This window comes from Enterobacter cloacae complex sp. P6RS (assembly GCF_014982245.1).
Classification (GTDB): domain Bacteria; phylum Pseudomonadota; class Gammaproteobacteria; order Enterobacterales; family Enterobacteriaceae; genus Enterobacter; species Enterobacter bugandensis.
This window is the reverse complement of the sequence record NZ_JADCLB010000017.1, coordinates 1-115,343: the sequence shown is the minus strand read 5'-3', so window position 1 is coordinate 115,343 and position 115,343 is coordinate 1. Positions and strand designations below refer to the sequence as shown.

The 115,343-nt window shown below is 56.6% G+C and carries 104 protein-coding genes, 1 tRNA gene, 1 other RNA gene, 2 pseudogenes and 1 other annotated feature (1 of these 109 running past the window's edge); of the genes and pseudogenes, 56 read left to right on the top strand and 52 right to left on the bottom strand.

What is annotated here, in order from left to right:
* On the bottom strand, window positions 1-445 hold the 5' portion of the coding sequence (yajL, locus tag INF73_RS10690) for a protein deglycase YajL (RefSeq protein WP_045259897.1). It extends 149 nt beyond the left edge of the window; 445 of the gene's 594 nt are visible here — the first part of the coding sequence; the start codon lies at window positions 443-445; the stop codon falls past the left edge of the window.
* The gene (gene panE, locus INF73_RS10685; RefSeq protein ID WP_041911083.1) at window positions 408-1,319 is read right to left on the bottom strand and encodes a 2-dehydropantoate 2-reductase; all 912 of its coding nucleotides are present in this window, start codon (window positions 1,317-1,319) and stop codon (window positions 408-410) included. The genes yajL and panE overlap by 38 nt, the downstream gene beginning before the upstream one ends.
* A 121-nt stretch (window positions 1,320-1,440) precedes the next feature.
* On the opposite strand from panE, the gene INF73_RS10680 reads away from it, so the two are divergent.
* Window positions 1,441-1,932 (top strand): YajQ family cyclic di-GMP-binding protein, encoded by a 492-nt coding sequence (locus INF73_RS10680; RefSeq protein ID WP_023293165.1) that lies wholly within the window; start codon window positions 1,441-1,443, stop codon window positions 1,930-1,932.
* A 32-nt stretch (window positions 1,933-1,964) separates the two neighbouring features.
* Here the strand turns inward: INF73_RS10680 and INF73_RS10675 are convergent, their stop codons facing one another.
* The 8 genes from INF73_RS10675 to INF73_RS10640 all read right to left on the bottom strand — a co-directional run bounded on the left by INF73_RS10675 (window position 1,965) and on the right by INF73_RS10640 (window position 10,836).
* Window positions 1,965-3,326, bottom strand: coding sequence for an MFS transporter (locus INF73_RS10675; RefSeq protein WP_028012156.1), 1,362 nt, complete (start codon window positions 3,324-3,326; stop codon window positions 1,965-1,967).
* A 148-nt stretch (window positions 3,327-3,474) separates the two neighbouring features.
* Window positions 3,475-4,362, bottom strand: a complete 888-nt coding sequence (gene cyoE, locus INF73_RS10670; RefSeq protein ID WP_003859062.1) for a heme o synthase — start codon at window positions 4,360-4,362, stop codon at window positions 3,475-3,477.
* Window positions 4,363-4,373: 11 nt separating this feature from the next.
* Window positions 4,374-4,700 (bottom strand): cytochrome o ubiquinol oxidase subunit IV, encoded by a 327-nt coding sequence (locus tag INF73_RS10665; protein WP_176611050.1) that lies wholly within the window; start codon window positions 4,698-4,700, stop codon window positions 4,374-4,376.
* Entirely contained in the window at window positions 4,700-5,314 is a 615-nt protein-coding gene (locus tag INF73_RS10660; protein ID WP_003859057.1) for a cytochrome o ubiquinol oxidase subunit III, read from the bottom strand. The genes INF73_RS10665 and INF73_RS10660 overlap by 1 nt, the downstream gene beginning before the upstream one ends.
* The gene (gene cyoB / locus INF73_RS10655; RefSeq protein WP_028012157.1) at window positions 5,304-7,295 is read right to left on the bottom strand and encodes a cytochrome o ubiquinol oxidase subunit I; all 1,992 of its coding nucleotides are present in this window, start codon (window positions 7,293-7,295) and stop codon (window positions 5,304-5,306) included. Before cyoB ends, INF73_RS10660 begins: the two co-directional genes overlap by 11 nt.
* 16 nt (window positions 7,296-7,311) lie before the next feature.
* On the bottom strand, window positions 7,312-8,259 hold the full coding sequence (gene cyoA / locus INF73_RS10650; protein ID WP_008503322.1) for a cytochrome o ubiquinol oxidase subunit II: 948 nt from the start codon (window positions 8,257-8,259) through the stop codon (window positions 7,312-7,314).
* A gap of 477 nt (window positions 8,260-8,736) precedes the next feature.
* Window positions 8,737-10,212: a muropeptide MFS transporter AmpG gene (ampG, locus tag INF73_RS10645; protein WP_193050706.1), complete on the bottom strand. Its 1,476-nt coding sequence runs from the start codon at window positions 10,210-10,212 to the stop codon at window positions 8,737-8,739.
* A gap of 45 nt (window positions 10,213-10,257) precedes the next feature.
* Complete coding sequence (locus INF73_RS10640) at window positions 10,258-10,836, bottom strand: lipoprotein (RefSeq protein ID WP_028012160.1); 579 nt, start codon at window positions 10,834-10,836, stop codon at window positions 10,258-10,260.
* 306 nt (window positions 10,837-11,142) lie between these two features.
* On the opposite strand from INF73_RS10640, the gene bolA reads away from it, so the two are divergent.
* The 9 genes from bolA (at window position 11,143) to INF73_RS10595 (ending at window position 21,503) form a co-directional block, all read left to right on the top strand.
* Complete coding sequence (gene bolA / locus INF73_RS10635) at window positions 11,143-11,460, top strand: transcriptional regulator BolA (RefSeq protein WP_003859051.1); 318 nt, start codon at window positions 11,143-11,145, stop codon at window positions 11,458-11,460.
* A gap of 330 nt (window positions 11,461-11,790) precedes the next feature.
* On the top strand, window positions 11,791-13,089 hold the full coding sequence (gene tig, locus INF73_RS10630; RefSeq protein WP_008503318.1) for a trigger factor: 1,299 nt from the start codon (window positions 11,791-11,793) through the stop codon (window positions 13,087-13,089).
* 260 nt (window positions 13,090-13,349) lie between these two features.
* Window positions 13,350-13,973, top strand: coding sequence for an ATP-dependent Clp endopeptidase proteolytic subunit ClpP (clpP, locus tag INF73_RS10625; protein ID WP_014069126.1), 624 nt, complete (start codon window positions 13,350-13,352; stop codon window positions 13,971-13,973).
* Between the two features lie 125 nt (window positions 13,974-14,098).
* Entirely contained in the window at window positions 14,099-15,373 is a 1,275-nt protein-coding gene (gene clpX, locus INF73_RS10620; RefSeq protein ID WP_028012161.1) for an ATP-dependent protease ATP-binding subunit ClpX, read from the top strand.
* Between the two features lie 183 nt (window positions 15,374-15,556).
* Entirely contained in the window at window positions 15,557-17,911 is a 2,355-nt protein-coding gene (gene lon / locus INF73_RS10615; RefSeq protein ID WP_023334706.1) for an endopeptidase La, read from the top strand.
* A 210-nt stretch (window positions 17,912-18,121) separates the two neighbouring features.
* Complete coding sequence (gene hupB / locus INF73_RS10610) at window positions 18,122-18,394, top strand: nucleoid-associated protein HU-beta (RefSeq protein ID WP_002444653.1); 273 nt, start codon at window positions 18,122-18,124, stop codon at window positions 18,392-18,394.
* A gap of 212 nt (window positions 18,395-18,606) precedes the next feature.
* Entirely contained in the window at window positions 18,607-20,478 is a 1,872-nt protein-coding gene (gene ppiD, locus INF73_RS10605) for a peptidylprolyl isomerase (RefSeq protein WP_028012162.1), read from the top strand.
* A 148-nt stretch (window positions 20,479-20,626) separates the two neighbouring features.
* Entirely contained in the window at window positions 20,627-21,007 is a 381-nt protein-coding gene (locus INF73_RS10600; protein ID WP_028012163.1) for a helix-hairpin-helix domain-containing protein, read from the top strand.
* Between the two features lie 97 nt (window positions 21,008-21,104).
* The gene (locus tag INF73_RS10595) at window positions 21,105-21,503 is read left to right on the top strand and encodes a YbgC/FadM family acyl-CoA thioesterase (protein ID WP_014830880.1); all 399 of its coding nucleotides are present in this window, start codon (window positions 21,105-21,107) and stop codon (window positions 21,501-21,503) included.
* Between the two features lie 61 nt (window positions 21,504-21,564).
* Here the strand turns inward: INF73_RS10595 and queC are convergent, their stop codons facing one another.
* Together queC and INF73_RS10585 are read right to left on the bottom strand one after the other, a co-directional pair.
* Window positions 21,565-22,260, bottom strand: coding sequence for a 7-cyano-7-deazaguanine synthase QueC (queC, locus tag INF73_RS10590; protein WP_023332238.1), 696 nt, complete (start codon window positions 22,258-22,260; stop codon window positions 21,565-21,567).
* Between the two features lie 66 nt (window positions 22,261-22,326).
* Window positions 22,327-24,027 (bottom strand): SgrR family transcriptional regulator, encoded by a 1,701-nt coding sequence (locus INF73_RS10585; protein ID WP_045259902.1) that lies wholly within the window; start codon window positions 24,025-24,027, stop codon window positions 22,327-22,329.
* 101 nt (window positions 24,028-24,128) lie between these two features.
* Between INF73_RS10585 and cof the strand changes: the two genes are divergently transcribed.
* Window positions 24,129-24,947, top strand: coding sequence for an HMP-PP phosphatase (gene cof, locus INF73_RS10580; protein WP_063438305.1), 819 nt, complete (start codon window positions 24,129-24,131; stop codon window positions 24,945-24,947).
* A 42-nt stretch (window positions 24,948-24,989) separates the two neighbouring features.
* Here the strand turns inward: cof and INF73_RS10575 are convergent, their stop codons facing one another.
* On the bottom strand, window positions 24,990-26,036 hold the full coding sequence (locus INF73_RS10575) for a PLP-dependent cysteine synthase family protein (RefSeq protein WP_028012169.1): 1,047 nt from the start codon (window positions 26,034-26,036) through the stop codon (window positions 24,990-24,992).
* 115 nt (window positions 26,037-26,151) lie between these two features.
* Between INF73_RS10575 and INF73_RS10570 the strand changes: the two genes are divergently transcribed.
* From INF73_RS10570 to amtB, 5 genes are all read left to right on the top strand, one after another.
* Window positions 26,152-26,610, top strand: a complete 459-nt coding sequence (locus INF73_RS10570; protein ID WP_008503307.1) for an Lrp/AsnC family transcriptional regulator — start codon at window positions 26,152-26,154, stop codon at window positions 26,608-26,610.
* A 30-nt stretch (window positions 26,611-26,640) separates the two neighbouring features.
* Window positions 26,641-28,413, top strand: coding sequence for a SmdA family multidrug ABC transporter permease/ATP-binding protein (locus tag INF73_RS10565; RefSeq protein WP_045259904.1), 1,773 nt, complete (start codon window positions 26,641-26,643; stop codon window positions 28,411-28,413).
* Entirely contained in the window at window positions 28,406-30,187 is a 1,782-nt protein-coding gene (locus INF73_RS10560; protein WP_047367613.1) for a SmdB family multidrug efflux ABC transporter permease/ATP-binding protein, read from the top strand. Before INF73_RS10565 ends, INF73_RS10560 begins: the two co-directional genes overlap by 8 nt.
* A gap of 220 nt (window positions 30,188-30,407) precedes the next feature.
* The gene (gene glnK / locus INF73_RS10555) at window positions 30,408-30,746 is read left to right on the top strand and encodes a P-II family nitrogen regulator (RefSeq protein ID WP_008503304.1); all 339 of its coding nucleotides are present in this window, start codon (window positions 30,408-30,410) and stop codon (window positions 30,744-30,746) included.
* A 35-nt stretch (window positions 30,747-30,781) separates the two neighbouring features.
* On the top strand, window positions 30,782-32,068 hold the full coding sequence (gene amtB / locus INF73_RS10550; RefSeq protein WP_014882787.1) for an ammonium transporter AmtB: 1,287 nt from the start codon (window positions 30,782-30,784) through the stop codon (window positions 32,066-32,068).
* A 94-nt stretch (window positions 32,069-32,162) separates the two neighbouring features.
* Here the strand turns inward: amtB and tesB are convergent, their stop codons facing one another.
* On the bottom strand, window positions 32,163-33,023 hold the full coding sequence (gene tesB / locus INF73_RS10545) for an acyl-CoA thioesterase II (RefSeq protein WP_028012172.1): 861 nt from the start codon (window positions 33,021-33,023) through the stop codon (window positions 32,163-32,165).
* 203 nt (window positions 33,024-33,226) lie between these two features.
* Between tesB and INF73_RS10540 the strand changes: the two genes are divergently transcribed.
* The gene (locus INF73_RS10540; protein WP_193050702.1) at window positions 33,227-33,754 is read left to right on the top strand and encodes a YbaY family lipoprotein; all 528 of its coding nucleotides are present in this window, start codon (window positions 33,227-33,229) and stop codon (window positions 33,752-33,754) included.
* A 33-nt stretch (window positions 33,755-33,787) separates the two neighbouring features.
* On the opposite strand, the pseudogene INF73_RS10535 reads toward INF73_RS10540, so the two are convergent.
* A pseudogene (locus INF73_RS10535) lies at window positions 33,788-34,184 on the bottom strand (MGMT family protein).
* A gap of 84 nt (window positions 34,185-34,268) precedes the next feature.
* Between INF73_RS10535 and ffs the strand changes: the two are divergent.
* From ffs to INF73_RS10520, 3 genes are all read left to right on the top strand, one after another.
* Window positions 34,269-34,365, top strand: an RNA gene (gene ffs, locus INF73_RS10530) — signal recognition particle sRNA small type.
* A 257-nt stretch (window positions 34,366-34,622) separates the two neighbouring features.
* Window positions 34,623-34,874, top strand: a complete 252-nt coding sequence (locus INF73_RS10525; protein ID WP_006176926.1) for a hypothetical protein — start codon at window positions 34,623-34,625, stop codon at window positions 34,872-34,874.
* Entirely contained in the window at window positions 34,871-35,086 is a 216-nt protein-coding gene (locus INF73_RS10520) for a hypothetical protein (RefSeq protein WP_028012176.1), read from the top strand. Before INF73_RS10525 ends, INF73_RS10520 begins: the two co-directional genes overlap by 4 nt.
* Window positions 35,087-35,166: 80 nt before the next feature.
* Here the strand turns inward: INF73_RS10520 and INF73_RS10515 are convergent, their stop codons facing one another.
* Window positions 35,167-36,588: a PLP-dependent aminotransferase family protein gene (locus INF73_RS10515; RefSeq protein ID WP_193541215.1), complete on the bottom strand. Its 1,422-nt coding sequence runs from the start codon at window positions 36,586-36,588 to the stop codon at window positions 35,167-35,169.
* Window positions 36,589-36,674: 86 nt separating this feature from the next.
* Between INF73_RS10515 and INF73_RS10510 the strand changes: the two genes are divergently transcribed.
* The 3 genes from INF73_RS10510 to INF73_RS10500 all read left to right on the top strand — a co-directional run bounded on the left by INF73_RS10510 (window position 36,675) and on the right by INF73_RS10500 (window position 41,628).
* On the top strand, window positions 36,675-37,286 hold the full coding sequence (locus INF73_RS10510) for a YitT family protein (RefSeq protein WP_028012178.1): 612 nt from the start codon (window positions 36,675-36,677) through the stop codon (window positions 37,284-37,286).
* A 76-nt stretch (window positions 37,287-37,362) separates the two neighbouring features.
* A complete protein-coding gene (locus INF73_RS10505) occupies window positions 37,363-38,433 on the top strand; it encodes a LacI family DNA-binding transcriptional regulator (RefSeq protein WP_193541217.1) in 1,071 nt (356 codons plus the stop codon).
* A gap of 102 nt (window positions 38,434-38,535) precedes the next feature.
* Window positions 38,536-41,628 (top strand): beta-galactosidase, encoded by a 3,093-nt coding sequence (locus INF73_RS10500; RefSeq protein WP_193541220.1) that lies wholly within the window; start codon window positions 38,536-38,538, stop codon window positions 41,626-41,628.
* A gap of 33 nt (window positions 41,629-41,661) precedes the next feature.
* Here the strand turns inward: INF73_RS10500 and INF73_RS10495 are convergent, their stop codons facing one another.
* Entirely contained in the window at window positions 41,662-42,468 is an 807-nt protein-coding gene (locus INF73_RS10495; RefSeq protein ID WP_193541222.1) for a nickel/cobalt efflux protein RcnA, read from the bottom strand.
* A gap of 133 nt (window positions 42,469-42,601) precedes the next feature.
* On the opposite strand from INF73_RS10495, the gene INF73_RS10490 reads away from it, so the two are divergent.
* A complete protein-coding gene (locus INF73_RS10490; protein WP_028012182.1) occupies window positions 42,602-42,874 on the top strand; it encodes a metal/formaldehyde-sensitive transcriptional repressor in 273 nt (90 codons plus the stop codon).
* On the opposite strand, the gene INF73_RS10485 is transcribed toward INF73_RS10490, so the two are convergent.
* Complete coding sequence (locus tag INF73_RS10485) at window positions 42,867-44,432, bottom strand: EAL domain-containing protein (protein ID WP_193541223.1); 1,566 nt, start codon at window positions 44,430-44,432, stop codon at window positions 42,867-42,869. The genes INF73_RS10490 and INF73_RS10485 overlap by 8 nt on opposite strands.
* 219 nt (window positions 44,433-44,651) lie before the next feature.
* Between INF73_RS10485 and INF73_RS10480 the strand changes: the two genes are divergently transcribed.
* Window positions 44,652-44,912 (top strand): type B 50S ribosomal protein L31, encoded by a 261-nt coding sequence (locus tag INF73_RS10480; protein ID WP_006176933.1) that lies wholly within the window; start codon window positions 44,652-44,654, stop codon window positions 44,910-44,912.
* 2 nt (window positions 44,913-44,914) lie between these two features.
* The gene (ykgO, locus tag INF73_RS10475) at window positions 44,915-45,055 is read left to right on the top strand and encodes a type B 50S ribosomal protein L36 (protein WP_003859006.1); all 141 of its coding nucleotides are present in this window, start codon (window positions 44,915-44,917) and stop codon (window positions 45,053-45,055) included.
* Here the strand turns inward: ykgO and INF73_RS10470 are convergent.
* Complete coding sequence (locus tag INF73_RS10470; protein WP_045259912.1) at window positions 45,052-45,762, bottom strand: GNAT family N-acetyltransferase; 711 nt, start codon at window positions 45,760-45,762, stop codon at window positions 45,052-45,054. The two genes, ykgO and INF73_RS10470, sit on opposite strands and share 4 nt — an antisense overlap.
* Window positions 45,763-45,863: 101 nt before the next feature.
* Between INF73_RS10470 and INF73_RS10465 the strand changes: the two genes are divergently transcribed.
* A complete protein-coding gene (locus tag INF73_RS10465) occupies window positions 45,864-47,324 on the top strand; it encodes a PLP-dependent aminotransferase family protein (RefSeq protein WP_193541225.1) in 1,461 nt (486 codons plus the stop codon).
* Here the strand turns inward: INF73_RS10465 and INF73_RS10460 are convergent.
* From INF73_RS10460 to acrA, 6 genes are all read right to left on the bottom strand, one after another.
* Window positions 47,296-47,763, bottom strand: a complete 468-nt coding sequence (locus INF73_RS10460) for a YlaC family protein (protein WP_059354006.1) — start codon at window positions 47,761-47,763, stop codon at window positions 47,296-47,298. The genes INF73_RS10465 and INF73_RS10460 overlap by 29 nt on opposite strands.
* Before the next feature lie 116 nt (window positions 47,764-47,879).
* Entirely contained in the window at window positions 47,880-48,431 is a 552-nt protein-coding gene (gene maa / locus INF73_RS10455) for a maltose O-acetyltransferase (protein WP_028012187.1), read from the bottom strand.
* A 209-nt stretch (window positions 48,432-48,640) separates the two neighbouring features.
* Window positions 48,641-48,859: an HHA domain-containing protein gene (locus INF73_RS10450; protein ID WP_008499287.1), complete on the bottom strand. Its 219-nt coding sequence runs from the start codon at window positions 48,857-48,859 to the stop codon at window positions 48,641-48,643.
* Between the two features lie 27 nt (window positions 48,860-48,886).
* Entirely contained in the window at window positions 48,887-49,261 is a 375-nt protein-coding gene (gene tomB, locus INF73_RS10445) for an Hha toxicity modulator TomB (RefSeq protein ID WP_028012188.1), read from the bottom strand.
* Between the two features lie 508 nt (window positions 49,262-49,769).
* Complete coding sequence (acrB, locus tag INF73_RS10440) at window positions 49,770-52,916, bottom strand: multidrug efflux RND transporter permease subunit AcrB (protein WP_041911061.1); 3,147 nt, start codon at window positions 52,914-52,916, stop codon at window positions 49,770-49,772.
* Window positions 52,917-52,938: 22 nt separating this feature from the next.
* Window positions 52,939-54,132, bottom strand: coding sequence for a multidrug efflux RND transporter periplasmic adaptor subunit AcrA (acrA, locus tag INF73_RS10435; RefSeq protein WP_193541227.1), 1,194 nt, complete (start codon window positions 54,130-54,132; stop codon window positions 52,939-52,941).
* Window positions 54,133-54,273: 141 nt separating this feature from the next.
* On the opposite strand from acrA, the gene acrR reads away from it, so the two are divergent.
* Window positions 54,274-54,927 (top strand): multidrug efflux transporter transcriptional repressor AcrR, encoded by a 654-nt coding sequence (gene acrR / locus INF73_RS10430; RefSeq protein ID WP_136486493.1) that lies wholly within the window; start codon window positions 54,274-54,276, stop codon window positions 54,925-54,927.
* A gap of 112 nt (window positions 54,928-55,039) precedes the next feature.
* Entirely contained in the window at window positions 55,040-58,387 is a 3,348-nt protein-coding gene (gene mscK, locus INF73_RS10425) for a mechanosensitive channel MscK (RefSeq protein ID WP_028012192.1), read from the top strand.
* Between the two features lies 1 nt (window position 58,388).
* On the opposite strand, the gene rsmS is transcribed toward mscK, so the two are convergent.
* Together rsmS and priC are read right to left on the bottom strand one after the other, a co-directional pair.
* Window positions 58,389-58,565 carry a pleiotropic regulatory protein RsmS gene (rsmS, locus tag INF73_RS10420; RefSeq protein ID WP_032644839.1) on the bottom strand — a complete coding sequence of 59 codons (177 nt, stop codon included), beginning with the start codon at window positions 58,563-58,565 and terminating at the stop codon, window positions 58,389-58,391.
* Window positions 58,566-58,579: 14 nt separating this feature from the next.
* Window positions 58,580-59,107 (bottom strand): primosomal replication protein N'', encoded by a 528-nt coding sequence (gene priC, locus INF73_RS10415; RefSeq protein ID WP_193541229.1) that lies wholly within the window; start codon window positions 59,105-59,107, stop codon window positions 58,580-58,582.
* A gap of 50 nt (window positions 59,108-59,157) precedes the next feature.
* On the opposite strand from priC, the gene INF73_RS10410 reads away from it, so the two are divergent.
* The 9 genes from INF73_RS10410 to INF73_RS10370 all read left to right on the top strand — a co-directional run bounded on the left by INF73_RS10410 (window position 59,158) and on the right by INF73_RS10370 (window position 68,526).
* On the top strand, window positions 59,158-59,535 hold the full coding sequence (locus INF73_RS10410) for a DUF454 family protein (protein ID WP_193541231.1): 378 nt from the start codon (window positions 59,158-59,160) through the stop codon (window positions 59,533-59,535).
* A 151-nt stretch (window positions 59,536-59,686) separates the two neighbouring features.
* On the top strand, window positions 59,687-60,238 hold the full coding sequence (apt, locus tag INF73_RS10405) for an adenine phosphoribosyltransferase (protein ID WP_000127359.1): 552 nt from the start codon (window positions 59,687-59,689) through the stop codon (window positions 60,236-60,238).
* An 88-nt stretch (window positions 60,239-60,326) separates the two neighbouring features.
* Window positions 60,327-62,255, top strand: a complete 1,929-nt coding sequence (gene dnaX / locus INF73_RS10400) for a DNA polymerase III subunit gamma/tau (protein WP_193541233.1) — start codon at window positions 60,327-60,329, stop codon at window positions 62,253-62,255.
* Window positions 61,585-61,649, top strand: a sequence feature (DnaX frameshifting element). It overlaps the preceding gene by 65 nt.
* A 54-nt stretch (window positions 62,256-62,309) precedes the next feature.
* Window positions 62,310-62,642 (top strand): YbaB/EbfC family nucleoid-associated protein, encoded by a 333-nt coding sequence (locus tag INF73_RS10395; RefSeq protein ID WP_003858972.1) that lies wholly within the window; start codon window positions 62,310-62,312, stop codon window positions 62,640-62,642.
* A complete protein-coding gene (gene recR, locus INF73_RS10390; protein WP_006809843.1) occupies window positions 62,642-63,247 on the top strand; it encodes a recombination mediator RecR in 606 nt (201 codons plus the stop codon). Before INF73_RS10395 ends, recR begins: the two co-directional genes overlap by 1 nt.
* A gap of 110 nt (window positions 63,248-63,357) precedes the next feature.
* A complete protein-coding gene (gene htpG / locus INF73_RS10385; RefSeq protein WP_193541235.1) occupies window positions 63,358-65,232 on the top strand; it encodes a molecular chaperone HtpG in 1,875 nt (624 codons plus the stop codon).
* A gap of 195 nt (window positions 65,233-65,427) precedes the next feature.
* On the top strand, window positions 65,428-66,072 hold the full coding sequence (gene adk / locus INF73_RS10380; RefSeq protein WP_006809841.1) for an adenylate kinase: 645 nt from the start codon (window positions 65,428-65,430) through the stop codon (window positions 66,070-66,072).
* Window positions 66,073-66,196: 124 nt separating this feature from the next.
* Window positions 66,197-67,159, top strand: coding sequence for a ferrochelatase (hemH, locus tag INF73_RS10375; protein WP_041911054.1), 963 nt, complete (start codon window positions 66,197-66,199; stop codon window positions 67,157-67,159).
* Between the two features lie 62 nt (window positions 67,160-67,221).
* Window positions 67,222-68,526: an inosine/guanosine kinase gene (locus tag INF73_RS10370; protein WP_045260696.1), complete on the top strand. Its 1,305-nt coding sequence runs from the start codon at window positions 67,222-67,224 to the stop codon at window positions 68,524-68,526.
* A gap of 92 nt (window positions 68,527-68,618) precedes the next feature.
* On the opposite strand, the gene ybaL is transcribed toward INF73_RS10370, so the two are convergent.
* Together ybaL and INF73_RS10360 are read right to left on the bottom strand one after the other, a co-directional pair.
* Window positions 68,619-70,295, bottom strand: a complete 1,677-nt coding sequence (ybaL, locus tag INF73_RS10365) for a YbaL family putative K(+) efflux transporter (RefSeq protein WP_045260697.1) — start codon at window positions 70,293-70,295, stop codon at window positions 68,619-68,621.
* A 232-nt stretch (window positions 70,296-70,527) separates the two neighbouring features.
* Entirely contained in the window at window positions 70,528-71,736 is a 1,209-nt protein-coding gene (locus INF73_RS10360; protein ID WP_193541237.1) for an MFS transporter, read from the bottom strand.
* 164 nt (window positions 71,737-71,900) lie between these two features.
* Between INF73_RS10360 and ushA the strand changes: the two genes are divergently transcribed.
* Window positions 71,901-73,553 (top strand): bifunctional UDP-sugar hydrolase/5'-nucleotidase UshA, encoded by a 1,653-nt coding sequence (ushA, locus tag INF73_RS10355; RefSeq protein ID WP_028012202.1) that lies wholly within the window; start codon window positions 71,901-71,903, stop codon window positions 73,551-73,553.
* Between the two features lie 119 nt (window positions 73,554-73,672).
* Here the strand turns inward: ushA and ybaK are convergent, their stop codons facing one another.
* The 3 genes from ybaK to copA all read right to left on the bottom strand — a co-directional run bounded on the left by ybaK (window position 73,673) and on the right by copA (window position 77,694).
* Window positions 73,673-74,152 carry a Cys-tRNA(Pro)/Cys-tRNA(Cys) deacylase YbaK gene (gene ybaK / locus INF73_RS10350; RefSeq protein ID WP_193541239.1) on the bottom strand — a complete coding sequence of 160 codons (480 nt, stop codon included), beginning with the start codon at window positions 74,150-74,152 and terminating at the stop codon, window positions 73,673-73,675.
* A 198-nt stretch (window positions 74,153-74,350) separates the two neighbouring features.
* Window positions 74,351-75,145: a TraB/GumN family protein gene (locus tag INF73_RS10345; RefSeq protein ID WP_049000966.1), complete on the bottom strand. Its 795-nt coding sequence runs from the start codon at window positions 75,143-75,145 to the stop codon at window positions 74,351-74,353.
* A 50-nt stretch (window positions 75,146-75,195) separates the two neighbouring features.
* Window positions 75,196-77,694, bottom strand: coding sequence for a copper-exporting P-type ATPase CopA (gene copA / locus INF73_RS10340; protein WP_028012205.1), 2,499 nt, complete (start codon window positions 77,692-77,694; stop codon window positions 75,196-75,198).
* Between the two features lie 108 nt (window positions 77,695-77,802).
* Between copA and cueR the strand changes: the two genes are divergently transcribed.
* The gene (gene cueR, locus INF73_RS10335) at window positions 77,803-78,213 is read left to right on the top strand and encodes a Cu(I)-responsive transcriptional regulator (RefSeq protein ID WP_028012206.1); all 411 of its coding nucleotides are present in this window, start codon (window positions 77,803-77,805) and stop codon (window positions 78,211-78,213) included.
* On the opposite strand, the gene INF73_RS10330 is transcribed toward cueR, so the two are convergent.
* The 3 genes from INF73_RS10330 to INF73_RS10320 all read right to left on the bottom strand — a co-directional run bounded on the left by INF73_RS10330 (window position 78,210) and on the right by INF73_RS10320 (window position 80,541).
* A complete protein-coding gene (locus tag INF73_RS10330; protein ID WP_028012207.1) occupies window positions 78,210-78,662 on the bottom strand; it encodes an NfeD family protein in 453 nt (150 codons plus the stop codon). The genes cueR and INF73_RS10330 overlap by 4 nt on opposite strands.
* A complete protein-coding gene (locus INF73_RS10325; protein ID WP_008499312.1) occupies window positions 78,659-79,573 on the bottom strand; it encodes an SPFH domain-containing protein in 915 nt (304 codons plus the stop codon). Before INF73_RS10325 ends, INF73_RS10330 begins: the two co-directional genes overlap by 4 nt.
* 110 nt (window positions 79,574-79,683) lie before the next feature.
* Window positions 79,684-80,541: a hypothetical protein gene (locus INF73_RS10320; protein WP_041911048.1), complete on the bottom strand. Its 858-nt coding sequence runs from the start codon at window positions 80,539-80,541 to the stop codon at window positions 79,684-79,686.
* Window positions 80,542-80,787: 246 nt separating this feature from the next.
* On the opposite strand from INF73_RS10320, the gene fetA reads away from it, so the two are divergent.
* Window positions 80,788-81,459 (top strand): iron ABC transporter ATP-binding protein FetA, encoded by a 672-nt coding sequence (gene fetA / locus INF73_RS10315; protein WP_193541242.1) that lies wholly within the window; start codon window positions 80,788-80,790, stop codon window positions 81,457-81,459.
* Window positions 81,452-82,234, top strand: a complete 783-nt coding sequence (gene fetB, locus INF73_RS10310; protein WP_045260704.1) for an iron export ABC transporter permease subunit FetB — start codon at window positions 81,452-81,454, stop codon at window positions 82,232-82,234. The genes fetA and fetB overlap by 8 nt, the downstream gene beginning before the upstream one ends.
* A 50-nt stretch (window positions 82,235-82,284) precedes the next feature.
* Here the strand turns inward: fetB and INF73_RS10305 are convergent, their stop codons facing one another.
* From INF73_RS10305 to tesA, 3 genes are read right to left on the bottom strand one after another with little or no spacing between them, the layout of a single operon-like run.
* Window positions 82,285-83,139 (bottom strand): co-chaperone YbbN, encoded by an 855-nt coding sequence (locus INF73_RS10305; RefSeq protein ID WP_028012211.1) that lies wholly within the window; start codon window positions 83,137-83,139, stop codon window positions 82,285-82,287.
* 58 nt (window positions 83,140-83,197) lie between these two features.
* Complete coding sequence (locus INF73_RS10300) at window positions 83,198-84,007, bottom strand: SDR family oxidoreductase (protein ID WP_102863616.1); 810 nt, start codon at window positions 84,005-84,007, stop codon at window positions 83,198-83,200.
* Entirely contained in the window at window positions 83,997-84,620 is a 624-nt protein-coding gene (gene tesA / locus INF73_RS10295) for a multifunctional acyl-CoA thioesterase I/protease I/lysophospholipase L1 (RefSeq protein WP_193541244.1), read from the bottom strand. Before tesA ends, INF73_RS10300 begins: the two co-directional genes overlap by 11 nt.
* On the opposite strand from tesA, the gene ybbA reads away from it, so the two are divergent.
* The 3 genes from ybbA (at window position 84,591) to INF73_RS10280 (ending at window position 89,016) form a co-directional block, all read left to right on the top strand.
* Window positions 84,591-85,277: a putative ABC transporter ATP-binding protein YbbA gene (ybbA, locus tag INF73_RS10290; RefSeq protein ID WP_193541246.1), complete on the top strand. Its 687-nt coding sequence runs from the start codon at window positions 84,591-84,593 to the stop codon at window positions 85,275-85,277. The genes tesA and ybbA overlap by 30 nt on opposite strands.
* The gene (ybbP, locus tag INF73_RS10285) at window positions 85,274-87,688 is read left to right on the top strand and encodes a putative ABC transporter permease subunit YbbP (protein WP_193541249.1); all 2,415 of its coding nucleotides are present in this window, start codon (window positions 85,274-85,276) and stop codon (window positions 87,686-87,688) included. The genes ybbA and ybbP overlap by 4 nt, the downstream gene beginning before the upstream one ends.
* Window positions 87,689-87,870: 182 nt before the next feature.
* A complete protein-coding gene (locus tag INF73_RS10280; RefSeq protein WP_047367634.1) occupies window positions 87,871-89,016 on the top strand; it encodes a porin in 1,146 nt (381 codons plus the stop codon).
* Between the two features lie 88 nt (window positions 89,017-89,104).
* Here INF73_RS10280 and mnmH read toward each other — a convergent pair whose 3' ends face one another.
* The 5 genes from mnmH to ppiB form a co-directional block, all read right to left on the bottom strand.
* Window positions 89,105-90,175, bottom strand: coding sequence for a tRNA 2-selenouridine(34) synthase MnmH (mnmH, locus tag INF73_RS10275; protein WP_193541251.1), 1,071 nt, complete (start codon window positions 90,173-90,175; stop codon window positions 89,105-89,107).
* A gap of 84 nt (window positions 90,176-90,259) precedes the next feature.
* Window positions 90,260-91,327, bottom strand: a complete 1,068-nt coding sequence (gene purK, locus INF73_RS10270) for a 5-(carboxyamino)imidazole ribonucleotide synthase (protein ID WP_028012218.1) — start codon at window positions 91,325-91,327, stop codon at window positions 90,260-90,262.
* The gene (gene purE, locus INF73_RS10265; RefSeq protein ID WP_006809824.1) at window positions 91,324-91,833 is read right to left on the bottom strand and encodes a 5-(carboxyamino)imidazole ribonucleotide mutase; all 510 of its coding nucleotides are present in this window, start codon (window positions 91,831-91,833) and stop codon (window positions 91,324-91,326) included. The genes purK and purE overlap by 4 nt, the downstream gene beginning before the upstream one ends.
* A 119-nt stretch (window positions 91,834-91,952) precedes the next feature.
* The gene (gene lpxH, locus INF73_RS10260; protein WP_193541253.1) at window positions 91,953-92,675 is read right to left on the bottom strand and encodes a UDP-2,3-diacylglucosamine diphosphatase; all 723 of its coding nucleotides are present in this window, start codon (window positions 92,673-92,675) and stop codon (window positions 91,953-91,955) included.
* A 3-nt stretch (window positions 92,676-92,678) separates the two neighbouring features.
* On the bottom strand, window positions 92,679-93,173 hold the full coding sequence (gene ppiB / locus INF73_RS10255; protein ID WP_000256009.1) for a peptidylprolyl isomerase B: 495 nt from the start codon (window positions 93,171-93,173) through the stop codon (window positions 92,679-92,681).
* A gap of 175 nt (window positions 93,174-93,348) precedes the next feature.
* Here ppiB and cysS point away from each other — a divergent pair, with 175 nt between their 5' ends.
* Window positions 93,349-94,734, top strand: a complete 1,386-nt coding sequence (gene cysS, locus INF73_RS10250; protein WP_193541254.1) for a cysteine--tRNA ligase — start codon at window positions 93,349-93,351, stop codon at window positions 94,732-94,734.
* A 42-nt stretch (window positions 94,735-94,776) separates the two neighbouring features.
* Here the strand turns inward: cysS and INF73_RS10245 are convergent, their stop codons facing one another.
* The 5 genes from INF73_RS10245 to folD form a co-directional block, all read right to left on the bottom strand.
* Complete coding sequence (locus INF73_RS10245) at window positions 94,777-95,298, bottom strand: metal-dependent hydrolase (RefSeq protein ID WP_028012221.1); 522 nt, start codon at window positions 95,296-95,298, stop codon at window positions 94,777-94,779.
* A 73-nt stretch (window positions 95,299-95,371) separates the two neighbouring features.
* Complete coding sequence (malI, locus tag INF73_RS10240; RefSeq protein WP_028012222.1) at window positions 95,372-96,388, bottom strand: Mal regulon transcriptional regulator MalI; 1,017 nt, start codon at window positions 96,386-96,388, stop codon at window positions 95,372-95,374.
* An 83-nt stretch (window positions 96,389-96,471) separates the two neighbouring features.
* Window positions 96,472-97,971 (bottom strand): PTS transporter subunit EIIC, encoded by a 1,500-nt coding sequence (locus INF73_RS10235; protein WP_028012223.1) that lies wholly within the window; start codon window positions 97,969-97,971, stop codon window positions 96,472-96,474.
* Between the two features lie 231 nt (window positions 97,972-98,202).
* Window positions 98,203-98,415 carry a ribosome-associated protein YbcJ gene (ybcJ, locus tag INF73_RS10230; RefSeq protein ID WP_045356450.1) on the bottom strand — a complete coding sequence of 71 codons (213 nt, stop codon included), beginning with the start codon at window positions 98,413-98,415 and terminating at the stop codon, window positions 98,203-98,205.
* Window position 98,416: 1 nt separating this feature from the next.
* The gene (gene folD, locus INF73_RS10225; protein WP_028012225.1) at window positions 98,417-99,283 is read right to left on the bottom strand and encodes a bifunctional methylenetetrahydrofolate dehydrogenase/methenyltetrahydrofolate cyclohydrolase FolD; all 867 of its coding nucleotides are present in this window, start codon (window positions 99,281-99,283) and stop codon (window positions 98,417-98,419) included.
* Between the two features lie 310 nt (window positions 99,284-99,593).
* Between folD and fimA the strand changes: the two genes are divergently transcribed.
* From fimA to sfmF, 6 genes are all read left to right on the top strand, one after another.
* Window positions 99,594-100,157, top strand: a complete 564-nt coding sequence (fimA, locus tag INF73_RS10220) for a type 1 fimbrial major subunit FimA (RefSeq protein WP_028012226.1) — start codon at window positions 99,594-99,596, stop codon at window positions 100,155-100,157.
* 68 nt (window positions 100,158-100,225) lie between these two features.
* On the top strand, window positions 100,226-100,771 hold the full coding sequence (gene fimI / locus INF73_RS10215; RefSeq protein ID WP_028012227.1) for a type 1 fimbrial protein subunit FimI: 546 nt from the start codon (window positions 100,226-100,228) through the stop codon (window positions 100,769-100,771).
* A gap of 34 nt (window positions 100,772-100,805) precedes the next feature.
* A complete protein-coding gene (gene fimC / locus INF73_RS10210) occupies window positions 100,806-101,498 on the top strand; it encodes a type 1 fimbria chaperone FimC (protein ID WP_028012228.1) in 693 nt (230 codons plus the stop codon).
* Window positions 101,499-101,512: 14 nt separating this feature from the next.
* Window positions 101,513-104,074 carry a fimbrial biogenesis usher protein gene (locus tag INF73_RS10205; RefSeq protein ID WP_041911034.1) on the top strand — a complete coding sequence of 854 codons (2,562 nt, stop codon included), beginning with the start codon at window positions 101,513-101,515 and terminating at the stop codon, window positions 104,072-104,074.
* A complete protein-coding gene (gene fimH / locus INF73_RS22050) occupies window positions 104,067-105,074 on the top strand; it encodes a type 1 fimbria D-mannose specific adhesin FimH (protein ID WP_193541256.1) in 1,008 nt (335 codons plus the stop codon). The genes INF73_RS10205 and fimH overlap by 8 nt, the downstream gene beginning before the upstream one ends.
* 9 nt (window positions 105,075-105,083) lie before the next feature.
* Window positions 105,084-105,605, top strand: coding sequence for a fimbria assembly protein (gene sfmF, locus INF73_RS22045; RefSeq protein ID WP_193541258.1), 522 nt, complete (start codon window positions 105,084-105,086; stop codon window positions 105,603-105,605).
* Between the two features lie 51 nt (window positions 105,606-105,656).
* On the opposite strand, the gene fimZ is transcribed toward sfmF, so the two are convergent.
* The 3 genes from fimZ to INF73_RS10185 form a co-directional block, all read right to left on the bottom strand.
* Entirely contained in the window at window positions 105,657-106,289 is a 633-nt protein-coding gene (fimZ, locus tag INF73_RS10195) for a fimbria biosynthesis transcriptional regulator FimZ (protein ID WP_028012232.1), read from the bottom strand.
* Between the two features lie 811 nt (window positions 106,290-107,100).
* Window positions 107,101-107,817, bottom strand: coding sequence for a response regulator transcription factor (locus tag INF73_RS10190; protein ID WP_193541260.1), 717 nt, complete (start codon window positions 107,815-107,817; stop codon window positions 107,101-107,103).
* A 24-nt stretch (window positions 107,818-107,841) separates the two neighbouring features.
* Window positions 107,842-108,540, bottom strand: a complete 699-nt coding sequence (locus INF73_RS10185) for an EAL domain-containing protein (RefSeq protein ID WP_193541262.1) — start codon at window positions 108,538-108,540, stop codon at window positions 107,842-107,844.
* Window positions 108,541-108,818: 278 nt separating this feature from the next.
* On the opposite strand from INF73_RS10185, the gene INF73_RS10180 reads away from it, so the two are divergent.
* Window positions 108,819-108,895, top strand: a tRNA-Arg gene (locus tag INF73_RS10180).
* Window positions 108,896-108,909: 14 nt separating this feature from the next.
* Here INF73_RS10180 and INF73_RS22040 read toward each other — a convergent pair.
* Window positions 108,910-109,028, bottom strand: a pseudogene (locus tag INF73_RS22040) (hypothetical protein); the annotation flags it as partial.
* 154 nt (window positions 109,029-109,182) lie between these two features.
* On the opposite strand from INF73_RS22040, the gene INF73_RS10175 reads away from it, so the two are divergent.
* The 3 genes from INF73_RS10175 (at window position 109,183) to pheP (ending at window position 114,958) form a co-directional block, all read left to right on the top strand.
* Window positions 109,183-111,366 carry a TonB-dependent siderophore receptor gene (locus INF73_RS10175; RefSeq protein ID WP_193541264.1) on the top strand — a complete coding sequence of 728 codons (2,184 nt, stop codon included), beginning with the start codon at window positions 109,183-109,185 and terminating at the stop codon, window positions 111,364-111,366.
* 127 nt (window positions 111,367-111,493) lie between these two features.
* The gene (locus INF73_RS10170; protein WP_193541266.1) at window positions 111,494-113,467 is read left to right on the top strand and encodes a PhoX family phosphatase; all 1,974 of its coding nucleotides are present in this window, start codon (window positions 111,494-111,496) and stop codon (window positions 113,465-113,467) included.
* 102 nt (window positions 113,468-113,569) lie between these two features.
* Window positions 113,570-114,958, top strand: coding sequence for a phenylalanine transporter (pheP, locus tag INF73_RS10165; RefSeq protein ID WP_126300321.1), 1,389 nt, complete (start codon window positions 113,570-113,572; stop codon window positions 114,956-114,958).
* Window positions 114,959-115,343: the final 385 nt, after the last annotated feature.

Genomic DNA, 115,343 nt, shown 5'->3' with positions numbered 1-115,343 from the left:
GCGGATCCCAGACGACGCGTTTATCCACCCAATGCTCCTCCGGGATCGTATCCTTAAGCCCCGGGAAGCCGGTCATATTGCCGATGGGGAAGATGTCGTGCGGAATCAGAACTGTTCCAGCGGCGGCACAGATTGCCGCGACGATGCGGCCGGACAGATGAAACTGACGCACGGTCTCGACCAACAGCGGGCTGTCGCGGAAACATTCCGCGCCTTTTAAGCCGCCGGGCAGGACGATGATGTCGTAATCGCCGTCAGCAACCTGGACAAGCGGTGCGTCTGCCAGGATTTTCACCCCTCGTGAACAGGTGATTGCCAGATTGCCGTCGCTGGCTACGCTGGCGGTTGTTACCTTAATGCCGCCACGTACCAGTAAATCAATAGTAGTGACCGCTTCCATCTCTTCGCTACCAGGAGCGAGGCAAATCAGTGCCGACGCGCTCATATTCACTCTCCTTACGTTTAACCAGGTCATACAGACGGGCGTTTTCCGGCACGGCGATGCCGTGCGAGCGGGCGCGCTTTAGCAGATAACCGGTAATGTAATCTATCTCCGTATGGCGTAATGCCCGAACGTCCTGCAGCATCGAGGAGATATTCTCAGCCGTACTCTCAATAACCTGCTCGACATAACAGCGTAAATCCTCTGCTGAGGTGTGCAGGCCTTCTCGCTCAATGACCGACGCGACTTCTGCACACAGGGACGCCACCTCCTGCGGATGGTTTTTCAGCTCCCCGTTCGGGCAGTTCCACAGCGCCGTCAGCGGATTGATCACGCAGTTTACGGCCAGCTTGCGCCACAGCTGAGGGCGGATGTTGTTGTGCCAGGCAACGTCCGGCAAGACCTTTTGCAGAACATCGGCAAGATAGCTGTAGTCGCCATCCTGCGTTCTGGCCGGACCGATGTGCGTCACGCCGCTGGCGACATGCACGATAATAGTCCCGTCGCGACGCGCTGCGTGGGTGGTGGTCGCCATCAGCAGAGGCTGCGGGACGCTTTTCAGCTCATCAAGGGTTCCCATACCGTTATGCAGCAGCAGAATGGGGGACGTGGGGGGGAGCTGCGCGGCCAGAGTCTTAACCGCATCTGAGACCTGCCACGCCTTGAGCGTCACCAGCAACAGGTCGCTTTGCGCCAGGAAATCAGGATCGTTCGCGGTGAGGGATTCGTTAAAAATGCTTCCGTCTTCACCAATCAGGTTGACACTGCAATAGGGCTGGGGCACGCGCAGCCAGCCCTGAACCTCATGTCCGTGCTTGCACAGCGCGGTCAGCCACAGTTGGCCGAGCGCTCCGCATCCGAGCACCGTAATTTTCATTGTTCCTCCTCACCTGCAACTGCGCCAGGTGTTACAGCTTAATTATACAGCTAAGCTTCTGTTGAGTTATGCCTCGTAGCGGGTATTATGCAACGCAACAAAAGTGAAGGGAGAAGAAAAGATGCCATCTTTCGATATTGTTTCCGAAGTTGATATCCAGGAAGTTCGCAACGGCGTTGAGAACGCAACCCGCGAAGTTGAGTCACGTTTCGATTTTCGCGGCGTTGAGGCGTCGTTTGAGCTGAACGACGCAAATAAGACCATTAAGGTGCTGAGCGAGTCTGATTTCCAGGTGAATCAGCTGCTCGACATTCTGCGCGCCAAGCTGTTAAAACGCGGCATCGAAGGAACGTCTCTGGACGTGCCGGACGAGTTTGTCCACAGCGGTAAGAACTGGTTTGTAGAAGCCAAACTGAAGCAGGGCATCGAGAGCGCGGTGCAGAAGAAGATCGTTAAGCTGATTAAAGACAGCAAGCTGAAGGTGCAGGCGCAGATCCAGGGCGAAGAGATTCGCGTCACCGGAAAATCCCGCGACGACCTGCAGTCCGTGATGGCGCTGGTGCGCGGTGGGGATTTGGGACAGCCGTTCCAGTTTAAAAACTTCCGCGATTAAGACAAAAAAAGCCCGGTTCAACCGGGCTTTTTTCACGCTTTAAGCGCCTGCTCCACCTCAAAGCGGTTCGTCACTTTGCTGTCAATTTTGACATAAGCACTGCGCTCTTCGGGAACAATCAGCACCTCTGTGACCCCTTCTTTTCCTTCCAGACGCTGCTTCAGCGCGTCGCTAATCTCCACGTCATCCGGGATTTCTACCCGCAGGCTGCTCACGTAGCGAGGCTCTTTCATGGTGCTGGCGACCAGCAGCCAGACTGTTGCCAGCAGCGCGCCCGCGAGAAACACGGTTTGTGAATCAAACAGGCCGTCGACCCAGCCGCCAAGCGAGCCGCCGATCGCCACGCCGAGGAACTGGCTGGTGGAGTAAATGCCCATTGCCGTGCCTTTGTAACCGGCGGGGGACTCTTTGCTGATCAGCGACGGCAGCAGGGCTTCCATCAGGTTAAACGCCAGAAAGAACAGCTGCACGCCTGCGATCAGCTCCCAGAAGTGCGGACCAGCGCCCCAGAGCACAATCTCGGCAATCAGCAGTAACGCCACGCAGCCCACGAAGACGCGTTTCATTTTGCGCTTCACTTCGGCGTAAATAATAAAGGGCACAACGGAGACAAACGAAATCAGCATTGTGACCAGATAAATTTTCCAGTGCTCGGCCGCCGGGAAACCTGCTGCGGCAAGCTGGCCGGGCAGGGCGACGAAGGTGGACATCAGCAGAATATGCAGGCACATAATGCCGAAGTTAAGCTTTAGCAGACGCGGCTCGGCGATGACTTTGCTAAAGCAGCCTTTAACCATCCCGGATTCACGGTTAAGGACGTGATTTTTACTGTCTGGCACAACCCACAGGGTGAGTGCGATCCCGATAGTCGCCAGCACCGCAATCATCCAGAACAGGGCGTGCAGACCCAGTTTGTGCGTAATGATGGGACCGAGCACCATCGCAATCGCAAACGTCACGCCAAAGCTCACGCCGATGAACGCCATCGCTTTGGTGCGGTTTTGCTCACGGGTTAAATCTGACAGCAGCGCCATCACCGCGGCGGCAATCGCACCGGATCCCTGCAGGGCGCGGCCCAAAATAATGCCCCAGATGGAGTGGGAGAGGGCGGCAATAACGCTCCCGAGCACAAAGACCAGCAGCCCGCCGACAATCAGCGGCTTGCGGCCCACCCGATCAGAGAGCAGGCCAAAGGGGATCTGGAAAATTGCCTGCGCCAGACCGTAAATGCCAATAGCAAGACCAATCAGCGCTTCGCTGGCACCCTGTAACGCCATGCCGTACGTGGTCAGAACGGGCAGGACCATAAACATGCCAAGCATCCGCAGCGAGAAAACAGTCCCTAAACCCCAGGTCGCACGCAGCTCGCCCGGCGTCATTTTATAATCGTTCATTACCACCTCAGTTCAAAAGCAGGCCATAGTGTAGTGCGGGGAAGGGGCGGGGTAAATAAAGGCTTATTTAACAAATATTACATGCGTAATTAATAGATTTCGTGAATAAAAAAGGGTGCCGAAGCACCCTTTTCATCATCACATAAACTTACCAGACGTAAGTCAGCAGGTTTTGCGAGTCCGGCACCATGAAGTCTACGGACATCATCACGGACAGGGAGGTGATGGCGACAATCGAGAACACAAACAGCTTGCGTGCCCAGACTTTGTCATCTTCCACCTTGTAGCCGCGCAGGGCCATGCCGAGCCACCAGACGCTCACCGCGGCCGCTACCACCAGATATTTATATCCGGCGTAACCGCCCAGAGAAAGCATCAGCGTTGCCACGGCAAAAGCGATGATGTAGAGCGTGATGTGGTTCTTGGCAACTGAAATGCCCTTCACGACCGGCAGAACCGGAATGTTCGCTGCCTGATAATCCTTGAAGCGGAAAATCGCGATGGCATAGGAGTGCGGCATCTGCCACAGGCTAAAGATAGCCAGCAGGATGAGCGCACCGCTGTCGAACTCGTTCGTGACGGCGCAGTAGCCAATCACCGGCGGCGCAGCGCCGGAGAGAGAACCAATCAGCGTGCCGTAGACGGAGTGACGCTTCATATACAGGCTGTAGACGCCTACATACACCACGAACCCCATCACCCCCAGCCAGCAGGCCAGCGGGTTAGCACCAAACCACAGCAGCATAAAGCCAGCAATACCCAGCAAGGTGGCGTACACCAGCGAGACGGAAGGGGCAATCAGGCCTTTAACCAGCACCCGATTCTTGGTCCTTTCCATCTTCTTGTCGATATCCATGTCGATGTAGTTGTTAAATACACAACCGGACGCAACCACCAGTGACACACCGACCAGCGTGTAAATAAAGAGGGTGTAATCAATGCTGCCTTTAGAGGCCAGCAGGAACCCTCCGATTACGGAGATCAGGTTGCCAAAGATGATGCCTGGTTTCGTGACTTGCAGGTATTGCTTAAACATACTCGCCGCTCTTAGTGAACCATCATGTTGTAGTTGAGGTTCCACATAATCCAGATGGAACCGACTACCAGGATAGCGATGATAATCACGGTAAAGATAAAGGCAGTCATATTCCAGCCTTCATCGGACTTGGTGTTCATGTGCAGGAAGCAAACCAGATGCACCAGAATCTGAATCACCGCGGTCACCAGGATTACTCCCAGGATAACCGGCTTGGACGCAGAACCGCTCATCACCATCCAGAACGGGATCACCGTCAGGATGATCGACAGGATGAAACCTGTCATGTAGGTTTTTACGCTGCCGTGGGAAGCGCCATGATCGTTAGAATGACTCATTACATCGCCCCCATCAGATAGACAACAGAGAACACGCAGATCCATACCACGTCCAGGAAGTGCCAGAACAGGCTCAGGCACATGATACGGGTACGGTTAGTGCTGGTCAGGCCGCGGCGGGAGATCTGGAACATCAGTACTGCCATCCAGATCAGACCCGAGGTCACGTGCAGACCGTGGGTACCCACCAGCGCGAAGAACGCGGACAGGAAACCACTGCGATCCGGACCGAAGCCTTCCATAATCAGGTGGTGGAATTCATAGATTTCCATCCCGATAAAGCCAGCACCAAACAGCCAGGTCAACGCCAGCCAGGAGACAACCTGGCTCTTGTTGTTTTTGTACATGGCGATAGCCGCCATGCCGTAGGTGATGGAGCTGAATAACAGCAGTGCGGTTTCAACCAGAACGAACGGCAGTTCAAAGATGTCCTTGCCGGTCGGGCCGCCCGCTGTGCCGTTCACCAGAACGGCATAGGTCGCGAACAGACAGCAGAACAGAATGCAGTCGCTCATCAGGTAGATCCAGAAACCGAAGACTTTGGTCGGTCCTGTATCATGGTGCGCATGTTCATGCGCGTGGGCAGTTGAGTGCGCCAGAGTATCAGTTGCCATTTTTCAGCCCCGCTTTAGAAATCTCGTCGAAATGCTGATTTTCCAGCTTTTCAACTTCACGGACTGGTACGTAGTAGTCCACGTCCTCGTCAAAGCTCTTCACAATCCAGCTGATTACGATGCCAGCGAAGCCAACAATCGCCATCCACCAGATGTGCCAGATCATTGCGAAACCAAATACCGTTGCGAAAGCGGCAATCACGATGCCCGCAGCGCTGTTTTTCGGCATATGGATCTCTTCGTAATGCTCAGGTTGCTTGTACGCTTCACCTTTTTCTTTCATTTCCCAGAATGCGTCACGCTCGTGAATGTGCGGCACTACGGCAAAGTTATAGAACGGTGGTGGAGAAGAGGTTGCCCACTCCAGCGTACGGCCACCCCATGGGTCACCGGTCAGGTCGCGGTTCAGGTTACGGTCGCGGATGGACACGTAGTACTGAATCAGCTGGCACAGAATACCGCAGGCAATCAGCGCTGCACCGCCCGCTGCAACCATCAGCATTGGGTGGAACTGCGGATCGATCTGCTGGCTCAGACGACGGGTCATACCCATGAAGCCCAGCACGTACAGCGGCATAAACGCCACGAAGAAGCCAATGATCCAGAACCAGAACGCGCGTTTACCCCAGGTTTCGTTCAGCGTGAAGCCAAACGCCTTAGGCCACCAGTAAGTCACACCTGCGAAGCAGCCGAAGACCACACCGCCGATGATAACGTTATGGAAGTGCGCAATCAGGAACAGGCTGTTGTGCAGAACGAAGTCAGCACCTGGCACCGCCAGCAGTACGCCGGTCATCCCACCTACGGAGAAGGTCACGATGAAGCCGATGGTCCACAGCATTGCTGAGTGGAACACGATACGGCCCTGGTACATGGTGAACAGCCAGTTGAAGATCTTCACCCCGGTAGGGATGGCGATAATCATGGTGGTGATACCGAAGAAGGCGTTTACGTTCGCGCCCGCACCCATGGTAAAGAAGTGGTGCAGCCAAACGATGAACGACAGAACGGTAATACACACGGTTGCCCACACCAGAGAGGTGTAACCAAACAGACGCTTACGCGAGAAGGTTGCCGCGATTTCGGAGAACACACCGAAAACAGGCAGAACCAGAATGTACACTTCCGGGTGACCCCAGGCCCAAATCAGGTTGATGTACATCATCATGTTGCCACCCATATCATTCGTGAAGAAATGGGTGCCCAGGTAGCGGTCCAGGGTCAGCAGCGCGATGGTGACGGTCAGAATTGGGAACGACGCGATAATCAGTACGTTGGCGCACAGAGATGCCCAGGTAAATACTGGCATCTTGAACATCGTCATACCTGGTGCACGCATCTTCAGGATGGTCACGAAGAAGTTGATACCGGTCAGGGTGGTACCGACACCGGAGAGCTGAAGCGCCCAAATCCAGTAGTCAACGCCTACACCCGGACTGTACTCAATTCCCGAAAGCGGTGGGTAAGCCAGCCAGCCGGTCTGTGCAAATTCGCCCACGCCCAGTGACAGGTTAACCAGGATAACGCCGACAACCGTGAACCAGAAGCTCAGGTTGTTCAGGAACGGGAACGCTACGTCGCGCGCGCCAATTTGCAGCGGAACGACAACGTTCATCAGACCGATTACCAGCGGCATCGCCACGAAGAAGATCATGATAACGCCGTGGGCGGTAAAGATCTGATCGTAGTGGTGCGGTGGCAGGAAGCCGGCTTCGCCCGCAGACGCGAGTGCCTGCTGGCTACGCATCATGATTGCATCCGCAAAGCCACGAATTAACATGACGATACCGACGATGCAGTACATGATACCGAGTTTTTTGTGGTCAACCGAAGTCAGCCACTCATTCCACAGGTAGCTCCACTTACCGAAGTAAGTGATCAGGCCAACTAAGGCCGCGCCACCAATGATAATTGCAGCCACCGTAACCATGATAATCGGTTCATGGTAGGGCACTGCATCCAGTGTCAATTTTCCGAACATTTTCTTCCTCGGCCCCTTAGTGAGCGGTTTCCGCGTGGCTCATGTCCATGCCTTCCATACCTTCGTGCGCGCTGTGCTCGCCTTCTGGCTGGGTCATGTCCATGCTCTTGCCGTGATCCATAAATTTGCCAATAACGTCTTTGAACAAATCTGGTTTCACGTTAGAGAAGTACTCCACCTTGTTGTATTCGCTAGGTGCAGCCACTTTTTCGAACGCCGCCATGTCAGACATGGTGTTTGGAGACTGCTTCGCTTTTTCAACCCACTGGTCGAAAGCGGCACGGTCCGGCGTCGCAATAGCTTTGAACTTCATACCTGAGAAGCCCGGGCCGCTATAGCTGGCGGAGATACCATCGTAGGTGCCTGCTTCATTCGCGATCAGATGCAGGTTCGTCTGCATACCGGCCATCGCGTAAATCTGGCTACCCAGACGCGGGATGAAGAAGGAGTTCATTACGGAGTTGGAGGTCACTTTGAACTGAACCGGAGTGTTCGCCGGGAAGGCGATTTCATTCACGGTAGCAATGCCCTGCTCTGGATAGATGAAGAACCATTTCCAGTCCATGGAGACCACTTCAATGGTAATAGGTTTTTCATCGTGAACCAGCGGCTTGCTTGGCTCAAGTGCGTGAGTGGTTTTCCAGGTCAGTACGGCAAGGAACAGGATGATCAGGATAGGTACCGTCCAGACCACAGCTTCAACTTTGTTGGAGTGTGACCAGTTCGGGCTATACTTCGCATCTTTATTGCTCGCACGATACTTCCAGGCGAAACCAACAGCCATCAAAATGGCAGGAATAACCACAATCAACATCAGGCCAAAAGCCGTCAATATCAGTGAACGTTGTTCCAGTCCAATCTGTCCTTTGGGGTCTAGTAGTGCAGAATCACAGCCACTGAGTAATACAGTACCTGCGAATAATGACAACCATCCCAAACTTTTATTGTATTTCCTGAGTCTCATTTAACGACCTCAATTCCACGGGAGTCTGGTGGCGTTTAAAGTGTGCGGGCATTTTACGGGAAGGTTACATTACTGTAAACATCATTAGGCCTGTGTCAGGAAGGTGTTACCGGGTTCTGCCGCACGTGTCACAAGTGTTGCAGATTATGTCGGTTTTTATGACCGAAGCCGCATTATATGGGCTTTATAACGAAAGGACCCCCAAGCATACCCTAAAAGGGGCAATTGGTATAACCATTGTTAAAAATATACAAAAAATTAACAATTAATTATCAATAAAAAGACATCTAAAAAACGAAAAATCAAACTTTCCAATGCTGAATCGTTTAATGAAAAATAGCGTTTTGGAATTGGCTCCAATAATTTCCAAATCCTATCCCGCACAAAACAACAAATATTTTTTTAGCGGCTGTTGGCTATTTCACCGTTATAATTTCGGTTAGTGATTACAACGGGAAATAACCTTTCACTTTTTCTTCAGGTCAACTGCGTTTTACGCAGTGCCATAAAATCGAGCAGACCGCCCGTCAGGATCCCGGCGATGGCCAGCAGGGCTCCTGCATCCAGCAGAAGAGCTTCGAGGGGGAGCGCCAGAGACGTACTGGCGTTAACGATAAGTACCACAAGCCATAGCGCCAGCGCGCCGCAGCCCGCCATTAGCAGACGTAACGCAAATCGGTAGGCGCGGTGATATTCAGTACGCGGCATAAAGTGTTCGGTCCGCTGGGTATATTCCAGCGTCTGGCGACACACCAGCAATAATAAAATCCCCGGCACGGCAGCCGCGACCGAGAAGAGATAAAACGTTGGCCAGCCGTGGGCTTCTACAAACCAGCCGGCAATCGGGCCTACGTACACGCGCCCAACGGCCGAGAGCGCCGAGAGCAGCGCAAACTGCGTGGCGGAAAACGATTTATTGCACAGGGTCATCAGCAGGGCGACAAACGCCGCCGTCCCCATGCCGCCACAGAGATTTTCAAAGAACACCGCCGCGGCCATGCTGAACATATGCTTGTCGGTCACCGACAGCAGCCAGTAGCCCGCGTTAGATGCGCCCTGCAGGATGCCGAAGATCAGCAGCGCGCGGAACAGCGTCAGGCGCTGCATCAATACGCCGCCATAAAGCGCACCGACGATGGTCGCAAACAGCCCCAGCGTTTTATTCACCACGCCCACTTCACCGGCATCAAAACCGACGCCGCGGATCAGGAAGGTGGTGGTCAGGCTCATGGCAAAGGCATCGCCCAGCTTATAAAGGACAATGAGCAGCAGGATCAGCCAGGCATTGTTGCGGCCAAAAAAGTCACGCAGCGGTTCGGCCACGGCCTGTTCCAGCGAGCGGGGAACCGGAATGACGTCGCTCGGTTCGGGGGCAAATAGCGTAGCGATAATGCAGGGGATGAGCAGGGCAGCCATCAGCCAGTACATACCCTGCCAGCCGAGATAACGGTCGGCCAGCCACAACGCCAGCCCGCCGGAGACCAGCATCCCGAGGCGATAGCCCAGCACGCTGATCGCCGCACCGGCACCGCGCTCTTCCGCAGGTAACACGTCCGTCTTCCAGGCGTCGAACACGATATCCTGAGAGGCGGAACAGAAGGCTATCACCACCGCAAGCGCGGCCATCCAGCGGAGCTGTGTGGTCGGCTCAAGAAAGCCCATCGCCGCAATCGCCAGCAGCAGCAGGACCTGTGTCATCACTAACCAGCCGCGACGACGCCCCAGAAACGGCGGCGTATAGCGATCCATCACCGGCGACCACAGGAACTTAAAGACATACGCCTGACCGACAAGCGAGAAGAAACCAATGGTTTTGAGATCGATGTTCTCAACCGTCATCCACGCCTGAAGCGTGCCGGAGGTGAGCGCGAGGGGTAAACCGGAGGCAAAGCCGAGGATCAGCAGAATTGCTGATTTCGGTTGCTGGAAAATGCGTAAGTAGTGACTGGACATGTTCTTATGAACTGACCCGGTGAAGCACCGGGCCAGTGAGCAGGATTAACGTGCGTTCTGCTTGATAAAGTCGTGAATGCTGGTGTCCTGCGCCATATCGGCGATGGTGTCCGTCAGCACGCTGTTAACGGCGTTAGCAATATTCTTGTTAGAGGCCTGGAACGCGCCTTCAACAGAGTAGCTGGCGCGGTAGTTTTTGGTCATCTTGTTGCCGTTCTTCGCGGTGGCAATGATGGCGATATCCGCTTTGGTCGCAATGTTGTAACGTACGTTGCCCTGAGAGACGTCTGCGTACAGGTTGTTGACGATAATCTGCAGATCAACCGCGCCGCTTGGGCCAATCATGTAACCGCGAGCGGTCATTTGCTTCTCAAGCACTTCCTGCAGCAGGAAGCGCAGGTCGCGGGACGCGGTCAGCGTCACCTGCTGGTTGTCGCGGGTCACTTTTGCCAGCGCCTGATCCTGACGCTGATCGGCACCATTAATGCTCACGGTGACGCCCATCAGGCTTGGGTCCTGCTGAGGCAGGGTGATTTTTGGTGAGACATCAATAGTGGTAGGCGGAGTCGCACAGCCTGCCAGCATAAAAAGGGCTACCAACGGAAAGAAGAGTTTTTTAAACATTTTCAGGTTCTCAACGAATCGTAAGCATTAAAGAGAGAAAAATTGCCGCCATCATATCATCGACTACGGCCAGGGGAAGTGGTCAACGCATGTAAATTCATCGTCTTGTCTGAAAACTGACCAGCTCATCCTTTTTCTCCTCCCGCCAGAGACGACAGGTATGAGTCTCACAGTGAACTTCATGCATTTGAATGAGAAAATCAGACGAAAGCTAAATATTTGTTGTCAAGGTGTAATGGAAACGGTAAAAGCGGCTAACATTTAAAGGGATGGGTGACATCTTAGCGTTGTCGGAGGAGTAATTTCATGATGATACGTGAACAGATAGAAGAAAAATTAAGGGCAGCGTTCAACCCTGTGTTCCTCGAAGTCGTCGACGAAAGCTATCGTCATAACGTGCCGGCAGGTTCTGAAAGCCACTTTAAAGTGGTTCTGGTTAGCGATCGCTTCACGGGAGAACGTTTCCTGAACCGACATCGCCTGATCTACAGCACCTTGACGGAAGAACTCTCCACGACCGTGCATGCGCTGGCACTGCATACCTACACCATTAAGGAATGGGAAGGCTTGCAGGATACGGTTTTTGCGTCGCCGCCTTGTCGCGGTGCAGGCACCATCGCCTGATAAATCGGATTTGCAACGGCTGGAGCTTTTCCAGTATGTTGCTTACAGATTTCCTCAAAACGGCCTCCGGGCCGTTTTGTTTTGTCTGAGTTTTGAGCGGATGGTGCGATTTTAAGGCTAAAAATAGCCTTAAAGTGTGAAAAAAGCCGCAGCAACATGCTCCAACCGTTCTCGACTCACCTAAGTGATGCCGCTATAATGCCGCGTCTTATTGAATGTCTTCGGGATGATTCTGGCGACAGGGAATGTGAATCTGCACTAAGAGAGCATCCCGGTATAACAGACAGATTCAGAGTTGACCGAGCACTGTGATTTTTTTGAGGTAACAAGATGCAAGTTTCAGTTGAAACCACTCAAGGCCTTGGCCGCCGTGTAACGATTACTATCGCTGCTGACAGCATCGAAACTGCTGTGAAAAGCGAGCTGGTCAACGTAGCAAAAAAAGTACGTATTGACGGCTTCCGTAAGGGCAAAGTACCAATGAATGTTGTTGCTCAGCGTTATGGCGCTTCCGTGCGTCAGGATGTGCTGGGTGAACTGATGAGCCGCAACTTTATCGACGCGATCATCAAAGAAAAAATCAATCCAGCCGGCGCGCCAAACTACGTGCCAGGCGAATACAAACTGGGCGAAGACTTCACCTACTCCGTAGAGTTCGAAGTGTACCCGGAAGTTGAGCTGAAAGGCCTGGAATCTATCGAAGTTGAAAAACCGATCGTTTCCGTGACTGACGAAGACGTTGACGGCATGCTGGACACCCTGCGTAAGCAGCAGGCGAACTGGAAAGAGAAAGAAGGCGCTGTTGACGCGGAAGACCGCGTAACCATCGACTTCACCGGTTCTGTAGACGGCGAAGAGTTCGAAGGCGGCAAAGCGTCTGACTTCGTACTGGCAATGGGCCAGGGTCGTATGATCCCAGGCTTCGAAGACGGCATCAAAGGCCACAAAGCGGGCGAAGAGTTCACCATCGACGTGACCTTCCCTGAAGAGTACCACGCTGAAAACCTGAAAGGTAAAGCAGCGAAGTTCGTCATCAACCTGAAGAAAGTTGAAGAGCGCGAACTGCCAGAACTGACTGAAGAGTTCATCAAGCGTTTCGGCGTGGAAGATGGTTCTGTTGCTGGCCTGCGTACCGAAGTGCGTAAGAACATGGAGCGCGAGCTGAACGGTGCTGTGCGTAACCGCGTGAAATCTCAGGCGATTGAAGGTCTGGTAAAAGCGAACGAAATCGACGTTCCTGCTGCCCTGATCGACAGCGAAATCGACGTGCTGCGCCGTCAGGCTGCACAGCGCTTCGGTGGCAACCAGCAGCAAGCGATGGAACTGCCGCGCGAGCTGTTCGAAGAGCAAGCGAAACGCCGCGTTGTTGTTGGCCTGCTGCTGGGCGAAGTGATTCGTACCCACGAGCTGAAAGCTGACGAAGAGCGTGTGAAGGGCCTGATCGAAGAGATGGCGTCTGCATACGAAGATCCATCAGAAGTGATCGAGTTCTACGGTAAGAACAAAGAGCTGATGGACAACATGCGCAACGTCGCACTGGAAGAGCAGGCTGTTGAAGCGGTACTGGCGAAAGCGAAAGTGACCGAAAAAGCGACCTCTTTCAACGAACTGATGAACCAGCAGGCGTAATTTCGCTCTAACGGTTTAAAGTTTGAACAAAAAACCCGTTGCCTTCCGGCGACGGGTTTTTTTTATCGCTGCATGGGTTCTGGAAGGGTGCTAAAACGCCCTTTCAGTGTTAGCGTTACAACAAAAGGTTGTTATGCTTGAAATAGGGCGTGGCGAACCCCATAAGTATGTAATCACGATGATTGAGACTGGCTGATAATCCGTCCATAAGGTTACAATCAGTACAGCAGGTGTTTTCAATTTTGAACCAGGAGACGGAAATGTCATACAGTGGCGAACGAGATAACTTTGCACCCCATATGGCGCTGGTGCCAATGGTTATTGAACAGACCTCACGCGGTGAGCGTTCTTTCGATATCTATTCCCGTCTGCTCAAGGAACGCGTTATCTTTCTGACCGGCCAGGTAGAAGACCATATGGCTAACCTGATCGTGGCGCAGATGCTGTTCCTGGAAGCGGAAAACCCGGAAAAAGACATTTACCTGTACATCAACTCGCCTGGCGGTGTGATTACGGCGGGCATGTCCATTTATGACACCATGCAGTTCATCAAGCCAGATGTCAGCACTATCTGTATGGGACAGGCTGCATCCATGGGTGCCTTCCTGTTAACCGCAGGGGCGAAAGGTAAGCGTTTCTGCCTGCCTAACTCCCGCGTGATGATTCACCAGCCGCTGGGGGGTTACCAGGGGCAGGCGACGGATATCGAAATCCACGCCCGCGAAATTCTGAAAGTAAAAGCGCGCATGAATGAACTTATGGCGCAGCATACAGGTCAATCTCTTGAGCAGATCGAGCGCGATACCGAGCGCGATCGCTTCCTCTCTGCTCCAGAGGCAGTTGAGTACGGCTTAGTCGACTCCGTATTGACCCATCGTAATTGATGCCCGCGACGCGAGTGTGCCGCTATACTAAGGTAGGGCGGCACGCTGCTTAAAGCACACGCGTCTTAGAATGGCATTTGCGTCGTCATGTGCGGCACAAAGAACTTAAAAAGAGGTTTGGACTCATGACAGATAAACGCAAAGATGGTTCGGGCAAACTGCTGTACTGCTCTTTTTGCGGCAAAAGCCAGCATGAAGTGCGTAAACTGATTGCCGGGCCGTCCGTGTATATCTGCGACGAATGCGTCGATTTATGTAACGACATCATTCGCGAAGAGATTAAAGAAGTTGCGCCGCACCGTGAGCGTAGCGCATTGCCAACGCCGCATGAGATTCGTCATCACCTTGACGACTATGTCATCGGTCAGGAGCAGGCCAAGAAAGTGCTGGCGGTGGCGGTATACAACCACTACAAACGTCTGCGTAACGGCGACACCAGCAATGGTGTAGAACTGGGCAAAAGTAACATTCTGCTGATCGGGCCAACCGGCTCCGGTAAAACGCTGCTGGCGGAAACCCTGGCGCGCCTGCTGGATGTTCCGTTTACCATGGCGGATGCCACCACCCTGACCGAAGCCGGTTATGTGGGTGAAGACGTTGAGAACATCATTCAGAAGCTGCTGCAGAAGTGCGATTACGACGTTCAGAAAGCACAGCGTGGGATTGTTTATATTGATGAGATCGACAAGATCTCCCGTAAATCAGACAACCCGTCCATCACCCGTGACGTGTCGGGTGAAGGCGTGCAGCAGGCCCTGCTGAAGCTGATCGAAGGTACGGTTGCGGCCGTTCCGCCGCAGGGTGGACGCAAACATCCGCAGCAGGAGTTCCTGCAGGTCGATACCTCCAAGATCCTGTTCATTTGCGGCGGCGCGTTTGCTGGTCTGGATAAAGTCATTTCCCACCGTGTTGAAACCGGCTCCGGCATTGGTTTTGGCGCAACGGTGAAGGCGAAGTCCGAGAAAGCCAACGAAGGTGAACTGCTTTCGCAGGTTGAGCCCGAAGATCTGATCAAATTTGGTCTGATCCCTGAATTCATTGGCCGTCTGCCGGTTGTGGCAACGCTGAATGAGCTGAGCGAAGACGCGCTGATTCAGATCCTGAAAGAGCCGAAAAATGCGCTGACCAAGCAGTATCAGGCGCTGTTCAATCTGGAAGGCGTTGAGCTGGAATTCCGTGACGAAGCGCTGGATGCGATTGCCAAGAAAGCGATGGCCCGTAAAACCGGTGCGCGTGGTTTGCGCTCTATCGTTGAAGCGGCATTGCTCGACACCATGTACGATCTGCCGTCGATGGAAGACGTCGAAAAAGTGGTTATCGACGAGTCCGTGATCGGCGGCCAATCCAAGCCGCTGCTGATTTACGGTAAACCGGAAGCCCAGCAGGCATCTGGCGAATAATTCACCAAATCATACAAGCAGTTAATCAAAAAGGGGGGATTTTATCTCCCCTTTACTTTTTCCGTATTCATAGCGTTGAATGTGTGGGAAACATCCCCATATACTGGATACATGTTAATGGTTATGTGAAGCACTGTGACATGACCAGCTTACCTGGCGGACACTAAACTAAGAGAGAGCTCTATGAATCCTGAGCGTTCTGAACGCATTGAAATCCCCGTATTGCCGTTGCGCGATGTGGTGGTTTATCCGCACATGGTCATACCCTTATTTGTAGGGCGGGAAAAATCTATCCGTTGCCTCGAAGCCGCCATGGATCATGATAAAAAAATCATGCTGGTGGCCCAGAAAGAAGCATCAACGGATGAGCCGGGTGTAAACGATCTTTTCACCGTCGGGACCGTGGCCTCTATTTTACAAATGCTGAAGCTGCCGGACGGCACCGTGAAGGTGCTGGTCGAAGGCTTACAGCGTGCGCGTATTACCACGCTGTCAGACGATGGCGAACACTTCTCTGCCAAGGCAGAGTACCTTGATTCGCCTGAACTTGATGAGCGCGAGCAGGAAGTGCTGGTACGTACCGCGATTAGCCAGTTCGAAGGCTATATCAAGCTGAACAAGAAAATCCCACCAGAAGTGCTGACGTCGCTGAACAGCATCGACGATCCTGCGCGTCTGGCGGACACCATCGCTGCACACATGCCGCTGAAGCTGGCTGACAAACAGTCTGTGCTGGAGATGTCCGACGTTAACGAACGTCTGGAATACCTGATGGCGATGATGGAGTCTGAAATCGATCTGCTGCAGGTTGAGAAGCGCATTCGTAACCGCGTGAAAAAGCAGATGGAAAAATCTCAGCGTGAGTACTATCTGAATGAGCAAATGAAGGCCATTCAGAAAGAGCTGGGCGAGATGGACGACGCACCGGACGAAAACGAAGCGCTGAAGCGTAAGATCGACGCGGCGAAGATGCCGAAAGAGGCGAAAGAGAAAGCCGAAGCAGAACTGCAGAAGCTGAAAATGATGTCTCCGATGTCGGCTGAAGCAACCGTCGTGCGCGGCTACATTGAGTGGATGGTGCAGGTTCCGTGGAACGCCCGCAGCAAGGTCAAGAAAGACCTGCGTCAGGCCCAGGAGATCCTCGATACTGACCACTACGGCCTGGAACGCGTGAAAGACCGCATCCTTGAGTACCTCGCGGTACAGAGCCGTGTAAACAAAATTAAAGGCCCAATTCTGTGCCTGGTAGGACCGCCGGGGGTGGGTAAAACCTCTCTGGGCCAGTCCATCGCCAAAGCGACCGGACGTAAGTACATCCGTATGGCGCTGGGCGGCGTGCGTGATGAAGCGGAAATCCGTGGTCACCGCCGTACCTACATCGGTTCTATGCCGGGTAAACTGATCCAGAAAATGGCGAAAGTGGGCGTTAAAAACCCGCTGTTCCTGCTTGATGAGATCGACAAAATGTCGTCGGACATGCGCGGCGATCCGGCATCTGCACTGCTGGAAGTGCTTGATCCAGAACAGAACGTGGCGTTCAGCGATCACTATCTGGAAGTGGACTATGACCTGAGCGATGTAATGTTCGTGGCAACGTCCAACTCCATGAACATACCGGCACCGCTGCTGGACCGTATGGAAGTGATCCGCCTCTCCGGTTATACCGAAGACGAAAAGCTGAACATCGCTAAACAGCACCTGCTGCCGAAGCAGATTGAGCGTAACGCGCTGAAAGCCAACGAGCTGACCGTCGAGGACAGCGCGATTATCGGCATCATTCGCTACTACACCCGTGAAGCGGGCGTGCGTAGCCTTGAGCGCGAAATATCTAAGCTGTGCCGTAAGGCGGTAAAACAGCTGCTGCTGGATAAGAGCCTGAAGCACATCGTGATTAACGGCGACAATCTGCATGCCTACCTGGGCGTTCAGCGCTTCGACTATGGCCGCGCGGATAATGAAAACCGCGTGGGTCAGGTGACCGGTCTGGCATGGACGGAAGTGGGCGGCGATCTGCTGACCATCGAAACCGCCTGTGTGCCGGGCAAAGGCAAGCTGACCTACACCGGCTCGCTGGGTGAAGTGATGCAGGAGTCCATCCAGGCAGCGCTGACCGTGGTGCGCGCGCGCGCGGAAAAACTGGGTATCAACCCGGATTTCTACGAAAAACGCGACATTCACGTTCACGTTCCTGAAGGGGCGACGCCGAAAGATGGCCCAAGCGCGGGTATTGCCATGTGCACCGCTCTGGTTTCCTGTCTGACGGGCAACCCGGTACGTGCCGATGTGGCAATGACTGGTGAAATTACGCTGCGCGGTCAGGTCCTGCCAATCGGCGGGTTAAAAGAAAAACTGCTGGCGGCACACCGCGGTGGGATCAAAACCGTATTGATCCCTTACGAAAATAAACGCGATCTGGAAGAGATTCCGGACAACGTGATTGCCGATCTGCAGATCCATCCTGTTAAGCGAATTGAGGAAGTTCTCAGTCTTGCACTGCAGAATGAACCCTCCGGAATGCAGGTTGTAACCGCAAAATAGTGACCTCGCGCAAAGAGCGTCAATAAAAACAAGGCTGGTAAGTCATTTCGCACTTGCCAGCCTTTTTTTGTATAGCTAATTTAGATTGCTGATTAGGTCAGCCATCAACAACGGGTGTTGTAAGGTCATGGCAGGCCTGATATAACTGCTGCGCGGTCGCGTTGTGAAGGACTCAGGCGCGATATAAATTATAAAGAGAGGAAGAGAACAGTGAATAAATCTCAACTGATTGACAAAATTGCTGCTGGTGCTGATATTTCTAAAGCTGCAGCTGGACGTGCGTTAGATGCATTAATTGCTTCTGTTACTGAATCTCTGCAGGCTGGGGACGACGTTGCACTGGTAGGCTTCGGTACTTTTGCTGTTAAAGAGCGTGCTGCCCGTACTGGCCGCAACCCTCAGACCGGTAAAGAGATCACCATTGCTGCTGCTAAAGTGCCGGGTTTCCGTGCAGGTAAAGCGCTGAAAGACGCAGTAAACTGATTGCTTTCCCGTTTCAGGGAAGCCGGATAGTACAAGGGCGCATCGTTTGATGTGCCTTTTTTGTTTGTCCAGACCTGATTTGTGCGAGTTTATGCGAGTTGTGGGCTGACAATCGCCCCGTTTTCTTGTCACAATACGCCTTCACGCGCGACGGGCAGGATTTTCCGTCAGCGTCAGGTAACCAGTCACCTACAGCGGAGTGTTGTTACACCATGATGGACAGCTTACGCACGGCTGCTAACAGTCTCGTGCTCAAGATTATTTTCGGTATCATTATCGTGTCGTTCATATTGACCGGCGTGAGCAGTTACCTTATTGGCGGTGGCGCGAACTATGCCGCAAAAGTGAATGGCCAGGAAATCAGCCGTGGTCAGTTCGAGAATGCTTTTGCCGGTGAGCGTAACCGTATGCAGCAACAGCTGGGCGACCAATTCTCTGAACTGGCGGCGAATGAAGGGTATATGAAAACCCTGCGCCAACAGACACTGAACCGTCTTATCGACGAAGCGCTGCTGGATCAGTATGCCAAAAAGCTGGGCCTTGGCATCAGCGACGAGCAGGTCAAAAAAGCGATCTTCGCCACTCAGGCATTCCAGTCTAACGGTAAATTCGACAACGCGCGTTACAACAGTATCGTCAACCAGATGGGCATGACGGCGGATCAGTACGCACAGGCGCTGCGCAACCAGCTGACAACCCAGCAGCTCATTAACGCTGTTGTGGGTACCGATTTCATGCTTAAAGGTGAAACCGACGAACTGGCCGCGCTGGTGGCACAGCAGCGCGTGGTCCGTGAAGCGACCATTGATGTGAACGCCCTGGCGGCGAAACAGCAGGTGAGCGACGCAGATGTTAATGCTTACTACGAGCAGAATAAAAACGCCTTTGTTTCTCCGGAGCAGTTCCGCGTCAGCTACATCAAGCTGGATGCAGCTGCGCTGCAGGAAAGCGCGTCTGATGCCGAGATCCAGTCTTACTACGACCAGCATCAGGATCAGTTCACTCAGCCGCAGCGTAACCGCTACAGCGTGATTCAGACCAAAACTGAAGCAGATGCTAAGGCGGTACTGGATGAGCTGAACAAAGGCGCTGATTTTGCCACCCTTGCGAAAGCGAAATCCACCGACATTATCTCTGCGAAAAACGGCGGTGATATGGGCTGGCTGGAAGACGCAACCACGCCCGACGAGCTGAAAAATGCCGGCCTGAAAGAGAAAGGCCAGCTGTCTGGTGTGATTAAATCATCCGTTGGTTTCCTGGTCGTGCGTCTGGACGACATCACCCCGGCGAAAACCAAGCCGCTGGCTGAGGTTCGTGATGATATTGCCGCGAAAGTGAAACAGGAAAAAGCCCTGGATGCCTACTACGCGCTGCAGCAGAAGGTGAGCGATGCTGCCAGCAACGACAACGAATCTCTGGCAGGTGCAGAGCAGGCGGCGGGTGTGAAAGCGGTTGAGACCGGCTGGTTTGGTCGCGACAACCTGCCGGAAGAGCTGAACTTCAAACCGGTTTCTGATGCCATCTTTAACGGTGGTCTGGTGGGCGAGAACGGCACGCCGGGCAGCAACTCTGACATCATTACCGTTGACGGCGATCGCGCCTTTGTTCTGCGCGTCAGCGAGCACAAGCCAGAAGCGGTCAAACCGCTGGCGGAAGTGAAGGATCAGGTCGTCGCTCAGGTTAAGCACAACAAAGCAGAACAGCAGGCTAAACTGGACGCTGAGAAAATTCTGGCCGATCTGAAAGCGGGTAAACAGGACGCGCTGAAAGCGGCTGGCCTGAGCTTCGGTGAGGCGAAAACGCTGAGCCGTACCGGTCAGGACCCAATCAGTCAGGCCGCGTTTAGCCTGACGCTGCCGGCAAAAGACAAGCCAAGCTTCGGTACCACCACCGATATGCAGGGTAACGTTGTTCTGCTGGCGCTGGACGACGTGAAAGCCGGCACTCTGCCAGAAGCGCAGAAGAAGGCGATGGTTCAGGGCATTACTCAGAACAATGCTCAGATTGCTTTCGAAGCCATGATGAGCAACCTGCGTAAAGACGCCAAAATCAAGCTGGGCGATGTCATGACTCAGCAGCAGTAATTACGTGTCTGCTCGCAGATTTTCGTAACGCTCTGCAAAAACTAAAGGCCGCTTTCGCGGCCTTTTCCATTTCTGCAATCTGCTGTTTGTGCCTGTTTTCACAGGCGGCTATCGTTGCGTGGCTGTCAACAAACAAGGAGATAACAGCATGAAATGTGGAATCAAAGCACTGTTAATTACGCTGGCTATTGCCACCACCGGGATGAGCGCGGGCGCGCAGGCGGCGACGCCCGCCGCCAAACCACAGGCTACGCAGAGCAAGTCAGACGCGGCCGCGCCGGTACAAGGGCAGACCAAAGCGGCTGACGCCGGTAAAAATGCGGATGATGACGGTACGCGGGTCAGCATTAACTCGGCCTCGGCAGAGGATCTCGCCCGCGCAATGAATGGCGTGGGCCTGAAAAAAGCGCAGGCTATCGTCAGCTATCGTGAAGAGTACGGCCCATTCAAAACGGTCGACGATCTCAAACAGGTTCCGGGCATGGGCAGCGCGCTGGTTGAGCGCAACCTCTCACACCTGACACTGTAATAACGCAATTTCTTGCACTGCGGCAAAAGTTTGCCAGGATAAAGAGGTCATACCAGTTATGACCTCTGATCCTAAAACAATGAAAGGCTATTGCGCTATGCAGACAAAAATCAAAGTACGCGGTTTCCATCTTGATGTTTATCAGCACGTCAATAACGCTCGCTATCTCGAGTTTCTTGAAGAAGCGCGCTGGGACGGGCTGGAAAACAGCGAAAGCTTTCAGTGGCTGACCGCGCACAACATCGCGTTCGTGGTCGTCAATATCAACATCAACTATCGCCGTCCGGCCGTGCTGGGCGATGTGCTCACCGTGACCAGCCAGGTACAACAGCTAAACGGCAAAAGCGGCGTGTTAAGCCAGGTGGTGACGCTCGATCCAGAAGGGCAGGTGGTGGCTGATGCACTGATCACCTTTGTCTGTATCGATCTGAAAACTCAGAAAGCGCTACCGCTGGAAGGGGAATTGCGGGAAAAGCTGGAGTTGATGATCGTATAAGACATATTAAGGCGCACTCGTGCTGTCGACACCTGTTTTGCGACAGCACGGTCAAAAAACGCTATTTAAGCCCGGTCTTTTGCTTCATTGCCGCCATCACGCCGACTTTATCAGCCAGGTAATGGTTAAGCCCGTTAGCGCGCAGATTACAGGCGGCGCACTGGCCGCAACCGTCGCCTTTGATGCCGTTATAGCAGGTGAGGGTTTCGCTGCGAACCAAATCCAGCTTGCCCCAGTAGTCGGCCAGCGCCCAGGTTTCGGCTTTATCCAGCCACATGAGCGGGGTTTCAAAGCGCGTCTCTTTCGCCATCCCCAGATTGACGGCGTGGTTGAGCGCTTTGACAAACTCATCGCGGCAGTCCGGGTATCCTGAGAAGTCGGTCTCGCATACGCCCGTAATTACCGCTTCGGCTTTTACCTGATAGGCATAAATCGCCGTCAGGGTCAGGAACAGAATATTACGCCCCGGCACAAACGTGTTCGGAATGCCGCTGGCATCGGGTTCGTAGTCCGGTACAGGAATACTGTCCCGGGTGAGGCTGCTGACGGCCAGTTCATTTAACAGCGTAACGTCCAGCACCTTGTGCGCGCGTGCCCCCAGTTTAAGGGCCAGTTCACGGGCAACGTCGATTTCAGCGCGGTGACGCTGGCCATAATCGAAAGTCACACAGTGAACTTCATCATACTGATGAAGGGCCTGAACCAGGCAGGTTGTAGAGTCTTGTCCTCCGCTGAACACGACGACGGCACGTTTCATAAATCATCTCGACTGTTACGGTAAAACCGTTATGTTACCGTCTGGCTACGGCGGCGACCAGCTTCTTCACGATTTGGGGGCGGGTACCCAGGCTTCGGTAAAATCAAACCAGCCCCGGGTGTTGAGGCGTATGCCGTTGACCCCCGGCGGGGCGCTGATTTGATATTGATAGTTAAAAAGCGGCGTCAGCACCGCATTCTCCATCAGGCGGTTGAAAATGGCTTGCAGGCCGGCGTGTCGGTCCCGAGCTTCGGCCTGAGACTGCACCGCATCCAGCGTGGCTTGCAGATGGGCGTAGGCCGGTGCGCTTAACACGTGCGGCCACAGGGCATCGCAGCGCAGCCACTGCTCAAGCGTATACGCTGGCGCTTCGCCAATCAGCCTGTCCCCCATCATGATGTCTGCATCGGCAAGCTGCTGGCATCCGTCCCACGTCTTGGCGTCGTGGAAGATGACGGTCAGGTCACAACCCTGTTGCGCCAGGTACGCCTTTAACTGGCTGGCCATGGTGTGAAGCTCAACGGGAAGATGGTAAACCAGCGTCAGCGCCTCAGGCAGGGCAACGTCCGTTAAGTCAGGCCATTCGGGGATTGTCCAGCCGGGAAGCAGTTCCCCGGTGGGCGTAATGAGTCCTTCGTTGAGCGGAAGCGTGTGCAGAAGCCTGGAGAGATGGATGATATTGATAAGCCGCTTCGCCTGGATCTCACTCAGACGCGCGCTCTGTTTCAGCGTGAGGTAACAGAAGCCCAGGCTGGTGCTGGTGCTGACCAGCCTCAGGGTTTCAAGCTCATCGGCCTCGCCAATCGCGATTTGCACCGGGTGACGACAGCTGGTGCCCAGCCTGTAATCAAACAGCTGGGGGGTGATCCAGTATTCGATGGCTTTGAGCAGCGGATGGCTCAGGTGGTATTGCTCATGGCTTTCCAGACGAACCAGGTCGGGCTCAAAGGCGGCCAGCCGGAAAGGGCCGCAGCCAAGTTCAGGATAATCGGGATGCGCCAGACGGCTGCAGTAGGTTGCCAGCCTGTGCGCCAGCCAATAGTCCGGTTGATGCAGCATAAATGTCAGACACTGTGGATGCGATGTTTCGATACGTAAAACGCTCCTGAACAGGGTGCGCAGGGCGGGAAGCGTCAACAGTGCCGTCAGGCTTCGCTGGAGCTGCGCCGTTTCTATTTTATCGCCGTTATGCCAGTGCAGGGTGGAGCGAATGTAGAAATGCCAGCGCAGCCCGTCAGCAGAGACCTCCCAGTGATGCGCGAGATCGCCCGTGGGTTCACTGCTGTTACCGTTAAAACGCGTCAAGCCTGAAAATACCTGTCCCGCCAGATGCTGCTCCGCCCGGCCAGGTAAAAAGCCCGGCTGAAGCGGCTCCAGCGAGCGATAGTAGGGGATGCGCAGCGTCGGCGTGTCGTTTTGCCACTGCCCGCCTAAAAATGGATGCAACAACGATCTCAGCGCTTCAGGAGCAAGCTGGGCCAGCTCCAGCGCGTTATGCTGCTGCCCGCTCTTCAGCGCCTCTTCCATCATCGCATTGCGCAGTGACTCCGGGCTGGCATGGAACGTCAGCTCACCGCGCTTGCCGCGACCAGACCGCGCGTGCCAGCTGAGCCAGCCCGCCTCCTGAGCCTGACGCAGCAGGGTGCGGACATGTCGCTCGCTACAAAAACAGCGGCTGGCAAGCTCACTTATGGTGACCTGCTGTGGAGCGCCAGCGGAAGGTTGCCACAGGCGTTGATACTGGTTAAGGCGGTTAAGCTGGCGCATAAGAAACCCGGAACAATAATTTTCATCTATTCACTATTACTTCCGTATATATCACACGATACTGATGCACAAGTTAATCGCATCACATTTCAGGAGTAATCATGGCCCGCCTCGCTGCATTTGATATGGACGGTACGTTGTTAATGCCGGATCACCGTCTGGGGGAGAAAACGCTGAGTACCCTGAAGCGTCTGCGCGAGCGTGATGTCACCCTGACGTTTGCCACTGGCCGCCACGTGCTGGAGATGCGTCATCTGCTGGGCACGTTTTCCCTGGATGCGTTTTTAATCACGGGTAACGGAACGCGCATTCACACCATTGAAGGAGAGGTGCTGCACCGCCAGGATCTCAACCCGGAAGTGGCGGATATTGTTCTGCACAGCACGTGGGACACGCAGGCCAGTATCCACGTATTCAACGATCAAGGCTGGTTTACCGGAAGCGAAATCCCCGAATTGTTGCACGCGCATGTTTATAGCGGCTTCAAATACCAGCTTATCGATCTGCGCCGGATCCCCGCCCACGCGGTGACCAAGATTTGCTTCTGTGGCGATCACGACGATCTTTGCCGCTTACGCATTCAGTTAAATGAGGCGCTGGGCGACCGGGCGCACCTGACCTTCTCGGCGGTGGATTGTCTTGAAGTCCTGCCGGTGGGCTGTAACAAAGGTTCAGCCCTGGCGGTGCTCAGCGACCACCTGGGCTTAACGCTGCAGGAGTGTATGGCGTTTGGCGACGCCATGAATGACCGCGAAATGTTGGGCAGCGTGGGGCGCGGTCTGATTATGGGGAATGCGATGCCGCAGCTGATCGCAGAGCTTCCTCATCTGCCGGTTATCGGACACTGCGGCAACGAAGCGGTGTCCCATTTTTTGACGCATTGGCTGGACAACAACAACCTCCCATATTCCCCCGAATAGTGAGACCCTTCCAGCAAGCCAGACTTCGGTCTGGCTTTTTTTTTATTTCAGCAGCTGCGCAATTTGCGCTTTCCACGGGGTGATGTCGCCGATGTTGGCCTGTACCCACTCCGCATTGTAGTAGGTCTCAAGGTAGCGCTCGCCGCTGTCGCACAGCAGCGTGACGATGGAGCCGGTACGGCCTTCCTCGCGCATGCGTGCCGCAAGCTGCAGTGCGCCCCACATGTTGGTGCCCGTTGATGCGCCCACCTTGCGGCCGAGCTGCGTTTCCAGCCAGTGCGCGGTGGCGACGCTGGCGGCGTCCGGCACGCGGAGCATTTCGTCGACAACGTCAGGAATGAACGACGGTTCCACGCGCGGGCGGCCAATTCCTTCAATTTTACTGCCCACCGGACTGCGCAGGCCAGCATCGCGGCTTTGCCAGTAGTCGAGGAACACGGAGTTCTGGGGGTCAACTACCATCAGCTGGGTATCGTAGCCCTGACAGCGAATGTAGCGTCCGATAGTGGCTGACGTGCCGCCCGTACCGGCGCTCATCACAATGTACGACGGAACCGGATGCGGTTCGTGGGTCATCTGGCGGAAAATACTGTCGGCAATGTTGTTATTGCCGCGCCAGTCCGTTGCGCGCTCGGCAAAGGTGAACTGGTCCATATAGTGGCCGTTTAGCTCGCGGGCGAGCATTTCAGAGGCGGCATAGATTTCGCAGGCGCTTTCCACAAAATGACAGCGTCCGCCGTAAAATTCGATCTGCTCGATTTTTCGTTTTGCGGTGCAGGAGGGCATCACGGCGATAAACGGCAGGCCCAGCAGACGAGCGAAATAGGCTTCAGACACCGCCGTTGAACCGGATGAGGATTCAATAATGGTCGTGCCTTCTTTGATCCAGCCGTTGCACAAACCGTATAAAAACAGAGAGCGCGCCAGGCGATGCTTCAGGCTACCGGTAGGATGGGTGCTTTCATCCTTCAGGTAGAGATGAATACCGTCAAATCCCGGCAGGGGGAGGCGAATCAGGTGGGTATCCGCCGAGCGCTGGTAGTCGGCATTGATTTCGCTGATGGCATGTTTAACCCAGGTGCTATTCATCGTAGTTATCCGTTTGTCATTTTGTGCCCAGCATAGCGAAAAGCACAGAAAAAATTGTTGCTATCTGGCCTTTAAAATAGAATGAAGGGAGAAAAATTTTCTCTATGAGGTGGGTATGCTAGATAAAATTGACCGCAAGCTCCTTTCATTGCTGCAAAGTGACTGTACCCTCTCTTTGCAGGCGCTGGCAGATGCCGTTAATCTGACCACCACACCGTGCTGGAAGCGCCTAAAAAAGCTGGAAGATGACGGCATTCTTCTGGGGCGCGTCGCATTACTCGATCCCGAAAAACTGGGGCTTGGGCTGACGGCATTTGTGCTGATAAAAACCCAACACCACAGCAGCGAGTGGTATTGCCGCTTCGTCACTCAGGTGTCTGAGATGCCCGAGGTGCTCGGCTTCTGGCGTATGGCCGGCGAGTACGACTACCTGATGCGCGTCCAGGTGGCTGACATGAAGCGCTATGATGATTTCTACAAGCGGCTGGTGAACAGCGTCCCGGGCTTGTCGGACGTCACCTCAAGCTTCGCCATGGAACAGATTAAGTACACCACAGCCTTACCCATTGAATAACTTCGTAAAATACCTTCAGGAACAAACCGCGTGCGATTATTTGCCCAATTAAGCTGGTACTTTCGTCGGGAGTGGCAACGCTACCTCGGTGCAGTCGCCCTGCTTATTATCATTGCCATTTTGCAGCTGATCCCGCCGAAGGTGGTGGGCTACGTCGTGGATGGCGTCACTGAACAGCATTACACCACCGCACGGGTGTTGATGTGGGTCGGCACGCTGGTGCTGACGGCGGTCATTGTTTATCTCCTGCGCTACGTCTGGCGCGTGCTGCTGTTTGGTGCGTCCTATCAGCTGGCCGTTGAGCTGCGTGAAGATTTTTACCGCCAGCTGAGCCGACAGCATCCCGAATTTTATCTGCGTCATCGCACCGGGGATCTCATTGCCCGCGCGACGAACGACGTCGATCGCGTGGTCTTTGCCGCCGGGGAAGGGGTGCTGACGCTGGTGGATTCGCTGGTGATGGGCTGCGCGGTGCTGATCGTCATGTCCACGCAGATCAGCTGGCAATTAACCCTGCTCGCCCTGTTGCCGATGCCGATCATGGCGCTGGCGATCAATCGCTACGGCGAACAGCTGCACGAGCGCTTCAAGCTGGCGCAGGCGGCATTTTCTTCTTTGAACGATCGCACCCAGGAGAGCATGACCAGCATCCGCATGATCAAAGCGTTTGGCCTGGAAGATCGGCAGTCCGCGCTGTTTGCGGCCGATGCTGCAGACACGGGGGCGAAAAACATGCGCGTCGCGCGTATTGATGCGCGATTTGATCCAACGATTTATGTCGCAATCGGCATGGCAAACCTGCTTGCCATTGGCGGCGGGAGCTGGATGGTGGTGCAGGGCACATTGACCCTGGGGCAATTGACCAGCTTTGCGATGTATCTGGGGCTGATGATCTGGCCGATGCTGGCGCTGGCCTGGATGTTTAATATCGTAGAGCGCGGCAGCGCCGCCTACAGCCGCATCCGCGCCATGCTGGCCGAAGCGCCGGTGGTCAATGACGGCAGCGAAGCGGTGCCGGAAGGGCGCGGCGTTATGAACGTCGACGTTCGCAAATTTGTCTATCCGCAAACGGAACATCCGGTGCTGGAGAACGTTAGCTTTACGCTGCGGCCGGGCCAGATGCTGGGCATCTGCGGCCCGACGGGGTCCGGAAAAAGTACCGTGCTCTCTCTGCTTCAGCGCCACTTTGACGTCACCGAGGGCGATATCCGTTTCCATGATATCCCCCTGGCGAACCTGCTGCTGGATGAGTGGCGTGGCCGACTGGCGGTAGTCAGCCAGACGCCGTTTTTATTTTCGGACACCGTGGCGAATAACATTGCGCTTGGTCACCCGTCGGCGACGCAGGAAGAGATCGAACACGTGGCGCGCTTAGCCAGCGTACATGACGATATTTTGCGTCTGCCGCAGGGCTACGAAACGGAAGTCGGGGAACGTGGCGTCATGCTGTCCGGCGGGCAGAAACAGCGAATCTCGATTGCCCGCGCGCTGCTGCTGAATGCTGAAATCCTCATTCTGGATGATGCGCTCTCCGCCGTGGATGGTCGTACCGAGCATCAGATTCTGCATAACCTGCGCCAGTGGGGCGACGGACGCACGGTGATTATCAGCGCCCACCGTTTGTCAGCGCTCACCGAGGCCAGCGAAATTCTGGTCTTACAGCACGGACACATTGCCCAGCGCGGGCAGCATGAAACGCTTGCCGAGCAGCCGGGCTGGTATCGCGATATGTACCGCTATCAACAGCTTGAGGCGGCGCTGGACGATGCGCCGGAACAGGATCAGGAGGCCACCAATGCGTAAGCTCGGAACGATGTGGCCGACGCTCAAACGTCTGCTGGCCTACGGCTCGCCGTGGCGCAAACCGCTCTCCGTGGCCGTGCTTTTACTCTGGATAGCGGCGATTGCTGAGGTGAGCGGGCCGCTGCTCATCAGCTACTTCATCGACAATATGGTCGCCAAAAGCTACCTGCCGCTGGGGCTGGTGGCGGGCTTAGGCGTGGCCTACGTTGGGTTGCAGCTGGCGGCGGCAGGGCTGCACTATGCGCAGTCGCTGCTGTTTAACCGTGCCGCCGTGGGCGTGGTTCAGCAGCTGCGCACGGATGTCATGGACGCGGCGCTTCGCCAGCCGCTCAGCGAGTTTGATATCCAGCCGGTCGGGCAGGTGATTTCGCGCGTGACCAACGATACCGAAGTGATCCGCGACCTGTACGTCACCGTGGTCGCGACGGTGTTACGCAGTGCGGCGCTGATCGGCGCGATGCTGGTGGCGATGTTCAGCCTCGACTGGCGCATGGCGCTGGTGGCGATTACCATCTTCCCGGCGGTGCTGATCGTGATGATCATCTACCAGCGCTACAGCACGCCAATCGTGCGTCGGGTGCGCGCCTATCTGGCCGACATTAACGATGGCTTCAACGAAGTGATTAACGGCATGAGCGTCATCCAGCAGTTCCGCCAGCAGGCGCGCTTTGGCGAGCGGATGGGCGAAGCCAGCCGATCGCACTATATGGCGCGTATGCAGACGCTGCGCCTTGACGGCTTCCTGCTGCGTCCGCTGCTCAGCCTTTTCTCTGCGCTGGTGCTTTGCGGTTTACTGATGCTCTTTGGCCTGAGCTCAAGCGGTACGATTGAAGTGGGCGTGCTGTACGCTTTTATTAGCTACTTGGGGCGCCTTAACGAGCCGCTGATCGAGCTCACGACCCAGCAATCGATGCTGCAGCAGGCGGTCGTCGCCGGCGAGCGCGTGTTTGAGCTGATGGACAGGCCGCGCCAGGCCTACGGTCATGACGAGCGACCTCTGCAAAGCGGCGCCATTGCCTTTGATAACGTCTCGTTTGCCTATCGCGAAGACCGGCTGGTTTTGCAGGACATTACGCTGGATGTCCCGTCGCGCGGTTTCGTGGCGCTGGTGGGACATACGGGAAGCGGCAAGAGCACGCTCGCCAGCCTGTTGATGGGCTACTACCCGGTCACGCAAGGCGAAATCCGCCTCGACGGACGCCCGCTCGCGTCTCTCAGCCACAACGTGTTGCGTAAAGGCGTCGCGATGGTGCAGCAGGATCCGGTCGTCCTGGCCGATACCTTCTACGCCAACGTGACCCTGGGGCGAGACTACTCTCAGGAGCAGGTATGGGAGGTGCTGGAAAAAGTGCAGCTGGCAGACCTGGCGCGCGGGTTTAGCGACGGGATTAATACCCGGCTGGGCGAGCAGGGAAACAACCTTTCCGTTGGGCAAAAGCAGCTTCTCGCGCTGGCGCGGGTGCTGATTGAAACTCCGCAGGTGCTGATTCTGGATGAAGCGACGGCCAGCATTGACTCCGGCACCGAGCAGGCTATCCAGCAGGCGCTGGCCGCGGTACGCGACCATACGACGCTGGTGGTGATTGCCCATCGCCTTTCCACCATTGTCGATGCCGATACCATTCTGGTGCTGCATCGTGGACAAGCCGTGGAGCGCGGCACGCACCGTGAACTGCTGGAAGCCAAAGGGCGCTACTGGCAGATGTATCAGCTTCAGCTGGCGGGCGAAGAACTGGCCGCCAGCGTGCGCGAGGAAGAGTCGCTCAGCGCCTGATGCACCAAAACAAAGCAACGCGCTAACAGTCATTCCTTTTGGTGCAATACTGAAACGCACCGTGCACCGACATGGTGCGTTTTTTTTCGCCGGTTCGTTAAGGAAGACGGCATAACGCTCGTCGCACCGCTTTTCTCCCTCCATTTCATTTCTGGCACACCCTTTGCAATACCTTCTGCGTGAGCTGCGGCCATTACCGAATTCTGACTGGAGGGGATCTATGAAGCTGGTTACGGTGGTAATCAAACCATTCAAACTGGAAGACGTGCGTGAAGCATTGTCCTCAATGGGTATTCAGGGACTGACTGTCACCGAAGTGAAAGGCTTTGGTCGTCAGAAGGGTCATGCCGAGCTTTATCGCGGGGCGGAATACAGCGTTAACTTTCTGCCAAAAGTAAAAATTGATGTCGCGATTGCTGACGATCAGCTTGATGAAGTGATTGATGTGATTAGCAAAGCGGCCTACACCGGCAAAATTGGCGACGGCAAAATTTTCGTTGCCGAACTGCAGCGCGTCATTCGCATTCGTACCGGCGAATCTGACGAAGCGGCACTGTAAATAACGCCTGGCACACAGTGATAGGGATCGAGAAAATGAAGATAGCAACACTTAAAACGGGTCTGGGTTCGCTGGCACTGCTGCCGGGCCTGGCGCTGGCTGCTCCTGCCGTGGCAGACAAAGCCGATAACGCCTTTATGATGATCAGCACCGCGCTGGTGCTGTTCATGTCTATCCCGGGCATTGCGCTGTTCTACGGCGGCCTGATCCGCGGCAAAAACGTTCTCTCCATGCTGACGCAGGTTGCCGTGACGTTCGCGCTGGTCTGCGTGCTGTGGGTGGTTTACGGTTACTCGCTGGCCTTCGGTACCGGCAACGCCTTCTTTGGTAACTTCGACTGGGTAATGCTGAAAAATATTGAGCTGACCGCGCTGATGGGCAGCTTCTACCAGTACATCCACGTCGCGTTCCAGGGCTCGTTCGCCTGCATTACCGTCGGGCTGATCGTGGGGGCGCTGGCGGAGCGCATCCGTTTCTCTGCCGTTCTGATCTTCGTGGTGGTCTGGCTGACCCTCTCCTATGTGCCGATTGCGCACATGGTCTGGGGCGGTGGTCTGCTGGCAACGCACGGCGCGCTGGACTTTGCGGGCGGTACCGTTGTACATATCAACGCCGCGGTAGCGGGTCTGGTGGGCGCATACCTGATTGGCAAACGCGTGGGCTTCGGTAAAGAGGCGTTCAAACCGCATAACCTGCCGATGGTGTTTACCGGTACGGCTATCCTCTACTTTGGCTGGTTCGGCTTCAACGCCGGCTCCGCAAGTGCCGCGAACGAAATCGCCGCGCTGGCCTTCGTAAACACCGTTGTGGCGACGGCGGGTGCAATTCTCTCCTGGGTATTCGGTGAGTGGGCGGTACGCGGTAAACCTTCCCTGCTGGGTGCCTGTTCAGGGGCGATTGCCGGTCTGGTCGGTATCACCCCGGCGTGTGGCTATGTGGGTGTCGGTGGTGCGCTGCTGGTGGGACTGGTCGCGGGCCTGGCAGGTCTGTGGGGCGTCACCGCACTGAAACGCGTGCTGCGCGTGGATGACCCTTGCGATGTGTTCGGCGTCCACGGCGTGTGCGGCATCGTCGGCTGTATCATGACCGGCATCTTCGCCGCGAAATCACTGGGTGGCGTGGGCTACGCAGAAGGTGTCACCATGGTTCATCAGGTGCTGGTGCAGCTGGAAAGTATCGCTATCACCGTGGTGTGGTCTGCCGTTGTGGCCTTCATCGGCTATAAGCTGGCGGATATGACCGTTGGGCTGCGCGTACCGGAAGAGCAGGAGCGCGAAGGTCTGGACGTCAACAGCCACGGCGAGAATGCGTATAACGCCTAATAAAAAGCAAAACGGCAACTTCGGTTGCCGTTTTTAATGTTTATTCCCTCTCCCATGGGAGAGGGGCAGGGTGAGGGCATCAGGCCGCACACCATCACCCACGATTACGCATTACCCCTTCCTGCACCGTAGAAGCGACCAGCACGCCGTCCTGAGTATAAAACTCTCCACGCACAAACCCGCGAGCGCTCGACGCTGACGTACTCTCCACGCTGTAAAGCAGCCACTCATTCATATTGAACGGACGGTGGAACCACATGGAGTGATCGATGGTTGCGACCTGCATCCCTTTTTCAAGGAAACCAACGCCGTGCGGCTGTAGCGCAACCGGCAGAAAGTTAAAGTCTGACGCGTAGCCCAGCAGATACTGATGCACGCGGAAATCTTCCGGCACGGTGCCATTAGCGCGGATCCAGACCTGACGCTTCGGCTCGGCGGTGTGGCCTTTCATGGGGTTGTGGAACTCAACCGGGCGGATCTCCAGCGGTTTATCGCAGAGAAACTTCTCTTTGACCTGCGGCGGAAGCAGATGCGCCAGCGCGCGGGCGATATCGGTCTCTGATTTGAGTTCGTCCGGCGACGGTGCTGGCGGCATCACTTTCTGATGTTCATACCCCGGTTCCGGCGCCTGGAAAGAGGCGGTCATATAAAAGATAGGCTTACCGTTCTGAACGGCCGCCACGCGGCGTGCGCTGAAGCTGTTGCCGTCTCTCAGGACTTCAACGTCATACACAATCGGTTTTGCGCTGTCGCCAGGGCGTAAGAAATAGCTGTGGAATGAGTGCACCAGGCGGTCTGCAGGGACGGTCTCCTTTGCAGCGTAGAGCGCTTGTCCAACGACCTGGCCGCCGAAAACCTGACGTAAGCCGAGGTCTTCGCTCTGCCCGCGATAGAGTCCTTCCTCAATTTTTTCCAGATTCAGTAATGTCAGCAGATTGTTCAGTGCCTGACTCATAATTATCCTCAATAAACGCCGTAGCGAAAGATAGGCAGAGTATAACGCAGAAATGAAAGTGGTCCGATGGGTAGAATAATCTGAATGTCGGCACGTTTTTAGGCATTAATCGGTGATCTGTGCCACACTTAAAAACGTTATGTGATTGAAACGACATCGGATGGGATCGATCCCGCTGGTGCATTGATGATAAGGAGACTTCAATGAAACTCGTGCCCATGCTAAGTGGTGTAGCTATTGCGGTGGCGTTGTCCGCCTGTGCCGGTAAGAGCGCCCAGGTGCCGGTACCAGCTGCAAATCCGAACGGGATTAATACCCTTTCACAGCAATCCATTCAGCAGCCTAACGTTTCCGGTACAATCTGGATTAAACAGAGAGTCGCTCTGCCGCCGGATGCGGTATTAACGGTCACGCTGTCTGATGCTTCCCTGGCAGACGCGCCGTCGAAGGTGCTGGCCCAGCGCGCGGTCCGTACTGAAGGTAAGCAGGCTCCGTTTAGCTTCGTGTTGCCGTATAACCCGTCAGACGTGCAGCCGAATGCCCGTATTCTGCTGAGCGCAGCGGTAACCATCAACGGCAAGCTGGTCTTTATCACCGATACGGTCCAGGAAGCGATTAACCACGGTGGAACCAAAATCGACCTGAATCTGGTGCCGGTGCAGCAAACCGAAGTCCCGGTTGCTCCACAGACCAATCAGCCGTCCCTGCCAACCCCACCGACCCAGATGTAACTGTTGCTCTTACCCTCTCCTTCGGGGGAGGGTTTAGTACACCCAGCGGTATTTCTGCAAATCAATCTGTCCTGCGCCCGACACCTGCACACCCTCTGAAAGCAATGCCTGACGCTGACGCTGGAGATCCGGCCCGGTCAGCGAGATAGCACCATGACGGTTCACCACCCGATGCCAGGGCAGCGTACTTCCCTCCGGCAGCCGCTTCAGGACGCCACCGACCTGTCGCGCCGCGCGTGGAGAGCCTGCCAGCCTTGCCACATCACCGTAGGTGGTGACATAGCCTTCCGGAATCGAGGCCACGATTTGCCATACGCGCTGGGGAAAGGAGTCGTTTTCGTCCATACCTTCACCTGTGGGGATGTTTGGACCGTCATGGTAAACGAAGATCGCCCTGATTGCTGCGCCTGTTTGCGCAAGAAACCAGCATCCGGTTCCTGGTCGCTTGCAATTGGCTCTTCGCACAGGGATAATGCGCCAGCGCGTTGGTTATCAACGCTCTCAATGGGGGCTCTGTTGGTTCTCCCGCAACGCTACTCTGTTCACCAGGTCAGGTCCGGAAGGAAGCAGCCAGGGCAGACGACGTGGGTGCCGGGATGTAGCTGGCAGGGCCCCCACCCATTTGTGGCCTCATCCATCTTTCCTGTTTCCATCTCTTTTTAGCCTTTATTCCACAATAATATAATGCCTATTCCGTGTAATATATATTTCATCGCTCTGAAATATTACTGTCATAAACCTGTAATAATAGACTGGCATTTTATAATTGGACGTCTATTTTCGTCAAAATTCAAAAAATATAGATCTGGATAACAGAGATAACTTCGTGTATTAAATAAAGTACTTATTCCGAAGGGAAGTGACAAACATGGCTACTGCAGTTTTAAATGTTAAAATTGACGAAGCGCTAAAAGAAAGACTCCGCCACTATGCGGAAGTCAATAACGAGAATTTAAGCGTGACCACAGAGAAACTGCTGCTGCTGGCGTTTGAAGCAGTAGAAGAGGCGGGAGTATCGGAAGAGGATATTGATAATCAGCATACGGAAGAAGAGAGCGTTTCTCCTTTTACTCCTAAAGAAATCAAGGCTTTACGTAAACTCCTGAAGAAGAGAAAATGAAACAACAACTGTCAACTGCCAGCGACTACAACGAGGCCTGCGCTCTGTTGCGTTCAGGCTACGTGAAGCATGTACGTCTTGGCTGGAATGTTGGAAGCGATGAGTTCTTTCGTATTGCGTCTGACTGGTGTGATACCGGTGCAAAAATAAAGAAAGACGGTGATAATTTCGTTATTTCCCTGAAAGGTTTCCCCATTCCTCCTCAGCACTAAATCCTGACCAGTGAAAACTGCTGACTGCATATATTACAGTCAGCAGTTTTTATTTTATGATCCAGTTCAAAATTTTAATATTAAACCAGGCGGCGTTTGACTGCTGGCGTATTTGAATTTAGCGCGAGCCATAACGGTTTAATCCGCAGCAATGCCGCTTCCAGCTCCGCTGGCTCCAGCGAAAAGGGCATACGTAAAAAGCGGTCAAACGCCCCCGATAAGCCAAACCGCGTCCCGGTGCCCAGGTTAATCCCGATGATTTCTGCCCGTGCGGCAAGCTGTGTCGCCAGCATGCCAGGAAGTTCGATCCAGTAAGAGAGCCCACCCTCCGCCTCATGAAACGTCCACTCCGGGAAATGTTCTCGCAGCAGGTTACTGCATCGATCGCGCCGTTCCGCCAGCATCTTGCGGCGAGCGGGCAGAAAACGCTCGCTATTGTCGATAAGCCATAGCGTCGCCAGCTGCTCAAGCAGCGGCGAGCCTAAATCCAGCGTATCGCGCGTCTGGGCGAGCGTGGCGATAGTCCGCGAGGAGGCGCGGATCCAGCCGAGACGCAGCCCGCCCCAGAAGCTTTTTCCGGCAGAGCCTAGCGTAATCACGCTGGCCTGCGGGTTAAACGATGCCAGCGGTGGCGGCGGTGGCGAATCAAACCAGAGATCGACCATCGTTTCATCCACGACCAGCGCCGTGCGGGTCTGGGCTGCTATATCAGCGATTGCCTGACGGGTGGCGATATCCATGCATCGACCGGTTGGGTTGTGAAAATCTGGCATCAGGTAGGCCAGGCGCGGCGCGGTCTGGGCAAGCGTAGCCGCAAAGCCATCCGTATCCCAGCCCGTTTCCGGCAACGACACTCCTACTGGCCGACACTGCGCTCCCTGAATAGCGGCAATCGCCAGCGGATAGGTGGGGTGATCGACCACGACGCGATCCCCCGGTCCTGCCATCATCCGCAGCACCAGCGCGAACCCGCTGACGGCACCGTTGACCACCATCACCTCGTCTGCCCGGGTGGGAAGACCTCGCGCGGTATAGCGCGCAGCGATGGCCTCCCGTAGCGCCGGCAGCCCAAGCTGCTCGTAGCCCGTCAGCGAGAGGTGTTGAGTAATAGCCGTCAGTGCATGGGTGTAAGCCTGGTGGATCTCCGGCCCGGCGCCGAGGGCGGCAGTGGAAAGATCCAGGGCGACGCTCGCTGCGGAAAGCGTGGGAACGGCGCGTGCATCCGGGAGGATGACGCGCGACCCGCTGCCGTGGCGGCTTTCAAGATAACCCTCTTCACGCAGGTGGGCGAGGGCGCTGCTGACGGTGGTTCGGCTGACGTTCAGCACCGTCGCCAGCTCACGCTCACCCGGCAGGCGCGTATGCAGCGCCAGCCGGCCATCAAGGATTAATAAGCGCAGCGCGTCGGCCAGCTGGCGCCAGAGCGGAGTGCGGGATGAAGTTTGCTGCCAGTGCCCTAAAAGGCGTACCAAAGACTGGCTTCCGAAGCGGCGTGATGACATAAGCAGTCCACTATTTAAAAACTGGACATTAATCTTAGTGCCATTTTAGGTCAGGATGAAAGTCGGGTTCACTGGAGAAGATAAAAATGGTACGTCGTCTGCTACAACTTTATGTCGGTTTAGGGCTGTATGGGCTTTCCACCGCGATGTTTATTCGTGCGGATCTGGGGGTCGATCCGTGGGATGTGTTTCACCTTGGCGTAGGAATACAGCTGGGGATGAGCATCGGGACGGTGATCATTTTGACCGGGGCTGCGGTGCTCTTACTGTGGATCCCACTGCGTCAGATGCCCGGTCTTGGCACGATCAGTAACGTGATTTGTATCGGTCTGGCGGCGGACGCCAGCATGGCGCTTATCCCCGAACTGAGTTCGTTATCCGTGCGCATCGCTTTCCTGGTGTCGGGCATCGTGATGAACGCGATCGCCACCAGCATGTACATCGGGGCCGGTTTCGGGCCTGGTCCGCGCGACGGCCTGATGACCGGCATTCACGCCCGGCTGGGGTGGTCCATTCGCAGCGTGCGTACCTCCATCGAAGTGTCCGTCCTGCTGATTGGGTGCGTGCTGGGTGGCTCGTTTGGGGTGGGAACCGTGGCGTATGCTCTGACCATTGGTCCGCTTATTCAGCTCTGTTTGCCCTGGTTCCGCCAGAAGCCGCGCGGTGAGAAAATGACGCAGCCGGAGCGGGTTGTTTAATTTGCGAAGCGCTCACATGTTTTAACGGCGTCGCTGTGCCAAAATAGACGCTTCGAAAATCGCGATGCCAGAACGCATGAAAGCAATCACTCTTTATGATGTCGCCCTCCTTGCGGGGGTTTCTTATCAGACCGTTTCCCGCGTGATTAACGACGCGGAGCACGTCTCTGCCCGCACGCGGGAAAAGGTGCAGCAGGCAATGGCGGAGCTGCATTACGTTCCCAACCTGCGGGCGCAGCAGCTGGCGGGGAAACGCACCCGTACGCTGGGGCTCATCACCACCGATCTGGCGCTGCACGCGCCTTCGCAAATTGTCTCGGCGGTAAAATCCCGGGCTGCAGGGCAGGGGGCGAGCGTCCTGATTTCCATGGTGGAGCAGCCGCAGCAGTGTCAGGCGGCGCTTCAGGCGCTGCTGGCGCAGCGGGTAGACGCGCTGCTGGTAAATGTGCCGCTTGACGATCCGCACGCCGAAGCGCTCAGGTCGCTGGCGACGCCCGTCCCGGTGCTGTTCCTCGACGTGTCACCGTCAGCGCAGGTAAATAGCCTCGTGTTTAACGCCGAAGAGGGGGCACGACTGGGCGTTGAGCATCTGCTTTCGCTGGGGCATCAGCATATTGCCCTGCTGAGCGGGCCGGAAAGCTCTGTCTCTGCGCGCACGCGTCTGGCGGGATGGAAAGCGACGCTGGCGCATGCGGGTCTCGACGCGGCTGCGGTGGCCTACGGCGACTGGAGCGCGGCCAGCGGCTATGAGAAGGGACATGTGCTGCTTTCGGGGGCGGTACTGCCGGATGCCATTCTGGTGGCGAACGATCAGATGGCGCTTGGGGTAATGCGCGCCTGTGCGGAAAAAGGGATAGCTGTTCCTGGCCAGATATCGGTGGTCGGGTTTGATGATACGGCCGACAGCGCCTGGTTTTCTCCGCCGCTGACGACCATTCGTCAGGCGTTTCGTGAGGCAGGCGAGCGCAGCGTGGAGTGGCTTCTGTCCCCCAGCGGGGGGGAGGAATGCTGGCAGGTTCAACTGCCGGTAACGCTGGTGACCCGCCATTCCAGCGCGCGCCGTACCCCGCAGCAGGCCGAACGCGAGGATCTGGCGCAGCAGCTCAGAAGCCTGGCCCTCCTTGCCGGGCAGCTTGCCCGCAAATAAAACTTTGTGATCGGACTCGCTACCCCGCGATTGCGTGCTTTACCGTCGCCGGGTGCCAGGGCATGTTAACCAAAATTGTGAGCGCTTCGCAAAGAGGTTACTATGCCCAATACTTTATCGCTGACTCTCAGCGCCATTCTGGCCCGACGGGACTGGGAAAACCCGGGTGTCACCCAGTGGAACCGTCTGGAGGCCCATGCGCCGTTACACAGCTGGCGTCTTGAACAGCCTGCCCTGGATGATGCTGCATCCGCCAGCAGACGCTCCCTCAATGGGGTGTGGCGATTTAACTACTTTCCTGCACCCGAGCAAATCCCGGAGGCGTGGGTAACCGAAGACTGTGCGGACGCCGTTGCGATGCCCGTGCCGTCGAACTGGCAGATGCAGGGGTTTGACACGCCCATCTACACCAACGTCACCTATCCTATCCCCGTTAATCCGCCTTTTGTGCCGCAGGAAAACCCAACCGGCTGTTACTCGCTCACATTTGATGTGGATGACGCGTGGCTTCAGAGCGGGCAGACCCGCATTATCTTTGACGGCGTGAACTCTGCGTTTCATCTGTGGTGCAACGGGCGGTGGATGGGCTATTCCCAGGACAGCAGGCTGCCTGCCGAATTCGATCTCTCGACGGTCCTGCGGCCCGGTGAGAACCGCCTGGCGGTCATGGTGTTGCGCTGGTGCGACGGCAGCTATCTGGAAGATCAGGATATGTGGCGCATGAGCGGTATTTTCCGCGATGTGACGCTGCTGCATAAACCCGAAACGCAGATTGCCGATTATCGCGTGGTGACGGACCTGAATGCGGAGCTGGACCGCGCGGTGCTTAAGGCAGATGTCGCGCTGGCAGGGGGGGGCTTTGCAGACTGCGAGGTGGTCTTTACCCTGTGGCGCAAGGGTGAAAAATGCGCCAGCGTTTCCCGGCGTCCGGGGTCTGCCGTTGTGGACGAGCGCGGCAGCTGGGACGAACGCTTAACGGTGGCGATCCCCATTGACCGCCCCGCGCTCTGGAGTGCTGAAACGCCGGAACTGTATCGCCTGACGATGGCGCTTCTCGGCCCACAGGATGAGGTGCTGGAGGTTGAGGCGTGCGATGTGGGCTTCCGCCGCGTTGACATCAGCAACGGCCTGCTGAAGCTTAACGGTAAGCCGCTGCTGATCCGCGGCGTTAACCGACACGAGCATCACCCGGAAAATGGTCAGGTGATGGACGAGGCGACCATGCGTCGCGACATCGAAATCATGAAGCAGCATAACTTCAACGCCGTGCGCTGTTCGCACTACCCGAACCATCCGCTGTGGTACAGCCTTTGCGATCGCTACGGACTGTACGTCGTTGACGAAGCCAATATTGAAACCCACGGCATGGTGCCGATGAGCCGCCTCGCTGACGATCCGCGCTGGCTGCCCGCCATGAGCGAGCGCGTAACCCGCATGGTGCAGCGCGATCGCAATCATCCCTCAATTATCATCTGGTCGCTGGGTAACGAGTCCGGCCACGGCGCGAATCATGATGCGCTGTACCGCTGGCTGAAAACCACCGATCCCACGCGCCCGGTGCAGTACGAAGGCGGCGGGGCGAATACGGCGGCGACCGATATTGTTTGTCCGATGTACGCCCGGGTCGATTGGGATCAGCCTTTCCCGGCGGTGCCTAAATGGTCAATCAAAAAATGGATCGGCATGCCCGACGAAATGCGTCCGCTGATCCTCTGTGAATACGCCCACGCGATGGGAAACAGCTTCGGCGGGTTTGCGAAATACTGGCAGGCGTTTCGCAGCCATCCTCGCCTGCAGGGTGGGTTTGTCTGGGACTGGGTCGATCAGGCGTTGACGAAGAAAGACGAAAAGGGCAACGCGTTCTGGGCCTACGGCGGGGACTTTGGCGATACGCCGAACGATCGCCAGTTTTGCCTCAATGGCCTGGTCTTCCCCGATCGCACGCCGCACCCGGCGCTGTACGAAGCGCAGCGCGCCCAGCAGTTCTTTACCTTTACGCTGGTCAGTACCTCTCCGCTGGTGATTGAGGTGCAAAGCGACTACCTGTTCCGCCCTACCGATAACGAGGTGCTGAGCTGGACGGTTGCCCGGGACGGAGACGTGCTGGCCGCAGGTGAGGTGACGCTCGCGATAACGCCTGAAGGCGCCCGGCGTCTGGAACTCGACCTGCCGGAGCTGAAGGCCGAGCCGGGTGAAATCTGGCTGAATGTTGAAGTGCGCCAGCCGCGGGCAACGCCGTGGTCACCGGCTGACCATCGCTGCGCGTGGGAACAGTGGCTGCTTCCGTCTCCGCTGTTTGTCGCACCGCCAGCCTCTACGGGCGAGCCGCCGGTTTTAACGCAAAACGATCGCATCCTGGCGATCGCGCATGGTCAACAGCGCTGGCAGTTCGATCGCGCATCCGGAAACCTGACTCAATGGTGGCGAAATGACGTTGAAACGCTGCTTTCACCCGTGACGGATAACGTCAGCCGCGCGCCGCTGGACAACGACATTGGGGTGAGCGAAGCGACGCGCATCGATCCAAATGCGTGGGTTGAACGCTGGAAAGCGGCGGGCATGTACGATCTCACCTCGCGCATGCTGCACTGTGAGGCAGAGCAGCATGCGCGTGAGGTGGTGGTTACCACACTTAATGTCCTGGAGCATCGCGGCAGGGCGCTGTTCCTGAGCCGTAAAATCTGGCGGGTGGACGAGCAGGGGGTTCTGCATGGCGACATTCAGGTCGATATTGCGTCTGATATCCCGGAGCCCGCGCGCATTGGCCTGAGCGTTCATCTCGCTGAAACGCCAGAAAAGGTTGACTGGCTGGGGCTGGGGCCGCATGAAAACTACCCGGACAGAAAGCTGGCGGCGCAGCAGGGGCACTGGACACTGCCCCTGGCAGACATGCACACGCCGTATATCTTCCCGACGGAAAATGGTTTGCGCTGCGATACCCGCAAACTTGTGCTGGGTGCGCATCAGCTGAATGGCGCGTTCCATTTCTCAGTGGGCCGCTATAGCCAGCAGCAACTGCGTGAGACAACCCATCATCATCTGCTGCGGGAAGAGCCGGGGTGCTGGCTCAACCTCGATGCGTTTCATATGGGGGTGGGCGGCGATGACTCCTGGAGCCCCAGCGTTTCACCGGAATTTATCCTGCAGACGCGCCAGCTTCGTTATACCTTTAGCTGGCAGCAGACTCTTACCTGACCAGAGAGGCGGCCACCGGGCGTGGCCGCCTGCTTACGCCAGAATGCCGCTCAGGCCATGCAGGCTCATGTAAATCCCTACCACGATAATCAGCGCGGCGGAGATCCATGGCGCTTTGCGGGAAAGTTCGCTGAATCCGGGCCAGCGTTTTGTCGCGTGCTTAAGGCTTAAGGCGGCAATCGCGCCGGAAGCGACCAGCGTTAACGCCAGACCGATGCTGAAGCTGAATACCAGCGTCGCGCCGAGCGCAAAATGCTTCAACTGCAGGCAGATCAGCAGAACGGTGATGGACGCCGGGCAGGGGATAAGCCCGCCGGTCAGGCCAAACATCGCGATTTGTCCTGTCGTCACGTTTTGTCCGTTAAAACGCCGGTTGATATCCTGCGCGTGCGCGCGCTGGTGGGCGTCCTGCCACTCCTCTTCAACCAGCGGGTGTTCATGGTGATGATCATGGTGGTGGTCATGATGGTGGTGGCAATCGTGATGATGATCGTGCGGCCGGCTCTCTTTCCAGGTTCGCCAAGCCATCCACAGGGCGATTGCAACGATCAACACCCCGGAGATCAGCTGGAACCAGGGTTCAGACGTATGTGCGTCCCAGCCGCGGCCAAACCATAGTCCTGCCATGGCAATGATCCAGACTACCGCCGTATGGGAAAGCGTAGCCGCCAGACCGAGCAGCACCGCCTGCTTCAGCGTGCCGCGGATAGCCACGATAAAGGCAGCCATCATTGTTTTTGAGTGGCCCGGCTCCAGGCCATGCAGCGCACCGAGCAGGATAGCGCTGGGAACAAACAGCCAGGCATTACCCTGCTGCAGGAGTGAAGCAAAATCGTTCATTGAAATTTCCAGTATGGAAAGCGTGCGCAAATAGTACTCCCCCCCAGTAGCCTAATACTACCCCCCAGTAGAAAAATACTCAGGGGGAGTAGAGCGTGATATGCTTTAAAAGCCAAAACTGAGGGAGACAGAGATGTCACATACCGTTCGCGATAAGAAGATGTTATTGACTCGCCTGAAGAAAATTCAGGGTCAGAGCACCGCGCTGGAGAAAATGCTCAACAGCGATCACGAATGTGCCGAGGTGTTACAGCAGCTGGCGGCGATCCGTGGCGCGGTCAATGGCATGATGATGCAGGTGATTGAAGGGCATCTTACCGATCATGTCGTGAAAGAGCCCGAAGAGGCGCAGCGTGAAGCCGATCTTGGCGTCGTGCTGCAGGTGATCAAATCCTATCTTAAGTAGAGCGCGTGGCGAGGTTGTTCTCTGCCCAAAGGATAAATTCCGTCTTGGGCAGCGCCTTACTGTAGAACCACCCCTGCCCATACTGCACGCCGTGGCGGTGCAGCCAGGTAAGCTGCCCTTCGGTCTCCACGCCTTCCGCCACCATTGCCAGCTGCAGCGACTTCGCCATTTCGATAATGTGCGGCGTTACGTTTTTGTACTCCAGTGCATCCACGAACGATTTGTCAATTTTTAGCGTGTCGACATCGAGATGCTGCAGATAGCTGAGGCTGGAATAGCCCGTGCCAAAATCATCAATGTAAACAGGGTGGCCCGAACGGCGAAACGCGGCGATAGCCGGCGCGCTGATTTTGGGGTCGGCAAAGCCACGCTCGGTTAACTCAAGGGCGATTTGTCGGGGATGAATCTGCCACTTATTCAGGAGTTGACTCAGTAAAGGCGGCAGATTACCGGAGGTCAAATCGGCCGGGGCGAGGTTGATGGAGATATGCTGATCGGGGTGGAGCTGCAGCCAGTGGCCCATATCTTCAAACACTTTTTCCATAACTAACTGCGTCAGCTGCGAGATGAGGCCGGTTTGCTCGGCAAGCGGCACAAATATATCAGGCGAGAGACTGCTTCCGTCTGGCTGGGGCCAGCGCGCAAGCGCTTCCGCACCCACGATTTTTCCACTGCACAGCGCCACGATAGGCTGATAGTGAACCACAAAATCGCGGCTGTTAATGGCGTCCAGCAGGCGATTGCGCGGCGACTGGATTCGTCGCAGGATCCGCAGGACAAACAGTGCCGCCAGCAGGCTTATCAGGACGCCAAACGGCAGCCAGAAAAGCAGCTGTCGGTGCCAGCTTTCAGCCAGGGGGGTGAGCGCTGCCCACGTGACGACAGTAAATCCAAGCTCAGGTACCGGCTTCATCACGTACATGGAGCCCTTGTACTGAACGCTGGAGACGCCTCGATCGTTGATCCGATCGCGGATATGCGGATCAAGCGTGTTACTGCTGGCGAAAATAAGATGCGTTGCGCTTCCCACCAGAGCGGCATCAATGGCAATCGCCCCGAAAGGGATCACATCTACAAGCGAGGCAGGATCGACCAGAACAAGGTAATGGCCTTTCCCGAGCACGGCCATATAGCGGTGAAAGCCAAGATCGTTCTGTGCGGTAAGCCACGCGCTGTAGCCATCTTCGGTGATACGCATGGGAGGAGGATAAGCGGCGGATTTACTGGCCTGCTCAAGCGAAGAGCAGAGGGGTGTGAGGTTGTCGATATAGATCACCTCCTGGATATAGCGCCACGAGAACGCGACCCGACGTATTTCCCTCAAATGCAGCGGACTACAGGGAACGCCCTTAAATCCCTGCAGGTGATTTAACGCTTCTTTAGCCTGATCCACGACCCTGTCGGTGCGCATCAGCACCCGAGAAGCATAGCTATCCAGCGCATCAACAAATTTCTCTTCTGCCTGGCGATGGGCAAGCCAGATGCTGAGGCAAATGGGAACCAGCACGGAAAAGATAAGTACGCCAGTCACCAGACTGACCAGATGTCGGGTTTTCATGCTGTCGTTTCCTTTCTCATATGCCCGAATCCGGACGCTGAGTTTCCTGCCTGAAGAGAAAGATTTTACCGCGAAATGAAATAGTTATAGCACGTGGGGGCAGGGTTTTCATGTTATCTAAAGCAAATTAGAAAATATCCTCAGGAGAGAGAGGGTTGTTTTTTCAACCTTGCCTGGATATTATTTTGTTATGTTATAACAAAACACAAAGGGTTTATGATGAAACCAAACATCCATCCAGCGTATCGCACCGTGGTATTCCACGACACCAGTGCCAATGAATACTTTAAAGTGGGTTCAACCATTAAAACCGACCGCGAAATTGAGCTCGACGGTGAAACGTATCCGTACATCACTATCGAGGTTTCTTCAAAATCGCATCCGTTTTATACCGGTAAGCAAAAAACGTTTTCCACGGATGGCAGCGCAGCGCGCTTCCGCAAGCGTTTTGGCGGTTTTCTTAATGCGAAGCGGGGCTAACCATGCAGGTACTTAACTCATTGCGCAGCGCAAAACAGCGTCACCCGGATTGCCAGATAGTCAAACGCAAGGGACGCTTATACGTGATTTGCAAATCCAATCCGCGTTTTAAGGCGGTGCAGGGACGTAAAAAAAGACGCTAGACGCGCGTTTCTCGCCAGCTTTCCAGGGATCTTTTCTGTTTGCCATCGGCAGTAAAATTGTCGGTGGCAAGCCAGCCTTCAAAGGCGCTCGCCAGCGCCGGCCACTCTTTGTCGAGAATCGAAAACCAGTCGGTATCCCGGTTACGGCCTTTTATGACCAGCGCCTGGCGAAAACGGCCTTCAAATTGAAAGCCCAGACGCAGTGCCGCTTTGCGTGATGGTTCGTTCAGGCTGTTGCACTTCCATTCATATCGCCGGTAGCCCAGGGTATCGAACGCGTACCGCATCAGCAGATATTGCGCTTCTGTTGACATGGGCGTGCGGCTTAACAGCACGGAGAAGTGAACGTGTCCCACTTCCACAACGCCGTTTTTAGGATCGATCCGCATCAGGGCCAGCGTCCCGACCGGGGCCTGGGTCTGATTATCTATAACGGTAAAGTGCATCGGGTCAGATAACTCACACACGCTTGCCACCCATTCGGCAAACTCAGCGGCCGTGGCATCGGGTTCACGCAGTAGCCACGTCCAGCTCCGGGTATCTCCGGCCAGAGCATAGGCGGAGAACAGCGCCCCGGCATGCTCCACGCGCAACGGTTCAAGCCGACAATAATGCCCCTGCAGTACCACCCGGGACGGATGAGGGCGAGGCTGCCAGTCGGTAAGGGCTTCGCCCACAGGTTGTCCAAACTCATTGAATGTCTTCATCTTTATTTCCGTGACGTTGAGAAGAGTTCCAGATTAGAAAATTACTGGTTCCTTAAAAAGAACCACTCGGATATGTTTTGGTGGTACCACAAGGAGATGAGATGAACATACCGGGCGATGAACTTTATACCTTGCTCCATGCTGCGCTTAAAACGCGTGGGGAAGAGACGCTCCAGCGCGCGCTCTATCTCGCTTTGCGGGAGGCCATACTGGGCGGAAGGCTTCGGTCCGGCAGCCAGCTGTCCGGCTCGCGAACGCTGGCGCAGCAGCTTTCCGTTTCACGGAACACCGTCAATGCGGCGCTGGACCAGCTCACGCTCGAAGGCTATTTGCTGCGTAACCGTCAGGGGACGCGGGTGGCACAATTCGCCCATCGTGCCAGCCCGCGGGTTCTGACCGATCCAGAGGTCAGGCTGGCAAAACGTGTCGTCCAGCTGCCTGCACCTGTGCCGCGCGACACCCCGGTGATGGCCTTTACGCCGGGAACGCCCGCCATCAACTATTTCCCCTTGCCGCTGTGGCGGCGATTGTACGATCGCGTCCTGCGGGAAGAGGGGAGCGCTCTGCTGGGCTATGGCGACCCGGCCGGTGAGCCGTCGCTGCGGGCCGCCATCGCCCGTCACCTTGCGCTTTCTCGCGGCATTGACTGCGACGCCAGCCAGATTGTGATAACCGAAGGGGCGCTGGAGGGCGTCAATCTGTGCACGATGCTGTTAAGCGAGCCGGGGGATGTCGCCTGGGTGGAAAATCCCGGCTACAGCGGGGCCAAAAGTGCCTTCGTCAAAACCGGCCTTGCGATGACCGGCATACCGGTGGATGACGAGGGAATGTGCTGGGAAGGGCTGCATGCGCCTTCACCTGCGCTCGTTTTCACTTCGCCGTCGCATCAGTTTCCTTACGGGAGCGTGCTCAGCGCGCGGCGGCGTCTGGCGCTGCTGGAACTGGCCCGCCAGCACAAGGCGTGGATCATTGAGGACGATTACGACAGCGAGTTCCGCTATGTCGGCGAGCCCGTACCGGCGATGCTGGGCATGGTCAACAACGCGCCCGTTGTGTATCTGGGGACGTTCAGTAAAACGCTGTTTCCGTCGCTCCGAATGGGGTTCATGGTGTTACCGCCAGCGCTGGCGAAAGCGGCGCGTCCGGCCATCGGCTCGCTGCTGCGCGGCGGGCATCGCGCAGAACAGCGCACCCTGGCGCTGTTTATCGAGGAGGGGCACTATGCCCGTCATCTTGCCGCCATGCGTCGGCTGTATCGTAAGCGTTACCGCCAGCTGCGGGAGGTGCTGAGCGCAGAGCTTCAAACTCCGCACCGTGTTCTTGCAGGTGAAGGGGGAATGCACCTGACATTGGCGATTGACGGTATCGACGACCAGCGCCTGGTGGAGAAAGCGAGGGCATTTCAGCTGGCACCCGCTGCGCTGAGCGGCTATTACCTCGAGACGAAGCAGGGGCAAACCGGCCTGGTTTTAGGTTACGGCAACACCTCTGCTTCGCAGTTTGCGCCGGGTATCGGACGCCTGCAGGCGTTAATTACGCAGCAGCAGAGCGGGAAAGGGTAAAAACATCATAAAAAGAGAGCTGGCCTTTCGTTGCGACCATTTTCTGCAGCTTCTCTTTGTGCACGGTTTCGACAGCCGGAGAGTGCAGGATGCTGTCAATAAGCTCATTTGGCACAAAACGCGTGTTGTACCATTCGCCGTTGTAGCAGACCCGGAAATCGAGGACGTCGATATCTTCGTAACGGTAGCGGGGATTCACGTCGAAAAAGAAAAAGGCGTTAAACACGACAAACAGCACCACCAGCAGCCAGACGGAGTCCACCAGCGTTTCGGACTTCAGCATGACAATCAGCGTCGCCAGCCAGGCGGCATACATGGCAACAAACAGCCCGGGATGTTTGCGGATAAAGCTAATGCTAAAGCGCGGGCGATTGTCTCGCTTTTCGCGGTGGTTAAGATCGTCGATGGTAGCGGTAAGCAGGCGCTGTATCTCGGTCATTTTTGGCCTTTTGAGAGTTGACAATACAGGGTATCTGCCAATTTTAGGGGAGCCATCCGGCTGAAAAAAGTAACAGTCGGGCGCTAAAAGACCATAACAGTTGGCTCCCCGGATCGTTACAGCGTTTTGATGATTTTCGCCGGGTTGCCGCCCACAACGACGTTAGCCGGCACGTCTTTCGTCACGACGGCACCGGAAGCCACAACCACATTATCCCCGATGGTGACGCCTGGGTTAATGACCGCACGTCCACCAATCCAGACATTATTGCCAATGGTGACGGGCTTACCAAACTCCACTCCGCTGTTACGTTCTTGCGCATCCAGCGGATGGGTGGCCGTATAAATATGAACGCCCGGCGCGAGCATGCAGTTGTCACCAATATGTACAGGGCAGACATCCAGCATTACGCAATCGAAGTTGGCGTAAAAGTCTTTGCCCAGATAAATGTTATATCCATAGTCACAGCGGAAGCTCGGCTCAATATACGCCCCTTCGCTTTGTCCCAGCAGTTCCGCCAGAATATTCTGGCGTTCTGTTTTTTCGTCAGGCGCGGTGTGGTTATAGCGGTGAAGCAGATGGCGCGCCCGAAGCCGGTCGGCGCGTAACGTCTCATCACCAGGGCGGTAATGTTCACCTGAAATCATCTTCTGTTTTTCTATGCTCATCGGAAACCTCTCTGGATGTTATTCCTGAAGGGTAATCGCAACAGGCGTTAAGGGGAACGTTCCCGGAAGGCCGATGTGACCACAGTCACAACATTGTTGCTGATGAGCGCGTTTAACACGGAGACCTGGCTTTCGCGCAGGGAGCATAACGGGACAGGTGAATACAACTTATAACGTGGCGTAGAACCTCTACAGACACACTTCAAAGATTAACGGACAAATTTCCATACAGAAGTAGGGATTTTGTCATACAGCTTATTCATCGTTAGCTCTGCAAGGCGATGGTCAGCGGCTGAATAAAATACCGCCAGTTCATTATCAGAAAGCTCGTATTTATTCTTTTCAATGACGCGTTCAAGGGTGTCAATTGACTGACAACGTCGTAAGCGCATCAAATAATCGATTTTTGTGAGTGGTTTATCAGACATAAATTCACCTTAGTAATTGTAATAATTTTAACAGGAAAGACTAACCGGGTTAGCTCTGCTCACGTTGACGAAACAGCGGAATAGCCGGTTTCCCGATTTACGCCATTTTTGCAGATCCTGAGTGTTAATGCCGTAACTGCTGAACAACATAAAGGTGTCGTCCAGGTATTCATCAATTTGCTCAATGAGCTTATTATCTTCATTGTACTTAATTTTATAATTAAGTGCGAAGGTAGCGATATGCTCTATCAGCTCATTCAACTGTAAATTGATGGCAGACGTTGGGTCATTCACCCAGCCATGGTTGCTTTCATCAAGATTGGCAAGGCAGTCATGGTACAAGGATTCGCAGAGAAATTTCAACTGCGCGATATCATGCCTTTTTGGCGAGTACTCGTCCATAGCGCATCCCCTTCTGAGTGATTTCTTACTCACCGAACATCATTGTCGGGATGGATACATCTGACTTAGCTACATGAGCGCTGTGTTCCTGATAACCTAACTATAAGCCACTCCTTCCTGGATTTCACCGCGCTATTACGAAAAATTACAAATAAAACCGCAGGCTGCGAGAGTCTACGCAAATGTTCATCCGAAACTGAACTTTTTTATCAGGATTAACGATAATTTTTCGCTTCCTTACATTTCATTGGCTTAGCTTACAGCCATAAGAAAAGTTCACATCCGGAGTTCCGTTTGTCTTAACTTTTAATTAGGAATATTCCTAACAACTTAAGCAGGGAAATAGATTTAAAAAAATCCTGAGTTCACCTATTAAGTTATCAGTTAATTATGATATGTCTGTTTAAGATGGCAGAAAATAAATAGGACCTCAATAAGCTTATTTTATGATTTTTTCTGAAAATGAAAAAGGCCGCAAATGCGGCCTTTTTATTATATGAAACCGGTATCAGTGAGGTTCTACCGAATGACTGTGCTCAACATCTTCATTCTTCCGGCTGAAGCGGCGGCGCACCACCACGAAGAACACCGGGACGAAGAAGATAGCCAGTACGGTCGCGGTGATCATACCGCCCATTACACCTGTACCGACCGCGTTCTGCGCACCGGAGCCTGCACCGGAGCTAATAACCAGCGGCATAACGCCGAGGATGAACGCCAGAGAGGTCATCAGGATTGGACGCAGACGCATACGCACCGCTTCCAGCGTCGCCTCAATAAGGCCTTTACCCTCTTTCTCCATCAGATCTTTGGCGAATTCAACGATAAGTATCGCGTTCTTCGCCGACAAGCCAATGGTTGTCAGCAGGCCTACCTGGAAGTACACGTCGTTGGTCAATCCACGGAACGTTGCCGCAAGCAGCGCACCAATAACCCCGAGTGGAACCACCAGCATAACGGAGAACGGAATTGACCAGCTCTCGTACAGCGCCGCCAGACACAGGAAGACTACAATCAGTGAAATGGCGTACAGGGCAGGGGCCTGGTTACCGGACAGACGTTCCTGATAGGACATACCGGTCCAGTCATAGCCGATACCCGCAGGCAGTTTGCTGGCCAGCTCTTCCATCAGGTTCATGGCTTCACCGGTGCTTCGGCCCGGTGCGGCCTGGCCCAGGATTTCCATCGACGGCAGACCGTTGTAACGTTCCAGACGCGGAGAGCCGTATTCCCAGTGTGACGTTGAGAAGGATGAGAACGGCACCATCTGACCGTTGCTGCCGCGAACGTACCAGTTGTTAATATCGTTCGGCAACATACGGTACTGCGCTTCGGACATGACGTACACTTTCTTCACGCGACCACGGTCGATGAAGTCGTTAACGTAGCTACCGCCCCAGGCCGCGCCCAGCGTAGTATTGATGTCGCTGATGGACACGCCCAGCGCCTGCGCTTTTTCCTGATCGATGTTGATCTTATACTGCGGCGTATCTTCCAGTCCGTTTGGACGTACGCCGACCAGCAGGTCAGGGTGTTTAGCCACTTCGCCGAACAGTTGGTTACGCGCCTGAGTCAGTTTCTCGTGACCCAGACCGCCCTGGTCGATCAGCTGGAAGTCGAAGCCGGTTGCCGTACCCAGTTCAACAATCGCTGGCAGGTTAAAGGCGAAGACCATCGCATCTTTAATCTGCGAGAAGGTGCCCATGGCACGGCCCGTGATCGCTTCAACTTTATTCTCATCGCCCGGACGATCCGCCCAGTCTTTCAGAGAAACGAAGGCGATACCGGTGTTCTGACCACGACCCGCAAAGCCAAAGCCGTTAACCGCAAACACGGATTCAACGTTCGCTTTCTCTTTGGTGAGATAGTAGTCCGTCACTTCGTCCAGCACCTTCTGGGTTCGCTCTTGCGACGCCCCTGCCGGAAGCTGTGCCATCGTCAGGAACACGCCCTGGTCTTCATCTGGCAGGAACGAGCTTGGCAGACGAACGAACAGGAACGCCATCCCCACTACGATGATGATATAGAGCAGCAGATAACGACCGGTACTGCGCAGGATATTGCCCACGCTGTCGGTATAGTGGTGCGTGCTCTTATCAAACATGCGGTTAAACCAGCCGAAGAACCCTTTATGCTCGCCGTGACCGCCTTTCTGAACCGGCTTCAGCATGGTGGCACACAGCGCTGGCGTCAGGATTAACGCTACCAGTACCGACAGCGCCATCGCGGAGACGATGGTAATGGAGAACTGGCGGTAAATCGCACCCGTAGAGCCCCCGAAGAAGGCCATCGGGATAAATACCGCGGACAGCACCATCGCAATACCGACCAGCGCGCCCTGGATCTGGCCCATAGATTTACGGGTGGCTTCCTTTGGCGGTAAACCTTCTTCCGCCATCACGCGCTCGACGTTCTCTACCACCACGATGGCGTCATCCACCAGCAGGCCAATGGCGAGCACCATCCCGAACATCGTCAGGGTGTTTATCGAGAACCCAAAGGCTGCAAGGATAGCAAAGGTCCCCAGCAGAACGACCGGCACGGCGATGGTTGGGATCAGCGTCGCGCGGAAGTTTTGCAGGAACAGATACATCACCAGGAACACCAGGATGATCGCTTCTACCAGCGTTTTAACCACTTCGTGAATCGAAATTTTAACGAACGGCGTAGTGTCATACGGATAAACGATTTTCAGGCCTGACGGGAAGAACGGTTCCATCTTCTTCAGTTCTGCACGGATCGCCGTCGCGGTGTCCAGGGCGTTCGCGCCCGTCGCCAGTTTGATACCCAGACCGGACGCCGGTTTACCGTTAAACTTCGCGATGATGTCGTAGTTCTCACCACCCAGCTCAACCCTGGCCACGTCGCGCAGACGAACCTGCGAACCGTCCTGGTTCACCTTCAGCAGAATTTTGCTGAACTCATCGGCGGAGGTCAGACGGGTTTGCGCGATAATGGACGCGTTAAGCTGCTGGCCTTTCACCGGCGGCGTACCGCCTAGCTGACCGGCTGCCACCTGGGCGTTCTGCGCTTTAATCGCGTTAATCACGTCAACCGGCGTCAGCTGGAAGTTGTTCAGTTTGTTCGGATCCATCCAGATACGCATCGCGTACTGGGAACCGAACAGCTGAACGTCACCCACACCGGACGTACGGCTGATGGCGTCCTTCATGTTGGCGCCCACGTAGTCGGAAATATCCTCCTGCGTCATGGTGCCGTTGGTGTTAATAACGCCGACAACCATCAGGAAGCTGCTGGACGATTTCTCGACGCTCACACCCTGCTGTTGCACTTCCTGCGGCAGAAGAGGCATTGCCAGCTGCAGTTTGTTCTGGACCTGAACCTGCGCAATGTCCGCATCCGTACCGGATTCAAAGGTCAGGGTGATCTGCACCGTACCGGTGGAGTCACTGTTTGAGGACATGTACATCAGGTTATCGATACCGTTCATGTTCTGTTCGATAACCTGAGTCACGGTATCCTGCACCGTTTTCGCATCAGCCCCCGGGTAGGTTGCGGAGATCGTTACCGCCGGTGGCGCAATCGTTGGATATTGCGCAACAGGCAGCTTCAGGATCGCAAGTCCCCCGGCCAGCATGATGATAATGGCGATCACCCACGCAAATATGGGGCGATCGATAAAGAAATTAGGCATGTCTTAACGGCTCCTGTTTAAGTTAAGACTTGGTTTGTTCTGACTGGCCAGCGGCCGAAGCTTGTTGTTTATCGTCAGATGTCACTTCCTGTGCTTTTACCTGCGCGCCAGGACGTACTTTTTGCAAACCAGAAACAATCACGCGATCGCCATCTTTCAGACCTTCCGTCACCAGCCATTTATCGCCAATCGCCTGCGTGGCGGTGATATTGCGCGTTTCGACTTTGTTATCTGCCCCAACAACCAGTGCGCTCGCATCGCCGCGTGGCGTACGGGTCACACCCTGCTGTGGAACAAGAAGTGCGGTTGGATTCGTTCCTTCTTCCAGACGCGCGCGAACGAACATACCTGGCAGCAGATTTTTGTCAGGGTTCGGGAAAATCGCACGTAAGGTGATGGAACCGGTGGTCTGGTCGACCGTCACATCAGAGAATTCCAGAGTACCTTCCTGCGGGAACTTGATACCGTCGTTGGTAACCAGCTCCACTTTGGCTTTGCCGTTTTCCTGTTTCAGGGTGCCGTTAGCCAGCTCCTGTTTCAGGCGCAGGAAATCGTTGCTGGACTGCGTCACGTCAACGTAGATCGGATCAAGCTGCTGCACGGTAGCCAGCGCAGTGGTCTGCCCGTTCTGCACCAGCGCCCCTTCCGTCACGGCAGATTTACCAATACGACCGCTGATAGGGGAGGTCACTTTGGTATAGGCCAGGTTAATGCGTGCAGTTTCGACAGCCGCTTTGGCTGCTACCACGGCCGCGTTAGCCTGCTGGGCATCTGCCAGCGCGGTATCGTAATCCTGTTGGCTGATGTACTTCGTGCCGAGCAGTTTCTGATAGCGGTTCAGCGTCAGCTGGGCAATTTTTGCCGCCGCTTGTGCTTTAGCCAGGTCACCTTTCGCGCTTTCATAAGAAGCCTGATAGGTCGCGGGATCAATCTGATACAGAGATTCACCGGCCTTCACATCGCCGCCTTCGGTAAAGTTACGTTTCAGGATAATGCCGCTAACCTGAGGACGCACTTCCGCAATGCGGTAAGCGTTTGTACGGCCTGGTAATTCTGTGGTGATCTGCAGAGGTTCAGATTTGAGTGTCACAACGCCGACTTCTGGCGCCTGCTGAGCTCCTTGTTGAGCCGGTTTGTCGTCACATCCTGTAAGCGCTAAGCTGCCTGAGAGCATCAGAACGACCGCCAGAGGCGTTAACCCTCTGTTTTTGTTCATATGTAAACCTCGAGTGTCCGATTTCAAATTGATCAAGGGTCCTGAGTCTAAAAACCCATTGCTGCGTTTATATTATCGTCATGCTATGGTACATACATTCACAAATGTATGTAAATCTGACTCCTGTAAATTCACCCACCTATGGCACGAAAAACTAAACAACAAGCGCTGGAAACCCGACAACACATTCTGGATGTGGCAATACGTTTGTTCTCTCAGCAGGGTGTTTCTTCTACCTCGCTGGCGCAAATTGCTCAGGCTGCCGGTGTGACGCGGGGAGCGATTTACTGGCATTTTAAAGACAAGTCAGATCTGTTCAGTGAAATCTGGGAGCTTTCAGAGTCCAGCATTAGCGATCTCGAGAGTGAGTATCGGGCAAAATTCCCTGACGATCCACTCTCTGTATTAAGAGAAATATTAGTATATATCCTTGAAGCAACGGTAGTTGAAGAGCGTCGCAGATTAATGATGGAAATTATCTTTCATAAATGTGAGTTCGTGGGCGAGATGGCGGTGGTGCAACAGGCGCAGCGCAGCCTCAGCCTGGAGAGCTACGATCGTATCGAACAGAACCTGAACCTGTGTATGCAGGCAAAGCTGTTACCGGCCAATTTACTCACCCGCCGGGCGGCCATCCTGATGCGCAGCTACATTTCAGGTCTGATGGAAAACTGGCTTTTTGCGCCACAATCCTTTGACCTCAAAGAGGAAGCCCGCAGCTACGTGGCGGTTTTACTGGAAATGCTACAGCTCTGCCCGACGCTGCGCAGCGACGCGCCTTCGCTCACGGCCTGAGCCCTTCCAGGATTTATCTCAGAGGCTTACGTTCTCGCTATTCTGCTTCCGACGAGCGTGATATTCTTCACGCCGGACTATTTTCGGTCATCTGCTGACATCATTCACAACTATGCTGCCCATCAATCGCTCGCAACATCCTGTATTTGCATTGCTCTTTGCTATGCTGTTTTTCTTCGCCACGGCGCCGCTGACCTGGGCCCGCGCCGACAACAGTAACGATATCCCCACGCGCGCTGATGTTCAGTCGCAGCTCGACACGCTGAATAAACAAAAAGAACTCTCTCCTCAGGAAAAACTGACGCAGCAGGATCTGACAGAAACGCTGGAAACGCTGGATAAAATTGAACGCGTTAAGGCTGAAACTGCACAGCTTCGTCAAAAGGTGGCGCAGGCGCCGGAGAACATGCGTAAGGCCACGGAAGCGCTAAGCGCGCTGAGCGACGTCGATAACGACGATGAAACGCGCAAAACGCTCTCCACGCTCTCCTTACGCCAGCTGGAATCGCGCGTCGCGCAATTGCTCGACGATCTGCAAACCGCACAGTCTGACCTCGCGACCTACAACAGTCAGCTCGTCTCCCTGCAAACCCAGCCCGAGCGCGTGCAAAACGCGATGTACGCCGCGTCTCAGCAGCTGCAGCAGATCCGTAACCGCCTGAACGGCACGACGGTAGGGGAGGGCACGCTGCGCCCGACCCAGCAAACCCTGCTGCTGGTTCAGCAGTCGCTGCTCAATGCGCAAATTGAACAGCAGCGTAAAAGCCTGGAAGGGAATACGGTGCTGCAGGACACGCTCCAGAAGCAGCGTGATTACGTCACCGCGAACATTAATCGTCTGGAACATCAGCTTCAGTTGCTGCAGGAAGCTGTTAACAGCAAGCGCCTGACGCTGACTGAAAAAACCGCCCAGGAGGCCGTATCCCCTGACGAAACCGCCCGTATTCAGGCGAATCCTCTGGTGAAGCAGGAGCTTGAGGCTAACCACCAGCTCAGCCAGCGCCTGATAGTGGCGACGGAAAGCGGCAACTCGCTGGTTCAGCAAAATATCAAAGTGAAGAACTGGCTGGATCGCGCGCTGCAGGCGGAACGCAACATTAAAGAGCAGATCGCGGTTCTGAAGGGCAGCCTCCTGCTGTCGCGTATTCTCTACCAGCAGCAGCAGACGCTGCCGTCTGCCGACGAGCTGGAGGACATGACCAACCGCATTGCGGATTTACGTCTGGAACAGTTTGACGTCAACCAGCAGCGCGATGCCCTTTTCCAGAGTGATGCCTTTGTCGCCAAAATTGAAGAGGGGCACTCCAGTGACGTAAACCCGGAAGTGCATGACGCGCTGCTCCAGGTGGTGGATATGCGCCGTGAACTGCTGGACCAGCTCAATAAACAGCTGGGCAACCAGCTGATGATGGCGATTAACCTGCAGATCAACCAGCAGCAGCTGGTCAGCGTGTCAAAAAGCCTGCAGGAGATTTTGACGCAGCAGATTTTCTGGGTGAACAGCAATAAGCCGATGGACTGGGACTGGATTAAGTCCTTCCCGGAGACGCTGAAAACGCAGATTAAGAGCATGAAAATCACCGTGAACTGGGAGAAAGCCTGGCCTGCGGTAATGATTGCTTTCCTGGCGGGCTTACCGCTGCTGCTGATTGCCGGTCTGATCCGCTGGCGTTTGAAATGGCTGAAACAGTACCAGGCGAAGCTGGCTTCGGAAGTGGGGCAACTGCGTAACGACAGCCAGCTCCATACGCCAAAAGCGATTCTGATCGATCTCATTCGCGCGCTGCCGGTGTGCCTGATTATTCTGGCCGTGGGCCTGATTCTGCTCACGATGCAGCTTAACGTCAGCGATCTGCTCTGGGCGTTCAGTAAAAAACTGGCGCTGTTCTGGCTGGTATTTGGCGTGTGCTGGAAGGTGCTCGAAAAAGACGGCGTGGCGGTGCGTCACTTCAACATGCCTGCTCAGTTGACCAGCCACTGGCGTCGCCAGATTGTGCGCGTCAGCCTGGCGCTCCTGCCGCTGCACTTCTGGTCGGTAGTCTCCGAGCTTTCCCCGCTGCATCTGATGGATGATGTGCTGGGTCAACTGGTCATTCTGCTCAACCTGCTGCTGATTGCGATCCTGATGTGGCCGATGTGCCGCGACAGCTGGCGCGATAAGGAGTCCCACAATATCCGTCTGGCCACCGTGACGGTGCTGGCGATCATTCCGCTGGCGCTGATGGTGCTTACGGCAACGGGCTACTTCTACACCACGCTGCGCCTGTCCGGGCGCTGGATTGAAACCGTCTATCTGGTGATTGTCTGGAACCTGCTCTATCAGACCGTGCTGCGCGGCTTAAGCGTCGCGGCTCGCCGCATTGCCTACCGTCGTGCCATTGCGCGTCGTCAGCATCAGGTGAAAGAGGGGGCCGAAGGCGCGGAGCCGCAGGAAGAGCCGACCATCGCGCTGGAGCAGGTTAACCAGCAGACGCTGCGTATCACCATGCTGGTGATGATCGCGCTGTTTGCGGTGATGTTCTGGGCGATCTGGTCTGATTTAATTACCGTCTTCGCCTATCTCGACAGCATTACCCTCTGGCAGTACAACGGTACCGAAGCCGGCGCGGCGGTGATGAAAAGCGTCACCATGGGCAGCCTGCTGTTTGCGCTGGTGTCGTCGGTGGTGGCCTGGGCGCTGATTCGTAACCTGCCGGGTCTGCTGGAAGTGCTGGTGCTCTCAAGGCTGAACCTGCGCCAGGGGGCGTCTTACGCCATCACCACTATCCTGAATTACGTCATCATTATCGTCGGGGCGATGACGGTATTCGGCTCGCTGGGCGTCTCGTGGGATAAACTGCAGTGGCTGGCGGCGGCCCTCTCGGTCGGTCTTGGTTTTGGCCTGCAGGAGATCTTCGGTAACTTTGTCTCCGGCCTGATTATCCTCTTCGAACGTCCGGTGCGTATCGGCGATACCGTCACCATCGGCACGTTCTCCGGGACCGTCAGCAAGATCCGAATTCGTGCGACCACCATCACCGACTTCGATCGCAAAGAGGTGATCATCCCGAACAAAGCGTTCGTGACCGAGCGTCTGATCAACTGGTCGCTCTCTGATACGGTGACGCGCGTGGTGATCCGCCTGGGCGTAGCCTATGGATCGGATCTGGATAAGGTGAAAGAGGTGCTGCTGAAGGCGGCGTCTGAGCATCCGAAAGTGATGCACGATCCTGCCCCGGCTGTGTTCTTCACCACCTTTGGGCCGAGTACGCTGGATCACGAGCTGCGTTTATACGTGCGCGAGCTGCGCGACCGCAGCTACACGGTGGATGAGCTTAACCGCTCTATCGATCGCCTGTGCCGTGAAAACGATATTAATATCGCCTTCAACCAGCTTGAGGTTCACCTGCGTAACGAGAAAGGTGATGAGCATACGGAAGTGAAGCGCGACATTAAGGGCGACGACCCGACTCCCGCTTAATCTATTTTCCCTCTCCCACGGGGAGAGGGTTAGGGTGAGGGGGAAGTTTCCCCTCAAAATCCCGCCGCACAATCTCCAGCGCTTTAAGCACCGTCCCGGCGGGGATCTCATGATTCTCCAGCAGCATAATCAAATCGACGGCCAGCTTGACCTCGTCGGGTGCATTTTCCAGTGACATAGATGTGGCTCCAGTTAACGGGTCAGGCGTTCAATCACGCGTTCAATCTCATCCAGCGCCTGACGGCAGCGGACGATGCGGCCTTCCAGCGCGCTAATCTCGCGCATCAATAGCTGCTGCTCTTCCAGCGTTTCGCTGTTGTTCAGGCGGGCTTCGCGCTCGCGCTTCATCTCAAACAGACGCCGCTCAAACTCCTGGTTCTCCAGCCGCTTGCGCTGCCATTTGCCCAGCCCAGGCGAGGCGCTGTCCCACGCCCGTAGCGGCCAGGCGGCGATTTCGCGGTGCAGGGCGGTGATCTGCTCGGTAAGATGCTCCGCAAGCCACACCACCTGTTCCTGCTGTTCACTCTCAACCGCGTGGCGAAGCTCATCGAGGTTGGTCTGCATCTCAGCAAGGTAATCCTGAATGACGGTGCTGCGGGTGCGGAAAAGCTGCCGATCAAAGCGCGGTTTCAGCGTGGCGTGTCCCATCAGCGGCATGGCCTGCGCCCGCAGAGCGATCAGCTGATTTTGCAGCCTCTCAAGAAGCAGTGCTGTTTTCAATGCGCTCTCCAGTGGTAAAGTAGCCGTTCAGTTTGATAACGATTCGCATTATGCAGCGTACTATTTTAATCATCATTGGCTGGCTCGCGGTAGTGCTGGGTACGCTGGGCGTTGTATTGCCCTTACTGCCGACCACGCCGTTTATCCTGCTGGCCGCCTGGTGCTTCGCCCGCTCGTCGCCGCGTTTTCACCACTGGCTCCTGTACCGCTCGTGGTTTGGCGGCTACCTGCGGCACTGGCAAAAACACCGGGCCATGCCGCCCGGGGCCAAGCCGCGCGCCATTGCCTTTATCCTGATCACGTTCGCCGTTTCGTTATGGCTGGTGAACATGATGTGGGTGCGTATTCTGCTGCTGACGATCCTGGCCTGCCTGCTGATCTTCATGTGGCGGATCCCCGTGGTTGATGAAAAGCAACAAAAGCACTGAAGCCTCATCATGGCGGTTGCAATTATGGCGCGCAGCCAGTAAATTCGACCGTTTTCGAGCACAGGTGCGCCTGGTCAAAGGTTAAACAACTGTTACTTTGACCGACTCGTCGCGCGCCGTGAGTAACACTGTTTCATTTAGGCACAAACCGATGACCGCAACTGCGCAGCAGCTTGAATATCTGAAAAATAGCATCAAAAGTATCCAGGACTATCCAAAGCCTGGCATTCTTTTCCGTGATGTCACCAGCTTGCTGGAAGACCCGAAAGCGTACGCGCTCAGCATTGAACTGCTGGTCGAGCGTTATAAAAACGCCGGGATCACCAAAGTAGTAGGTACCGAAGCCCGTGGCTTCCTGTTTGGCGCACCGGTTGCGCTGGCGATGGGCGTGGGTTTTGTGCCGGTGCGTAAGCCGCGCAAGCTGCCGCGTGAAACCATCGCGGAGAGCTACGAGCTGGAGTACGGCACCGATCAGCTGGAGATCCACGTTGACGCGATCAAGCCCGGCGACAAAGTGCTGGTGGTTGACGATCTGCTGGCAACCGGCGGCACCATTGAAGCGACCGTCAAGCTGATCCGCCGTCTGGGTGGTGAAGTGACCGACGCGGCCTTCATCATCAACCTGTTCGATCTTGGCGGTGAGCAGCGCCTGGAAAAACAGGGCATTACCAGCTACAGCCTGGTGCCTTTCCCGGGTCATTAATCCCGGTTTTCACAACCTCGCTCAATGGGTGAGGTTGTGATAGCATTCCCCTCCATAAATTCACCTTCCAGCGTTGCAGAGCCTGCCCATGAGTTATCAGGTGTTAGCCCGTAAATGGCGACCACAAACCTTTGCTGACGTTGTCGGTCAGGAACATGTGCTGACGGCCCTGGCGAACGGCTTGTCGCTAGGTCGCATCCATCACGCCTATCTTTTTTCCGGCACCCGCGGCGTCGGTAAGACTTCTATTGCCCGTCTGCTGGCGAAAGGTCTGAACTGCGAAACCGGGATCACCGCCACCCCGTGCGGCGTGTGTGACAACTGCCGCGAGATCGAGCAGGGGCGTTTTGTCGATTTGATCGAGATCGACGCCGCCTCGCGTACCAAGGTGGAAGACACCCGCGATCTGCTCGACAACGTGCAGTACGCCCCGGCGCGCGGCCGCTTCAAGGTCTACCTGATCGATGAAGTGCACATGCTGTCGCGCCACAGCTTTAACGCCCTGCTGAAAACGCTGGAAGAGCCGCCCGCGCACGTTAAATTCCTGCTGGCGACCACCGATCCGCAAAAGCTGCCGGTCACCATCCTGTCGCGCTGCCTGCAGTTCCACCTGAAGGCGCTGGACGTTGAGCAGATCCGCGCGCAGCTTGAGCACATCCTTGATGAAGAGAAGATCGTTCACGAGCCGCGCGCCCTGCAGCTGCTGGCCCGCGCGGCGGACGGCAGCCTGCGCGATGCGCTAAGCCTGACCGACCAGGCGATTGCCAGCGGTGACGGCAAGCTCTCGACCGACGCGGTCAGCACCATGCTCGGCACGCTGGATGACGATCAGGCGCTGTCGCTCATCGAAGCGATGATTGCCGCCAACGGCGAGCGCGTGATGTCGCTGGTGAACGCGGCCGCTGCCCGCGGTATTGAGTGGGAAGCGCTGCTGGTTGAGATGCTCAGCCTGCTGCACCGCGTGGCGATGCTGCAGCTGTCTCCGTCGGCCATCGGTGCGGATATGGCCGCCATTGAACAGCGGATGCGTGAACTTGCCCGCACCGTGCCGCCTGCCGACGTGCAGCTGTATTACCAGACGCTGCTGATTGGCCGCAAAGAGTTACCGTTTGCACCGGACCCCAGGATGGGCGTCGAAATGACGCTGCTGCGCGCGCTGGCGTTCCACCCGCGCATGCCGTTGCCGGAACCGGAAGCGCCGCGGCAGTCTTTTGCCCCGGTCGCCCCTACGGCGGTAATGTCACCGCAGCAGGTGCCACCGCAGCCGACGCCGCCGCCACAGCAAAACGTGCCGCTGTCGGATGCCACCAGTTCGGTGCTTGCCGCACGCAGCCAGCTGCAGCGTGCGCAGGGAGTAACCAAACCAAAAAAGAGTGAACCGGCAGCGCCAGGAAGAGCGCGGCCGGTGAACAACGCCGCGCTTGAACGACTGGCCTCGGTAACGGAGCGCGTACAGTCGCGTCCGGCACCGTCCGCGCTCGAGCAGAAAGCCCCGGTGAAAGAAGAGGCTTACCGCTGGAAGGCGACCACCGTTGTTGAAACGGTCAAGGAAGTGGTCGCCACGCCGAAAGCGCTGAAAAAGGCGCTGGAGCATGAAAAAACGCCGGAGCTTTCCGCGAAGCTCGCCGAAGAGTCCATCGCGCGCGACGCCTGGGCCGCTGAGGTCAGCCAACTCCAGCTGCCGAAGCTGGTGGAGCAGGTCGCGCTAAACGCCTGGAAAGAGCAGGACGGCAATCAGGTGCGTCTGCACCTGCGTCCGGGCCAGCGGCACCTCAATTCCCCTGGCGCGCAAAAGGCGCTGGCCGAGGCGCTTGCTGCTTTACAGGGTTCACCGGTTGAATTGACTATCATTGAAGATGATAATTCGGCGGTGAAAACGCCGCTCGAGTGGCGCCAGGCCATTTATGAAGAGAAGCTCGCGCAGGCGCGCGAGGCAATTATTGCGGATAACAACATCCAGACCCTGCGCCGGTTCTTCGACGCCGATCTGGATGAAGAGAGTATTCGCCCCATTTGATCGTGAGTCTGACTTACGGTTGTAATCCTTAAACGTGAAAGAAGAGAGAAGCCTATGTTTGGTGGAAAAGGCGGTCTGGGTGGCCTGATGAAGCAGGCTCAGCAGATGCAGGAAAAAATGCAGAAGATGCAGGAAGAGATCGCTCAGCTGGAAGTCACGGGTGAATCCGGTGCCGGTCTGGTCAAGGTGACCATCAACGGTGCGCACAACTGCCGTCGCGTTGAAATCGACCCGAGCCTGCTCGAAGACGACAAAGAAATGCTGGAAGATCTGGTTGCAGCCGCGTTTAACGATGCCGCTCGCCGTATCGACGAAACCCAGAAAGAGAAAATGGCCTCTGTTTCCAGCGGTATGCAGCTGCCGCCGGGTTTTAAGATGCCATTCTGATGCAAACCAGTCCGCTGCTCACGCAGTTAATGGAAGCACTGCGCTGCCTGCCGGGCGTTGGCCCGAAGTCGGCGCAGCGCATGGCGTTTACGCTATTGCAGCGCGACCGCAGCGGCGGGATGCGCCTGGCGCAGGCTTTAACCCGCGCCATGTCAGAAATTGGTCACTGTGCGGATTGCCGGACCTTTACCGAGCAGGACGTGTGTAACATCTGTACGAACCCGCGTCGTCAGGAAAACGGTCAGATTTGCGTGGTGGAGAGTCCGGCGGACATCTACGCCATCGAACAAACCGGGCAGTTTTCCGGCCGCTATTTTGTGCTGATGGGGCATCTCTCCCCGCTGGACGGCATTGGCCCGGACGATATCGGTCTTGACCGCCTTGAACAGCGTCTTGAGTCCGAAACCATCAAAGAGGTGATCCTCGCCACCAACCCGACGGTGGAAGGGGAGGCAACCGCCAACTATATCGCCGAGCTGTGCGCGCAGTACGGCGTTGACGCCAGCCGCATCGCCCACGGCGTGCCGGTCGGCGGCGAGCTGGAGATGGTCGATGGCACCACGCTGTCGCACTCGCTGGCCGGACGACACAAGATTATTTTCTGACCAAACGGAGGCCGCGCGCGCGGCCTCCGCTTGAAAATTTCCCCCCTTATCCCCATCTCTCACTCAACGTTTTACAACCCCATTAAATGGCATTGTTGAGGTCGACTTAGATGAAAGGACAAGAAACCCGTGGTTTCCAGTCAGAAGTAAAACAGCTTCTGCACCTGATGATCCATTCCCTGTATTCCAACAAAGAAATTTTCCTGCGTGAGCTGATTTCCAACGCCTCCGATGCGGCGGACAAGCTGCGCTTCCGCGCGCTGTCCAACCCGGATCTGTATGAAGGCGACGGCGAACTGCGCGTGCGCGTCTCTTTCAACAAAGAGAACCGCACCCTGACCATCGCTGATAACGGCATCGGGATGAACCGCGACGAGGTGATCGACCACCTTGGCACCATCGCTAAATCCGGCACCAAAGCGTTCCTGGAGTCCATGGGCTCTGACCAGGCGAAAGACAGCCAGCTGATTGGCCAGTTCGGCGTAGGCTTCTACTCGGCGTTCATCGTGGCGGACAAAGTCACCGTGCGCACCCGCGCGGCGGGCGACAGCGCCGAGAACGGCGTGCTGTGGGAATCCAAAGGGGAAGGCGAATACACCGTTGATGACATCACCAAAGCGGATCGCGGCACCGAAATCACCCTCCACCTGCGCGAAGGCGAAGATGATTTCCTGAACGACTGGCGCGTACGCTCCATCATCAGCAAATATTCCGACCACATCGCGCTGCCGGTAGAGATTGAAAAACAGGAAGAGAAAGACGGTGAAACCGTGGTTTCCTGGGAGAAAATCAACAAGGCGCAGGCGCTGTGGACGCGTAATAAGGCTGAAATCAAAGACGACGAGTACAACGAGTTTTATAAGCACATCGCCCACGACTTTACCGACCCGCTGACCTGGAGCCACAACCGCGTGGAAGGGAAGCAGGAGTACACCAGCCTGCTGTACATTCCGGCACAGGCACCGTGGGACATGTGGAACCGCGATCACAAGCACGGCCTGAAGCTGTACGTGCAGCGCGTCTTCATCATGGACGACGCCGAGCAGTTCATGCCGAACTACCTGCGCTTTGTTCGTGGCCTGATAGACTCCAACGATCTGCCGCTGAACGTCTCCCGTGAAATCCTTCAGGACAGCACCGTTACCCGTAATCTGCGTAACGCTCTGACCAAACGTGCGTTGCAGATGCTGGAAAAACTGGCGAAAGACGACGCGGAAAAATACCAGACCTTCTGGAAACAGTTCGGCCTGGTGCTGAAAGAAGGCCCGGCTGAAGACATGGCGAACATTGAAACTATCGCCAAACTGCTGCGCTTCGCCTCTACGCATACCGACTCCTCCGCCCAGACCGTGTCGCTGGAAGAGTACGTCTCCCGCATGAAGGAAGGGCAGGAGAAGATCTACTACATCACCGCCGACAGCTATGCGGCAGCGAAGAGCAGCCCGCACCTGGAGCTGCTGCGTAAGAAAGGCATCGAAGTGCTGCTGCTTTCTGACCGCATCGACGAGTGGATGATGAACTACCTGACCGAGTTCGACGGTAAGGCGTTCCAGTCCGTTGCCAAAGCCGACGAGTCCATCGACAAGCTGGCGGATGAAGTGGACGAAAGCGCGAAAGAAGCCGAGAAGGCGCTTGAGCCGTTCGTTGAGCGTGTCAAAACCCTGCTGGGCGACCGCGTGAAAGAGGTAAGATTCACGCACCGTCTGACCGATACTCCGGCGATTGTCACCACCGATGCCGACGAAATGAGCACCCAGATGGCGAAGCTGTTCGCCGCGGCGGGCCAGGCCGTGCCGGAAGTGAAATATATCTTTGAGCTTAATCCGGATCATCCGCTGGTGAAACGCGCGGCGGATACCCAGGATGAAGCTCGCTTTGCCGAGTGGGTTGAACTCCTGCTGGATCAGTCCCTGCTGGCCGAGCGCGGCACCCTGGAAGATCCTAACCTGTTCATTAAACGTGTGAATGCGCTGCTGCTGGCGTAACTGACCACGTCTCCCCTGGTCTTCTCCCTCTCCCCGTGGGAGAGGGCCGGGGTGAGGGCACCAGACCGCACTCTCCCAAATTATCTCCCCCCATTAACCGTTTCAGCCTTCCCGCCTTCCTTGAGCCACGCCCGTTCTGGTGGTATTGTTTAGCGCTTTTGAAAAATTGAAACGACATTTGAGGGGATTTTCGCAATGCGTATTATTCTGCTTGGCGCTCCGGGCGCGGGTAAAGGAACTCAGGCTCAGTTCATCATGGAGAAATACGGTATTCCGCAAATCTCCACCGGTGACATGCTGCGCGCCGCTGTAAAATCTGGCTCCGAGCTGGGTAAACAAGCGAAAGACATCATGGACGCAGGCAAGCTGGTAACCGACGAGCTGGTTATCGCGCTGGTTAAAGAGCGCATTGCGCAAGAAGACTGCCGTAACGGTTTCCTGCTGGACGGCTTCCCGCGCACCATTCCTCAGGCTGACGCCATGAAAGAAGCGGGCATCAACGTGGACTACGTTCTGGAGTTCGACGTACCGGACGAGCTGATCGTTGACCGTATCGTTGGCCGTCGCGTACACGCTGCCTCTGGCCGCGTTTACCACATCAAATTCAACCCGCCTAAGGTTGAAGGCAAAGACGACGTGACCGGCGAAGAGCTGACCACCCGTAAAGACGATCAGGAAGAGACCGTGCGTAAACGCCTGGTGGAATACCATCAGATGACCGCGCCGCTGATTGGCTACTACACCAAAGAAGCGCAGGCGGGTAACACCAAATACGCCAAAGTTGACGGCACCAAAGCCGTGGCTGACGTACGTGCAGAGCTGGAAAAAATCCTCGGCTAATCACGCGCCTCTCACCCGGACTCCCGGGTGAGAAATATTCTCATCTTACCTATTACAGCAATGGGTTTCGTTTAAACGCATTTCCGCTACAATTGACAACCTATCAAATGGTTAAGAGGCGTGAATGAGTCAGGCGAAAACCGGCATCCTGCTTGCCAATCTGGGCACCCCAGAAGCACCCACTCCAGCGGCGGTAAAACGCTACCTGCGACAATTTTTAAGCGACACGCGCGTCGTGGATTTTCCGAGACTGCTGTGGTGGCCGCTGCTGCGTGGCGTCATTCTGCCGATTCGCTCTCCGCGCGTCGCCAAACTTTATCAGTCCGTCTGGATGGAGGAGGGCTCGCCGCTGATGGTGTACAGCCGTCGTCAGGAAAAAGCGCTGGCCGCCCGTCTGCCGGATATGCCCGTCGCACTCGGCATGAGCTACGGTAAACCTTCGCTGGAAAGTGCCGTCGATGCGCTGCTGGCACAGGGCGTGGATCATATCGTCGTGCTGGCCTTGTATCCGCAGTACTCCTGCTCGACGGTGGCCGCCGTCTGGGACGAGCTGGCGCGTATTCTGAAGACGCGTCGCCGCATTCCGGGCGTGACCTTTATTCGCGATTATGCGGATAACGATCTCTACATTAAGGCGCTTGCCAACAGCGCCCGAGCATCGTTTGAAAAGCACGGCGAACCGGATCTGCTGCTGCTCTCCTATCACGGTATTCCGCAGCGTTTCGCCAATGAAGGGGATGATTACCCCCAGCGCTGCCGCGATACCACCCGCGAGCTGGTCTCCGCCCTTGGCCTGCCGCCGGAGAAGGTGATGATGACCTTCCAGTCGCGCTTTGGCCGCGAGCCGTGGCTGACGCCGTACACCGATGAAACCCTCAAAATGCTCGGCGAGAAGGGCGTGAAGCACATTCAGGTGATGTCGCCGGGCTTCTCGGCGGACTGCCTTGAAACGCTGGAGGAGATCGCGGTGCAAAACCGGGAATTTTTCCTTGAGGCCGGCGGCGAAAAGTATGAGTACATTCCGGCGCTTAACGACTCACCTGAGCATATCGACATGATGGTCTCGCTGGTGACGAACAGCCGCTGATCGCACTCCGGGCCGGGTTTGTGCTACCATTCCCGGCCCATATTCTTCGTACAGTTCAGACCATGAAATTTCCCGGTAAACGCAAATCCAAACACTACTTTCCCGTCGATGCCCGCGATCCGCTCCTGCAGCAAATCCAGCCTGAAAATGAAACCAGCGCGGCCTGGGTTGTCGGTATCGACCAGACGCTGGTGGACATTGAAGCGAAAGTGGATGATGAGTTTGTCGCCCGTTACGGTCTGAGCGCCGGTCACTCGCTGGTGATTGAGGACGACGTTGCCGAAGCGCTGTATCAGGAGCTGGTGCGCGAAAATCTGATTACCCATCAGTTCGCTGGCGGCACCATCGGCAACACCATGCATAATTACTCGGTGCTGGCAGATGACCGCTCGGTGCTGCTCGGCGTGATGTGCAGCAATATCGAAATCGGTGGCTACGCCTACCGCTACCTGTGCAACACCTCCAGCCGCACCGATCTGAACTATCTCCAGGGCGTAGACGGGCCGATTGGCCGCTGCTTTACGCTGATCGGCGAATCCGGCGAGCGTACCTTTGCCATCAGCCCGGGCCACATGAACAAGCTGCGCGCGGAAAGCATTCCCGAAGAGGTGATCGCGGGCGCGTCTGCGCTGGTGCTGACCTCCTACCTGGTGCGCTGCAAGCCGGGCGAGCCGATGCCGGAAGCGACCATGAAGGCGATTGAGTACGCGAAAAAGTACGACGTGCCCGTCGTTCTGACGCTGGGCACCAAATTCGTGATTGCCGATAACCCGGAGTGGTGGCAGACCTTCCTGAAAGAGCACGTCTCGATTCTGGCGATGAACGAAGAAGAGGCCGAGGCGCTGACCGGTGAAAGCGATCCGCTGCTGGCGTCCGACAAAGCGCTGGACTGGGTGGATCTGGTGCTCTGCACCGCGGGTCCGGTTGGGCTGTATATGGCGGGGTTCACGGAAGAAGAGAGCAAGCGCAAAACCCAGCACCCGCTGCTGCCGGGGGCGATTGCGGAGTTCAACCAGTACGAGTTCAGCCGCGGCATGCGCCACAAAGACTGCGTGAATCCGCTGCGTATCTACTCCCACATTGCGCCGTATATGGGCGGGCCGGAGAAGATCATGAACACTAACGGCGCGGGCGACGGCGCGCTGGCCGCGCTGCTGCATGACATTACCGCGAACGCCTATCACAAAACTAACGTGCCGAACTCCAGCAAGCACAAGTTCAGCTGGCTGACCTATTCGTCGCTGGCGCAGGTGTGCAAGTACGCCAACCGCGTGAGCTACCAGGTGCTGAACCAGCATTCTCCACGCTTAACGCGTGGACTGCCGGAACGAGAAGACAGCCTCGAAGAGGCGTACTGGGACAGGTAAAAGCAAAACGGCAACCTGTGGTTGCCGTTTTTAGTATTTGTTCCCTCTCCCTGTGGAGAGGGCCAGGGTGAGGGCATCAGGCCGCAGCAAACTTACCCCGTAACCGCCTCTTCAACTGGCGGCTTCGTCAGCAGCGTCAGCATGGTGTTCGCAATCTCACGCTCGCCCATCACCACCTGATTCGCGCCGCGCTCGGTAATGTATTCCACCTCGTCGTCATAGTGCGCTCGGGCAATGATCTCAATACCGGGGCACTTCTCACGCGCGGAGGCCACAATCTCACCCGCTTCATAACCGTTTGGAATGGTCAGCAGCAGCCAGCGGGCACAGTCCAGATGTGCCAGCTCCATGATCTCTTCGTTCGCCGCATTGCCCAGCACCGCACGAATCCCGCGCTCGCGAAGCTCATCCACGCGGGTGCGTGACGTCTCAATCACCACCAGCGGGATCCCCTGCGCCATCAGCTTCTCGCCGAGCAGGCTGCCGACGCGGCCAAAGCCCACCAGCAGGGCGTGATTACAAATATCCACCGGGATCTGCTTCTCTTCTTCCGTTGCCTCTTCCAGCGTCTGCTCTTCGAGGGTTTCGGTCTTCTCGAGGTATTTTTCCAGCAGGGCAAACAATACCGGGTTTAGCATGATGGAGAGGATTGCCCCTGCCAGCACCAGATTTTGCCCCGCCTGTGGCAGCAGGTTCAATGCCATGCCCAGACCGGCCAGAATAAAGGCGAACTCGCCAATCTGTGCCAGGCTGGCGGCAATGGTCAGCGCCGTGCGCGGCGAGTGGCCGAACATTCGCACCAGGAAGAAAGCCGCGAGCGACTTACCAAAAATAATGATCGCCAGCGTGCCCAGCACGGCCAGCGGCTGCTGGATCAGCACCAGCGGATCGAACAGCATCCCGACGGAGACGAAGAACAGCACGGCAAACGCATCGCGCAGCGGCAGCGTGTCGTGCGCCGCACGGTGGCTCAGCTCGGATTCGTTCAGCACCATCCCGGCGAAGAACGCCCCCAGGGCAAAGGAGACATCAAACAGCTCAACGGCACCGAAGGCGATGCCCAGCGCCAGCGCCAGCACGGAGAGGGTAAACAGCTCGCGGGAGCCGGTTGCCGCGCTGCGGGACATGATCCACGGCACCAGACGGCGACCCACCAGCATCATGATGGCGATAAACGCCACCACTTTACCGATGGTGATGCTCATATCCAGCGCCAGCGAGGCGAAGCCGACGTTGTCTTTTTCCATCATCCCGGCGACGGCGGGCAGCAGTACCAGCGTCAGGACCATGACCAGATCTTCTACAATCAGCCAGCCAATCGCGATTTGCCCGCGCTGGCTGTCTATCAACTGCCTCTCTTCAAGCGCGCGCAGCAGCACCACGGTACTGGCGGTGGAGAGGCACAGCCCAAAGACGATGCCGGTCATCAGCGACCAGCCCAGCACTGCCGAAAGCGCCATGCCCAGCAGCGTCGCCACCCCTATCTGGGCGATCGCTCCGGGTATGGCGATCGACTTTACCGCCATCAGGTCCTTCAGCGAAAAATGCAGACCGACGCCAAACATCAGCAGAATCACGCCCAATTCCGCCAGTTCAGGAGCCAGTTTGGTATCCGCAACAAAACCTGGCGTAAACGGTCCCGCCAGCACACCTGCCAGCAGATAGCCGACAAGAGGAGAAATACGCAGCTTATTGGCAATCATGCCAAGGATAAAAGCGAGCACAAGTCCACCAACAATGGTGGTAATAAGCGGTGTGGCGTGGTGCATTCCGTCTCCTTTCGTGGTGAGTGTTCCATTTTTGGCGTGAATACCAAAAAGCCAGGTAATAGTTTATGACAATTTTTACCCTTATGTTTATGAATAATTGTTGAAGTTTGAATAAAACAGCAATATGCGCGTAAAAAAGCGCATTTTGATAAATTACGCAAGAGGAGAAAGAAGAAACCCTTATGGCATCAGGCTGTCAGGCAGCCAAAGTCAAACTTTGGCTGCCCGTAATTTACGCTTTGTGGCGGTTATCAGGCAGGAATATGGTCAACATCCCAAGAAGTGGCAGGAAAGCGCAGATTTTATAAACCAGGAAGATGCTGGTGTGATCCGCAACCATCCCTAATACCGCTGCACCCAGCCCGCCCATGCCGAAGGCGAAACCGAAAAACAGTCCGGAAACCATACCGATACGACCAGGCAGCAGCTCCTGGGCATAGACCAGAATGGCGGAAAACGCGGAGGCGAGGATAAAACCAATAATCACGGTCAAAATCCCCGTCCATTCAAGGCTGGCGTACGGCAAAATGAGGGTAAAGGGCGCCACGCCGAGGATAGAGCCCCAAATGACATATTTACGGCCAATTTTATCCCCCACCGGCCCGCCAATGACCGTTCCTGCGGCCACCGCGAAGAGGAAAGCAAACAGGTGAAACTGCGCGTTTTGTACCGATAATCCGAATTTTTGCATCAGATAAAAGGTGTAATAGCTGCTGATGCTCGCCATATAGAAGTATTTCGAGAAAATCAGCACCAGCAGCACGGAGACCGCAAGAATGACCTTATTACGAGGCAGGGGATTGATAACCTTCGCTTTAGGTTTCCCTTTGTTCACGCGATGCTGAGCGGCGTACCAGCGGCTGATCTGTGCCAGCACGACAATGGCGAGCAGGGCGGCCAGCACAAACCAGGCCACATTGCCTTTGCCATACGGGGCGATAATCACCGCCGCCAGCAGCGGGCCGAGGGAGCTACCGAAGTTGCCCCCTACCTGGAAGAGTGACTGCGCCAGCCCGTGACGGCCACCGGAGGCCATACGTGCCACGCGTGAGGACTCCGGGTGGAAGACGGACGAGCCGGTCCCCACCAGCGCGGCGGCGAGCAGAACCGATTCAAAACTGCCTGCCATGGCCAGCAGCACCAGCCCGCTTAAGGTAAAGCACATGCCTATCGGCAGCGACCACGGCATCGGGTATTTATCCGTCCAGTAACCCACCACCGGCTGCAGCAGCGACGAGGCCAGCTGGAAGGTCAGGGTGATCATCCCGATCTGTACGAAGGTTAACGAAAACTCGGACTGCAGCAGCGGGTAGATCGCCAGAATCAACGACTGGATCATGTCGTTGAGCAGGTGCGAGAGGCTGATTGCGCCTAAAACTTTAAATGAGGTGCGCGACGCCCGCGCGCCCGGAGCGGGCTGGGTTGATTCACTGATTGCCATAAATACCACGTCAATTTGTTATTAGAGATGCAGGGAGTAATTATTATCCGACTAACATACTCGTCCGTGACATTTGAAGAAAGTCGCAATTCTGAAAACTTATTTGTCTATTCTTGTTAGTCACTGTAATTTTTGCCTTTGTCTATTGGTCAGGGAGAGAGAAGATGAAGTTAATGAAGCGGGGCGTCGCGCTGGCGCTTATTGCCGCATGGGGCCTGGCAAGCCTGCCCGCGCAGGCGTATGAAAAAGATAAAACCTATAAAATCACCATTCTGCATACCAACGATCATCACGGTCATTTCTGGCGCAGTGAATACGGCGAGTATGGTCTGTCGGCGCAAAAAACACTGGTGGACGGCATTCGCAAAGAGGTGGCGGCCCAGGGCGGCAGCGTGTTGCTGCTGTCGGGCGGGGATATTAATACCGGCGTGCCGGAATCGGATTTACAGGATGCTGAACCCGATTTCCGCGGCATGAATTTAATCGGTTACGACGCGATGGCCGTCGGCAACCACGAGTTTGACAATCCGCTGAGCGTGCTGCGCCAGCAGGAGAAATGGTCCAAATTCCCGTTCCTCTCCGCCAATATTTACCAGAAAAGCACCGGCGAACGTCTGTTTAAACCGTGGGCGCTGTTTAAGCGTCAGGATCTCAAAATCGCGGTCATCGGCTTAACCACCGACGATACGGCAAAAATCGGTAACCCTGAGTTCTTCACCGATATCGAATTCCGCAAACCGGCAGACGAAGCGAAGCTGGTGATTCAGGAGCTGCAGCAGAACGAAAAGCCGGACGTGATTATCGCCACTACCCACATGGGACACTACGATAACGGCGAGCACGGCTCCAATGCGCCCGGCGACGTGGAGATGGCGCGCAGCCTGCCAGCGGGCTCGCTGGCGATGATTGTGGGCGGTCACTCGCAGGATCCGGTGTGCATGGCGTCGGAGAACAAAAAGCAGGTGGACTACGTGCCGGGCACGCCATGTGCGCCAGATCGTCAGAACGGGATCTGGATTGTGCAGGCCCACGAGTGGGGTAAATACGTGGGTCGGGCGGACTTTGAGTTTCGTAACGGTGAGATGAAGCTGGTGCGCTATCAGCTCATCCCGGTGAACCTGAAGAAGAAAGTCACCTACCCGGACGGGAAAAGCGAGCGCGTACTTTACACGCCAGAGATTGCTGAAAACCAGCAGATGCTCTCCCTGCTGACGCCGTTCCAGAACAAGGGCAAGGCGCAGCTGGACGTGAAAATCGGCACGCTGAACGGTCGTCTGGAAGGGGACCGCAGTAAAGTCCGCTTCGTGCAGACCAACATGGGCCATCTGGTGCTGGCGGCGCAGATGGCGCGCACGAATGCGGACTTCGGCGTGATGAGCGGCGGCGGCATTCGTGACTCCATCGAAGGCGGAAACATCACCTATAAAGACGTGCTGAAGGTGCAGCCGTTCGGCAACGTGGTGGTGTATGCGGATATGAGCGGGAAAGAGGTTGTTGACTACCTGACCGCCGTGGCGCAGATGAAGCCGGACTCGGGTGCCTATCCGCAGTTTGCCAACGTCAGCTTTGTGGCGAAGGACGGCAAGCTCAACGATCTCAAAATCAAAGGCGAGCCGGTAGACCCTGCGAAAACCTACCGTCTGGCGACGTTAAGCTTTAACGCCACCGGCGGCGACGGCTATCCGCACATCGATAATAAACCGGGCTACGTAAACACCGGTTTTATTGATGCGGAAGTGCTGAAGCAGTACATCGAGCAGAACTCGCCGATTGACGTGAATGCCTATGAGCCGAAAGGTGAGGTGAGCTGGCAGTAGTGTTGTGCGGCCTGATGCCCTCACCCCAACCCTCTCCCACCGGGAGAGGGCGCGAACACAAAAAACGGTAACGCCTGTTACCGTTTTGCTTTTACCTCGTAGCCGCCACCCGGCTTTTTTTACTCCCGGCGGGCAATATCCGCAAACTTCGCGTCCAGCATTTTCGCCAGATCGCCCGCGGCCAGTTCAATATCCAGCCCGCGTTTACCGCCCGAAATATAGATCGTCTCAAATTCCTGCGAAGGCGCATCGATCAGCGTCGGCAGCCGTTTTTTCTGTCCGAGCGGGCTGATCCCGCCCACCAGATAGCCCGTGGTGCGTTGCGCAACCATCGGGTCCGCCATATCCACCTTTTTCGCCCCCAGCGCTTTCGCTACCTTTTTGAGATCGAGCTGTCCGGCAACGGGCGTTACCGCCACGGCGAGGTGCTTCATATCGCCATTCACCGCCACCAGCAGCGTTTTATAGACCTGGTCAGCGTTCAGCCCCAGCTTGCGCACCACTTCATCACCAAAGTTGGTTTCGTTCGGATCGTGATCGTAGGTATGGATCCGGAAAGAAATATTGTTTTCTTCGAGTAATTTAACGGCGGGAGTCATAGCTATCCTTCTTACGACAGACAATTCATGCAGCCAGCATACGCCTGACGTTTGTCTAAAAAATAGCACCATCTTGCGCAATAGTGTTGGCAGTGATGGTCACTTTGAGCGACAATCGGCTCAGCCGAAGGTCACTTCGGTATAATAAAAACGATGAAATTCCTCTTTGACGGGCCAATAGAGATATTGGCCATTTTTTTATTTCAACAGCGACGGCAAATTCCCTTCGCCGTATAAATGCAGCGCCCCGACTGCGACCACGTACTCCCCCGCAGGTAAAGCATGCAGCGTCTCTCGCCAGGCTTTGTTGCGCGCATTCATCAGCACATCATAAAGCGATTCACTGAACGTCGACGGTAGCGCCAGCTTACCGTCCGCGGGCGGCGCATCCAGCCACCAGCCAATCATGGTTTGCAGCAGACGCGCGTTGGTGTGCCAGTGGGTCAGGGTATCATCCAGCAGCATCAGACCGTCGTCAGGAAGCTGGCGCAGGAGCGCAATCTGGCTGTCCGTCCCTTCCAGCTCGATGATGGGCATACGGCGCGCCCGCGCCACGTTCAGCAGCTGGTAATCAATGCCATAGTCACCGCGCAGGCCCAGACGCTGCGCCTGCGTGGCCTGCAGCACCATCGCAATTTGCCACAGCGGCAGGTTGTCAATCATGGAGAGCGACACGCCGGTTTCTGCCGCCACGCGCCTCAGCTCCGCGAGCTGGTCGTCGTTCAGGCGCTCCGCCAGCGGGAGATCGCTTTCAAGCCCGGCAAACGGCGACTCGTGGCCGGAAATGTCCGCCTCGACGACCAGCGCGTCGGCGCGCTTCAGGCGTTTTATCAGACCGGATGGCAGAGGAGACATTCCCTGCGTGCCCATATGGATGCTGCCGACCAGGTGCAGGTGTTGCCCGCCGGGAAGCGAGATATCCAGGCCGGGCCAGGCATAGCGGCGGGGAAAGAGGGCGCGAAACGATGCTTTTATACGATTAAACAGACTCATACGCGCTCCATGACCGGAAAGGGTCATGCTAGCGCGTACGAGAACAAGGTTCAATCCTTCGGTTTAAACCGCAGCAGACGGTTGGCGTTGCTCACCACGGTAATGGAGGAAAGTGCCATCGCCGCACCCGCAACCACCGGGTTCAGCAGGGTGCCGGTCAGCGGCCACAAAATGCCGGCAGCAACCGGAATACCGAGCGAGTTATAGACGAACGCCCCCAGCAGGTTCTGCTTCATGTTGCGCAACGTGGCTTTCGAAATGGCCAGGGCGTCGGCAACGCCCATCAGGCTGTGGCGCATCAGCGTAATGGCGGCGGTTTCAATGGCGACATCGCTCCCGCCACCCATGGCTATCCCTACGTCCGCCTGGGCCAGCGCCGGGGCGTCGTTGATGCCGTCGCCCACCATCGCCACCTGGCGACCCTGACTTTGCAGGTTCTTGATGGCGTCCGCTTTGCCGTCCGGCAGCACGCCCGCAATCACCTCATCAATACCGGCCTCTTTCGCGATGGCGTTGGCGGTGGTCGGGTTATCCCCGGTCAGCATCACCAGGCGATAGCCCGCGCGGTGCAGGCGCTGTAAGGCATCCACGCTGTCCTGGCGAAGCGGATCGCGCACGGCCAGCAGCGCGGCGGCTTTGCCATCCACCGCCAGCAGAACCGGGGTGGCGCCCCGAGACGCCTGTGCTTTCAGCTCTTCTTCCAGCGCGGACGTATCAACACCGTTTTCATTCAGCAATGCCTGGTTACCCAGCAGCAGCGCGTGGCCGTCGGCTTCACCGCTGACGCCAAGCCCGCGCAGGGTACGGAAATTGCTGACCTGCGGCAGGGCAGAAGCATTCGCCTTATCGAGAATGGCGCGGGCCAGCGGGTGGCTGGAACCCTGCTCCAGCGCGGCGGCAAGGCGCAGCGCGTCCTCTTGCGCAATGCCAGCGGTGCTCACGGCCACTACCTGCGGTTTGCCCTCGGTCAGCGTGCCGGTTTTATCAAAGACAATCGTATCCAGGGTGCTTGCCCGCTGCAGGGCATCCGCATCACGGACCAGCACGCCAAACTCGGCGGCACGGCCCACGCCGGAGATAATCGACATCGGCGTCGCCAGGCCAAGAGCGCACGGACAGGCGATGATCAGCACCGTAGTGGCGATGACCAGGGTGTAGACAATCTGCGGTGCCGGGCCGAAGACATACCAGATCGCCGCGCTCAGCAGAGCAATGCCGACCACTACCGGCACAAAAATGGCCGAGATTTTGTCAGCAAGCTGGCCAATCTCCGGCTTGCTGCTCTGGGCCTGGCGGACCATGCGGATAATACGCGACAGCGTGGTGTGGCTACCGACGGCACTGGCGCGGAACAGCACGCTGCCGTCCTGCACTACCGTGCCGGCATGAACCGCATCGCCCTGTGATTTTTGCTGGGGGATCGGCTCCCCGGTCAACATCGCTTCATCCAGCCAGGCGTCGCCCTGGGTGATTTCACCGTCGACGGGCACCCGGTCGCCGGTGGTCAGGCGAAGCGTCATGCCCGGCTGTACCTCCGCCAGCGGGACGCTTTTTTCCCCATCGTCCGTGACCACGCGGGCCGTCGGCGGGGTTAAATCGAGCAAGCGTTCCAGCGCTTTCGAGGAGCGCTGACGGGCACGCGCTTCCAGCATGTGGCCCAGGTTAATCAGGCCGATAATCATGGCGCTGGCTTCATAATAGAGATGGCGGGCTTCCATCGGGAACCACTGGGGCCAGACGTTCACGCTCATGGAGTACAGCCACGCCGCGCCGGTACCGAGCGCAACCAGCGTATCCATCGTCGCCGTGCGGTTTTTCAGGCTCTTCCAGGCGCTGGTATAAAAATGCCCACCTGCAAAGACCATGACCGCAAGGGTAATTAAACCAATCACCAGCCACAGCGTGCGGTTGTCTGCGGTGACCATCATGTTGTCACCCATCATGCCCCACACCATCACCGGAATACCGACCAGCAGGGCGACGATCGCCTGCCAGCGGAAGCGCTTCATGGTGGCAATAGCCGTTTCCTGCTGGCGCTCGCGGCGCTCGGCATCATCTTCGATGGCCTCCGCCCCGTAGCCCGCTTTTTCCACGGCCTGCACTAAATCTGCGGCGGAGGCACTGCCCATCACCAGCGCAGTACGCTCCGCAAGGTTGACCCGTGCCTGTGCGACGCCCGGTACCGCCTGCAGGGCGTTCTGCACGCGGGAGACGCAGCTGGCGCAGCTCATGCCGTTGATCAGCAGCTGTTGGCTGTCATCAATATCATCTGCTGCCGGAAGCTCAGGAGTGGCCGCTGTCAGCGCTTCCGACGGGGATGATGACTCTGCCAGCGGATTAGCCTTTGGGTGGCTTAACTCCGCCCCATAACCGGCCTGTTTAATGGTATCAATCAGCGCGTCCGCGCTGGCGCTGCCGGTCACGGCGGCATGGTCGATAGTCACTTCAGCGCTTTCAACGTCAGGACGCTGTTCCAGGCTTTCTTTAACGCGTTTGACGCAGTGGCCGCAGGAGAGGCCGTCCAGCGTCAGGTCGATAGTGTGAGACATAACAAAACTCCCGTATAATATATTGGTCAGTTGTTGACCGGAGTAACGCTTTTCGCTAACTGTTATGAAGGTTAAACCTTCCATCAAGGGGAAGGTCAAGGGGGAAATGTGAATATCAGTGACGTGGCAAAAAAAACCGGCTTAACCAGCAAGGCGATCCGCTTTTATGAAGAGAAGGGGCTGGTAACGCCACCGCTGCGCAGTGAAAACGGCTACCGCAGCTACACGCAGCTGCATCTCGATGAACTGACGCTGCTGCGCCAGGCAAGACAGGTGGGGTTTAATCTGGAAGAGTGCGGCGAGCTGGTTAACCTGTTTAACGATCCGAAGCGCCACAGCGCGGACGTGAAAAAACGCACGCTGGAAAAAGTGGCGGAGATCGAGCGCCACATCATCGAGCTACAGGCGATGCGCGAACAGCTGCTGCAGCTGGCGGAATCCTGTCCGGGTGATGACAGCGCCGACTGCCCGATTATTGATAATCTTGCCGGCTGCTGCCATCGCAAAACCCACGTCTAGCAGGCTTTTACCCGCAGCGTAATCCCTTCCACCGCAATGACCTCAACCTGCGTTCCGGCGCTGAGGTCGTCGTCGGCCACCACCGGCCACGAGCTGTCGCCCACGCGCATGTGCCCGCGCCCGTTCACCAGCGCGGCGTCGAGCGTAAAGCGCTTGCCGACAATCTGCTGTCCGCGCTGGTTGAGATGCGCGTCCAGCGGTTTCTGCTCCTTGACCTGACGGTTAAGCCAGCGCCACCACAGCCAGGCGGCAACCAGCGTCAGCACGGCAAACAGCGCGCCCTGCCACGCCCAGCCCAGAGGAAGGATCCAGACCAGCAGGCCCGTAATGACAGCGGCAACACCGCTCCAGAGCAGGTAGCCGTTGCCGCCAAGCATCTCCGCCGCCAGCAATAAGCCACCGAGGCTTAGCCAGAAGGCATGAGGATGTGCAACGATGAGCTCAATCATTTTTTACGCTCGTTTCCGCTGTCTTTGATCAGTTCGGCGATCCCCGCGATAGAGCCCATCAGGCTGCTGGCGTCCAGGGGCATCATCACCACTTTGCTGTTGTTCGCGGAGCCGATCTCCTTCAGCGCATCGGTATATTTTTGCGCCACGAAGTAGTTCACGGCCTGGATATCACCGGCGGCAATCGCCTCGGAGACCATCTGCGTTGCGCGGGCTTCCGCTTCTGCGGAACGTTCACGCGCTTCCGCCTGTAAGAACGCGGACTGACGGTCGCCTTCGGCTTTCAGGATCTGCGACTGTTTTTCCCCTTCCGCTTTGAGGATCTCCGCCTGACGGACCCCTTCGGCTTCCAGAATATAGGCACGCTTGGTACGCTCGGCCTTCATCTGCGCGTTCATGGAGGCGATCAGCTCTGCCGGTGGGCGCACGTCGCGGATCTCAATGCGGGTGACTTTGATCCCCCACGGGTTCGTTGCCTCGTCAACAATGTGCAGCAGGCGGGTATTGATGCTGTCGCGCTGGGAGAGCATTTCGTCCAGCTCCATCGAGCCGAGCACGGTACGGATGTTGGTCATCGTCAGGTTGACGATCGCCAGCTCCAGGTTGCTCACCTCATAGGCCGCTTTCGGCGCATCAATCACCTGAATAAAGCAGACGGCGTCGATGGTAACGTTGGCGTTATCTTTGGAGATCACTTCCTGAGAGGGGATATCCAGCACCTGCTCCATCATGTTGATCTTGCGGCCAATCCGGTCCATGAACGGAACAATCAGGCTTAGGCCGGGCTGCAGCGTGTTGGTATAGCGGCCGAAGCGCTCGACGGTCCACTGGTAACCCTGAGGGACAATTTTGACACCTGCGCCCACGATAACCAGCGCGACGAATATAAGGACGGGAACAACGATGAGCATAAAAACCTCCTGTTTTGCATGCTTTGATGAGAAAAAGCGCGTGTTTGCTATTCGTAAGTATATCGGCTAATGGGCTAAAATTCGCCCCGTCCGACGGGCGGGGCAGAGCGTTAGTGGTAGCTGTAGGTAAAGTCAGCGATCAGCGCATCGTCACCCGCATCGGCGATGGCTTTCGACAGGCCGTGATAGAAGGTCTCCAGCCCAATCTCTTCGACCTGGCGCAGCTGCTCGCGGATCGGCGCGCAGAACAGCTCCGCATTGCCCGCGCCCACGCGCTTGTTGTTCGGCGGAAGCTGACCGGTGATCCCTTTGAACCAGGTGCGAACCGCGCCCTTCAGAGAGGTGGGCGCGTCGTTGACGGCGTCGTGTCCCGTCAGAATTTGCAGCGTCGGGAACTGGTCCGCGCAGACTGCCGTTTTCATACGCGCATAAAACTGGCTGAAGAGTTCGAAAGACTGCAGATCGGTGACTTTGGGTTTGGTCGTTTTGCCCTGAACGTTGCCTGTCTTTTTCGCCGCGGGCTGCGCGGGCGCCAACTTATTGAGCTGCAGATCGAACAGCAGGTTCGCGTGTTCGCGTCGTTTGCTTACGTCCGGGAAGCGTTCGATAAACGCGCGGATAAATTCCGGCGTCATCAGGTCCGCAAAATCATGGTTGACCAGCCACTGGCCGCGGGCAAACTCACCGGGAGACTGGAACCAGGCCGGAACCTTGCCCGGCTCGAACTCTTTGACATTCCCTCTGCCGTCGATTTCAACGAAGCGAGTGCCGTTATCAAACGCAAAGCGGCAATTCTTCAGCTGAATGACCGGCTTCATCTTCAGCAGGCCCTTAACGAACCGGACAAGCTCTCCCCCGAACACATAAGCCGTAACGGATTCTGAAGCAATGGCAGCAAGAAGCTGATCGATGGTTTTCACGCCGGGTTCAAGTTCAGAAAACTCATAAAAAGTGTGAATATTAGACATTCTTGTACTTCCTTATTGTGTTGCGGGCAGAGCTTAACACCACTTTAACGAATGTTCTAAACCAGGGATACGGAAGTGTCGCTAAGGTCACGGCGTAAACTGTAAAGTGAAAGTGTAAAGCATGTCTAATGAATGCACGGTAAACACAATCGGAAGTCTTGGTGGAGAAAGGGGGCGCTAAAACGCGTTGTGACGAACGTGCGGCACGGATTATGCTAATAACGCTCAGGAGTTACTGGAAAAAATATGAACAACGAAAATGCAGTTTTGCAGATAAAGGACGTCGGCTTTCGTGTCGCAAATAACACGATCCTTCAGCACGTCGGGTTTAACCTTTCTCCCGGTGAGTTCAAGCTGATAACGGGGCCGTCAGGCTGCGGTAAAAGCACCTTACTGAAGATTGTGGCCTCACTACTGAGCCCAACGGAGGGAACCATTCTGTTTGAAGGGCAGGATATTGCGTCACTTTCACCGGAAAGCTATCGCCAGCAGGTCTGTTATTGCGTCCAAACGCCCGTGCTTTTTGGCGACACGGTTTTTGATAACCTGATTTTTCCGTGGCAAATCCGCAATAAAACGCCGGAGCCGGAAAAATTCATCGACGATCTGGCCCGTTTTGGCCTGGCGGAGGAGACGCTGACCAAATCCATCAGTGAGCTCTCGGGCGGAGAAAAGCAGCGCGTCTCGCTGATCCGTAATCTGCAGTTCTTACCGAAGGTATTGCTGCTGGATGAGATCACCAGCGCGCTCGATGATGCCAACAAACGCAACGTCAACGAGATTATTCATCGTTACGCCCGCGAGCAGAATATTGCCGTGCTGTGGGTGACGCACGACTCAAACGAAATTACCCATGCGGATGACGTGATTACGCTCCAGCCGCACGGCGGGAAAATGCAGGAGGCCAACCGTGGGTGAGCATAACATTACCAATGAATCTCTGGCGTTTTCGATGGTGCTGGTGCTGATTGCTATCGTCGTCAGCTACCGGGAAAAGCTGGGCCTGGAAAAAGATATTGTCTGGAGTATCTGCCGCGCGGTGGTTCAGCTCATCATCGTCGGCTATGTGCTGAAGTATATTTTCAACGTCAACCACGCGGTGCTGACGCTGCTGATGGTGCTCTTCATCTGCTTTAACGCGGCGTGGAACGCGCAGAAACGCAGTAAATATATTGATAAGGCGTTTATCTCGTCATTTATCGCGATTACGACCGGGACGGCGCTCACCCTGGCGGTGCTGGTGCTCTCTGGCTCGATTGAGTTTACGCCGATGCAGGTGATCCCTATTTCCGGGATGATTGCGGGAAACGCCATGGTGGCCGTTGGCCTGTGCTACAACAACCTCGGCCAGCGTTTCAGCAGTGAACAGCAGCAGCTGCAGGAGAAGTTAAGCCTGGGGGCGACGCCAAAAGTGGCTTCAGCGCGGCTGATTCGTGAGAGCATTCGCTCATCGCTGATCCCGACCGTGGATTCTGCCAAAACGGTGGGGCTGGTGAGCCTGCCGGGCATGATGTCGGGGCTGATATTTGCCGGTATCGATCCGGTAAAAGCGATTAAGTATCAGATCATGGTGACGTTTATGCTGCTTTCCACGGCGAGCCTGTCCACCATCATTGCCTGCTACCTGACCTATCGGAAGTTCTACAACCCGCGCCACCAGCTGGTGGTGACGCAGTTGAAAAAGACGGGGTAATATCCGTTTTTGTAGGCCCGGTAAGCGTTAGCGCCACCGGGCATTTTTTGTTAGTAGAGCAGCGCGTACAACTGACGACGATACTTCGACGCCAGCGCGTCTCCGGTGCCCAGCGCGGCCAGGATCTCCTGGAACATCTTGCGCGCCTGACCGTCTGCGGCAGCCAGATCTTTCTGCAGGTGACTGAACAGCAGCTCCAGCGCCTCTTCGTTACGTCCCACCTGATGCAGCTGGAGCGCCAGCTGGCTTGCCAGCGCGGCATCCGCCGGGTTGTCGGCTACCTGCTGCTGCAGCTGCTGAATTTCCGGGGTGTCCGCCGCCTGCTTCAGCAGCTCAATCTGCGCCACCAGCCCCTGATAGCGGGTGTCCTGATCCTGCATTGGTACCGTCTTGAGCACGGCTTCCGCGTCTTCTGAACGGTGCAGGGCGATCTGCGTTTCCGCCAGCAGCAGGCCGATCTGGCTGTTCTGGTTCGACAGCTGCCACGCCTCTTTCAGCAGCGGCAGCGCCTCGTCGTATTTGCCTTCCTGCATCAGCGCCATCGCTTCCTGCGCTTTCAGCTCTTCTTCGCGCGGCAGCACTTTATCCAGCAGGGCGCGAATCGCCTCTTCCGGCTGGGGGCCCTGGAAGCCATCGACAGGCTGGCCGTTCTGGAACAGATAAACGGTTGGAATGGCGCGCAGACCAAACTGCGACGCCACCATCGGTTCGGCGTCACAATCCAGTTTCGCCAGAATGAACTGACCGTTGTACTGCGCGGCAAGGCTTTCCAGCACCGGCGTCAGCTGCAGACAGTGCTGGCTGCGCTCAGACCAGAAGTAGAACAGCACCGGTTTAGCCATCGACTGTTCGAGGACCTGTTGCAGGTTTGCTTCTGTAATATTGACGATATTCTGTACGGACATGCGGCTTTCTCTTTTGTCGGTTTACTCTTTACATGGGGATGAGCGTCGTCGCTTCAACTCAGCCGTGCAAAATTTTGTCCATTATCCTGCCCGGCAGCAGGCGCTTTAACCAGCCGACGGCATGGGTGACCAGCGTCACCGGATAGCGCATTTTGGGATGCTCGCTCTCAAAAGCATGGCGCACTTTGGCAACCACCGCCTCTGGCCCGAGGGTAAAACGTGCGGCGATGCCGGGGTTTTCGACCGGTTTATCCGCCTGGGTCTGGTTAACGTTTTCGGTAAAGCGGGTGCGGATCGGGCCGGGTTCAATCAGGCTGACCTTGATGCCGCTGTGGCGCAGCTCCATGCGCAGGGCGTCGGACCAGGCTTCCAGCGCATATTTGCTGGCGGCGTAGGCGCCGCGGCCCGGGGTGGAAATCAGCCCCATCACTGAAGATGTCATCACGATGCGCCCTTCGCCGTGCGGCAGCATGGCCGGGAGCAGACGCATGGTGAGCTGATGCACGCCGAAGAAATTGGTTGAAAACTGCTTCTCCAGCGTTTCGCGCGAGAGCGTATCCAGCGGGCCATACACTCCGTAACCGGCATTATTAAAGAGACCGTACAGACGGCCTTCGGTCAGGGCTATCACCTCGTCGGCGGCGCGTTCAACGCTCTCCGGCGAGTCCATATCCAGCTGTATGCCGGTAAAGCCCAGCCCGTTCATGCGCTCGACATCGTCAGGCTTGCGGCACGCTGCCAGCACCCTAAATCCCTGGCGCTTTAGTTCAAGCGCGCTTTCAAGGCCGATTCCGCTGGAACATCCTGTAATTAAGACCGATTTTTGCATAACTTTACCTGTCAGGAACTCCGCTGAATTACGAGTCATGTTTAACTAAAGGAGCCAGCCGCGTTGCCATCCAGTCGGCAATAAACGGCTGCGCATCGCGATTGGGGTGGATACCGTCGTCCTGCATCCACTGGGGTTTGAGATAGACCTCTTCCATGAAAAATGGCAGGAGCGGAATATCAAACTCTTTGGCAAGCTTAGGGTAGATCGCGCTAAAGGCCTCATTATACCGACGACCGTAGTTGGCGGGCAGGCGAATTTGCATCAGCAGCGGCTGGGCTTTTGCCGCCTTGATGTCCCGCAAAATGGTGCGCAGCGTTTGCTCGGTTTGCTGAGGCTGGAAGCCACGCAGGCCGTCATTACCGCCAAGCTCAACCAGCACCCAGCGCGGCTGATGCTGCTTGAGCAGCGCAGGCAGGCGCGACAGACCCTGCTGCGAGGTATCGCCGCTGATGCTGCCGTTGATAACGGTCGTCTTGCTTTGCCATTTGTCATTGAGCAGAGCCGGCCAGGCCGCGCTGGCCGCCATGCGGTAGCCCGCGCTCAGGCTGTCGCCAAGAATCAGTAACGTGTCCGCTGCCGCCGCGCGGAAGGTCATCAGCATCAAAAACAGGAAGGGCAAATGCCAGCGGAAAACAGTGTTGAAGTTCATCGTCTTAAGAAGTCCGTCGGTCAGGGGGAGCAGGAGCTTTCAATCCTTACCGGAGTTGAACTCGTTGTCAAACGCGCCGAAACCATCGCGCTGATTGGCGAATCCGGTTCCGGCAAGTCTACGCTGCTGGCGATTCTGGCCGGTCTGGACGACGGCAGCAGCGGAGAAGTCCACCTGGTCGGGCAACCGCTGCACCAGCTTGATGAAGAGGCGCGAGCCGCGCTGCGCGCGCGGCATATCGGTTTTGTCTTTCAGTCCTTTATGTTGATCCCGACCCTGAACGCGCTGGAAAACGTCGAACTCCCGGCGCTACTGCGCGGCGAAAAGAGTCGCGAAAGCCGCACGCATGCGAAGGCGCTGCTGGAACAGCTCGGCCTGGGCAAGCGCCTCGACCACCTTCCGGCACAGCTTTCCGGCGGGGAGCAGCAGCGCGTGGCGCTGGCGCGGGCGTTTAATGGCCGCCCGGAAGTGCTGTTTGCCGATGAACCCACCGGCAACCTTGACCGTAACACCGGGGATAAAATTGCTGACCTGCTGTTTTCGCTTAACCGCGAACATGGCACCACGCTGATCCTCGTGACCCACGATCCGCAGCTGGCCGCCCGCTGCGACCGCCGCCTGCGGCTGGTGAACGGTATTCTTCAGGAGGAAGCATGATCGCCCGCTGGTTCTGGCGCGAATGGCGCTCGCCCTCTCTGCTGATTGTCTGGCTGGCGTTAAGCCTGGCGGTGGCCTGCGTGCTGGCGCTCGGCAGCGTCAGCGACCGTATGGAAAAAGGGCTCAGCCAGCAGAGCCGCGAATTTATGGCCGGGGACCGGGCGCTGCAAAGCTCGCGTCCTGTGCCGCCTGGCTGGATTGAGGAAGCGCGCAAGGAAGGGCTAAAGGTGGGGGAGCAGCTCACCTTCCAGACCATGACCTTCGCGGGGGACACCCCGCAGCTCGCCAGCGTGAAGGCCGTGGACGACATCTACCCGATGTACGGGGAATTACAAACCAGCCCGCCGGGGCTAAAGCCGACGCCCGGCACGGTGATGCTGGCATCGCGCCTGATGGCGCTTCTTAACCTGAAGCCCGGCGACAGTATTGACGTTGGCGATGCCACGCTGAAAATCGCCGGGGAAGTGGTGCAGGAGCCCGACTCCGGCTTTAACCCGTTCCAGCTCGCGCCGCGCCTGCTGATGAACACCGCCGATGTCGCGAAAACCAACGCCGTCCAGCCGGGAAGCCGCGTCACCTGGCGCTACAAGTTTGGCGGCACGCCCGCGCAGCTGGAGGCGTATGAAAAATGGCTTCTGCCGCAGCTCAAGCCGGAACACCGCTGGTACGGGCTGGAGCAGGACGAAGGGGCGCTCGGCAAATCCCTCGAACGTTCCCAACAGTTCCTGCTGCTGTCGGCGCTGTTAACCTTGCTGCTGGCGGTGGCGGCGGTTGCCGTGGCGATGGGGCACTACTGCCGCAGCCGCTACGACCTGGTGGCGATCCTTAAAACCCTCGGCGCGGGGCGGGCACAGCTGCGCAAGCTGATCGTCGGCCAGTGGCTGATGCTGCTGGCCCTCTCTGCGCTTACCGGCGGAATAATAGGCCTGCTGTTTGAAAAACTGCTGATGGTGATGCTGAAACCGGTGCTGCCGGCCGCACTGCCGCCGGCCAGCCTCTGGCCGTGGCTGTGGGCGTTGGGCGCGATGGCGGTGATCTCGGTGCTGGTGGGGCTCCGGCCTTACCGCCTGCTGCTCGCCACGCAGCCGCTGCGCGTGCTTCGCAACGATGTGGTGGCGAACGTCTGGCCGCTGAAGTTTTACCTTCCGCTGATTATTGCGGTGGCGGTGGGGCTGCTGGCGTGGCTGATGGGGGGCAGCACGCTGCTGTGGGCGGTGCTGGCCGGGGCGGTGGTGCTGGCGCTGCTGTGCGGCGTGCTGGGCTGGGTGCTGCTCAACCTTCTGAAAAGGGTGACGGTAAAATCCCTGCCCGTGCGCCTGGCGGTCAACCGTCTGCTGCACCAGCCCTGGTCTACGCTCAGCCAGCTGTCGGCATTTTCCCTGTCGTTTATGCTGCTGGCGCTGCTGCTGGTGCTGCGCGGCGATCTGCTCGACCGCTGGCAGCAGCAGCTTCCGCCGGAAAGCCCGAACTATTTCCTGATCAATATCGCGCCTGAGCAGGTGACGCCCCTGAAGGGCTTCCTGTCGGAGCATCACATTATCCCCGAGTCGTTCTACCCCATCGTTCGCGCGCGTCTGACGCAGATCAACGGCCAGCCAACGGAGGGGAACAAGGACGAGTCGCTTAACCGCGAGCTGAACCTGACCTGGCAGGAGAAACGCCCTGACCACAACCCGATAACCGCCGGCACCTGGCCGCCGAAAGCGGGAGAGGTGTCGATGGAAGAGGGGCTGGCGACGCGCCTGAACGTGAAGCTCGGGGACAGCGTGACCTTCACCGGTGATACCCAGGATTTTACCGCCAACGTCACCAGCCTCCGTAAAGTGGACTGGGAAAGCCTGCGGCCAAACTTCTTCTTCATCTTCCCGCCGGGCGCGCTGGACGGGCAGCCGCAGAGCTGGCTGACCAGCTTCCGCTGGGAAAACGGAAACGGCATGCTGACGCAGCTTAACCGGGAGTTCCCGACGGTGAGCCTGCTGGATATTGGCGCGATCCTCAAACAGGTCGGGCAGGTGCTGGAGCAGGTGAGCCGCGCGCTGGAGGTGATGGTGGTGCTGGTGACAATCTGCGGCATATTGCTGCTGCTGGCGCAGGTGCAGGTGGGCATGCGCCAGCGTCATCAGGAACTGATAGTCTACCGCACGCTCGGTGCGGGTAAGCGGCTGCTGCGGGCGACGCTCTGGAGCGAGTTTGCGCTGCTTGGGCTTGTGGCGGGTCTGGTCGCGGCGATTGGCGCGGAGACGGCGCTGGCGGTGCTGCAGACAAAGGTCTTCGACTTCCCGTGGGAGCCTGACTGGCGTCTCTGGCTAGTACTCCCTCTCTGCGGCGCGGTGCTGCTCTCCCTCTGCGGGGGCTGGCTCGGGGCGCGATTGTTAAAGGGCAAGGCCCTGTTCCGGCAGTTTGTGAATTGATTTGGCATGGTAATAATTACGCACCGGTTTTTATGCCGGTGCGTAATGCTTAAATAGCACAAAGTGATAATGCCAACGCATTTAGTAGCACAAAACATTAAAAACCCGCCCACACAGCCCGAAAATTTCCGGTTAATATTCACCAGCTAAATATTTAGCAGCGTGTCTATTAAGGAAAAATAATGACTATAAAAAAATCAGCGCTGGCGGCAACGATCGGCGCGGCAGTGGCATTGACTACTTTTGCATCTCAGGCAGAAATCACCGTACTTAAGCAGGATCCTCAGGCGGGTAACCCGCTGAGCCGCCTGAACTTCACCGTTGGCGGCAGCATTCGTCCTCAGTTCCAGAACATGACCGGCGATGACGGCAAAAACGGCTACAAGCGAAACGGCTTTGACGGCGGTACCCGCTTCCGTTTCGCGGCTGATTACTACCTGTTTGACGACATCAGCTGGATCAGCTACTACGAGCTGGGGGTGAACATTCCGGCGCAGTTTAACTGGGATAACCACTACGCCGACGGCGCGCACGACACCTCACGCCGCATGCTCTACACCGGCCTGAAGAGCGATACCTGGGGTACGCTGACCTTCGGCCAGCAGAACAGCGTGTACTACGATGTGGTGGGCGCGAAAACCGATATCTGGGACTACGACATGATCGGCCAGGCGCCGGGTAACGGGATCAACGGCGACTACGACGGCTCTTACCGTTCACGCCAGATGCTGAAATATAAGAAAACCGTGGGCGATGCGGACATCTATGCATCCTACCTGTTTGAAGACAGCGAATACCTGCCGGGCAACGGCCTGCGCTACAAGCGTAAAGGCGGCGGCTCACTGGGTATCGATTACCACCTGACCACCGATCTGACCTGGGGCGCTGCGTGGAACTACACCCGCGCGGACATGCGTAACCCGGACAACGGCGACAGCAAATCCTACGACCAGAATATTGTCGGTACTGCGCTGAGCTGGACGCCGGACAACTGGACCTTCTCCGCTGGCGGCGGCTGGTACCAGAACTTCCTGACCACCAAAAAAGTGTCTGTTAACGACTACTTTGCGGGCGACGCGTGGGGTATTGAATACTTCGCAGGGTACAAATTCCCAATCGGTCAGTACGCGGTGAAATCCATCCAGCCTTACTTCATGGGTGACCGCATTGAGTACGTGAACGGCCGTAACTACCAGCGCATCGACAACGGCGTGGGTATCAGCTTCCAGCTGGATTACGGTTTCCGCGTGGATTACGAACACGTGTTCACCTCCAGCACCGACAACCTGGGCGATATGAACCTGGTGCGTCTGCGTTACGACTTCTAAGCCGTCTTTTCCCCGGTGGCGCTGCGCTTACCGGGGCTACAAGAGTACGCGTAGGCCGGGTAAGGCGCAGCCGCCACTCGGCTTTTTTTCAGCGTTCAAGCCACTCGGCAACGTCTTCAAACGTCCCGCGATAGACAATCTTCTCCGCTTTCTTCTCCAGCTGATAGCCGTACATCGGGTCGTAATAGTCCTTCAGCAGCGGTACAAGCCAGCTGAAGTGCGCGTCAGTGCTGCCCGTTCGCTGTTGTTCGGCAAGTGCCGCGTCCAGCAGCGCCGTAAATTCCGCAAAACGCTGTAGCCCAAGCCGGCGGCGAATGGCAAACAGGCCGTGGTGCAGGTACTCGCTGTACTCCTTCCAGCCCGCCTCCTCACCGTACGCGGCAGAAAAATCCGCCCACATGTGGTCAAAATACTCTTCGCGCAGGCGCTCAAGTCGGGTTTCAAACGGGTCTTCGACGACAACGATAGGGGCGTCAACCATGCGGTCGCGCAGGCACTCCGGCAGGTGGTTGGAGCCAATCATCCGGCCCTCGTCCTCCAGCACCCAGCGCGCGGCGTCTTTTTTCAAGAGCTCAACCGCAAGGTGATTCTCAAAGCTCGCCTGGGAAAGCTGCGGCGTAAGCGTGCGGCCAAACGACGAGCCGCGATGGTGCGCCAGCCCTTCCAGATCGATGCCCTGCGCGTGCTGCTTCACCAGCAGCGTTTTACCGTTGCCGGTACAGCCGCCAATAAGCACCATCGGCTTTTGCGACTGCTCAATGGTGACCTGAATCGCCGTCTGGCGCAGGGCCTTATAGCCGCCGCGGATCAGCGGGTAGTCGATGCCAGCCTCTTTCAGCCAGGCCTGGGAGATATGCGAGCGCTGACCGCCGCGCGCGCAGCAGAGATAGCCCTCGGGGTGCGCAAGGCTGGCTTCGCGCCAGGCGTTAATGCGCGCCTCCCGCGTCTCGCCGCTCACCAGGCTATGGCCGAGCGCCAGCGCGGCGTCGGGTCCCTGGCGCTTATAGCAGGTACCGACGGCGGCACGCTCGTCGTCGTTCATTAAGGGCAGGTTGAGTGCGGCGGGCATCGCACCCTGGGCAAATTCGATCGGCGCGCGAACGTCGATTAAAGGGGTATCAGACGCGAGGATCGCGCGATAGTCCGTTCCATCGTTCATGGTGATTCCAGAAGAAAACTCAGCAGCAATGGGCGGGGATTGTACGCCGGGGAAGGGGAAGGTCAACTCCCCGGCGCAGATGTCTTACTTGAGCTTTGACTGTGCCCAGACAATTCCGCTCGCGTATTCTGGCGGCAGGAGAGGAACGATCGCCTCCAGGGTGGCGCTAAGGCGGTCGGTATCGCTGTCGTTCAGGTTGAGATGACCCACTTTACGACCCGCGCGAACCTCTTTGTCATACCAGTGCAGATGCACCAGCGGCAGCTTCAGCCAGTCGTAGTTCAGATCGGTCCCGATCAGGTTGATCATCACCGACGGGCTGTTAACGACGGGCTGTGGCAGCGGCAGGTCGGTGATGGCGCGCAGGTGCAGTTCGAACTGGCTGATGGAGGCGCCGTTTTGCGTCCAGTGGCCGCTGTTGTGCACGCGCGGCGCCAGCTCGTTGATCAGCAGGCCCGACGGCGTGACGAAGCACTCCATCGCCATCACGCCCACGTAGCCCAGCTCGTGCATGATGGCAGAAAGCATCTCTTCCGCCTGCGCCTGCTGGTCGGCATTGGCGTGCGGGAAGGCGACGCTGGTGCGCAGAATGCCGTCCTGATGCAGGTTATGCGTCAGCGGGTAAAACACCGTGCGGCCATCGTGCCCGCGGGCGCCTACCAGCGACACTTCGCCGCTGAAGTTGATGCCCTGCTCAACGATGCACTCGCCGTAGCAGTCGTCCGGCAGCTCGGCGGTGTCGCCTGCGCGCAGGCGCCACTGGCCGCGGCCGTCGTAGCCACCCACGCGGCGCTTCACAATCGCCAGCTCGCCCAGCATGGCGAAGACGTCGTTCCACTCGCTTTTATCAGACAGGAGCTGCCACGGGGCGGTTGCGAGGCCCAGCTTGTCGAACAGCTGCTTCTGCGTCAGACGGTCGGCGATGATCGGGAACACGTCGCGGTTCACGAAGGCGTTATGGCGCGCCAGCTCGCGGGTCAGGGCGGTTTCCGGCCAGCGTTCAATTTCGGCGGTGATCACGCTCTGATGGAACGGCACCGCTTCCGGCTCGGCATCCAGCCCGACGGGCCAGACGGCAATCCCCAACGGTTCGCCAGCCTGACGCAGCATGCGGCCCAGCTGGCCGTTGCCGAGGACGCAAACCTGCTTCATGCCGCACCCCGCGGGTCCGGGTTATCCAGCACCTCGTCGGTCTGGGCTTTACGCCACTCCGCCAGGCGCTGGTGTAAATCTTTGTCGTGCGTTGCAAGAATTTGCGCGGCCAGCAGGGCAGCGTTCGCCGCGCCCGCTTTGCCAATTGCCAGCGTGCCGACAGGAATACCGCGCGGCATCTGGACGATGGAGTAGAGGCTATCGACACCGCTTAACGCGGCGCTTTGTACCGGGACGCCCAGAACCGGCACCAGCGTTTTGGCGGCAATCATGCCCGGCAGATGTGCTGCGCCGCCCGCACCGGCAATAATCACCTCATACCCGTTCTCTTCAGCGCTTTCGGCGAAGCTGAACAGTTTGTCCGGCGTACGGTGTGCGGAGACCACTTCAACGTGGTGCGGAACATTCAGGATTTCAAAGATTTCGGCGGCGAACTGCATGGTAGCCCAGTCGCTTTTGGACCCCATCACGATGGCGACACGCGCCGGATTATTGCGGGAAGACATGCGTCTTAAAACTCCTGTGGTGCGAAACACACTGCTTTCGAGGGCACAGAGAATAGCATGTTATACGGGCAAGGAAAACGGTTGCGTGGCTGAGAAACAAGCGAAACGACGAGAAAACGTTAAAACGGAAAAGCGATCAGTTCGACACCTTCCGGGGTGACTTTGACCATCGAACCCTCAGTGTGCCATGCGCCCAATACCACGCGATGGGCCGGTTCACCGTTGGCGCTCAGAGAATGCACGTCAGGGCGATGGGTATGACCGTGGATCAGCCACTGAACGCCATGCTTTTCCATCACGCTCACCACAGCTTGCGGGTTGACGTCCATGATCGTCAGGGATTTGCTGCTGTTAGCGGCTTTGCTGCCCGCACGCATTCTGGCGGCGATGCGGTTGCGGATAAACAGCGGCAGGGCAAGGAACACCTTCTGGATCCACGGGGTGTGGACCTTAGCGCGAAACGCCAGGTAGCCGGTATCGTCGGTGCAGAGCGTGTCGCCGTGCATGATCAGTACCTTGCGGCCATAGAGATCGAGCACCTGCTCTTCCGGCAGCAGCGTCATACCGCTTTCGCGGGCGTAGCGCTTGCCGAGCAGGAAATCACGGTTGCCGTGAATGAAGTAGCAGGGGACGCCGGAATCTACCAGCGTTTTAATGGCGGCAGCTATTTCACGGTGCAGCGGGTTAGGATCGTCGTCGCCAATCCAGGCTTCAAACAGATCGCCCAGGATGTACAGCGCGTCGGCGCTTTTCGCTTCACCGCGTAAAAAACGCAGAAAACCGGCGGTTATCGCCGGTTCTTCTGTTTGCAGATGCAGATCCGCAATAAAGAGTGTCGCCACGAATTACTCGCTGACGGTCACGCTTGTAATCACAACGTCTTCTTTAGGAACGTCCTGGTGCATGCCGCTGCGGCCGGTAGAGACGGCTTTGATCTTATCGACCACGTCCATACCTTCAACCACTTCTGCGAACACGCAGTAGCCCCAGCCCTGCAGGCTTTCGCCGGAGAAGTTCAGGAAGTCGTTGTCCGCTACGTTGATGAAGAACTGCGCGGTGGCAGAGTGTGGCGCCTGAGTACGGGCCATTGCCAGCGTACCGCGGGTGTTTTTCAGGCCGTTGTTCGCTTCGTTTTTGATCGCCTCTTTGGTCTCTTTCTGGCGCATGCCAGGCTCGAAACCGCCGCCCTGGATCATAAAGCCGTTGATCACGCGGTGGAAAATAGTGTTGTTGTAGAAACCTTCGCGGCAGTAGTCCAGGAAGTTTTTAACTGTTTCAGGCGCTTTGTCATCAAAGGTCTTGATTACGATATCGCCATGATTAGTGTGGAAAGTAACCATTTTTGCATCCTGTTCCGTTATTGTGGTACGTCGACCCGCCTTCGGGTCATATATAGGGGCTTGTTATAGCATAACCACAGGACGCGATCACCTTGCATTGTGTGCTGATCCTATTCCGAATTATGGGTATTATAGGGAACAAACAACTCACACACGTGTTTACATGGAATCTTCGATGTTAAAAATCTTTAATACAATGACGCGCCAGAAAGAGGAATTTAAACCTATCCATGCCGGGGAAGTCGGCATGTACGTGTGTGGTATTACGGTTTACGATCTCTGTCATATCGGCCATGGCCGTACCTTTGTTGCGTTCGACGTGGTCTCTCGCTACCTGCGCTTCCTGGGCTATAACCTGAAGTACGTGCGTAACATTACCGACATCGACGACAAAATCATCAAGCGCGCTAATGAAAACGGCGAAAGCTTTGTTGCGCTGGTGGATCGCATGATTGTTGAGATGCACAAAGATTTTGACGCCCTCAATATTCTGCGTCCGGACAGCGAGCCGCGTGCGACCCACCATATCCACGAAATTATCGAGATCACCGAAAAGCTGATCGAACGCGGTCACGCCTATGTGGCGGACAACGGCGACGTGATGTTCTCCGTGCCGACGGATCCAACCTACGGTGCGCTTTCCCGCCAGGATCTGGACCAGCTTCAGGCCGGCGCGCGCGTGGACGTGGTTGACGTGAAGCGTAACCCGATTGACTTCGTGCTGTGGAAAATGTCCAAAGAGGGTGAACCAAGCTGGCCTTCCCCGTGGGGCGAAGGCCGTCCGGGCTGGCACATTGAATGTTCAGCGATGAACTGCAAGCAGCTGGGCAAACACTTCGACATTCACGGCGGCGGTTCGGATCTGATGTTCCCGCACCACGAAAACGAAATCGCGCAGTCCACCTGCGCCCACGGCGGCGAGTACGTTAACTACTGGATGCACTCCGGGATGGTGATGGTTGACCGCGAGAAGATGTCGAAATCGCTGGGCAACTTCTTCACCGTGCGCGACGTGCTGAAGTATTACGACGCGGAAACCGTGCGCTACTTCCTGATGTCTGGCCACTATCGTAGCCAGCTGAACTACAGCGAAGAGAACCTGAAGCAGGCGCGCTCGGCGCTGGAGCGTCTGTACACCGCGCTGCGCGGCACCGACAAATCTGTGCCTGCGGCGGGCGGCGAAGCGTTCGAAGCGCGCTTCGTTGAGGTGATGAACGATGACTTCAACACCCCGGAAGCCTACTCCGTACTGTTCGACATGGCGCGCGAAGTGAACCGCCTGAAGTCAGAGGACATGGCAGCGGCGAATGCGCTGGCATCTCATCTGCGTAAGCTCTCTTCCGTGCTCGGCCTGCTGGAGCAGGAGCCGGACGCGTTCCTGCAGAGCGGCGCGCAGGCGGACGACGGTGAAGTGGCGGAGATTGAAGCGCTGATCAAGGCGCGTCTGGAAGCGCGTCAGGCCAAAGACTGGGCGGCGGCGGATGCGGCGCGTAACCGTCTGACCGAGATGGGCATCATTCTGGAAGACGGCCCGCAGGGGACGACCTGGCGTCGTAAGTAAGTCTGTAACGCCCGGTGGCGCTAACGCTTACCGGGCCTACTTTTACCTTCTTTTCCACCACAACATCCCCATCAGCACCACCCCCGGCAGCCACACCCACAGCAGTTCCGAGATAATGACCTCATGCCCGTACGGCGTGGCGTAGCGCGACAGCGCAAACGGCGCGACCTTAATCACCTGCCACGGCGCAAAGAAGCGCTCGTCTGACCACGGCCACAGCCAGCCTACGCCTTTTCCGCCGGTGGTAACGGAATCCAGCAGGCTGTGCGACAGCAGTGAAACGGTTAAGAACAGCCAGCAGCGCGTCAGGCTGGCCCGGAACCATCGTCGGCCAATCAGCACGCAGAGTATCGGTACCGCAAAGGCAAACAGCAGCGAATGGGTAAAGCCGCGGTGGCCGAAAATATTCCCGTAGGCGACGCCGAATTTGAACGCCAGCACGTCGGCGTCCGGCAGCATGGCGAGCACGATCCCGGCAAACAGCAGGCGGGGAGGGATGACTTTCGTTCCCAGACCTAAGCCCAGGCAAAGGGGAACAGCAGCGTGAGTGATAACGGTAGGCATTGCAATTATCCATGGCAAATCACAGCAATATAGCAGCGAATTCGCTGCAGCAAACCTGTGTCAAATTCTGATTTTACGCCGACTCGCGGGCGATAAGCTGCCCGGACAGCGTTATGCGCTGGGTTTGCAGATCCGGCTCCTTCAGCTTGCGGATAATCAGCCCCGCCGCCTGTCGTCCTGTTTCATCGCTGGCCGAAGAGACGTAGGTGAAGGAAGGGGAGGTGAGGTTGACGTGGAGCATATCTTCAAAACCGATCAGCGCCACCTGCTGGGTCAGGAACACGTCTTTCCCCACGGTGCGGCCCACCTGATGAATGCCGGAAATGGAGCCGATCATCGCATCCGGGGAGTGGCAAAGCAGGGCGGTGATGGAGCTGTTTTTCTCCAGAAGCTGGCGCGTTGCCATCGCGGCGGCCTGAGTGTCGTCGCTGCAGGCCGGTGAATAATCATCGCGCCAGACCAACCCGTTTTGCGTCATCGCGCTGCGAAAGCCGAGCAGGCGCTGCTCGCGGATAAGACAGCCCTCGCGCCCGCCAATGTAGGCGATCGTGCGGTGTCCGCGTTCGATAAGATAGCGTGCGGCCAGGTTCGCCGCCTGGCGATTATCGCGCATGACCAGATTGCATTTTTCGTCCAGCAGAGACTGCGAGACCGCCACCAGCGGCAGCGGGCACTGGCGGATCTGCTCCGGTAAAGCGGCGTTACGGGTGTCAGATGCCAGATAAATAACGCCCGCGACGCCCTGCTGCTTAAACGACAGCAGGGTCCGTTCCAGATGTTCCTGGTCGTTCAGCGGCTGGCCGAGAAACACCATATAACCCTGCTTCTCCAGCTCCTGAACGATGCTCGCCATCACCTTGATGGAAAAGCTGTCGCTGAAGTCGCGCAGGATCAGGCCGATAAGATTGGAGGTGTTGGCGCGGAGATTGGCAGCGGCAACGTTATGAACATAGCCCAGCGTCGTGATGGCGGCATTGACCTTCTCGATCGTCGCCTCTGAGATTTTCCCTTTCTGACGTAGCACCAGCGACACGGTAGAGACCGAGACGCCCGCGTGCTTTGCGACATCAATGATGCTGACTTTCTTCAAAACCGCTCCCTGAAATTTACCGATTATCAGCCGGATAAGACACGTCTCCCAGCGTACAGGAGACGTGTCGTCCAGGCATCTTATTATTTGCCGATCATGGTGGACATGGTCTGGGCGATAAACTGTGCTCTGGCACCGAAAATCACCTGGATCCCGTTGTCGCCGACGAAGACCACGCCGCGTGCGCCAAGCCCGTTCAGTCCGTCCCTGTCCACCGCATCGCTCTTCGCCACTTCCAGACGCAGGCGGGTGATGCAGGAGCCGACGGAGTCAATGTTCTGCGCGCCGCCCAGCAGGCCGATGATTTCGGTGGCAAGTTCGGAATCGGACTTGTCATTCGCGCTGGCGGTCACCTCCGTACGGCCCGGCGTTTTCACGTCGAAACGACGGATCACGAAGCGGAACGTGAAGTAGTAGATCAGCGCCATCGGAATGCCGATGATAATGGCACTCAGGAAGTTGGTCTGATAGCCGTTAAACGACGGCAGGATCCCGAACGACAGGTAGTCGATAAAGCCCGCCGAGAACGATTTGGCGATATGCGCGTGCAGCAGGTACATGGTCATGTACGCCAGGCCCGCCATGATGGCGTTGAAGACGTACAGAATCGGCGCCACGAAGATAAAGGTGAACTCTACCGGCTCGGTGATCCCCGTCAGGAAGCAGGTGAGGGCAGCGGAGAAGAGAATACCGGCCGCGATTTTCTTATTCTTCGTATGCGCTTCGTGGTACATCGCCAGGCATGCAGCAGGCAGCGCGAACAGCATCAGCGGGAACTCGCCCTGCATGAACTTACCGGCGTTCTGGTAGGTGTCGCTGCTGAAGGATTTCACCCCCTCTTCGAGCATCTTGAACCAGATGGTCTGGTCGCCGTGGATCACCTGGCCCGCCTGGGTGGTGTAATCCCCGAACGAATACCAGAAGGACGGATACCAGATGTGGTGCAGGCCGAGCGGGATCAGCGCGCGCTCCACCAGCCCGAAGATAAAGGTCGATGCCGCCTGGTTATCACCGTTTACGATCACGGAGAGCGCATCGATACCGGCCTGAATATGCTGCCAGACGTACGGTAGCAGCAGCCCCATCAGGAAAGAGAGGAACGCCGTGGCGATCGCCACAAAGCGCTTCCCGGAGAAGAAGCCGAGGAACTCCGGCAGCTGCATGGTGTGGAAGCGGTTGTAGCACCAGGCTGCGAGAATGCCGCAGATAAGCCCGCCGAAGACGCCCATCTGCAGCGTCGGGATGCCGACCACCATGGCATATTTTCCGCCTTGTGAGGCCATTTCCGGCGTGATGCTTAATACGGTACTGATGGTGATGTTAGTGACAAACACCGACACCGCCGCGGACAGCGCCGCGATACCGGATTCCGACGCCAGACCGACAGCAGAGCCGATGGCAAACAGCATCGGCAGGTTATCAAAGATAACCCCGCCGGCGTTCATCATCAGCGGCAGGTGGAACTTATCGCCGAAGGCCAGCAGCAGGCCCGCAGCGGGAAGCAGTGAAATTGGCAGCATCAAGGCGCGACCAATCATCGATAACTTAGACAGCGATTTAACAAACCCTGATATCAGACTCATGCTGATTTCCCCCGAGTAGCGCTTTTTTAGCGCTGTTATTGTAAGTAGAACGTTTTAGTAGAACGTTCTACTTATCGTGGAGAAAGTCTGAAAAACGTGCAACATAATTTCCACGTTTCACCCAGAGGGAATCGTGATTATTTGAAGTTGATCGATAATTAACCGTGATGGATGTGGGGGGATTTTTGATCCCCTCTCCCATTTGGGGAGAGGGTTAGGGTGAGGGGAGACTCAGGCCGTCACGGTCACGCTCTGCCCTTCAAAGCTCACGGTCTGGCCGGCGACAATCTTGCAGCGCTTGCGGGTTTCCACCACGCCGTCGACTAAAACCCGCCCGTCGGCGATAACGATTTTTGCCTGCGCGCCGCTTTCGCTCCAGCCTTCCAGCTTGAGCAGATCGCACAGCTCAACGTGTGGGTGTTTGCCTAATGAAAATGTGGCCATCTTATGCTTCCTCTACATCGTGGTACTCTTCGCATGCCTGCAAAGTATTCTGAATCAGCGTTGCTACAGTCATCGGGCCAACGCCGCCCGGCACTGGCGTAATGTAAGAGGCGCGAGCCGCCGCATCTTCGTACACCACGTCGCCGACCACTTTGCCGTTTTCCAGACGGTTAATCCCGACGTCCACGACAATCGCGCCCTCTTTGATCCACTCGCCCGGAATAAAGCCCGGCTTGCCGACCGCGACGATCAGCAGATCGGCGTTTTCAACGTGGTGACGCAGGTTTTTGGTAAAGCGGTGGGTCACGGTGGTAGTGCAGCCGGCCAGCAGCAGCTCCATGCTCATCGGACGGCCCACGATGTTGGACGCGCCGATGACCACGGCGTTCAGGCCGTAGGTGTCGATATTATAACGCTCCAGCAGCGTCACGATGCCGCGCGGGGTGCACGGGCGCAGACGCGGCGCGCGCTGGCACAGGCGGCCCACGTTGTACGGATGGAAACCGTCGACGTCTTTATCCGGTGCGATACGCTCCAGCACCTTCACGTTGTCGATGCCCGCAGGCAGCGGCAGCTGAACCAGAATGCCGTCGATCTCTTTATCGGCATTCAGGGTGTCAATAAGTTCCAGCAGTTCCGCTTCGCTGGTGGTTTCCGGCAAATCGTAAGAGCGGGAGACGAACCCCACCTCTTCACACGCTTTGCGTTTGCTGCCGACATAAATCTGCGATGCCGGGTTGCTGCCAACCAGCACAACGGCCAGCCCGGGAGCGCGCTTTCCGGCGGCTTTACGCGCCTTCACTTTTTCCGCGACCTCAGAGCGCACCTGCTGCGCAATCGTTTTACCGTCAATAATCTTTGCTGCCATCAGAGAGAAGATTCCGTCTGTAACGTTTGAAAGGGGGGATTGCCTGTATTTTGTCAGAAGCGAGCGCCGCTGTCAGTCACCCTTTACGAGTTTTCATCCGCGAGGCGCAAAAACCCTTCTTAAGTGATGGTCAATTTCTTAGGCGGGATTAGGATGTGACCTGGCGAAATGGCAGTGTTTTGACATATTTAAAAATTACATCCTGAGCTACTTAGTCTCCTCCGAAATAAGTTTTCAATTACGCAATTGAACGTATTTCTTATTCCCGATTTTTCGCGGGAAGGGTTATTTACATTTTAAAGGAATAGACATGAAACTCAGCAACATTGCTTCTTCTGTTATTGCAACACTGGCCCTGGTCGCGGGTGCCGCTAATGCAGCCGATCCCGTTACGCCGGTTACCGTAAATGGCGGTACCGTGCATTTTAAAGGTGAACTGGTTAATGCTGCTTGTTCAGTAAATACCGATTCTTCCGAGCAGACGGTTAATCTCGGTCAGTATCGTACCGCGAAATTCACCAAAGTGGGCGACACCACCTCTAATATTCCGTTCAACATTGAACTGAATGATTGCGATCCGCTGGTTGCGAAAACCGCTGCCGTTGCTTTCACCGGCCAGATCGACGCGACCGACAAAACCCTGCTGGCCGTGACGTCCGGTAACAACGACAACACCGCGAAAGGCGTGGGTATCGAGATCCTCGACAGCAAATCCAGCGTGCTGACCCCGGACGGTGCCACCTTCTCTGCCGCGAAAGACCTGATTAAAGGGACTAACACCCTGCAATTCACCGCGCGCTACAAATCAACGGCTGCAACCACCGAGCCAGGCCAGGCGAACGCTGACGCCACCTTCGTAATGAAATACGAATAATACCCTCGCACAGGGATGTTCAGGCCTCAGGGACGAGGCCCGTCATACGCTACTGCCAGGAACGAAGGATGACAAGGACTGGAACACTACTGCTGTTAACCCTTGCGATGGCCTGCCCGGCATCGGCGCATACCGTGGTGATCGAAGGCGGCAAGGTGCATCTTCGGGGGGAGCTGGTAAACGGCGGCTGCGCCGTGGCGCCCGACAGCCAGAATATGCGCATCGACATGGGGCAGTACCGAACCAATTCATTTTCCGGTGTGGGCAGCTTTTCAACGGTTAATGTGCCGTTCACCGTGCGGCTGCTGGACTGCAGCGTGGATGTCTCCCGCATCGTGGGGATCCAGTTTCAGGGCGTGACGCCCGCGGAAGATCCGCAGGTTTTTCTGGCGACATCGCGGCCAGGTGAAACACCTGTCAGCAGCGGCGTGGGGCTGGCGCTTTTCGATGAGCAGCAGCGTCAGATTATCCCGAATGCGACGGCCGTCAGCTGGTTGCCCGTGAATACCAGCGAGCTCGCATTTCATTTTAGCGCCCGCTATCGCGCTATTTCCGAACACCTCGTGCCAGGCAATATTCAGTCGGACGTCTGGTTTACGTTGATTTATCCATAACACCTGCGAACACATTATTAAAGGTACGGTTTTGATGAATATGCTAATTAAACCAGGACTGCTTTTATCGTTTATTTTAATGATGGTTTCTGCTTGCGCGAATGCTTCCGGCGGTATTGCGCTGGGGGCCACGCGCGTTATTTATCCGGCGGATGCGAAGCAAACGTCGCTGGCGATCACCAACAGCAATAAACAAGAACGCTACTTAATTAACGCGTGGATCGAAAATGCCAGCGGGCAAAAGGAAAAAACCTTTGCCGTCACGCCGCCGCTGTTTGTTAGCGAGCCGGACAGCGAAAACACGCTGCGTATTATTTACGCCGGGCCCGCGCTGCCCGCCGATCGTGAATCGCTCTTTTACATGAACGTGAAGGCGATCCCGTCAGTGAACAAAGCGAAAACAGAAAACAATAACGTGCTGCAGCTGGCGATCCTTTCGCGCATCAAGCTGTTTGTGCGCCCGAATAACCTGGCGATGCAGCCGGATGAGGCGCTTTCCCAGCTGCGCTTTGAGCGCGTGGGGAACCATCTCAAAGTCAGCAACGCCTCGCCGTATTACATCACTCTGGTCAACCTGAAGCTGGGCGGTCAGACGCTGGAAAACCTGATGGTCGCGCCGAAAAACTCGGCTCAGCAGGTGCTGCCCGCCGGGGCCGGCGGTACGCTCTCCTGGCAGAGCGTGAATGACTACGGCGCCATTACACCGGCGCGCAGCGTCAACCTGTGAGCAGAGTCAGGGCGATGAAAAACCACCAGGGACGTTACTGCCCGGTTGCACTGGCGCTGATGGCCGCGCTCTGGCCGCAGGCCGGCTGGAGCGAAAGCTACTTCAACCCGGCCTTCTTATCCGACGACACCGCCAGCGTGGCGGATTTGTCGCGTTTTGAACAGGGGCACCAGCAGGCACCCGGCATCTATCGCGTGGATATCTGGCGTAACGATGAGTTTATCGGCACCCAGGACGTGCGTTTTGAACAGGCCGAGAACACGCCGCCGGTGGCGGGCGGCCTGTCGCCGTGCATTACGCGCGCGATGCTCGATCGCTTTGGCGTCAACGTTGCCGCATTTCCCGAGCTGGCGAAGGTGCAGGGTGAAACGTGCGTTCCATTGACCACGGCCATTCCCGGCAGCGAAACGGTATTTAACTTTGCTTCACAGCGCCTGAACGTCAGCCTGCCGCAGGTGGCAATGCAAAACAGCGCGCGCGGCTATATTCCGCCTGAACAGTGGGATGAAGGCATTCCCGCCGCGCTGGTGAACTACAGCTTTACGGGCAACCGGGGAAGCGAAGACGACAGCTATTACCTGAACCTGCAAAGCGGGCTGAACTATGGTGCCTGGCGTTTACGCAACAACGGCGCATGGCGCTACACGCAAAATAACGGGAAGCGGCGCAGCGAGTGGCAGAATATTGGCACCTGGGCGCAGCGCACCGTTATCCCACTGAAAAGTGAGCTGGTGCTGGGCGACAGCAACACCGGGAATGACGTTTTCGACAGCGTCGGTTTTCGCGGCGGGCGGCTCTATTCGTCTGACAGCATGTACCCCGACAGCCTGCAGGGTTATGCGCCGACCGTGCGCGGTATTGCCCGTACGCCTGCCAAAGTGGTGGTTCGCCAGAACGGCTACGTTATCTATCAAAGCTACGTCCAGCCCGGCGCGTTCGCCATTACCGATCTTAACCCGACCTCCTCCAGCGGTGACCTTGACGTCACGGTGGAAGAGAAAGACGGCAGCCAGCAGCGCTACACCGTGCCGTACTCCACCGTGCCGCTCCTGCAGCGTGAAGGGCGCTGGAAATATGACCTCGTGGCGGGGGATTACCGCAGCGGTAACAGCGACCAGGATACACCGTTCTTCGCCCAGGGCACCCTGATTACCGGCCTTGCTAACGGCTTTACGCTCTATGGCGGCACCCAGCTGGCGTCACGCTATACCGCAGTGGCCGTCGGTGCCGGGAAAAACCTCGGTGACTGGGGCGCAGTCTCAGTCGATATCACCCACGCCCGCAGCCAGCTCGCGGACGACAGCAAACATGAAGGTCAGTCCCTGCGTTTTCTGTATGCAAAATCGCTGAACGGGTTTGGCACCAACTTCCAGCTGCTGGGCTACCGCTACTCAACGAAGGGGTTTTACACCCTGGACGACGTGGCCTGGCGCTCAATGGAGGGCTACCAGTATGCCGATAGCCAGGACGATAACGATGTGCCGGACGTGCAGAGCTATCACAACCTGACGTGGAATAAAAAAGGCCGCTTCCAGCTCAATATTTCCCAGTCGCTGGGGGATTACGGCTCGGTCTATATCTCCGGGAGCGAGCAAACCTACTGGGGGACGGACGAAACAAACCTCTGGTATCAGCTGGGCTACGCGGGGGGCGTGAAGGGGATCAACTACTCCCTGTCATGGTCGTGGAACAAATCCGTCGGGATCGACGGTACCGACCGGATCGCGTCGTTTAACGTCTCCGTGCCGTTTAGCCTCTTTACCCGCCAGGGCTATCGCCGGGACAGCGCGATCGATCGCGCCTATGCCACCGCATCCGCCAGCCGAAACAGCGATGGCGACACGAGCTGGCAAACCGGCGTCAGCGGCACGCTGCTTGAGGACCGCAACCTGAACTACAGCGTGACCCAGGGACACGCCAGCACCAACGGCTCAAGCGGAAGCGCCAGCGCCAACTGGCAGGCAACCTACGGCACGCTGGGCGTGGGCTACAACTATTCCCGCGATCAGCACGATCTCAACTGGCAGCTCTCCGGCGGGGTGGTTGGCCATTCAGACGGCGTGACCTTCAGCCAGCCGCTGGGCGATACCAACGTGCTGATTAAGGCGCCGGGGGCATCAGGCGTCAGCGTGGAAAACCAGACCGGCGTGAAGACGGACTGGCGAGGCTACGCGGTCATGCCGTATGCCACCGTCTACCGCTACAACCGCGTGGCGCTGGATACCAATACCATGAGCAACAACACCGACATCGAAAACAACGTGAGCAGCGTGGTGCCGACCAAAGGCGCGCTGGTCCGCGCCAGCTTTGATACCCGCATTGGCGTGCGCGCCCTGCTGACGGTAACGCGCGGCAACCAGCCGGTGCCGTTCGGCGCAGTGGTGCGCGAAACCCAGAGCGGCGTGACCAGCATGGTGGGGGATGACGGGCAAATTTACCTGAGTGGGCTGCCGCTGGAAGGCGAACTGCTGGTCCAGTGGGGTAACGGGGCGCAGTCCCAGTGCCGTGCGCCTTACAGCTTGCCTGAAAAGAGCCTGCAACAGGCGATCACACTTAAGGGGATCCGCTGTGATTAAAATCCATATCTTTGCCTTGTCGCTTCTGGCACTCCTGCCCGCGACAAACGCGTTAGCCACCGTGTGCGTCAATGAAAAGGGCGTGCCGACGGAGGTGCATTACGACCTGACGGATAAATTCAACAGCTCGAATAACCAGGTTGGGCAGGTTGTCACCCTCAGCGAGAAATCGCAGTGGGTGGGGGTCAACGCCGTCTGCCCGAAGGGCACCGTCGGGAATACCACCAAGCGCAGCTACGTGACGGATTACCCGATCACCGGGACCAGCGATGGCTATCAGTATCTGAAGCTTAAAGACTATCTGGACGGGGCGATGAAGATCACGGACAGCTATGCTGGCGCGTTTTATCCACCCAAAAGCTATATCCAGATGGGGAGCCATCCGAATGTTTCAAAAAACAAACCGTTTGGCGTGCAGGATTCCAGCCTTATTTTCCGTCTTAAGGTGACCCGACGCTTTATCAATATGGTGGTGATCCCGCGTGCCACCATGTTCCGCGTTTACGTCACTACCACCTCCTCCGATCCGTTGACCACCCCGGTCTACACCATCAGCTACAGCGGAACCATTCAGGTGCCGCAGAGCTGCGCCATCAACGCCGGCAATGTGGTTGAATTTGATTTCGGCGACATTGGCGCCTCCCTGTTCAGCAAGGCGGGCGTGGGTAACAAGCCGGAGGGCGTCTCATCGCAAAGCAAAACCATCGCGATTAAATGCACCAACGTGGAGGCAAACGCCATGCTGACGATGCGCGTCGAGGCTGAAAAGGTCTCCAATAATGTGGTGGTGTCGGATAACCCGGATGTGGGGTTTATCATTGCCAACGAGAGCGGTGCGCCGCTCACGCCTAACAACCTGACGAGCAAAATTCCGTTCCGCCTGGACGACAGCGCGCAGGCGCAGGTGGGGATCCGGGTCTGGCCGGTGAGCGTGACGGGCAACAAGCCAGCGGAAGGGCGCTTTACCTCGCGCGGATATTTGCGTGTGGATTACGACTAAGGAGCAGACATGCGAAACGGGATCCGTTTTATCACCGTGGCGCTCTTTGCGCTTTGCACCCAGGCTCAGGCGGAAACCGCATTGGGCGAAATTAATATTCGGCTCTACGGCAATATCGTCGATTTCACCTGCGTGGCAGAGGGTAACGATAGCGACAAAACGGTCACGCTGGGCACCTGGCCCACGAAGCAGCTCAACACCACGGGGAGCCGCACGCAGCCTATGCCCTTCACGCTGAAGCTGACCGGCTGTCCGCCCGGGGCGGCGTCCATAACGTTCTCGGGTAAGGCTGACGGGAGCAATAGCGGGTTGCTGGCGCTGAATGATGCCAGTACAGCGAGCCACGTCGCCGTCGAGATCAGGGATGCGGATAAAACGCGTCTGGCGCTTCAGCAGGCCAGCCAGCCGGTCACGGTTGATGCACTGGGGAATGCGACCCTGTCATTTTATGCCAATTATATTGCCACGGCCGATAACCCTCAGCCCGGACGGGCTGATGCGGATGCTACCTTCATGATTAATTATAATTAGCACTGACCGCACTCCCTGCAGCTCGGATAAACTGCAGGGAGTGAATTCAGGTTATAGCAGCTCGTGCGCTTTGGCGTAATCTATTAATTCCACGATGCTTTGTACGCCAAGCTTGGAATAAATATTGGATTTGTGCGCACTGATGGTCTTATTGCTCAACAGTAACTGTTCAGCAATCTCCTTATTGGATAATCCATTCGCCAGATAACGTAATACCGTGACCTCGCGATTCGATAATGGCATATCCGCTGCCATCCCTTTTCCCGAACCCATATGGTTTATAAAATTCAGCGTTTCCGACGGGAAAAAAGAATAGCCCATCAGAATCATCTCTACGGCGTTGTAGATCTCACCCAAATCTTTTCGTTTACTGACGAAGCCGTTGGCCCCGGCGCGAATCGCACGACCCGCGTAAAATAACTCTGATTTAGAGGAGAGGAACAGAATCTTAATGTCTTTGTTTAAGTTTCTGATTCTCTTCAGTAAAGCGAAGGCGTCTGTGCCCGTAAGTTCGATGTCAAGGATCACCAAATCGATAGGATGATTGCGAATACAGTCAAGAACTTCATGGCTATCGCCAGACTTAAGCTTGACTGTGATATTTTTATTTTTCTGTAGCAGGACCTCTATCGACATTCTGACGATAGGATGTTCGTCCATAATGATAACGGATGCCGGTTTCATTTTTAATGCCTCAGATTGTTAAAAGCGTTATGCAGAGTTTGTAAAACTCTCGAAATGCCGGAAGGATATAAAGTGCAGATCCCTATACCGTAGTATTTCCCTGGAAAGAGCGAAAGCATCCTTGTTTACGTAATGAAAAGAACAGTGCCTCAGCGCGGTCATCTCATTTGGCTGGTGTTGGCAAAAAGATTTTTCTTATTCAGATTTGGTACGCATCTTATTATACAGAGTAAGTTTTTTCCGAAAACCCTGTAAATTAGTCTCCGCTTATTGGGTTGTATTATCTTCTGGATCTTAATGGCTATGTTTTTAAATTTAGCGGAAATATCCTGTTATCCCATTTACCGCATCTTTTCATCTTTATGTAATAACAAAAAATAACAGATGTCTCTTTATGTTGCGTAATTGTTAATAAAAAAGACCGCCGATTCGGCGGGCGACCCAGGGTCAAAGAGGCGAAAAAGTGCCCTCGCAAGGTGTCAAACCTTCATCTGAAAGTGCTTAAGGCGCATCAACGTCACGCCATCATCGCGCAGGAGAACATGCTATCCACTTTGCTTTCCGCTCCTGGAGAGTGAAGCGAAGCTGCTTGTTTTTACATCATTATCATCTTATTAACGCCTTCTGCATTCACTTAACGGATGGAGGAAAGTGCTGCCTTTAGTTCATTCTGTGATATTTCACATGGTTCCGAACCATAAATTAGGAATAGTTATAAAATCGAATGCATTGTTAAAATTTAACCATTTCATAACACGCGTGGTAAGTAAATTCCTAAAGCGCTTTAGGAAATAAGAAGTTAGTGCGTAGGTTAAAACGTGCAGTCAGAGAGGTTATTAAGAAGGTGTAACAATTCCTGGCGATGGCTCAGCCCCAGCTTAAGCAGGATGCAGCTGAGACGATAGATAATGCGGCTATAGGGGCGATTCTGCAGAAGAGCAATCTGACGCAGCGTCTTACCGCGGGCAAGCTCCTGCAAAATGGGCCATTCATTGCGGGAAAACCAGTCTTTATCGGACCCCTGCGGCGGGCGGGCATCCATCAGGCAGTGTTGAAGCCCTGCCGCGTTCATCTGACGTTCCAGCACGTGAAAAGGCCCCGCCGCTTTGCAGAAGAGGCGGGTATCATAATTATCTGCCCGGACCAGTAGCCACGGCGTCAGGAAGGGGGGATACAGGCTATGCCTTCTTAACTGATCCAGTTGATCAATCAGCCCGGTGGAACGGCTTTCTACATCCACCACCAGACGCGCTGAAGGCCATTGTGCCTGAGCACCGAGCGCATCATCCAGTGAGATATAGTCGCAACAGCTGCTCAGGGGAAACTGTCCATTGAGAAAACCGGTGCGCAGAAAATGATCCTCCGTGACCAGAATGATAAACGGAGCGTCGGTTTTTCGGGGCTGGCTGATGGACTGGCTCAAAAACTCGAGCCGGTCGAAAAAGGGGGGAGCAAAAGGTGAGCGCGTAAATCCCAGTGCATCACTTCCTGTACGCCGCCGCCGGTAACGGCGCACTGTCATTCGCATGGTCTCCCTCCTGGAAATGGCTCTTTAATCCTCCGGCCATGTCCAGGACGGCCAGTAATATCCCTGGCCGAGATCTGCGCCTGCCTGCAGTGCCCAGGTGCGATCGCGTTCAGTCTCAATACCTTCGATGAGCACGCTCCCGGCCAGCTGAAAGCAACGTGAAACCAGCTGCCTCAGCGCGGGTGTGGCGCGTAAACGCCAGAATGCGCCCTTATCAATTTTGATGCCGTTCAACGGTAATCGACAAAATAAAAACGGCTTAATGACCGTTTCGTCGATGTCATCCAGCCATATACTGTGCCCCTGTTCCCGGAGTTTCGACAGGTTTTGAATGACGCGCTGCTTCTGTGCGGCAGAGAACGCCAGAAAGGCAGAGAGCTCAACAATCTCGATATTCAGCGGCGTGTTTTTCAGATTGATGAGCCGCTGAAAAGACGCTGGCTCTGTCAGAACGGTTATCGGCAGATTAATAAAAAGGTTGTTACCGTGCGGCGTCTTTTTTAGTGCGGCAAGCTGCGCTTCAAGCAGCGTCATTGACCAGCCTGCCGACTGATGGCGGAAAAAATCCTCGCTGTGCTGCGTTTCGGACAGAATGCTAAGCACCTCCACGCCAACCTGACGCTGAGAGGTGAGGTCGACGACAGGCTCCAGTTTGATGCCGACGATGTCCTGAGAAATAAACTGTAACCGGGGGGGCGTATCGAACGGGTTTTGCGCTGTCACTCCATTGTCCTGTTGTCTGTCAGCCTCCAGGCGGCCGGGAAACCTCGCTCTAGTGTGACGAGCCGACGAGCAGGAAAACAGCAGGCGTTACTTAAATGCAACTAAGCCTTTTCGCAGCGCTAAATTTTACGCTGAAACAGCGAGAAATGTTGAGAAAATAGCCGTATTTACAATCGGCTAGCGGTAATTGCCCCCGAAAACGGAAAAGGCATTGACTCACCTGACATTGACCGTATAATTCTTCGCGTTTCACCACCGCGAAGTTCACTCTTCTCAGTGCGCCCTTAGCTCAGTTGGATAGAGCAACGGCCTTCTAAGCCGTAGGTCGTAGGTTCGAATCCTACAGGGCGTGCCATTTAGAAACAGGCACTACGCCAGTTTCAAACCAGCCTGATTTTCTCCCTGTGTCGTATTTGCGTCATGGTTGCCAAAATGGCCTCAATTTTCCGTGCGTGTGAGCTCAAAGGGTTCAGCGCAAGGTGAGCATCCCCTTTTATCACGCATTAATTTGAGCAGGATCCTGCAGAGATTTGCGCTTGCCAAAGCATAGATAATGCGTATAGTTCTCATTTGCATTGCAACCAATATATTCTAAGGCCCGTCCACGGGCTATTTTTGCGCGCACTTTCAAACGAGTTAACGATGAACAACACCAAAATGCACAAAACGCTGCTGGCGCTCGCCATTGGCGCGGTTACACATTCCGCCTGGGCGGCAGAGGATAAAAAAGAAGACACCATCGTTGTGCAGTCTGCACCTGCCGGCGACTTTAAACCCGGTGGCGACCAGCTGGTGCCGGCCTTCCTTGATGGGCAGGTGGCGAACGGCGGGCGAATGGGGATGCTCGGCCAGCAGAACGCCATGGACGTGCCGTTCAATATCATCAGCTACACCTCAAAACTGGTGGAAGATCAGCAGGCGAAAACCATTGCTGACGTGGTCGCCAACGACGCGGGCGTGCAGTTTGTGCAGGGTTACGGCAACAGCGCGGAAACCTTCCGCATTCGCGGCCTGAAGTTTGACGGCGACGACATGACCTTCGGCGGCCTCTCCGGCGTGCTGCCGCGCCAGGTGGTGGATGCCCAGATGGTTGACCGCATTGAGATCTTCAAAGGGGCAAACTCCCTGATGAACGGCGCGGCAAGCTCGGGCGTGGGCGGGATGATCAACCTTGAGCCAAAGCATGCCGGGGAAACGCCGCAGGCGAAAGTGGGCGTGGACTACACCTCGGATTCCCAGATTGGCACCACGCTGGATGCGGGCCGTCGCTTTGGCGATAACGACCAGTTCGGCGCGCGCGTGAACCTCGTGCATCGTGAAGGGGAAACCGGCGTACCGAACGATCGCCGCCGCACCACGCTGCTCTCCACCGGCCTGGACTACAAAGGCGACCGCTTCCGCACCTCGCTGGATCTGGGCTATCAGAAGAAAACCTTCCACGGCAGCCCGACCAGCGTCAACATCTCGGCGGTGGACTTCGTGCCTGAACCGCCGAAAAACGATCGTAACTTCTCGCAGAAGTGGGCCTACAGCGATATCGAAAACGAGTTCGGGATGTGGCGCAGCGAGTACGACATCACCGATAGCTGGACGGCCTATACCGGCCTGGGCGCGCAGCACGCGCACGAAGAGGGGATTTACAGCGCGCCGAAGCTGGTGGACAAGAGCGGTAACGCAACGGTCAGCCGTCTGGATACCAACCGCATCAGCGATTCCGTCAGCGGGATGGCGGGCATTCGCGGCAACTTCAACACCGGCTTCGTCTCGCACAAGGTCAACGTCGGGTACTCCGCAATGACCAAAAACGAAAAAATCGCGTGGAAAATGTCGGCGGCGAAGGATAACCCGACCACCAACATCTACCACAACACCGGCGTGGATATGCCGGACAGCACCAACTTCAACGGTTCCGGCGGTAAATACAGCGATCCGCTGACCAGCGGGCGCACCCGCACCCAGGGCTGGCTGCTGAGCGATACCCTGGGCGTGCTTGATGACAAGCTGCTGTTCACCGCAGGCGCGCGCCATCAGAAAGTGGTCGTTCGCGGGTATAACAAAATTACCGGCGCAGAGAACGACGCGGACGGCTTCGACGGCAGCCGCTGGATGCCAACCTACGGCGTGGTTTACAAACCGTGGGAAGAAATATCCCTCTACGCCAACCACACCGAAGCGCTGCAGCCGGGCAAAACCGCACCTAACACCGCCACCAACTACGGCCAGAGCACCGGCATCGTTCACTCTAAGCAGAACGAAGTGGGCGTGAAGGCGGACTTCGGGCGCGTGGGCGGCTCTCTGGCGCTGTTTGAGATTAAAATGCCCTCGGCGATCCTCGATGCTAACAATCACTACGGCCTGGATGCGGAGCAGCGTAACCGTGGCGTGGAGCTGAACGTCTTCGGCGAGCCGATGCTCGGGATGCGTCTGAACGCCAGCGCCACCTGGCTGCAGGCGGAGCTAACCAAAACCAAAAACGGCGTGAACCAGGGCAACGATGCGATCGGTATTCCGAACTTCTACGCCGTGCTGGGTGCGGAGTACGACATCAAGCCGGTTGACGGCCTGACAGCGACCGCGCGCGTGAACCACTCCGGCACGCAGTATGCCGACCTCGCGAACACCAAAAAGCTCGACAGCTACACCACGCTGGATCTGGGCATGCGCTATCGCTTCGCGGTAAACCACAACGCAAACCAGATGACCGTGCGCGCGGGCATCGACAACGTGACCAATGAGAACTACTGGGCCAGCGTGGACGATTCCGGTACCTACATCACTCAGGGCGAACCGCGTACCTTTAAGGTCTCGGTTGGCTACGAGTTCTAAGCGTTCCACCTCGTTATCCGGGGCACGGATGCCCCCATCCTTCCGTCATCATGTTATAAAATTGTAATAAAAGCTTCTTACACTGGTCGCCAACTCTTTACCTCTTGGCCAATGACAGGAAGCCGCTATGGGCAGACCCCTCAAATCCGTTTTTAAAAAAGAACATCGCGACGACATCGCTAACCGCAGCGCAAACCCGGTATTCTCCGAGGTGGCAGAGGTGTTCCTCTCCCGCCGCCGTTTTCTCCAGATGGGGGCCGTTGCGGGAGCCGCCGTATCATTCCCGTTTCTGATCAAACCTGAGATCGCCATTGCCGCGGTATCGAAGCCTTCCGCGCTGGCAAAAGCGGTTTCCCTGGGCTTTACCAGCATCGACGTCTCCACCGAAGATACGGTCAGGGTGCCGGAAGGCTATATTGCCCGCCCGTTCTATCGCTGGGGTGACCCGACGGGGATCAAAAACAACATGCCGGCCTTTAAGCCGGACGCCAGCAACACCACGGACGAACAGGCCGTGCAGGCGGGCATGCACCACGACGGCATGGCGTGGTTTAGCCTGCCGCAGGGGGAGCAAAACCCGGAGCATGGCCTGCTGGCGATGAACCATGAATACATCGACAACGGGATGCTGTTTACCGACGGTACGGCGAACTGGAGCCTCGACAAGGCCCGCAAGGGGCAGAACGCGATGGGCGTCTCGGTGGTGGAAGTGAAAAAAGCGGGCAGCGACTGGCAGGTGGTACGCCCGTCTTCATATGCCCGCCGCATCACCGTCAATACGCCGATGCAGCTTACCGGCCCGGCGCGGCATCAGGACTTAATGAAAACCGCCGCCGACCCGCAGGGGGAGCGCGTGCTGGGCACCATGCAAAACTGCGCCAACGGCCACACGCCGTGGGGCACCTATCTCACCTGCGAGGAAAACTGGTCGGATATTTTTGTCAAAAAAGCCGATCTCAATCCGCTGGAAAAACGCTACGGCATCAGCGACAGCGATGAATCCTACCGCTGGAACGAGGTGGACGAGCGGTTCAGCGTCGATAAAACTCCTAACGAACCCAACCGTTTCGGCTGGGTCGTGGAGATCGATCCCTACGACCCCACCTCCACACCGCGCAAGCACACCGCCCTGGGCCGCTTTAAGCATGAGGGGGCAGCCGTCACGCTCGCCGCCGATAACCGCGTGGTGGTCTACATGGGGGACGATCAGAAGTTTGAGTACATCTATAAGTTTGTCTCGGACAAAAAATACGATCCCGCGAACCGTGAAGCCAATATGCAGCTTCTGACTTCCGGCACGCTATACGTCGCCAGGTTCAACGAGGACGGTAGCGGCGACTGGCTGCCGCTGATCTTCGGGCAAAACGGCCTGGATAAGAGTAAAGGGTTTGAAAGCCAGGGGGATCTGCTGATTAAAACCCGCCTGGCAGCCGACGCGGTGGGGGCGACCAAAATGGATCGCCCCGAATGGATAGCCGTCGATCCGCACGCCAGCGGCAGCGTCTACTGTACGCTCACCAACAACAGCGATCGCGGGAAAGAGGGGAAAGCGCCGGTGGATGCCGCCAACCCGCGCGCCAACAACGTGTTTGGGCATATCATGCACTGGCACGAAGACGGCGCGGATCCTGCTGCCGCACGCTTTAAGTGGGATATTCTGGTCATGGCCGGACGCACCGACGGCGACGATCCGAAGGCCAAAGGCTCCATGCAGGGCGCGGCATTCGGCAGTCCGGACGGACTCTCTTTCGATCATCAGGGCGTCCTGTGGATCCAGACCGACGTCTCCTCCAGCACCATCAATAAGAAAGCGTACGAGGGAATGGGCAATAACCAGATGGTGGCGACCATTCCGGGCACCAACGAGTATCGCCGTTTCCTGACCGGGCCGCGCGGGTGTGAGATCACAGGCATTGCGTTTACGCCGGACAACCGCACGCTGTTTATCAACATTCAGCACCCAGGGGAGGGCGGGGATGATATTACCGACCCGGCCAATCCTCGCGCCGTCTCTAACTGGCCGGACGCCAGTCCGAACGGACGCCCGCGATCGTCCACGGTGGTGATCGTGAAAGCGGACGGCGGAATTATCGGGTCGTGACGTTTATCCGCCGGGCGCACGCGCTGGCCCGGCGTTAAGCTTGCTACCACCAGCATGAAGTGTTAAAACGTGCCCCTTCTAAAAAAGAGACAGGGGTAGGGCGTGAAAGACGCGTCATCCGCTTCAGGCCATGGTCGCGCTGAAGCCTCGTCGGATCAGAATCCGACGCTGCAACGTGGTTTGCAAAATCGACATATTCAGTTAATTGCCCTCGGCGGCGCAATCGGTACCGGGCTGTTTCTCGGCATCGGCCCCGCCATTCAGATGGCCGGCCCGGCGGTTCTGCTGGGTTACGCTATCGCCGGGATTATCGCCTTCCTGATCATGCGCCAGCTCGGCGAGATGGTCGTTGAAGAGCCGGTGTCAGGCTCCTTCGCGCACTTTGCCTATAAATACTGGGGCCCGTTCGCAGGCTTCCTCTCCGGCTGGAACTACTGGGTGATGTTTGTGCTGGTGGGGATGGCGGAGCTGACCGCCGCAGGCATCTACATGCAGTACTGGCTGCCGGACGTGCCCACGTGGATCTGGGCGGCGGCCTTCTTCATCATCATTAACGCCGTTAACCTCGTCAACGTGCGCCTGTATGGTGAAACCGAGTTCTGGTTTGCGCTGATCAAGGTGCTGGCAATTATCGGCATGATCGGCTTTGGCCTGTGGCTGCTGTTCTCCGGCCACGGCGGCGAGCGGGCCACTATCGACAACCTGTGGCAGCACGGCGGCTTCCTGGCGACCGGCTGGAAAGGGCTCATCCTCTCGCTGGCGGTGATTATGTTCTCCTTCGGCGGTCTGGAGCTGATTGGCATTACCGCGGCCGAAGCGCGCGATCCGCACAAAAGCATTCCGAAAGCGGTCAACCAGGTGGTGTACCGTATTCTGCTGTTCTATATCGGCTCGCTGGTAGTGCTGCTGGCGCTTTACCCGTGGGTGGAAGTGAAGTCCGACAGCAGCCCGTTCGTGATGATTTTCCACGATCTCAACAGCAACGTGGTCGCTTCGGCACTGAACTTTGTCATTCTGGTAGCCTCTTTGTCGGTGTACAACAGCGGGGTCTACTCCAACAGCCGTATGCTGTTTGGCCTCTCCGTACAGGGCAACGCGCCGAAGTTCCTCACCCGCGTCAGCCGCCGCGGCGTGCCGATCAATTCGCTGTTCCTTTCCGGCGCGATTACGTCTCTGGTAGTGCTAATCAACTACCTGCTGCCGAAACAGGCCTTCGGCCTGCTGATGGCGCTGGTTGTCGCCACGCTGCTGCTGAACTGGATCATGATCTGCCTGGCGCACCTGCGTTTCCGCGCGGCGATGCGCCGCAAGGGACGTGAGACGCAGTTCAAAGCGCTGCTCTATCCGGCGGGGAACTATCTCTGTATCGCGTTCCTGGCGTTGATTCTGGTGCTGATGTGCACCATGGATGAGATGCGACTTTCAGCAATGCTGCTGCCGGTATGGGTGGTGTTCCTGTTTATCGCGTTTAAGCTCTCACGCAAAAAGTAGCCCGTTTTTCGCCCTCTCCCTGTGGGCTGAGGGTTCCCCACAAATTAATGCGAGCACTGAACAATCCCCTCGCCCCTTTGGGGAGAGGGTTAGGGTGAGGGGAACATACGGCTGTGGTGGTCATTCCGTTCACTTTATGTTCCCTGCTACTCTGTAACGACATGACCGGTGAACGTGCCAGGGCGGCTCAATCGCCACCGCCCTGGCTACCCGGGCTCCCGGCGGTAAATCGCCGCTACGCGGTACCTTCGGCTAATTCCTTCCGGCTTATCGGGGACGGGCGGAGGTAACATCCCTGTAAAGCCCGCCCTCTCGGCGCATCCATGCGCCTCGCCCCGGCCTGCAGGAAACGCCTCAGCGATTTACAGCCGGCCCCTAGCGTCGG

Bases quoted from the DNA above. Each gene is read 5' to 3' on its own strand.
- amtB (WP_014882787.1), top strand. From the start codon at position 30,782: ATGAAGATAGCAACACTTAAAACGGGTCTGGGTTCGCTGGCACTGCTG.
- INF73_RS10330 (WP_028012207.1), bottom strand. From the start codon at position 78,662: ATGATTGAGCTCATCGTTGCACATCCTCATGCCTTCTGGCTAAGCCTC.
- INF73_RS10525 (WP_006176926.1), top strand. From the start codon at position 34,623: ATGGCTACTGCAGTTTTAAATGTTAAAATTGACGAAGCGCTAAAAGAA.
- INF73_RS10485 (WP_193541223.1), bottom strand. From the start codon at position 44,432: ATGAAAACCCGACATCTGGTCAGTCTGGTGACTGGCGTACTTATCTTT.
- lon (WP_023334706.1), top strand. From the start codon at position 15,557: ATGAATCCTGAGCGTTCTGAACGCATTGAAATCCCCGTATTGCCGTTG.
- dnaX (WP_193541233.1), top strand. From the start codon at position 60,327: ATGAGTTATCAGGTGTTAGCCCGTAAATGGCGACCACAAACCTTTGCT.
- INF73_RS10245 (WP_028012221.1), bottom strand. From the start codon at position 95,298: ATGCCTACCGTTATCACTCACGCTGCTGTTCCCCTTTGCCTGGGCTTA.
- INF73_RS10665 (WP_176611050.1), bottom strand. From the start codon at position 4,700: ATGAGTCATTCTAACGATCATGGCGCTTCCCACGGCAGCGTAAAAACC.
- INF73_RS10480 (WP_006176933.1), top strand. From the start codon at position 44,652: ATGAAACCAAACATCCATCCAGCGTATCGCACCGTGGTATTCCACGAC.
- queC (WP_023332238.1), bottom strand. From the start codon at position 22,260: ATGAAACGTGCCGTCGTCGTGTTCAGCGGAGGACAAGACTCTACAACC.
- acrR (WP_136486493.1), top strand. From the start codon at position 54,274: ATGGCACGAAAAACTAAACAACAAGCGCTGGAAACCCGACAACACATT.
- INF73_RS10495 (WP_193541222.1), bottom strand. From the start codon at position 42,468: ATGAACGATTTTGCTTCACTCCTGCAGCAGGGTAATGCCTGGCTGTTT.
- INF73_RS10460 (WP_059354006.1), bottom strand. From the start codon at position 47,763: ATGACCGAGATACAGCGCCTGCTTACCGCTACCATCGACGATCTTAAC.
- INF73_RS10175 (WP_193541264.1), top strand. From the start codon at position 109,183: ATGAACAACACCAAAATGCACAAAACGCTGCTGGCGCTCGCCATTGGC.
- hemH (WP_041911054.1), top strand. From the start codon at position 66,197: ATGAGTCAGGCGAAAACCGGCATCCTGCTTGCCAATCTGGGCACCCCA.
- INF73_RS10600 (WP_028012163.1), top strand. From the start codon at position 20,627: ATGAAATGTGGAATCAAAGCACTGTTAATTACGCTGGCTATTGCCACC.
- INF73_RS10190 (WP_193541260.1), bottom strand. From the start codon at position 107,817: ATGCGAATGACAGTGCGCCGTTACCGGCGGCGGCGTACAGGAAGTGAT.
- panE (WP_041911083.1), bottom strand. From the start codon at position 1,319: ATGAAAATTACGGTGCTCGGATGCGGAGCGCTCGGCCAACTGTGGCTG.
- INF73_RS10465 (WP_193541225.1), top strand. From the start codon at position 45,864: ATGAACATACCGGGCGATGAACTTTATACCTTGCTCCATGCTGCGCTT.
- INF73_RS10300 (WP_102863616.1), bottom strand. From the start codon at position 84,007: ATGACTCGTAATTCAGCGGAGTTCCTGACAGGTAAAGTTATGCAAAAA.
- INF73_RS10325 (WP_008499312.1), bottom strand. From the start codon at position 79,573: ATGCTCATCGTTGTTCCCGTCCTTATATTCGTCGCGCTGGTTATCGTG.
- cysS (WP_193541254.1), top strand. From the start codon at position 93,349: ATGTTAAAAATCTTTAATACAATGACGCGCCAGAAAGAGGAATTTAAA.
- sfmF (WP_193541258.1), top strand. From the start codon at position 105,084: ATGCGAAACGGGATCCGTTTTATCACCGTGGCGCTCTTTGCGCTTTGC.
- tig (WP_008503318.1), top strand. From the start codon at position 11,791: ATGCAAGTTTCAGTTGAAACCACTCAAGGCCTTGGCCGCCGTGTAACG.
- ppiB (WP_000256009.1), bottom strand. From the start codon at position 93,173: ATGGTTACTTTCCACACTAATCATGGCGATATCGTAATCAAGACCTTT.
- INF73_RS10280 (WP_047367634.1), top strand. From the start codon at position 87,871: ATGACTATAAAAAAATCAGCGCTGGCGGCAACGATCGGCGCGGCAGTG.
- maa (WP_028012187.1), bottom strand. From the start codon at position 48,431: ATGAGCATAGAAAAACAGAAGATGATTTCAGGTGAACATTACCGCCCT.
- INF73_RS10470 (WP_045259912.1), bottom strand. From the start codon at position 45,762: ATGAAGACATTCAATGAGTTTGGACAACCTGTGGGCGAAGCCCTTACC.
- INF73_RS10515 (WP_193541215.1), bottom strand. From the start codon at position 36,588: ATGTCATCACGCCGCTTCGGAAGCCAGTCTTTGGTACGCCTTTTAGGG.
- tesA (WP_193541244.1), bottom strand. From the start codon at position 84,620: ATGAACTTCAACACTGTTTTCCGCTGGCATTTGCCCTTCCTGTTTTTG.
- mnmH (WP_193541251.1), bottom strand. From the start codon at position 90,175: ATGAACGATGGAACGGACTATCGCGCGATCCTCGCGTCTGATACCCCT.
- INF73_RS10170 (WP_193541266.1), top strand. From the start codon at position 111,494: ATGGGCAGACCCCTCAAATCCGTTTTTAAAAAAGAACATCGCGACGAC.
- ampG (WP_193050706.1), bottom strand. From the start codon at position 10,212: ATGTCCAGTCACTACTTACGCATTTTCCAGCAACCGAAATCAGCAATT.
- purE (WP_006809824.1), bottom strand. From the start codon at position 91,833: ATGTCTTCCCGCAATAATCCGGCGCGTGTCGCCATCGTGATGGGGTCC.
- copA (WP_028012205.1), bottom strand. From the start codon at position 77,694: ATGTCTCACACTATCGACCTGACGCTGGACGGCCTCTCCTGCGGCCAC.
- fimA (WP_028012226.1), top strand. From the start codon at position 99,594: ATGAAACTCAGCAACATTGCTTCTTCTGTTATTGCAACACTGGCCCTG.
- INF73_RS10585 (WP_045259902.1), bottom strand. From the start codon at position 24,027: ATGCGCCAGCTTAACCGCCTTAACCAGTATCAACGCCTGTGGCAACCT.
- cof (WP_063438305.1), top strand. From the start codon at position 24,129: ATGGCCCGCCTCGCTGCATTTGATATGGACGGTACGTTGTTAATGCCG.
- acrA (WP_193541227.1), bottom strand. From the start codon at position 54,132: ATGAACAAAAACAGAGGGTTAACGCCTCTGGCGGTCGTTCTGATGCTC.
- rsmS (WP_032644839.1), bottom strand. From the start codon at position 58,565: ATGTCACTGGAAAATGCACCCGACGAGGTCAAGCTGGCCGTCGATTTG.
- INF73_RS10570 (WP_008503307.1), top strand. From the start codon at position 26,152: ATGCTAGATAAAATTGACCGCAAGCTCCTTTCATTGCTGCAAAGTGAC.
- clpX (WP_028012161.1), top strand. From the start codon at position 14,099: ATGACAGATAAACGCAAAGATGGTTCGGGCAAACTGCTGTACTGCTCT.
- acrB (WP_041911061.1), bottom strand. From the start codon at position 52,916: ATGCCTAATTTCTTTATCGATCGCCCCATATTTGCGTGGGTGATCGCC.
- INF73_RS10490 (WP_028012182.1), top strand. From the start codon at position 42,602: ATGTCACATACCGTTCGCGATAAGAAGATGTTATTGACTCGCCTGAAG.
- INF73_RS10510 (WP_028012178.1), top strand. From the start codon at position 36,675: ATGGTACGTCGTCTGCTACAACTTTATGTCGGTTTAGGGCTGTATGGG.
- INF73_RS10395 (WP_003858972.1), top strand. From the start codon at position 62,310: ATGTTTGGTGGAAAAGGCGGTCTGGGTGGCCTGATGAAGCAGGCTCAG.
- ushA (WP_028012202.1), top strand. From the start codon at position 71,901: ATGAAGTTAATGAAGCGGGGCGTCGCGCTGGCGCTTATTGCCGCATGG.
- INF73_RS10560 (WP_047367613.1), top strand. From the start codon at position 28,406: ATGCGTAAGCTCGGAACGATGTGGCCGACGCTCAAACGTCTGCTGGCC.
- INF73_RS10305 (WP_028012211.1), bottom strand. From the start codon at position 83,139: ATGTCCGTACAGAATATCGTCAATATTACAGAAGCAAACCTGCAACAG.
- fimI (WP_028012227.1), top strand. From the start codon at position 100,226: ATGACAAGGACTGGAACACTACTGCTGTTAACCCTTGCGATGGCCTGC.
- ybaL (WP_045260697.1), bottom strand. From the start codon at position 70,295: ATGCACCACGCCACACCGCTTATTACCACCATTGTTGGTGGACTTGTG.
- INF73_RS10520 (WP_028012176.1), top strand. From the start codon at position 34,871: ATGAAACAACAACTGTCAACTGCCAGCGACTACAACGAGGCCTGCGCT.
- apt (WP_000127359.1), top strand. From the start codon at position 59,687: ATGACCGCAACTGCGCAGCAGCTTGAATATCTGAAAAATAGCATCAAA.
- INF73_RS10540 (WP_193050702.1), top strand. From the start codon at position 33,227: ATGAAACTCGTGCCCATGCTAAGTGGTGTAGCTATTGCGGTGGCGTTG.
- INF73_RS10505 (WP_193541217.1), top strand. From the start codon at position 37,363: ATGAAAGCAATCACTCTTTATGATGTCGCCCTCCTTGCGGGGGTTTCT.
- ybbA (WP_193541246.1), top strand. From the start codon at position 84,591: ATGCCAGCGGAAAACAGTGTTGAAGTTCATCGTCTTAAGAAGTCCGTC.
- tesB (WP_028012172.1), bottom strand. From the start codon at position 33,023: ATGAGTCAGGCACTGAACAATCTGCTGACATTACTGAATCTGGAAAAA.
- INF73_RS10660 (WP_003859057.1), bottom strand. From the start codon at position 5,314: ATGGCAACTGATACTCTGGCGCACTCAACTGCCCACGCGCATGAACAT.
- ybaK (WP_193541239.1), bottom strand. From the start codon at position 74,152: ATGACTCCCGCCGTTAAATTACTCGAAGAAAACAATATTTCTTTCCGG.
- glnK (WP_008503304.1), top strand. From the start codon at position 30,408: ATGAAGCTGGTTACGGTGGTAATCAAACCATTCAAACTGGAAGACGTG.
- clpP (WP_014069126.1), top strand. From the start codon at position 13,350: ATGTCATACAGTGGCGAACGAGATAACTTTGCACCCCATATGGCGCTG.
- fimC (WP_028012228.1), top strand. From the start codon at position 100,806: ATGAATATGCTAATTAAACCAGGACTGCTTTTATCGTTTATTTTAATG.
- cyoB (WP_028012157.1), bottom strand. From the start codon at position 7,295: ATGTTCGGAAAATTGACACTGGATGCAGTGCCCTACCATGAACCGATT.
- fetA (WP_193541242.1), top strand. From the start codon at position 80,788: ATGAACAACGAAAATGCAGTTTTGCAGATAAAGGACGTCGGCTTTCGT.
- cyoE (WP_003859062.1), bottom strand. From the start codon at position 4,362: ATGTTTAAGCAATACCTGCAAGTCACGAAACCAGGCATCATCTTTGGC.
- INF73_RS10205 (WP_041911034.1), top strand. From the start codon at position 101,513: ATGAAAAACCACCAGGGACGTTACTGCCCGGTTGCACTGGCGCTGATG.
- INF73_RS10640 (WP_028012160.1), bottom strand. From the start codon at position 10,836: ATGTTTAAAAAACTCTTCTTTCCGTTGGTAGCCCTTTTTATGCTGGCA.
- INF73_RS10345 (WP_049000966.1), bottom strand. From the start codon at position 75,145: ATGAGTCTGTTTAATCGTATAAAAGCATCGTTTCGCGCCCTCTTTCCC.
- INF73_RS10575 (WP_028012169.1), bottom strand. From the start codon at position 26,036: ATGAATAGCACCTGGGTTAAACATGCCATCAGCGAAATCAATGCCGAC.
- cyoA (WP_008503322.1), bottom strand. From the start codon at position 8,259: ATGAGACTCAGGAAATACAATAAAAGTTTGGGATGGTTGTCATTATTC.
- INF73_RS10595 (WP_014830880.1), top strand. From the start codon at position 21,105: ATGCAGACAAAAATCAAAGTACGCGGTTTCCATCTTGATGTTTATCAG.
- fimZ (WP_028012232.1), bottom strand. From the start codon at position 106,289: ATGAAACCGGCATCCGTTATCATTATGGACGAACATCCTATCGTCAGA.
- INF73_RS10410 (WP_193541231.1), top strand. From the start codon at position 59,158: ATGCAGCGTACTATTTTAATCATCATTGGCTGGCTCGCGGTAGTGCTG.
- recR (WP_006809843.1), top strand. From the start codon at position 62,642: ATGCAAACCAGTCCGCTGCTCACGCAGTTAATGGAAGCACTGCGCTGC.
- INF73_RS10235 (WP_028012223.1), bottom strand. From the start codon at position 97,971: ATGAGTCTGATATCAGGGTTTGTTAAATCGCTGTCTAAGTTATCGATG.
- ybbP (WP_193541249.1), top strand. From the start codon at position 85,274: ATGATCGCCCGCTGGTTCTGGCGCGAATGGCGCTCGCCCTCTCTGCTG.
- INF73_RS10450 (WP_008499287.1), bottom strand. From the start codon at position 48,859: ATGTCTGATAAACCACTCACAAAAATCGATTATTTGATGCGCTTACGA.
- htpG (WP_193541235.1), top strand. From the start codon at position 63,358: ATGAAAGGACAAGAAACCCGTGGTTTCCAGTCAGAAGTAAAACAGCTT.
- ybcJ (WP_045356450.1), bottom strand. From the start codon at position 98,415: ATGGCCACATTTTCATTAGGCAAACACCCACACGTTGAGCTGTGCGAT.
- ppiD (WP_028012162.1), top strand. From the start codon at position 18,607: ATGATGGACAGCTTACGCACGGCTGCTAACAGTCTCGTGCTCAAGATT.
- ykgO (WP_003859006.1), top strand. From the start codon at position 44,915: ATGCAGGTACTTAACTCATTGCGCAGCGCAAAACAGCGTCACCCGGAT.
- folD (WP_028012225.1), bottom strand. From the start codon at position 99,283: ATGGCAGCAAAGATTATTGACGGTAAAACGATTGCGCAGCAGGTGCGC.
- mscK (WP_028012192.1), top strand. From the start codon at position 55,040: ATGCTGCCCATCAATCGCTCGCAACATCCTGTATTTGCATTGCTCTTT.
- INF73_RS10500 (WP_193541220.1), top strand. From the start codon at position 38,536: ATGCCCAATACTTTATCGCTGACTCTCAGCGCCATTCTGGCCCGACGG.
- bolA (WP_003859051.1), top strand. From the start codon at position 11,143: ATGATGATACGTGAACAGATAGAAGAAAAATTAAGGGCAGCGTTCAAC.
- purK (WP_028012218.1), bottom strand. From the start codon at position 91,327: ATGAAGCAGGTTTGCGTCCTCGGCAACGGCCAGCTGGGCCGCATGCTG.
- INF73_RS10320 (WP_041911048.1), bottom strand. From the start codon at position 80,541: ATGTCTAATATTCACACTTTTTATGAGTTTTCTGAACTTGAACCCGGC.
- tomB (WP_028012188.1), bottom strand. From the start codon at position 49,261: ATGGACGAGTACTCGCCAAAAAGGCATGATATCGCGCAGTTGAAATTT.
- INF73_RS10360 (WP_193541237.1), bottom strand. From the start codon at position 71,736: ATGGCAATCAGTGAATCAACCCAGCCCGCTCCGGGCGCGCGGGCGTCG.
- INF73_RS10680 (WP_023293165.1), top strand. From the start codon at position 1,441: ATGCCATCTTTCGATATTGTTTCCGAAGTTGATATCCAGGAAGTTCGC.
- adk (WP_006809841.1), top strand. From the start codon at position 65,428: ATGCGTATTATTCTGCTTGGCGCTCCGGGCGCGGGTAAAGGAACTCAG.
- INF73_RS10675 (WP_028012156.1), bottom strand. From the start codon at position 3,326: ATGAACGATTATAAAATGACGCCGGGCGAGCTGCGTGCGACCTGGGGT.
- INF73_RS10370 (WP_045260696.1), top strand. From the start codon at position 67,222: ATGAAATTTCCCGGTAAACGCAAATCCAAACACTACTTTCCCGTCGAT.